The sequence below is a fragment of the Empedobacter sp. UBA6305 genome, from assembly GCF_002440405.1.
GTDB lineage: Bacteria > Bacteroidota > Bacteroidia > Flavobacteriales > Weeksellaceae > Empedobacter > Empedobacter falsenii_B.
Genome location: NZ_DJTP01000050.1, coordinates 114,848 through 197,699 on the forward strand (window position 1 = coordinate 114,848; position 82,852 = coordinate 197,699).

The following is an 82,852-nucleotide window of genomic DNA, read 5'->3' on the forward strand; positions in this document are numbered from 1 at the left end:
TAAACAGAAATGGTTTGTTAACTGGAAAACATCATTTTAATCCTTCGAGTTTGATGCAGCAATTGTTAGAGAATGAAGGTGTGGAGATTATAAATGATAAAGTGATTAATTTTAAAGAAATTGTATGGGATCCGAATGAATCTCATTAAAATCTGTAACAAAATTTACTTTCTTCTTACTAATTTTACAAATCAAATGATATAGAAAATGGAATTTTTATTGCAAGCTCAAGGCTTAACAAGAAAATATAAAGATAAAGTTGCGCTTAATAATTTTAGTATCAATATTCCACAAGGTTCTATTTATGGACTTTTGGGACCAAATGGTGCTGGAAAAACGACTTTTATTCGTATTGTCAATCAAATTACAGCGCCAGATAGCGGGACAATTTTGTTGAATGGAGAACCTTTGACGAAAAAATCAATCGGTCAAGTTGGTTATATGCCAGAAGAACGTGGTTTGTACAAGAATATGAAGGTTGGAGAACAGGCACTGTATTTTGCAAAACTGAAAGGTCTTTCTTCTGCGGAAGCTAAAAAACGTACCGAATATTGGTTCGAGAAACTTGATATGATGTCTTGGTGGAACAAGAAATTGAGCGAGTTGTCGAAAGGAATGGGACAAAAAGTTCAGTTTGTGATTACAGTTATTCACAATCCTTCTTTGCTGATTTTTGATGAACCTTTTAGTGGTTTTGATCCTGTAAATGCACAAATTATTGCGAATGAAATTCTTGAATTAAGAGATAAAGGAACGACAATTATTTTTTCGACGCATCGTATGGAATCTGTAGAGGAAATGTGTGATCATGTTGCTTTGATTAATCAATCGAATAAAGTATTAGATGGAACAATTGAAGAAGTTAGAAATCAATTTAAGACAGGGAAATTTTCGATTCAATTGAATGAAATTCCCGCTGATTCTCTTCAAAATTTAGCGAATGAATTTGAGATTTCGGATGTACGAAACGTTAATCAACGAACTGAATTTAATTTGTTGTACAATAAAGAAACACCAACCAATGTGATTTTAGATAAATTGATGCAAGTGGGGCAAGTTCATCAATTCAAAGAAATTATTCCTTCGATGAATGATGTGTTTTTGGAAGCCGTCAAACAAAGTTCAATTCCTAATCTTTAAGCTAATTTTCAAATGAAAAATATATTTTTAGTTGCACAACGCGAGTTCTTTTCTCAAGTAAAAAACAAAGCGTTTATTGTTATGACTTTTCTTTCGCCTTTGTTGATTGTTGGAGCAGGAGCGGTGATTTTCTTTTTGAGTTCTGCAAATAATTCCGAAGTGAAAAACATTGCAATTGTAGATGAAAGTACAGAGTTTGTAACCTCGTTTAAATCGACTAAACAAATGATGTTCAGTATTTACACGCCTCAAGAATTGCAATCAATCAAAGATACACTGAAAGGAAGCGAATATTTGAATGCGATTCTTCATATTCCGAAAAATACAGATGGAAATTATGATAATATTGAGAAAAATACTGTATTAATCACAAATGGAAATCTTGGAATTACTGATCGTGAAAAACTTTCGAGAACGATTAGTGATAAAATAGTAAAAGAAAAACAGGCAAAATCTGGTATTGACAAAGCGGCTTTAGAAGCTTCTAAGGCACGTGTTAACCTGAATGTTTTTAACGTTACAGACGGAAAAGAAGATAAAGGAATGGAGTTGAAAATCGGATTATCGATGTTTTTAACTTACATTATTTTCATGTTTGTGATGATTTATGGTGTAAAAGTAATGCGTTCTGTGGTTGAAGAAAAAAATAATCGTGTTGTCGAAATTATCATTTCTTCTGTAAAACCTTTCGAATTAATGATGGGTAAAATCTTAGGAACGACAATGGTTGCAGTCACGCAATTTGCAATATGGATTGGAATGACAATGGGGTTATTGATTTTATTTCCAACAATTGCTGCTTCAAGAATGGATATGTCGCAACAAATGATGAATCAAGCACAATTAGCCGAGACTAATCCAGATATGATGCAAAAAGTAACAGAAATTAGCGAAGTATTGTTAACGTTTAATTATCCGTTAATCATTTTTGCTTTTATTTCTTATTTTATCTTAGGATATTTGTTCTACAGCTCTGTTTTCGCGGCAATTGGTTCTGCGGTTGACAATGATACAGATACGCAACAATTTACATATTTTCCTTTAGTTCCGATGATGATTGGACTTTACGGAAGTATGACAACTTTCGAAAATCCTGATGGTCCAGTTGCTTTTTGGTTATCAATGATTCCATTGACTTCTCCCATCTCAATGATTACTCGAATTCCGTTCGATGTTCCGATTTGGCAATTAGCTTTATCCTTATTTTTGCTGTTAATCAGTACAATATTTATGGTTTATATTGCTGGAAAAATCTATAGAATTGGGATTTTAATTTATGGTAAAAAACCAACTGTGAAAGAAATGATTAAATGGGTTTCTTATAAAAACTAATTTTACACAACTTATAAAACTAAAAAAAGAGCTTGATTTATCAAGCTCTTTTTTTAATCGTCTATCGTATCTTTTTTGATGATTTTCGTATTATTTGGTACTTTTCCGTATAAAAAGTCGAGGTATATTTTACTGTAAGAATTAAATAATTGAAGTAATTTGAAATAATTTACATCATTCAATTCTATTTTAGATTCGGTATTTGTTAATGCATTTTCAATGAAATCTCTGATTTTGAATTTCGGAATTTTTAAATCATTTGTGAAATAATCTTCACCAAAATAATTCTTAATTTTTGTAATTTTATCGTATTTATCTTCATAATCAAGCAATGCTTTTCGTTGTTTGGCTTTACCAGAAAAAACATCATAAATACGCCCAATATCCAATCTCGTCAACGTAATATCTCCACTCAAAAATCCAGCTTTCAACGAAGATGTGTCTTTTATAGGTTTGATATCAGGATTAACACCAAGACTTTTATAAAGTTTTGTTACAACATCAGCTTTTTTTCCATTTTTGACATCTTTTTCAAGAATTCCTGTCAATTTTTGACCAATATATGCGGTATTCAATTGAATTGTCTGTACAGCTAAATGCACTACAATTGTTTGTTTATTGAACAAATTTGGTCTTAAGATAATTAGTCGATTTTCGTACCAATCAGATTGTATTTTTAGCGTGTCATTTACTTTTGCTTGAATAAGAAAAGTTCCTGTAAAATTAGAAATTGTTGTATGATTTGTTCTCAGATTTGTAACGTAAACTCCTTCTGCTGTATCGTCAGAATCATCAATGATAATGTTTCCCTGAATCCATTTTTCTTGTGCGAAAATAAAATTCGACAACAGCAATATTAGAATGGTAAATAGTGATTTCAATTGTTCGTGATTATACGTTTAATTATTTGTACGAAGATAAGTCTTAATAAATTAGCATCAATTTTGTTAACGTTTATTGGCTAAATTTTAAAAATCTATTAAGAATTATTGATTTTTGTTTTGATTTAATTCATTCAAATAATCTTTCGCATAAGATTCTAAATCAATCATTATCGTACCAAATTGTCTGCTCAAAACTTTTTCTTGAAGCGGATAACGCGCATTAACATAATATAAAAATTCTTCTATTTTATATTCAGGAATTTGTAATTGATTTGTATAAAAATCTGTAGGATAATAATGTTTAACTTCTTGAACGAGAGAAAGTTTTGTTTCGTAATTACGTACACGACGTTGCTCACGATAAAATCCATTCATATGACCAATCAATCGAACAGGATTTAAAACATCCATTGGCTTGAATTTTGCAATATCTCTTTTAGGTTCTAAATCTCGTAAACGTTGATCAAGTCCCATTTTATCGTACAAATCTGTTTTATTATCCTTGTGATATTTAGGTTGTAAAGGGCCTTTACCAATTGTAGCACCACTCAATTCAATTGTTTCAATATCCAAATGTGCTTGTAAAAAACCTTTGTTGTAAATATTTTGATTGACTACAATTTTTCTTGGAATCAAAAAATCTGCTTCAAACAAAATTGTATCGCCAACATTTGCTTGGATAGAATAATAACCCGAAGAGCTTGTACATGTCTTACTTTCTGACGTCAGATTTTCTATACGAGCACCAGAAACTGAGGAAATATAATCGTTTCCTTCGTCTACAACCACAGAACCAGTAATCAACTTATTTTGTGCAAAGCTGATGAATGGAAATATAAATAGTGTGTATGTTAACCAATATCGCATGTTAGATTTAACCTTTTATTTTTTGTTTCATTTTCGACCAACGATAATTTCGGATGAATTTTTCTTGATCTCGATTTACCATTTTTTTTGTACCATTAATTTTAGCTTCAAAAAAACCTTTCAAATAATACAAAATATATGTGGGTTTCTTTTTACGTAAAGCCAATTTTGTGCCAGCAATTAATGTAATCCAAAATCCATAACCTAATGCATAATAAGCCGCACCTTGTTTGTAAAGCGCCGATTTATTGTAACTCGCGCCAGTTGGTTTTAGATGTTTGATGTGTAAAGATTCGTCTGTAACAACTTTCCAACCATAATATTTACACAACAATTCGTCTACTGTATCCCAACCCATATGTGCGCGTAATCCACCAATTTTTTCGTAACAATTTTTTCTATACGCCTTAAATGCGCCACGAATATGGTCTTTATCTGTCAGATTTTCAAGAATCCATTTTCCGTCCTTATCAATATACGCAAAACCACCAACCATTGCAATATCTTCCTCATGATTAAAATGAGTTAAAATAGTCTCAAAATAATTGAAAGGAATATCTAAATCAGCATCCAATTTAACAATAATATCATAATTAGGATCAATGATTTCGTAACCTTTCAAGAAAGCTTGTATCACTTTGCTTCCTGGCTGATGTTCACCTTTTGATAAGATATTTCTTAATTTGATGAACGGATATTTAGCTGTAAATTCTTCTACAATTTGTTGTGTTTTATCGGTTGAATGATCATTTACAACAATCACTTCATATGGTAAAACAGTTTGATTAACGAGAGAATTTAGCGTAATCGCAATAAAATCTTCTTCGTTATGTGCAGGTATAACAATAGAGTATTTAGTAAGTAAAGTCTTTTTTTCGTTCTGCGTAGACAGCATAATATCTTGGTGTAATTCTTCTTAATAAGGGTCTTATTCCCAGTTTGTTTGATGGATGCGTCCATTTGTGACGATGTATTACATTCCATCCAGCTTTTTCCATTAACATGTCAAATTGCCAATCTTCAAATTCGTGATAATGTACATCTCGCGCATCATTTTGATTACGATAAGCAGGCGAAAACCACAAACGCATCGGAATTGAAGCTAATAATTTATCTCCAGGCAAATTTCTTAGCACTTCCATTGGATTTACCAAATGTTCTAAAATTTCTAAAGCCGTTACAAAGTTAGCATCATAATTTTGCAAATCCTTATAATAATAGTCCAAATCGTCGCCATTTGTATTTTTTACATCAAAACCATTTTCCAACATCACATCTGTAAAAGGATTTTTGATTCCTAAATCAAGAATTTTATCAGTAGGTTGAGCAAATTGTTTCAGCAAAGCTAAGGTTTCATTGTATCTTTTTTGTGGATATATTTTGTACATTGTGTTAGTTGTTTTCGGATGATAAATTTAATCATCTATTTTAATATTGCTCGTTTCTATTTTAAATTTTTTTATTGCAAATTTGCCAGATGAAAACGATTGGATATTATCGATTACGAAACAAAAATAAAGTAGAAGGTTTTGCGAAGGAGATAGATGGAGTGACCTATTTTAAAGGTTATAACGAGTTTTCTTGGCACGAAAATGCTTTACAATTTGATACCATAGATATTGGAATAGATATATTGGATAAACGAAATCGACGATTATTTACCAATGATATTGTGTTGTATAAAGTCTCTAAAAAACCATTCTTGCGTACAGGTTTTGTCGTTTACGAACCAAAACTGAAAGAATTTGGAATCGTAGATCAACAAAGTTTTCATTTTACACCTTTCTATGTTGAAGGTTTGTGTTTATTCGATCATGATAAACTCGAAGTAATTTCTCATTTATTTACGAAGAAAGAGGTTTCTAAGTAAGTTTAACGAGATTTTTCCATTAATTAAATTTGAAAGAAAGCAAAATTGACTGTACATTTGGGTTGTGAAACTATGGGCAACTAAAATTTTAATTTTTTTATATATAACAACTTCAACTCAATTGTGTCAGTTATATAAATTGCCTGTGTTTATTTCTCATTTTATTGAACATGATAAAGGAGGAGACTTTTTGGATGAAATGAAAACTTTTTTAGTTCATCATTATGGTGGACATGAGGTTGATGCGGATTGGGAAACTGACCAAAAATTACCTTTCATGAAAGTTGAGTTTGTTCATATCGACTTTTTTTTCTCTCCCATAAAACTCTTTGATGTTTTACACTTAGATAAAGAAATTTCTACGACTTCAATCAAAACATTTGATGAAGATTTCTTATATACTCATTATTTAGATTCTATTTGGCAACCGCCAAAACAAGCGTGATTTTTTTAGATTTTACGATAGATTGATTCTTTCAATTTATCCAATTTCAGCTATTTACAACTTGTATTTAGCACATTTTTAATCTATACAATTTTACGATGTTAAATAAAATTATTGATTTTTCAATCAAGAATAAATTTATCGTGGGTTTGTTTACGTTGGCTTTGTTGATATTTGGTATTTACGATGCGACAAAATTACCCATTGATGCACAACCTGATATTACATCTAATCAGGTTCAAATTATCACTGTAGCGCCTTCTTTTAGTGCAGAAGATATTGAGCGTTTAGTGACTTTTCCTATCGAACAAGCTAATTCTAATATTGGTGGGATTACCGAAATTCGTAGTTTTTCTCGTTTTGGATTATCATTGGTAACCATTGTTTTTGATGACAATACAGATGTTTATTGGGCGCGACAACAAGTAAGTGAACGATTGATTCAGGTTCAAAATGAGATTCCCGAAGGTATTGGAGAACCACAACTTGGTCCAATTTCGACAGGTTTGGGCGAAATCTATCAATATGTTGTTCGTCCCGCCGAAGGTTACGAAGATCAATATGATGAAACTGAATTAAGAACAATTCAAGACTGGATTGTTCGTCGTCAACTTTTAGGCGTTCCTGGTGTGGCAGATGTGAGTAGTTTCGGAGGAAAATTGAAGCAATACGAAATTGCAATTGATCCGCAACGTTTACAATCTTTTAGTCTGACAATTAATGATTTATTTGATGCACTGAGTGAGAATAATCAAAATACAGGTGGAGCTTATATCGAAAAAGGTCCTACTTCTTTATTCATCCGTTCTGAAGGTTTAATTGGTAACATCGAAGATATCGAAAATATTTTGGTCAAACGTTCGCAAAGTGGAACACCTATTTTATTGAGAGATGTTGCAGACGTAAAAACTGGCTTTGCTACGCGCTATGGTGCAATGACATATAACGATACAGGTGAAGTTTCTGGTGCAATTGTTATGATGTTGAAAGGAGCAAATAGTAACGAAGTGGTTAAGAATGTACAACAACGTATCGAAGAAATCAAAAAGACATTACCTGATGGAGTTGTTATTGAACCTTTCTTAGACCGTAAAAAAATGGTTGACAATACTATTCATACGGTTGAAACGAATTTACTTGAAGGAGCCTTAATCGTTGTCTTTATTTTGGTACTTTTCTTAGGTAATTTACGTGCTGGTTTTATTGTAGCTTCTGTCATTCCTCTGGCCTTATTATTCGCGATTATTATGATGAATATTTTTGGTGTAGGTGGAAACTTGATGAGTTTAGGCGCATTAGATTTTGGATTGATTGTCGATGGTGCTGTGATTATTGTAGAAGCGGCGATGCATCAGTTAGCACACAACAAAAAATTTGGGTTGAAGAATAAATTAACGCAAACTGAAATGGATCAAACAGTTGGTTCTTCAGCTAAAAAAATGGTGAATTCGGCTGTTTTTGGTCAAATTATTATTCTAATCGTTTATTTACCAATTTTTACTTTACAAGGAATAGAAGGAAAGATGTTCAAACCAATGGCGCAAACAGTTGCTTTTGCTCTGATTGGTGCATTTATTCTTTCGTTGACTTATGTTCCGATGATGACTACTTTATTCTTAAGTAAAAAGAAGAAAGTCAAACCAAATTTATCGGATCGTGTAATGGCTAAAATTGAGATTTTCCATCAGAAATATTTAATCAAAGCCTTAAAAGTTCGTACTATTATTCTAGCTGTTGTACTTTCACTTTTCACTATTGCTGTTTTTGTGATGTCTCGTTTAGGTGGAGAATTTATTCCTGCCTTAGAAGAAGGAGATTTTGCTGTAGAAGCGCGTATTTTACCAGGAAGTAATATTACGACAACAATAGAATACACAAATAAGGCAGCTAAAATACTGAAAGATCGTTTCCCTGAAGTTGAAATGGTTGTCACGAAAATTGGGAGTGGAGAGATTCCTACCGAGCCAATGCCAATGGATGCAGGAGATATGATTATTGTTTTGAAACCTAAAAAAGAATGGACTTCTGCCACAACTTTTCCAGAATTATCGGATAAAATGAGTAAAGCTTTGGAAGATGTTCCAGGACTTTCAACGGGATTTCAATTTCCTGTTCAGATGCGTTTTAATGAATTAATGACAGGAGCACGACAAGATGTGGTGGTGAAAATATTTGGTGAAAATTTAGATAGTTTAGCCAATAATGCAGAGAAATTAGGAAAAATAATCAATACTGTAAAAGGAGCGCAAGATTTGTATATCGAACCAATTAATGGAATTCCACAAGTTGTGATTGAATTTGATCGTGCTTTATTAGCGCAATATGGATTGAGTATTGGAGAAGCAAATCGAATTATTAATATGGCTTTTGCAGGACAATCTACTGGAATGGTTTTCGAAGGTGAAAAACGTTTTGATATGGTGGTTCGTTTAGCAGAAGACAAACGCGAGAATATCGAAGATATTCGAAATTTATTGATTCCTACTGCTTCTGGAATTCAGATTCCATTGAATCAATTAGCAAAAGTAGATTATAAAAATACGCCAAATCAAATTCAGCGCGAAGATGCAAAACGTAGAATTGTTGTTGGATTTAACGTAAAAGGACGCGACATAGAAAGTGTTGTACAAGAATTACAACAAAAAGTTGATGCTCAAATAAAACTTCCTACAGGTTATTATACAACCTATGGTGGAGCTTTCGAAAATTTGAATCATGCTAAAGCTCGTTTAGGTATCGCTGTTCCAGTCGCCTTGGTTTTGATTTTTGTCTTGTTATTTTTTGCATTCAAATCAATCAAAGAAAGTTTATTAATTTATACAGCCATTCCGCTTTCTTCAATCGGTGGAATACTATTCTTAGCTGCGCGAGATATGCCTTTTAGTATTAGTGCTGGAGTTGGATTTATCGCACTTTTTGGAATTGCCGTTCTAAACGGAATTGTATTAATATCAGAATACAATCGTCTACGTGATAACGGAATTAAAAATACAACTCGAATTGTTATTATGGGAACACGAACTCGTCTTCGTCCCGTTCTAATGACAGCTGCCGTAGCCTCTTTAGGTTTCTTACCAATGGCTCTTAGTAATGGTTCGGGCGCAGAAGTTCAACGTCCATTAGCAACTGTTGTTATTGGAGGATTAATGGGCGCGACTTTCCTTACTTTATTTGTTTTACCAATTTTATATGTTATGTTCGAAAATATTCATTTTAAAAAGAAATCAACTCGTCATAAATCAATTCCTACAGCTATTTTATTAGTTCTAGCTTTGTTTGGAACAACTGCTAATGCGCAAGAACGTATGAGTTTTGATGAAGTTGTCAAGTTAGCTGACGCGAATAACCTCGAAATTAAACAAGCAGAATTGACTACTGTTTATCACGAGAAAAATGTGTTTGCCAATCGTTCGCTTTCACCTTTAGATATAGCTGCGGAATTTGGACAAGTGAATTCAGGTGAATTTGATAACAAGTTTACTATTTCGCAATCGTTTCAATTTCCTGTGGTTTTTAAACGTCAAAAAGCTTTGAACGAACAAATGATCAGTACTTCTAAAGCAAATGAACAATTGACGAAAGTTGAAATTAAACAACGATTAGCTAATCTGTATGTCAATATGCAAAATACAGAATATCAACAAGATTTATTGAAAGAAAATGAATTGATTTACCAAGAGTTTTTGAAGAAAGCAAATTTACGTTTGAAGAAAGGTGAATCAAACCGAAGTGAGGTTTCTACAGCTATTATTCAATTGAAATCGATTCAAAATCAATTGAGATTAGTTGAGAATGAATTAGAAAATGAATCAAGACAAATTCAATTTTTAACCAATTCATCATTCAAAATTTATCCAACAAAAGATGGTGTAAATTGGAATGAAATTGCAGGATTATCTGTTTCAGGTACACACCCAATGTTAAAATTAGCTGAAGAAAATATTCAGACTTCTACTTTAGAAACTGAAATAGAAAAATCAAAGAAAATTCCAGTTTTAACAGTTGGATATTCAAATCAAAGCTTTTCTGATTTGGATCAAAATCGATACAATTCTTTTCAAGTAGGAGTTGGCTTACCTTTATTTAATAGAGGAATTAATTCGTCAATTGAAGCCTCAAAAGTTAAAACTGATCTTGCAAAACAAGCGTATACTTTACAACAATCGAAGTTGCAACAAGATTTTGATGTTTTAAAAAATAAAGTAAACTCTTACGAAGAAATAGTAGGAGATTTTGAGCAAACTCAACTTCCTGCTGCGAATGATTTACAAAAAACAATTAATCGTCAATTACTAGAAGGAGAGATTAATTTTTTGGATTGGGTGATTCTGAATAATCAAATCATCGAAGTGAAAACAAAGTTTCTAGAAGCAAAGAATCTACGTAATCAGGCTTATGCCGCAATGACTTTTTATACTGCACAATAATATGAAAAAATATATCTTAATGCTTTGTACATCTTTTGTTGTGATGAGTTGTAACAAAGAAGAAACAAAACCTGAAGTAGAGCAAAAAGCAACTATTTCTACTTCAATTTTAAAGTTGACAGATGCTCAATTAAAGAATTTTGAAATTGATACAACCTCTTTACGTCATCAGAATTTACCTACAACTATTCGGCTAAATGCAAAGACGGCAGTAACCCCAGAAAATACTATTTCTATCACCAATGCCTTTGGTGGTTATGTGAAACGAATTGCACTAATTCCAGGAAATTATGTCAATAAAGGACAAGTTTTGGTGGTTTTAGAAGATCCGCAGTATATCCAAATGCAAGAAGATTATCTCACAACAAAAGCTTTGTTAGAGCAGGCTAGTGCAGATTATGTTCGTCAAAAGGATTTGAATGCAGAGCAAGCAGCAAGTGACAAAGTGATGCAACAAGCGAAAGCAACACGTCAATCGTTGATGGTAAAGAAAAGTTCCTTGGAACAGAAACTAAGATTAATGAATATCAATCCTTCCTCAGTTTCGTTGAGTAATATCCGACGTACCATCAATGTTTATGCACCGATTAGCGGAATGGTGAGTCAGGTTTTTGCGAATACAGGACAATATATTTCGCCAGCAGATGCGATGTTAGAAATTATTAATCCAGATCGTTCTTTGTTGAATGTAAAAGTATTTGAAAAGGATCTGAGTAACATTCAGATTGGTCAATTTTTGAAAGCTTATACCAATGCAAAACCAGATCAAAAGTTAGATGCGCAAATCACCTCAATTTCAAATCAAGTGAATGAAGATGGAACGGTTGATGTTTTTGCACGAATTACGAATGCGAATGGTACGCGATTAACAGCGAATATGTATTTCAATATCGAATTGCAAGTGAATTCGCTTGACGCGAATGTTTTACCAGAAGAAGCTGTAATTCAGTTTGAAGGAAAAGACTATGTGTTCGAAAGACAAACTAAAAATCAGTTTCGATTAGTTCTTGTAGAAATAGGAGGTTCTGCGAATAAAATGATTGAAATAAAATCTCCTCAAAATTCAGGAAAAGTCTATGTTTCGAAAGGAGCATATAATCTTTTGACTGCGATGAAAAATAGTGGAGAAGGAGATTAGACTTCGAATTATTGAATATAAAAAACGAGCAATTTATTGCTCGTTTTTTATTGAATTTTGTTCTTTTTAAATTAAAATCCAATTAGAAAATTTGCTATATTCATCTCATCTTGATCAATTTCATTAATTTTGGAAAAATGGAAAGTATATGCAAATTTTAGTAATCGAAGATGATAAGCGAATTAGCGATTTTTTAATCAAAGGATTAGAAGAAAATGGACATTTGGTTACGCTTTGTAAAGATGCGGAAACTGTTTTAGATGAATTTCTTACGATTCAGTTTGATTTGATTATTTGTGACATTATGTTACCAAAAATGGATGGAATTCAGCTTGTACAGACACTTCGTTACAAAAAAATATTCACTCCAATTTTGATGTTAAGTGCATTAAATACAGTTCAAGATAAAGTTTCGGCTTTGGACTATGGTGCAGATGATTACATTACAAAACCATTTCATTTCGACGAATTATTATCGCGAATCAAAGCTTTAACGCGTCGTAATCAGTTTCGTTCACAAGAAATTCCTGAAAATAAATTGATTTTTGATGACTTAGAAATCGATTTGGATCAATACAAAGTTTTTGTCAATCAAGAAGAAACAGAGCTTTCTCCTCGTGAATTTAAGTTGTTGAATTATTTAATCGAAAATATAGATAAAACCGTTACTCGTATCCAAATTTTAAATGCTGTTTGGGGAATAACATTCGATAATCACACCAATGTTGTGGATGTTTACATTTCGTATTTGCGTAATAAAATAGAGAAAAATGGTATGAAATATATTCATACAGTAAAAGGCGTTGGTTATATGTTTAAAGCTTAAATTATGAAGTTAAAACATCGATTAGCGCTTTATTCAGTCATTATTTTTAGTATCATTATTTTGATTGTTTCTACAATTATTTATTTTTCTTTTTATACCGAAATGGAGAAAAAAGAGATCAAATCATTGCAGAATAAGACACTTTTGGCTTCTATTTATTATTTAGAAAAGGACGAATTACCTGTTTTAGAACATAATAATATCAAAAATCAATTAGAGAAGACGATTTCCCGAAAAAATATTTTAATTGTTGATCATAACAACAAAAAATACAATGGAAATATGTCGTCTAATAAAGATATTTCAACCAATTTTATAGAAAATATTCGTGCCAATAAATCAGATTTTTTTACAAGTAAAGATTTCTTTTATAACGGAATTTTTTATCGTGATAATGAAGGTGATTTTGTTGTAATCACGCGTGAATCTAAACAAGAATTTAACGAACAAATGCAATCGTTACTTCAAATTTTGATTTCGGTTTCATTGGTTGGGTTGATTTTTATTTATCTATTTTCTAATTTTTTAGGAGTAATTGCTTATGAACCGATTACAAAAATTATTGAGCAAATAAAAGAGCGTGATGCAAAGAATTTTACTGAACCTTTAAAGCTCAATAAATCGTATGCGGAGATTGAAGATTTAATCAAAACCTACAATCATTTTATTGATCGAATAGCGCAAACTTTTAATGTACAAAAGAATTTTATCGATTATGTTTCGCACGAATTACGAACTCCAATTACAGCATTATTAGGGACTTTAGAGGTAACTAATCATAAAAAAAGAACGCTCGAAGAATATGAAAACGTGATTGTGCAATTGAAACAATATACGAATGATTTGCAAGAAACGTTAGATCAAATGATGTTGCTTTCGGGTGCAAAAACGAGTTTTGAATTTAGTCAAATTCGAATTGATGAGGTAGTTTGGCAAGTGATTGAAAATGCTATTTTGTATCATCAAGCACGTATAAATGTGGATTTACAAGTCGAAAATAATCAATTGTTAACCATTCAAGGAAACGAAAAATTACTAGAAGTTGCGTTGAATAATTTAGTAAGTAATGCAATAAAATATTCGAACAATCAACCGATTTTAGTACAGTTTTTGGAAATTAATCATCGTTTGCAAATTCATATTTCCGATTTAGGAATTGGTATTTTAGAAACTGATATCAAACAAATTAAACAAAACTTTTTTCGAGGAAAAAACACGCAAGATTTTCAAGGAAAAGGTATTGGGCTTTCGATGGCGAATATTATTCTTACACTTCATCAAATTGATATAGAAATTGTTCCGAATAAACCTAAAGGAACGATTGTTAAACTCATTTTCTAATCTACTTTTAATCTAACTTAAAACTTACCTTAATCTTACACTTTTACTTTTGAATTTTCAAAAAGAGTAGAAGTGAAGAAGATCTATTATACAGTAATTCCAATTGTTCTTGCGATACAAACACAGGCGCAGAATGTAACGTTGGACAATTTAGAAGCCGCGTTTTTACAAAAAAATTATGCGCTTATTGCGAATAAATTCAATGTAGACAGAATTGATGCTGAAATTATTCAGGAGAAATTATGGCAAAATCCAACGTTGAGTATTTCTGAGGTTAATCTTTGGAAAACTTATAATGTAGAAGAACAGCCTTATTTATTCGGTAAATACGGGAAAAATCAACAAATTTCTGTCGAATTAGAGCAATTAATTGAAACCGCTGGTAAACGAAAAAAGCGTGTTGCGATTAAAGAATTAGAGAAGAATTCGGCACTTTTTGAGTATGAGGAATTGTTGCGTGAGCTGAAAAAGGAATTAAGACAAACATATTTTTCGTTGGCGCGTATTCAATCTGAAAAGAAAGAATTGCAAAATAGCGTTGATTTGTTTGAACAAATGATGACGCAATATCAGCGACAAGCAGATTTAAAAAATGTTCCAAAAGCAGATTTTTACAGACTTCAAACCGAATTAATTGGTTTACAAAAAGATCAAATTGAGCTAGAAAATCAAGAAATTGAATACATCAATAAACTTCGATTGTTAACGCAAAACTCAGATTTAAATGTAAATGAAATCGATTTTTCAAGATTCAATTCTCACTCCAAATCAATTCCATTTAATGCTAAACAATTAGCGAAAGAGCAAAATATAGCGTTAAAAAAACAAGAGAATGAAATCAATTTAGCTGAAAAACAATTGATTTTAGAAAAAGCACAACGTACACCAGATTTGGCTTTTCAAGTAATTTATGATCGAGGTGGAAATATTATGCGCGATTTTGTTGGTGTTGGAGTAAGCATTGATTTACCGATTTTTAATACGAATAAAGGAAACATCAAAGCTTCTGAAATTGTACTGAATCAACAACAAATCACCAAAAATGCCTTGAATTCTGAATTAGATATTTCGATTGATCGACTTCAAAATCAAATTAGTCAATTGGATAAAGCTCTTATTCAATGGAAAAAATTGAACAATCAAGAGCAATTAACTATGATTGACAATTACAAAAAACATCTCCAAAATAAACAAATCACTTTATTAGAATTTATTGATTTTACGCAGGCTTATCGTGAATCTCAAAAAGCTTATTTGGATTTATTAGAAAATTATCAAAACACATTCGAAGAACTAAATTATATCGTTGGACAAGATTTATAAAATGATGAAAAAAACTTTTTATTTTTTAGCTGCTTTTACCTTGATTTTAAGTAGTTGTAACAAGCAAGAAACCGAGAAAGAAGCGGTAAAAGAAAACAAATTTTGTTTGAACGAGCAATTGAAAAAGTCAACCGAAATTGTACCAGTTTTGCAGCAACCAATTCACGAACAATTAACCTTATCGGGAAAAATTGAATACAACGAAAATGATTTAGTTGGTTTTAAAAGTTTGCTACAAGGTGTGGTAGATAAAGTGAATTTCGAGCTAGGAGATTATGTTCGTCAAGGTCAAGTGTTGGCAGTTGTAAAATCGAACGAAGTACTGGATTTGGTACAGCAAAAGCGTTATCATCTAAATCAAATGGATTTGATTCGAAAACAAATCAAGTCGAAAAAAGAATTGTTGAATGACGGAATGGCTTCTCAGCCCGAAGTTACAGAGGCAGAACACGAATTACAATCTGCGCAAATTGAAATTGATAAAATCAATGCAACCTTAAAAATGTATCGTGCAGTTGGCAATGGTCAATTCCAGATTTTATCACCTAAAAATGGTTATATCGTTCAGAAAAATATGAGTGTTGGTCAATCTATTACTTCAGATTCAGACGAAAATCTTTTCTCAATTTCAAACCTAAGACAAGTTTGGGTAATGGTAAATATTTATGCTAATAATTTGCAATATGTAAAAAAGGGAGATGCGGTAAAAGTGAAATCGATGGCGTATCCTGATCGTATTTATGTTGGGAAAATTGATAAAATATACAATGTGTTTGATGAAAATGAACACGTTTTGAAAGCACGTGTTGTATTGGAAAATCAAGATTTGAACTTGATGCCAGGTTTGAGTGCAGATATTATTATCGATAAACAAAATATTGTTGGAAATGCATTTGCGATACCAAACAAAGCCAAAGTTTTTGAGAACAACAAGGAATATGTGGTGGTATATAAAAATGATTGTACAATGGAAATCCGAAAAATTACGACGATTGGTCAGAATGAGGAATACACATTTGTTAGCGAAAAGTTTGCACCAAATGAGAAAGTTATTTCTCGAAACGCCCTAATGATATTTGAGGAATTAAATAAATAATAAATGAAAAAGTTAGTACAATCAGTCGTAACTTTTTCGTTACGAAATACAACCTTTGTTTTATTTGCTGTATTTGCATTACTCTTTGCAGGTATATTTTCTTTAAAACATACACCAATAGAAGCATTTCCAGATGTAACGAATACTAGAGCTCGTATCATAACACAATGGCCAGGAAGAAGTGCTGAGGAAATGGAAAAATTGGTGACTTTACCAGTTTCAAAAGTAATGAATAGTATTCCGCATAAATCAAATATTCGTTCTATTTCTCTTTTCGGATTATCTGTTGTTACTGTTCAGTTTGAAGATGGTGTAGATGATTTTTATGCACAACAATATGTGTCTAATAAATTAAGTGGAGTTGATTTACCAGAAGGAGCCGATGCAGATATTGAACCACCTTCTGGTGCTACAGGAGAAATTTTTCGTTATGTAATAAAAAGTGATTTACCAATAAAGGAAGTTACAGCAATTCAGGATTGGGTAATTGAACGTGAATTACTTTCTGTATCAGGAGTTGCAGATGTTGTAAGTTTTGGTGGAGAAGAAAAAACATATGAAATTAAAATCAATCCAACAGAATTAAAGAATTATAATTTATCGCCTTTAGATGTTTATGAAGCAGTTTCTAAATCAAATATAAATGTTGGTGGAGATGTGATTCAGCAAGGAGATCAAGCTTATGTAATTCGTGGTGTTGGTTTACTAGATAAGATAGAGGATATCGGAAATATTACTGTCGCTCTAAATGGTTCTACACCAATTTTGATCAAAAATGTGGCAGATGTTGTCATTTCGAATAAACCACGTTTGGGGCAAGTTGGTTACAATAAGCATGATGATATGGTAGAAGGAATTGTTGTGATGTTGCGTGGTGAAAATCCATCCGAAGTCATTGAAAATCTGAAAGCGAAGATTGAAGAATTGAATACAAGAACTTTACCAGATAATGTGAAAATTGAAACAGTTGTAGATCGTACCAAATTGGTGGATAATACAGTACATACGGTTTCTAAAAATATTATTGAAGGTATTTTATTGGTATCATTAATTGTTTTTGTTTTTTTATATAATTGGAAATCAACATTTATTGTAGCTTCGGTTATTCCGCTTTCATTTTTGTTCGCAATTATCATGTTGAAAATACAAGGATTACCAGCGAATTTAATTTCAATGGGGTCACTGGATTTTGGATTGTTGTTAGAAGGAACTTTGGTAATTGTAGAAACAGTTTTTGTTGCTTTAGCTACAATGCAACATAAAGTAGGAGCAGAACGTTTCGCAAAAATGAGTAAAATGGGTGTTATAAAGAAAAGTGCAGGAAGTGTAGCTTCTTATATTTTCTTTGCCTTACTTATTCTTATTGTTGCTTTATTACCGATATTTTCATTCCAAAAAGTGGAAGGTAAAATGTTCTCTCCTTTAGCATTTACATTAGGATACGCATTATTAGGATCTTTAATATTAAGTCTAACTTATGTTCCTGCAATGTGTAAGTTGCTTTTTAAGAAAAATATGGAGGAGAAAGAGAACTTTATTACTCGATTTTTTCAGAAAACTATTTTTGGATTATATGAAACTGCATTTCGTTATAAAAAGGCAACAATAGGAATCTTTTTAGGAATTTTAGCTCTTTGTTTGTTTAAGTTCTCGCATTATGGATCAGAATTTCTTCCAAAACTGAATGAAGGAGCAATTTACATTCGTGCAACTTTACCAAATAGTGTCAATTTACAAGAATCAACTCGATTAACAAAAGAGATGAAAGAGTTGATGCAGAAAGATTGTGATGAAATTGATTTTATTTTAACACAAACAGGTCGTCCAAATGATGGAACAGATCCAACAGGATTCTTTAATATTGAGTTTAATGTTCAATTAAAAGATGAAAAAGATTGGAAGCGCAAGATTTCAAAAGAAGAGATTATTCAAGAGATGCGAGATAAACTAAATCATTATCCAGGAATTGTATTTGGATTTTCGCAACCCATTCAAGATAATGTCGAAGAATATGTAGCTGGTGTAAAAAGTTCATTAGTTATTAAGATTTTTGGTGATGATTTGTATGATTTAGAAAAATATGCAAACAAGGTCGCTACTTCTATCGAAAAAGTAAATGGAATAACGGATATCAATGTTTATAAAAATATTGGTTTACCTGAACTTAGAATAGAATTGAGTGATTCAAAAATGGCGAAATATGGTATTAGTACAGCGGATGTTCAGGCAGTAATTGAAATGACAATTGGTGGACAAGCAGCTACTAAGTTTTATGAAAATGATCGACAGTTTGATGTTATTCTTCGTTTTCAGGAAGCTTATAGAGATACTCCTGAGAAAATTGGAAATATTTTGATTCCAACAAGTAATGGGAACAATGTTCCTTTGCAGGAAATAGCTACAATTGGTTATCAAACAGGACCTGCTTTTATTTATCGAGAAGGAAATAGTCGATATATCGGTGTAGGATTCAGTATAGAAGGTCGTGATTTAGGAAGTACAATCGATGAAGCGAAGAAAGTAGTGGCGAAAGAAGTTAAATTACCGAAAGAAAATTACATGGAATGGGCTGGTGAATTCGAAAGTAAAGAGCGTGCAGCAAAACAATTAGCAATGGTCGTTCCGATTTCGTTAGTTTTGATTTTATTATTATTGTATACCAATTTCGGAAATGTAAAAGACACAGCGATAGCTGCATTAACACTGCCTTTTGCTTTTATTGGAGGATTTATTTCGCTTTGGGTAACAGGAACCATTTTTGGTATATCTGCGGGAATAGGTTTTATTATTCTTTTTGGAGTAGCAACGATTGATGGAATTGTTCTAATTGGTGTTATTCGAGATAATTTAAAGCATAAAATGCAATTAAAAGAAGCAATAGTCAATGGTGTTAAAAGTAGAATACGCCCTGTTGTGATGATTGCGCTTATGGGATCGATGGGATTATTACCAGCAGCACTTTCTACCGGAATGGGATCAGAAATTCAAAAGCCTTTGGCAATTATGATTGTAGGAGGATTAATTATTTGTTTAATCTTATCCTTTACAATTCTTCCAGTTGTATTTTATTATGCATATAGAAAAGAATATCAACAGAAATTCCTGAAATAATTTGTGTAGTTGTTTTATATAAAGGAGTTTTTATCAAAAGGTAAAAACTCCTTTTTTATTGATTATGAATGAGTAAATCTAGAATAATTAATTATAAAGTAGAAGACCACTTAGAACCAAACGTTACGTTACCTTCTTGAAGTACAATATCTGAATGTAAAAATTTTGCGGCATCTGCTGACTTTTTCACTTTAACGCTACTTCGTTCCATCATCTCTTTTTCATATTGTTGTAAAACTTCTTCACGTAAATTAATCTGTTTATTTTGAATATTATTATAAGCTGATGTTATTTTTTGTGCTAACAATAAAGCATCTAATAAAGCTTGATTTGCACCTTGTCCTTTAAAAGGACTCATAGGATGAGCTGCATCGCCAATTAAAGTGACAGAGCCAGCATTTTCTAGTAAATTTGACATTAATAAATCTCGATCATAAACGGGGTATCCAGTGATTTGTTTGGGTTCTGTAGCTGCAATAATTTCAGGAATAGGAGAGTGCCAATGCGTTCTTTTAGCAACTTCTATTTTTAAAGCCTCTGAACCTTTTTTACTCAAAGCTATCGCTTCATTTTCTAACATTGGAAAACTAAATTGCCACATAACCGAATCTTTGTCATAAGGCATCATATACATTCGTTCAGTTCCATTTGCTGTTTGAAATACCGTTGCTCCATCCAACAAATGATTTTCTAAATTAGCTAAAGCATCCAGTTTACAAATACCTAAAATAACAATACACCCCAAATAACGTAATGGAGTATTTTCCTCATTTATAATCAATCGACGAACTGTACTTCGTATGCCATCAGCACCAACAAGTAAATCAGCTTTAAAGTGTTTTTGAATTCCATCAACATCAAATGTTAATTCTATTTTATCATCAACTTTAAAATCGACTAATTGATGATTCCATAAAACTTGATTATTGCCACCTAATTGATTTAAAAAAGCTAAGCGTAAAGATTGCCTCGCAATGTGAATATTGGTATGTTTATTCTTGTTTTTAGCTTCAATCGCTTCTTTATCTTGCAATTTTCTTATTCCCCATTCGCCAATCACATTTCCTTCTATAGTATGTGCTAAATGCAATGTAGAAACGATTCCTTCCTCTAAAGTTTGGATTCCAAATTTTTTTAATTCTTTACTAGCTTGCTGTAACGTTAGTCCATAACCTTGGGAACGATCGTTGAAAGCTCGATCACGTTCAAAAAGTGTAAAAGGAATTTGACGATGTAAACACGCTAATGCCAATGCAATTCCACCAATTCCAGCTCCGACAATTGCAATATGAGGATATTTTTTTTCGTTGGGTGATGGATGTTCATTTGTAGTTGTCAAACCGGTTCCTGAGCAGACAGTACAGATCTGCATCGAACTTTTTGGTTTATTTGGAGTAATAAAATTTTCATTCTTTTTAGATTGAGCAACAGCTAATTCATAACGCGATAGTTTCCTTTTCGAAACTCCTTGACTTTTTTTTCCAAGTCCATTACAATTCTTGCAACTTATCCAATTTTCTCGAGTACTCAATTTAAAAATTTTTGCAAAAATAAGATTAAAGTAGCTATTTAGAAAAATCTAATCGTAAAAGATAGAATTAATAGATGAATAATGAATTTTTCTGTAATAATAGTTTTCATCATTCAACTTCTTTATAGTGATGATTTAAAACTTTTTGCAGAGATTCTAAAATAGGTTTAATATAACCGGACTATTATTTATTATAAAAGTGGAGTGTATATATGATCCGTTGGACTTATAATTTTGGTCAAAAATAAAATCAATTGAAAAAATTATTAAATCATATTGTTTTAGAACCAAAATTACATGTAAAGTGGCTTAATACACTTTCGTATATGGAAAATGCAGGAGCAAGAAAAATTTCGGCATGTGAACACAAAACTTTTGTCAATCTTATCCAATTGAAACATGCAGCTGAGGAACATCGCCATGCTTATTATTTGAAAAAGCAAATTATAAAATTAATTCCAGATGCTTGTGTCAATTATGAGCCTATTTATCTTTTAGCACCAAAAGCAACAATGTATTATTTACATCAATTAGATATTCAGGTTTGTCGTTTATTGAAGAAAGAATTTAATCTTGATGGGGAAGATTTAAAATACGCAGCTTATTTGTTTGTGACTTACGCTATAGAAGTGAGGGCAGATGAATTGTATCCAATATATCAAGATATTTTGACGGCGCATCAACAAAAAGTGATGGTAAAATCTATTATTGTTGAAGAAGAAGGTCATCTTGAAGAAATGATTTCACAATTAAAAGAATTTCATAGTGAATGGAATATCTATGCAAATCAAGTGAAACAACTAGAAGAAGTGTTATTTATGAATTGGATTTCTGCAATTGAAAATGAATTGAATAATGTCGAAATTTTTTAATTCATTGCAATTATCTCTATTCGAAAGAGAACAAAAAGGAATTAAAAGAACATTAAAAGTTCGTTCTTCTGGAATTGATTTTTATAGTAATGATTATTTGGGATTAGCTAAAAATGAAATCTTACATCAGCAGATTTTAAATGAGTTTATAGCACAACCATCTTTACTTTATGGTTCTACTGGAGCACGTTTGATTAGTGGGAATTCCAATTACCTAAGAGAAACGGAACAGATAATAGCAAATGAACATAAAGTGGAAGCTGCATTACTTTTTTCATCTGGATATAATGCCAATTTAGCACTTTTTTCTGCACTTTTAACTCGACATGATATTGTTTTAGTTGATGAAAATATACATCGATCAGTACATGACGGGATTAAATTATCCAACGCAAAAAAAACAAAGTTTAAACATAACGATTTAGATCATTTAGAGAAACTATTGCAAAGAGTAAAAGAGCGTTGTTTTATCGCGGTAGAAAGTTTGTATTCGATGGATGGTGATTGTGCTCCATTAATTGAACTGGTTGAATTAGCCAATAAATACAATGCAGCATTAGTGGTAGATGAAGCTCATGCTTTTGGTGTTTTTGGTTACGGATTGGTTCATCAATTCGGTTTACAATGCAAAGTGTTTGCAACGGTTGTAACTTATGGAAAAGCGATGGGAATGAGCGGTGCCACGATTTTAGCTAATCAGTTAGTGATTGATTATCTCATTAATTATGCTTCACCTTTTATTTACACCACAGCTATTGCTGATTTTCATGTGACAGGTTTACGAAAAGGTTATCAGTTTATCAAAGAAAATAAATCGCTTCAAGAAAGTTTACAATATAATATCTCACATTTTAGAAATAGTGGCTTAACGAGTTCTTCAAATAAAAATAGTCCAATTCAAATTCTAAAGTTTGAGTCTAGGAGTCAATTAACCAAAATCCAAAATCAATTAGAAGAGGTTGAAATAAACACTTTTGCAGTTTTTCCACCTACAGTAGTAGAAGGAGGAGAGCGCTTAAGAATCTGTTTGCATGCTTTTAACACACAAGAAGAAATTAATCAATTAATAGAAAAGATAAAAGAAAATGTCTAAACAATTATTTGTTACAGGAATAGGAACAGGAGTTGGGAAAACGATGGTTTCAGCAATATTAACTGAAGCTTTACAAGCTGATTATTGGAAACCAATACAATCGGGAGATTTAGATTCATCAGATAGTTTGTTGGTAAAATCGTTAACTTCTCCAGAACTGAAAATTCATCAAGAACGTTATTGTTTGCAAAAAGCCGCTTCGCCACATCAATCTGCAAAGGAAGAAGCAATTGAAATCAATTTAAATGATTTTGAATTTCCCAAAACAACCAATTCTCTTATTGTTGAAGGAGCAGGAGGATTATTTGTTCCTATTAATGAAGAAGATTTTATGATTGATCTTATTCAGCAGTTTAATCTTCCAGTAGTTATGGTTGCAACGAATTATTTGGGTTGTATTAATCATACATTATTAACGATTGAAATACTGAAATTAAGAAATATCGCTATCGAATATTTTGTGTTTAATGGAGAGTTTGATGAAGACACTTCTCGTGTTATAAAAAATCATTTGTCTCCGGATATTTCTATCATCATTATACCAAAACTCAATTCAATAAATTCAAGCGAAGTGAGAAATATAGCAGAAACAATTAAGCATCAATTTAATATTTAAAATACAATGAAAGTATCAAACGAAACACGCCATGATTGGACGAAAGAAGAAATCGAAAAAATCTATCATCAACCATTATTAGATTTAGTATATCACGCATCCAAAAAACATCGAGAATGGCACAATGCAAGAGAAGTACAAGTATGCACCTTGTTATCTGTAAAAACAGGTGGTTGTCCCGAAGATTGCTCATATTGCGGACAAGCAGCGCGTTATCATACCGATATTAAAGTAGAAGCTTTGTTGCCAACTGCAACAGTATTAGCACATGCAAAGAAAGCAAAAGAAGCGGGCTCATCACGTTTTTGCATGGCAGCTGCTTGGCGAGAAGTACGAAATAATCGAGATTTTGATCGAATAATCCAAATGGTTAAAGGTGTAAATGAATTGGGATTAGAAGTATGTTGTACATTAGGAATGTTGACAGAAGAGCAGGCAATTCGTTTGCAAGAAGCAGGTTTACATGCTTATAATCATAATTTAGATACTTCCGAAGCTTATTACGATGAGATTATTTCTACTCGTAAATTTGATAATCGAATCAATACGATACAAAATGTGCGAAAGGCTGGGATTACAGTTTGTTCGGGTGGAATTATTGGCTTAGGAGAAACGCATCAAGATCGAATTTCTATGCTATTAACTTTGGCAACAATGTCAAAACATCCAGAATCTGTACCTGTAAATGCTTTAGCAAGAGTAAAAGGAACACCTTTAGAAAATAATCCGAAAGTAGATATTTGGGATATGGTTCGTATGATTGCTACAGCTCGTATTGTGATGCCTTCTTCGATTGTGCGTTTAAGTGCTGGTCGAATAGAAATGACAGAAGTTGAGCAAGCTTGGTGTTTTATGGCTGGAGCGAATTCGATTTTTACAGGAGAGCGTGAAACCTTACTGGTAACGCCTAATCCTGGGGTAACAGAGGATATGAAAATGTTTGAAAATTTAGGTTTAATACCAATGGTTAAACAAGAAACAACTCAGACATGTACACATTAAAAGAACGCGATCAGTTGGTGAATTGGCATCCTTATACGCAGATGAAAAAAGCCAATAATATTATTCCAATTGTAAGAGGAGAAGGAAGTTATATTTACGATGAAAATAACAAACAATATATTGACGCTGTTTCATCGTGGTGGGTAACGCTGCATGGACATGCGCATCCGTATATTGCACAAAAAATGCACGAACAGCTAACAACTTTGGAACATGTTATTTTTGCAGGATTTACGCATCGACCTGCAATTGAATTGTCTGAACGTTTGTTGGCTCTTTTACCTCAAAATCAAAAGAAAGCATTTTATAGCGACAATGGATCAACAGCGATTGAGGTAGCATTAAAAATGTGTTTACAATATCATTTCAATAAAAAAGAAGATAGACCTGTGATTTTAGCGTTCAAAAATGCCTATCATGGTGATACTTTTGGCGCGATGTCTGTAAGTGGAAGAGGAATTTGGACAGAACCTTTTAGTGAAAAGCTTTTTGATGTTATATTTATTGATACGCCGAATGCAGAAAATATAGAAGCGATTAAATCGCAAATAAAAGAAGTTGCAACTAAAGTAGCGTGTTTTATTTACGAACCTTTGGTTCAAGGAGCTTCGGGGATGTTGATGCATGAGGCTGAATATTTAGATCAATTGATGAGTTGCTGTAGAGCATATCATATTTTAATGATTCAAGATGAGATTTTTGTAGGATTTGGTCGTACAGGTAAATTATTTGCAGTAAATCATTTGACAGAAGTTCCAGATATTATGTGTTTTTCGAAAGGTTTAACAGGTGGTACTTTGCCTTTGGGCGTTACAACTTGTACAGATAGAATTTACCAAGCCTTTTATGCTGATGATTTGAATAAGACGTTATTTCACGGGCATTCTTTTACGGCAAGTCCATTAGCGTGTACCGCTGCGTTAGCAAGTCTTGATTTGTTATTACAGACTTCTATACAACAGCAAATAGCAAATATTGTACATCAACATCAACATTTTGTTGTGTCTATTCAAGATCATCCTAAAGTAAAAGTGATAAGACAATGCGGCACTATTTTGGCGTTGGAATGGAATACAAATGAAGAAACATCTTATTTTAGTGATATACACGAAAAGCTATATCCTTACTTTTTAGAGAAAGGTATATTATTGCGTCCTTTAGGGAATATTATTTATTTAGTTCCTCCTTATTGTATTTCGACTGATGATCTAAATTATATTTATGATACGATTCGTCAAGCTTTAATCGAATTGTTTTAATGTTAAGTTCTAAATGACGCTTATAAGATTAAAAAGATAAAAAAATCTCCCTTTTGGGAGATTTTAGTTTATATAATATTGTCAAATATTTGAAAATTATCATTTTATGATAAATGTTCTCTTATTTTTTTGATTAAAAAGCTTCCCTTAGTTTTGCAAAAAAAATAGTTTGTCTTTTCGATTTCGAGTCCATTTATCTAATAAATCCATTTATGTTATAGCGCTTATTGTAAGTGTTATTGCTGTTTTTGCTCTTGTTATATTGAGTTTTTTAATTAATAAAGAAAGTCAAAAAAATAATGATGAGTTTGTCAAAAAAAGTTTTTTGAGGAAATATGAAGCAGTTGAATTTGAGTTTAAAAACATCGAAGAATATCAAGAAGTTTTAAAAAAAGTTGTTAAAAAGACAAATGAAAAAAATGTAGCAGATCATTTTTTGGTTTTGAATGAATTAAATTCAAATCGAAAGTTAATTCGCCATGATTGGTTTTCTATTCATTCTCCAGAAACAAATTATTTTCCTGATGAATCAATCCTTTCAAAAGCTATCAATCAACCAAATATTAAAGAATTTCAATCGATATATACTACAAAAAATCAACAGATTGATAATTTTTTATTGGATTATAAAGACACGTTGTATTGGGTAAATTACGATTCTATTAAGTTGTCTAATGGACAAAATATGTATTACGGTTCGACGATTAATCTGTTTGATTTGTATAATTTTTTTACGACAGTAGATGCAACTTCGTCCAATTATATGTATGTTTTCAATAAAGATGGAATTTGTATTACGCATCCTAATGAAAAATTTATTGGGAAAAATGTTTTCGATTTTACAGATATTCAGCCAAGCGATACGATAACGAGCACAATTAATTCTAATTTTTCGCAAGATTTATATACGTTGAATGATGCTTCGTCCGAGTTTATAAAAGATACGGATATCAAACGTTTTATAAAACCTTTACACACCAAGAATTTTGATGGATATATTGTCGTGAATCATTTGAGTTATATCATTGATGAAAATGTAGAACGAACTAAATTTTATGTAGGTTTTATTTTCTTGGGAACTGTTTTTTTAATTATCATTATCTTTTTGTTATTCAATAAAATAACATCTAAAACATACAAGGAAAAAGCGTTTGTAATCGAAGAAAAAAATAGGTTATCAATTGAAAATGAAAAGATTAAAAATGCGAATACTCTAACGCAATTACAACAATTAAAGAATCAGATTAATCCACATTTTTTATTCAATTCGTTGAATTCACTTTATATGTTAATTGGTTTGAACAAAGAGAATGCGCAGAAATTCACGATGAATCTTTCTAAAATTTACCGATATCTTATTGTTCCGCCAAAGGAAAATATAGTGCTTGTAAAAAAGGAATTAGATTTTATTGCACAATACATGGATTTGCATAAAAGTAGATTTTCGGAAGAATTGATTTTTGATTTACAAATCGAAGATTCGAAAAGCTTAGAAAAAAACATTCCATATTTGGCATTACAGATTGTTGTAGAAAATGCAATAAAACATAATATTGCTACAATTGATCAACCTTTGACTATAAATATTGTTGTAAAATCTGATTTGATTATCGTCAAAAATACTTTTCAGAAAAAAAATAAAGCGACAGAAAATGAGAAATTTGGTTTAAACTATTTACAAAAAATCTATCATTTTTATCAAGTTGATAATTTCTCAACAAAAGTAGAAAATGAAGAATTTATTTGTTTTTTACCTTATATCGAACCAAAATATCCATTCACTCCAAAAAACTAACCACTCACTCCAAAAAACTATTATTATAAGAAAACTGCGCTTAAGTTTATGCCATAATTAATGATAATTTAATGTTCGAATGAGTCATAATAAGGAAAGAAAGAATTATAAATTAGCACTATATCTTGGTTTGGCAATGTCTTCGGCTGTTGTTTATGGACAAAAGAAAGAGGATAAAAAAGCTGAAAAAGATAAAACAGAGAAAAAGGATTCTACTGTAACGAAAGTTAAAAAAATAGATGAATTAATCAAGAAAGGAAGCTACAAGAAAGGTTTGTTTAATACCATTCAAGTAAAAACTGATATCTATTTCGAAATTCCAGATAGTTTATTTGGACGCCAATTTTTGGTTGTGAATAAATTGTCTCAAGTTCCAATGGAAGTTAACGAAGCGGGCTTGAACAAAGGAATGAATTACGAAAACAAAGTGATTTCTTTTTATCATGATAAAGTAGCTAAAAAAGTGTGGGTAAAAACAATTGTTCCACAAGTTTCTTCGCCTAAAAATGACGCAATCACAGCTTCTGTAAAGGATAATTTCTCAGAATCGATTATTGAGGTTTTTGATATAGAAGCTCAAAATAACGATTCGACAGCTGTTGCGATTAAAGTGAACAAAATTTTTGATGGAAATCAAAAAAGTTTTAATGATGTATTAACGAACATAGGTTTAGGAGGTTCGGTAAAGGCAAATCTATCGTATGTGGAAAATGTGAAAACGTTTCCAGAAAACATTGTGGTTAAGTCTCAGTTAACGACAAGTGTAAATGAAGGAGGGGTAGATTTGGCCGTTACCTTAGGTGTTACAAGTAATATTGTTTTACTTTCGACAACTCCTATGCAACCTAGGTTAGCAGATAATCGTGTGGGATATTTCACAGAAAAACATTGGTTTTTTAATGATGCTCAACACAAAATGGAAGATCAACGCTTTATTACAAAATGGCGTTTGGAACCAAAAGACGAGGATAAGGAAAAATATCTAAAAGGAGAATTAGTAGAACCTAAGAAACCAATTATTTATTACATCGATCCTTCGACACCAAAACAATGGCGCCAAAAAATTATTGCTGGTGTACACGATTGGCAAGTTGCTTTTGAGCAAGCTGGTTTCAAAAATGCGATTATAGCAAAAGAACCAACTGCTGATGACAAAGATTTTGATATTGATGATGTACGTTACTCAGTAATTACGTATGCAGCTTCACCAAAGTCAAATGCAATGGGACCTTCTGTGGTTGATCCGCGTAGTGGTGAAATTTTAGAGGCGGATATTATTTGGTGGCACAATGTAATGACTTCTTTGCATGATTGGATGCGTATTCAAACAGGTCCAATTGATCCAAAAGCAAGAGGAAATAAATTTAGTGATGAACACATGGGAGAAGCAATTCGTTTTGTGTCTTCTCATGAAGTAGGACATACATTTGGTCTGAAACATAATATGGGCGCTTCTTTTTCTTATCCAGTAGAATCTTTACGTTCGAAAGAATTTACAGATAAAATGGGTGGAACTGCACCGTCTATTATGGATTATGCGCGTTATAATTATGTGGCACAGCCAGAAGATGGTGTTACAGCAATTACGCCAAAAATCGGTTTGTATGATAAATATGCAATCGAATGGGGATATCGTTGGTTTCCAAATCAAGAAACAGAAAAAGCATCGCTTCGTAAAATGATTGAAAAGCACGAAGATGATCCAATGTATTTTTATGGTGAACAACAAAGCTATTTAAGTACAATTGATCCGCGTTCTCAATCAGAAGATTTAGGTGATGATGCTGTTTTGGCAAGTGAATATGGAATGAAAAATCTAAAACGTGTTTCAGAAAATATCTTGAAATGGACGTACGAAGATGGAAAAAGCTATATCAACACAGGGAAACTTTATTACCAAACAATAGGGCAGTGGGATTTATATTCTAATCATGTTTTAGCAAATGTTGGTGGGATTTATTTAAACAACACTTATTTCGGAATTGATAAAAAAGCATACGAACCAGTTCCTGCAGATATGCAACGTAAAGCAGTTAATTATTTAAACGAAAATGTGATTCAATTACCAAAATGGTTATTCTTTAATGATATTTTAGATAAAACGTATGCAATCAAAAATTCGCCAATGGGACCTTACGAGCAAACGCCGTATACATTAGCGAGAGAAATGCAATATGGATTGATTTATAATTTATTTACTGACGATCGCTTATTGCGCATGTTAGAAAATGAATTGAAACACCAAGAATTAAAATCTAATGAAAAAATTTATACAGTTGAAAATTTATTTGATCAAGTAAGAAGTGCAGCTTTTGATAAAAAATCAAACTTAACTATTCTTGAAAAAATGACTCAAAAAAATTACGTTGATGCCTTAATCGTTTCAACAAACAAATTATTTGAAAAAACAACTGTAGCAGGACTTACAATTGACCAAAACCTACAAGTACCAACTATCTGTAATTATTTAGACGAAGAAAAAATGGCGCGTAACATTAACTATTCTTCTATGAAAAGGGTGTCGGAAGTGACAACCTATAAAAGAGCAGAATTGCAACGTGTGTTGACTTTGTTAAACAAGAAAAAGAATAATGGAGATGCGTCTACAAAAGCGCATTATGCCGATTTAATCATTCGTATTAAAGAAGCTTTAAAGTAAGATATAGAAATGAAAAAGACACTCATTCTTTTGCCACTTTTTGCGGCAAGTATTGCGTTTTCTCAAGAAAAGAGAGTGATTACAGGTTCGGTTCAAGACGAAAAATCGTTGGTTGGAATTGCTGGTGCGTCTGTTAAAATTGAAGCTCAATCAATTTCGACAAAAACAGATCAAAAAGGAATTATAGAAAGTGTAACGGTTGGTACTGTTACAGATGAAGATGGTTTCTTTTCATTAGAAGTACCTGCAGGTACAAAATCTGTATTAATTAGTTATTTAGGTTACGATTCTAAATTAGTTGAACTTTCTACAGATTTATCAACATATCATGTAAGCTTAAAATCAACTTTAGGTGAAGTTCTTCCAGAAAATAATGATTTAAAAGAAGTTGTTGTTACAGGTTATCAAAAAATTGAAAAACGGAAACTAACATCGGCAGTATCAACTGTAAAAATGGATGATATTCAACAAGCTGGTGTTGCTAGTGTTGATCAATTGTTAAGCGGACAAATTGCTGGTGTAGCTGTTTCTACAGAAACTGGTTCGCCTGGTTCACCAAGTAAAATTAGAATTCGTGGTACGGCTTCTCTTTCTGGTCCACAAGATCCGTTATGGGTGATTGATGGTTTACCATTAGAAGGAAATGATGTGCCAAACTTTAACGATAAAGATAACATCGATCAATTGCAAAACTTTTCTATCGCTGGATTAAATCCAAACGATATCGAAGATATTACAATCCTTAAAGATGCTGCTGCAACAGCTATTTATGGTGCAAGAGCTGCAAATGGTGTAATTTCGATTACAACAAAACGCGGTAAAAAAGGCGCTATGACGGTTAATTTTTCTGCGAATACATTTGTAACAGCTCGTCCAGATTTTGGTCGTTTAAATTTACTAAATGCTTCTCAGAAAGTTGATCTTGAATTAATGCTTGCTAGTCGCGATGATTTAACGTATCGTACTGATAAAGGCGAAGTAATGCGAATTTTGCAAAAGAATGGTCAATTAAATGCTTTACGAAATGGAGGTTTTAATTCTTTAGATCTTATCACGCAAAATCAAATTAATTCTTTACGAAATAACACAACCGATTGGGGAAAATTATTGTATCGTAATGCAATTAATACACAATACGGTTTGAGTATTTCAGGAGGAAATGATCGTTCTGATTATTACTTCTCATTAGGATATTATGATGAGCAAGGAACAACGATCGGAACAGGTTTTGAACGTTATAATCTTACTTTAAAAAACAATTATAAACTTAACGATAAATTAGATGTAGGGATTTCTATTTTTGCAACTTCAAGTGATAAAAAATCTTTTGTAACAGATGCAGATGCGTCTATCAATCCGATTAATTATTCACGAAATGCGAATCCATATTTATCTCCATTCAATGCAGATGGTTCTTATCGTTATGACAACGATATTGATGGATTTGAAGATCGTTCTGTTCCATTCAATTTTATCGAAGAAAGAGAAAACACAAATTATACATTAAAAAACCGTTCGTTAAAAGGTATTATTGATCTTAATTATCAATTAGCAAAAGGTTTAAAATTAACATCTCAATTCGGAATTCAGTACGATAGTAACAAAACAGAAAAATACGCTGAGCAAGAAACTTATTTTACGCGTAAAATGAAAGAAGGAACGCGTTATTATAAATCTGGACAATATTTGTATTTCTTACCTGACGGAGGAGTTAAACAAAATTGGGATAACGAATTTTTTCAATATAACTGGAAGTTACAAGGAACATATAGTACTACGATTAACAATCGTCACGAAATTGATTTGATGGCTGGGACAGAAATTCGTCATACACAAAACGAAACGACTTTAACACGTGCTTTTGGTTACAATAAAACGACGAAAACAGGAACGCCAATCGTTTTCCCAAATTCAAGTTTTGCAGCAGAAAAACGTTACGAAACGTATAGAGAAATGCCAACGGAAGAAAATGCTTATGTATCTACATTTGCAACCGCTTCGTATACATTAGACAGAAAATATACAGTTTTTGGTAGTGTTCGTTATGATGGTACAAATTTATTCGGTGTTAATAAAAAATATAAATACTTACCAATTTGGGCAGTTTCTGCTTCTTGGTTAGTTTCAAAAGAATCGTTTATGGAGAACATCGATTTTATTTCGAATCTTCGTTTACGCGCTTCTTATGGTTTACAAGGAAATATTGATCGTAATACTTCACCTTTCTTTATTGGTGAATATAATGATGCAACAATTTTACCAGGTAATAAAGAAGATATTATCAATGCGATTAATTTACCAAATGATTTGTTGCGTTGGGAAAAAACAACGAATACAAATGTTGGGTTAGATTTAGGTCTTTTCAAAAATCGTATCAACCTTGCTGTTGATGTTTACAATCGTAAAGGAACAGATATGATTAGTATGCGCGAAACACCATTAGAAACAGGTTTTGAATATACAATGGTGAATTGGGGAGAATTAACAAACAAAGGTTTCGAGATTGCTTTAACAACTCGCAACATTGATAAGAAAAACTTTAAATGGTCGACAACAATTAATTTTGCGCACAACAAAAGTAAAGTTCTTAAAGAGCAACAACGTGAAAATAGTTTAATTCCATCTCGTGAAGGTTTACCTGTAAATGCAATTTTTGCTTTAAAAACAGCTGGATTTGACGAATACGGAAATCCAATGTTTTGGAAAGGAGATGAAAAAGTTTCTGCAAAAGAATTCTTTGCTTTATATGACTTATACGAAGATTTTTTACCAGGAGAAATTGTGGATTCTAAATTAACAAGCGAAGAAAAACGTAAATTATTTACTTATATCGGAGATCGCGATCCTAAATTTACAGGAGGTATTATCAATAATTTCAAAATTCACAATTTTGATTTAACGATTTCTGCAGCGTTCAATTTAAAACAAACGGTGATGAAAACGCCTTCTTATCGTGGAATGGAATTGGATCCGGGTCGTAATTATACGCAAGATATTTTCGAGGCAGGTTCTACACTTCCAGGAATTACAAGTCCAATTAAAGGCGATAACGATAGCTGGATGGCGAACAAATGGTTTGCAGGAAACAATGCAAATGCGTACAATTTATTAGACATTTGGGCGAAAGAAATTAGTTATATGCGAATCAGTAGCATTCGTCTTGGTTATACTTTACCAAACAAATATGCTGAGGTTGTTGGTTTCAAAAGTGCTCGTTTTAGTTTAGAAGGACGTAATTTATTTGTATTTAGTAATGGATACAAAGGTTATTTTGATCCAGAAACTTACGGAAATATTTATGCACAACCAATTGCTAAATCTGTAACAGTAGGACTTAATGTTTCTTTCTAAATTTTAAATCAAATGAAAAAAATATTTTTATTATTAAGCATAGTTGCAGTTAGCTTTACAGCAGTTAGTTGTGACAATTACTTGGATATTGAACCAGATGGAAAAGTGATTCCAAAAACGGTAGAAGATTACCGTATGGTTTTAACGAATTCTTATTCAAAATATCCAACACACAAGTCGTTGACAGCTTTACGTACGGATGAGGTTACATTGAATGAATACTCAAATGACTTTATTTCGTACCGAGAAATTGCACAATGGAAGGATACAAATCCAGATCAAATATCAATTCAATTTCCTTGGGTTAGTTTTTATACGGTGATTTTTTATGCCAATCAAATCATCAACGAAGGACCAAAAACAATGGAAAACTCTGCTGAAAAAGATCAATTATTAGCAGAAGCTTATGCGTTACGTGCGTATGCGTATTTTGATTTGGTGAATTTATACGGAAAACCATATAATTCAGCAACAGCAAGTACAGACAAAGGTGTTCCTCTAAATTTAAAAGTAGATTTAGAAGCAACGCTTAAACCATCATCTGTTCAAGAAGTTTATAATCATATTGAGTCTGATTTATTGCAAGCGACAAAGTTGATGAAAATGAATCAGCAATTAGCTGGATTAAATTATAGATTCTCGAATGCAGCTTTAAAAGCTTTAGAAGCAAGAATCGCTTTGTATAAAAATGAATGGCAAAAAGCAATTGATTTTTCTGATTCTACATTAAAAATCAAAGGTGATTTAGTGAATCTGAACACAACAAAACAAGTTCCAAATCATTATACATCTGCCGAATCTATTTTAGCTTTAGACAATACATTGAATCCTGCAATTCAGTATATGTCATATGCTTCACCAGAACTGTTAAGTAGTTATGATACAGAAAATGATCTACGTTTTCCGCTTTATTTTGAGAAAAGTGGATCAAAATATAAAGTTATCAAAGGTGGAAATTCAGAGTTCAAAACGTCTTTCCGCGTAGCTGAATTATATTTTATCAAAGCTGAATCATATTTGAAATTAAATAAGTTAGATCAAGCAAAAGCAACTTTATTTTCAGTTTTACAAAATCGTTATACAGCAACTGGTTTTGCAAAATTACAAACAGAAATTTCTGCGATGAATTCTACTGAATTGATGAAGTTTATTTTAGATGAACGTTTTAGAGAATTTGCGTTAGAAGGACAACGTTGGTACGATTTACGTCGAGCAAATCAAAAACAAATTATACATCAAATTTCAGGTAAAGAGTATATTTTACAAGAAAATGATGTTCGTTATACAATAGAAATTCCACAAGCAGCTAAGCTCAATAATCCTCATTTATAACATTTTTAGACCGTCTTTATTCATCATTTAGACGGTTTTTTTATACTTTTGCATTCATGAAAATTGCAATTGTAGAGGACGAATTATTGGCGGTTACTTATCTAAAAAATCTGTTAGAGGAGCAATCGATTGTTGATATTTCTTCAATTACAATTTTGCGCTCAACAAAGCAAGCAACGGAGTTTTTTAGAGATAATTCGGTTGATTTAATCTTCATGGATATTCATTTGGGTGATGGGAAAAGTTTCGAGATTTTTCAGGAAGTTGAGATTCTAACGCCAATTATTTTTATCACTGCTTATGATGAATATGCGATGAAAGTTTTCAAGCATTTTACGATAGATTATATTCTGAAACCCTTTGAAGTAGAGGAGTTGCATATTGCATTGCAAAAATTCAAGACTATTCGAACTAGTTTTGATATTTCACCAACATTACAATCGATAGCTGTTTTAGAAAATTCACCGTCCGAGATTATGCATCGTTTTTTGGTAACGAATGGTAACAAATTACGTTCGGTAGAAGAACACGAAATTGCTTATTTTTTTGCTTCGGGAAAACATCTTTTTATAAAAACGAAAGATGAACAAACCTATATTTATGATGATACAATAAAGGATATTATAAATAAATTGGATGAAACTATTTTCTTCAAAATCAATCGAAAATTTATTGTTCACATTGATGCAATTACTGAAATAATAAGACATTCAAGTCAAAAAATTGAAATTCATCTTCAACCAAAATCAGAAGCTGAACAAGCTATTTTTATCAGCAAAACACAGATTAATGCTTGGATGGATTGGATGAATAGATAAAAAAAATCTCACATTTGTGAGATTTTAAAATATTAGTTTATAAATTTTCTAACATCAAGATAATTTCACTTTCGATGCGTTGCATCATTTCAGGCAAAATTTCGATTTGATGTTTTACATTTTCGATGGTATTGTACGTCAATTCTCCCGTGTTCAAATTCAAATTATATTCAATTTGTCCTTCCCACGAATTACTCGATTCATAAAATGAAACCATTTCAAAAGGCAATCTTGGCAAAATTTCGCCAAAATGTTCTTCTAATTTGATTCGATTTTCTTGATTAATTGTTAGTTTTTCCATGATTTAATAATCATTGCATTAGCAGAAGTTTCGTAGAAAATAATTGCTAAAAGTTGTAAAAATTCAGCATGATTTAGCTTTCCAGCAACTACTTCTTCAATATCTGCTTCGTAATATTCTTCAATTGTTTTGGTCATCAAGGCCTTAAAATTCTCCAACGGAATATTTTGATCTTTCAATTCATTTAATAAATAATTATTCGAAGCTAAAAAATCAGGACGAGTTCCGAAAATAGGAGACTTACGAATATTTAACGCATTATGAAAAGTTTGCGAAATCAAAACGCCACGTTCCAATTCTTCGAATTCCCAACCTTTACGAACTCTTCTTGGATTATTTTCATAGAAAATATGGTTGTGAAAAGCGTGAATATGTTTCGCAATATCCGTGTTGGTATGTAAATAAAGGAATTGCAAAATCGAACTAAACAAATGATTTGCGTTCAGATTCGCTGGATAATATGTGTACAATAATGGATAATGAAACAATGTTGTGTACAAAGGCGAAAAACTATCAATAATGTTTAGATTCAATACATTTATTCCTTCAAAATCTACTTTCTGATTCGTTTGATAATAATTAATTCCAGCCAAATAAATATCCTCATAACTCAATTCAAACTGATTAAGATACGCTCCAATCTGTTTGAAAAAAGAAGTATTTAAGTTATGATTTGTAACTAATTTATATTGTTTATTTTCAAATTCTTTAATAAAATCTAACTTAAACTCAGACTTTAAATTATCATTGATAACTTTATCAAAATCAAATGATTTATTTCTAATTACATTGACATAAATTTCGTTGTATGTATAAATAATTTGCTTTATTGGTTCTGTATCCAAAGCTTCAAACGGATTGATGTCAGCATTTGGCTTAGCATATAACGTAAACAAACGACGAAATTCTTGCTGAATCTTTTCTTCTTCCGCAAACATATTCATCAATTGATTGGTGTTCGCAGCAATAATACTTTCACCTAAAAAAAATAAAATACCAGCTTTCAAATCTTCATCAAAACCACATCTTTCAAGGGTTTGATCAAAATAAGTTTTGAATGGATTTTCAGGATTTTGGCTCATATCGAATAATTTTATTTTATCATTTAAAAAAGTAAAAGTATTGATTTTTTGAAGATTTAAAACGAAAAAACCTCTGTAAAACAGAGGTTTTTAAAATTTATTTTAGTGAATTCGTTTAACTTGTTAAAATTCAACCATTGAAGGATTCAATCCAGAAAAACCATCAGCAGGCATTTCATCAATCGCTTTTACATCTTCTGCGCTTAATTTGAAATTATTTGAAGTCAAATTCGCTTCAATATTCTTTTCTGAAGAGGAGCGAGGAAGTGGTAAAATTTCTTTCGCTAAACAATAATTAATACAAATTTGACCAACTGAAACATTGTATTTATCCGCCAAAGAAACAATTAATTCGTTCTCCAAAATTCTTCCCGAACCAAGTGGACTCCATGCTTCAACCAATAAATTGTGTTGTTTACAAAAATCGACTAATTCTGGTTGCGAATGCCCTGGATGAATCTCAATTTGATTAACCATTGGTTTGATTTCAGCCGTCTCAAATAAAGCTTCCAAATGATTGATATTAAAATTACTCACACCAATCGCTTTTGCTTTTCCAGATTTGTAAATTTCCTCAAAAGCTTGCCAAGTTCCAGCATTCAATTCTGCCCAAGTATCAGGAAATTGCGTTTCATTTGCTGGCCAATGAATCAAATATAAATCCAAATAATCTGTCTGTAAATCAGCTAAAGTTTGCTCAAATGCAGCCATTGCTTTTTCGTATCCACGCTCAGAATTCCAACATTTAGATGTAATGAATAATTTACTACGATCTACATTTTCAGCTTTCAAAACTGTTCCAATTTCTTTTTCATTTTTGTAGATTGCTGCCGTGTCAATATGTGTATATCCTTTTGTTAATGCAATTTTTAGAGGTTCTATAACTTTTTCACCTTCCAATAACCATGTTCCAAATCCAATTGCAGGAATTTCGATCCCGTTTGATAGTTTAAAGTTTTCCATTTTTTCAATATTTTTATATTCAAATTTATCTCAAAACAACCAATTTCAATAATTAGTAGACGTTAATTCTTATGTTAAAACTCATTTATAGAAATCTTAAATTTAATTGTTTGTTAATAAAATAGTTCTATATTTATTCTCGAAAAGTGATAGGAAAAAATATTAAAAATGACACAATTTACAGGTACGATTGAGGATTTTATGAATACACATGAAGAATTTATTAATGCTTTGATTCTTAGAAAAATTAATCAACAAGTTGTATTAGATAAGAAAGATGCAGAAGATATTCAGCAAAATGAATTTATTCAACAAAAATTAGATGATTTAAAAGAACATATGACTGATTTGTTTGAAAATGAATTTGGTGATTGGGAAATTACAATGGATTTAGAATCTTTTGAACAAGAATTTGATAAACATTTTCAGATTTCGAAGCAAGAATTAGAAGATAATGTGCTGTTGAAGTAGGTGATTATGGAAGAAAAACAGATTTTACATGTTGATTTCGCAACTTTGAGACAATCGTATATAGAAGTCAAAAATTTTCTAGAAAAAACAACAAAAGAAAAAGTTGAAAATGTTGATGTTCTGATTGAGAAAGATTTATTTTTATCAGGATTAGATAATGAATCACTTTTGATAGCGTTTATAGAAAAATATGATATTGATTTTTCTAAATTTGATTATTCAAAACATTTTTTGTCAGAAGGAGAATTAGCGAATGGATTCCAAGTTGTCTTAAATATAGTTTTTCTTCCGTTATATTTTCTATTTTGGTTGATAAAAGAATTTACTTTTGATTTGATTGACTTAAATAAATATTTGATTAAGATTGTGAAATTATTTTCAACTAATCAAAGAGAAACTCGTGATATGAGTTTTGGAGATTTGTTAACTTCTTATGTCAACAAGAAATATACGTTAAGAAACACTACAAAATTCGTTTTGCATAATCCTAAACTCTCATAAAATCTTCTTCCAACAAGTCTTCTAAAGGACTTTGCATCAAAGATTGTGGTAAATTTCGGAAAGCAAAATTTCGTATATTCATCAAAAATTTATTGTCGACTTGAGCAACTTTTCCAGCCAAACGAGAAGTATCGATAATATAATGTGTTCGTTTCAAACGACGTAAATTATAATGTTCAAAAGCTAACAAAATATCAGTATCTTTTTTGATTAGTTCATCATACAAAACACAAACATCTTCAACAGCCATGCATGCGCCTTGCCCCATGTTTGGTGTGGTTGCATGTGCTGCATCTCCAATTAACAATACACGATTAAATGCATAATTATTAATCGGTTTTATATCCATAATTGGCGTAGCAATGATGCTTTCTGGATTCGTTTTTTGTAAAGTATTTCTGATTTGTCCCGAATAATCTTTGAACTGATTTTTAATATCACTTAAAGCGTAGTTGTAAACTTCAGAATTTAGTTTTGTATTGACACAAGCATACCAATAAATTTGATGATTGATTAATGGCGTCAAACCAAATCGACCATTTGGTCCCCATGTTTCGATGCTCTTTTTTGAATTGTAAGATTTATCCTCTACAATAGCACGCCAACAAATATAGCCTGCATAACGAGGTGTTGAATGTTTTAACAATTGTTGACGAATTGTAGAATTTATCCCATCAGCACCAATTAAATAATCACCTTCTGTAGAAGTTCCATCTTCAAAATGAAGGACAACTTTCTCAAAACTTTGTTCAAAGAATTTTATTTTTTTTGACGTTTTAATTTTATTCGAATCAATTTTCGAGACTAAATAATGATGTAAATCTGCACGATGAATGGCAAAATTTTCGTTGTTGTAATTTTTTCTTAATCGTTCTGTGTCCGCTTTCAGAATTGTTTTTTCTTTCCAATCTTGAATTTCAAAATCTTCTAACATATGCCCCAAAGGCGCAACCTCTTCTGCTAAACCTAGAATTTCAAATGCTTTCATTGCATTAGAAGCCAAACCAAAACCAGCCCCAATTCCTCGAACTTCTGGAGAAGCCTCGAAAATTTCGTAGTTATAATTTAAATCTTGCAAAGCTTTTGCTAAAGTTAAACCCGCAATTCCTGCACCCGCAATTAAGAATTTTTTACTCATTGATAAAAATAAAGTTCAAAATTAATCATTCTACTATAAACCAAAAAGAAAAGCGAATCAATTTGATTCGCTTTTTAGAAGTTATTTTGTCGAAAATTATTGTTCGTTAAAATATTTGTAGAAATATGGAATAGTTTCGATTCCTTTGTAGAAATTGAATAAACCATAATGTTCGTTTGGAGAGTGGATAACGTCAGAGTTTAATCCGAATCCCATTAAAACAGATTTTGTTCCTAATTCTTCTTCGAATAAAGCAACAATTGGAATAGATCCACCAGCTCTTTCGGCTAACGCTTCTTTTTCAAAAGTTTCAGCTAACGCTTTTTTAGCAGCGATAAAACCTGGGTGATTAGTTGGTAAAATATAAGGTTTACCTCCATGATGTGGTTTTACTTTAACTTCTACAGAAGAAGGCGCTAAAGTTGGGAAATAATCTGCAAATTGTTTTGTTACAACTTCTGGATCTTGTCCAGGAACCAAACGCATTGAAATTTTAGCATACGCATGAGAAGGAATAACTGTTTTAGCACCTTCGCCAATATATCCTCCCCAAATTCCGTTTACATCTAAAGTAGGACGAATAGAAGCTCTTTCGATTGTAGAAAAACCTTCTTCTCCTTGGATATCAGCAATACCAATAGATTTCTTGTATTCTTCTACATCAAATGGAATTTTAGCTAAATCAGCTCTTTCGTCTTCTGTTAATTCAAGAATTGGTTCATAGAAACCTGGAATTGTAATGTGACCTTTTTCATTGATTAATTTTCCAATCATTGTTGCTAAAACATTAATCGGATTAGGAACAGCTCCACCATAAACACCAGAGTGCATATCGCGATTAGCTCCTTTTACCTCAACTTCTACATAAGATAAACCACGTAAACCAACAGAAATAGAAGGTTGTTCGTTTGAAATCATAGAAGTATCAGAAATCAAAATCACATCATTTTTTAATTTCTCTTTATTGTTTTTAACGAAATTTACTAATGAAGGAGAACCAACTTCTTCTTCACCTTCGATCATAAATTTAACGTTACAAGGTAATTCGTTTGATTTGTTTAAAGCCTCAAAAGCTTTAACGTGCATAAACATTTGACCTTTATCATCAGCAGAACCACGAGCAAAAATTGCTCCGTCAGGATGAATTTCTGTCTTTTTGATTACTGGCTCGTATGGTCCAGATTCCCATAATTCTAAAGGATCAGCTGGTTGTACATCGTAATGTCCGTAAACTAAAACAGTAGGTTTTGAAGCGTCAACTATTTTTTCTCCGTAAACAACAGGAAAACCTTCTGTTTCGCATACTTCAACATTATCAGCACCTGCTTCTTTTAAATATTTTGCAACCATCTCGGCAGCATCATTTACGTCTTGTGTGTAGGCTGGATCAGCACTAACTGAAGGAATTTTAAGTAATTCGATTAATTCATCAAGAAAACGTTGTTTATTCTCTTGTATAAATTGTTGCGTATTGTTCATTTTTGTTTGTTATGAATAATAGGTAAATTTAAAAATAAAATCTTGATTAGACTTTCTTTTTCAAGAAAAATATAATGCGAAAACCTTTGTATCTTTGCAAAAAATTAGAGAATGATATTATATAATACAACTTTTATTGTTGAACAAGAAGTGCATGATGATTGGTTTGCGTGGATTCAGAAAGAGCATATTAATGATTATTTGAAATCAAATTGTTTTATCGGTGCTCGTTTAGGAAAAATAACTTCTCATATAGAACCTGGGGCGGTTTCTTATTCTTTGCAATTATTTGTGAATGATGAATTGACTTTAGATAAATTCAAGAATAATTTTTTATCAGAAATTAAACAAAAAAGTTTGCAAAAATACGCGACTAAAGTACTAAGTTTCGAAAGTGAAATGGAACATATAGGGGATTATAATTAAACAAAAGCTCGAGAAAATTCTCGAGCTTTTTTTATATTCTTTTTTGAAAAATAACTTCAATATTCAATTCAATCCATTGTTTGGTGCTAAAATCATAATATGACTTTGTAATATTTGTAGATAGACGATTGTAGTCAATAATTTTTAAATTTTCAATAGAAACATTTTTTTTATTTTCCTTGTTACCAGTATAGTTGCTTTCTGTATAACTACTATCTTTTATAACCATTACTTTATCCGATAATGTTGTAGATGTTACAAATCCATATTTTACAAAATCTGCATAACCGCTTGGTATACTTGGATAATCATAATTTATTAATGTTAGAGGAAAATTAAAGGAGATTAATTTTACTTTAGGTCTAACTTCTAAAAAGTTCTCTTGTTTATTAAGAATTTCAATTTCATCCAACAAATTAGTTGATGTTTTTTTATCATTGTTTAAATCAACTGGGATATTAGCTTTATAGGACACAATATTATAAGTCTCAACTACATCTTCTTCCGAAAAACCATCATCATCTTTACATCCAAAATTAATAAGAATTATACTAGATGCAAGTAGTAGTTTAAAGTAATTTGTAATCATATCATTATGAATTTTAGTAAATATAATAATTTCATTGATTTGTATAGTTATCAATTTTTGATTTATGTTTTTTTGACTTTAGTTGAATTATTTCAGAATTGGTTTCGATTTAGATAAAAATACCTATTACGATATTTTACTTCCGAAAAATTATAATTCAAACAAAGCGTTTGTTATTAAAATGGGCAAATCACCTGATAAAACAGAAAAATTGATGGACGCAAAAATGTAGTTCCAAAATAGAATAAAAAAATGCAGTAGTTTTTCTACTGCATTTTTTGTTTATGTTTAACCTTCGAAGCTTCTTACAGCGTCTAATGTTTTATTAATTTCAGCATCTTTAATTGCATCAGAAATAAACCAAGTTTCGTATCCAGAAGGAGCAATGTAAACTTCGTTCGTTAATAAATGATGGAAAAATTTGTTGAATCTTTCGTGGTTACATTTGGTCACATCTGTAAAGTTTTTAATTTCCGTTTGCTCTGTAAAGAAAACAGACATCATCGACCCTAAACGATTGATATGATTTGGAATTCCTTTTTCTGCAAAGATTTTAGAAATTTCAACATCTAAAGTTTCTGTAGCGTTATCAATTCTATTGAATAATGCTCTATCATTATTGATAATATTCAATGTTGTGATACCAGCACGCATAGCAATTGGATTTCCTGATAATGTTCCCGCTTGATAAACAGGGCCAAGAGGAGCAAGGTGATTCATGATTTCGCGACGAGCAGCAAAAGCACCAACAGGGAAACCTCCGCCAATTACTTTACCAAATGTTACAATATCTGCATTGATGTTTAAACGTTCTTGAGAACCTCCCATCGCTTGACGGAAACCTGTCATTACTTCATCAAAAATTAATAAAGCTCCATTTTCATCACAAATTTGTCTTAATCCTTCTAAGAAACCTTTTTCTGGAACAATACATCCCATGTTTCCTGCAATTGGCTCAACAATAATAGCTGCAATTTCGTCTTTATTTTGTTCGAATAAAGCTTTTACATCTTCCAAATTATTGTATTCTGCCAACAACGTATCTTTTGCAGTTCCTTGTGTTACACCCGGAGAATTTGGATTTCCGAAAGTTGCAGCACCAGAACCAGCTTTAATCAAAAATGAATCTGAATGTCCATGGTAACAACCTTCAAACTTTACAATTTTATCACGATTTGTATAACCTCTTGCCAAACGAATTGACGACATACAAGCTTCTGTACCTGAGTTCACCATACGAACCATATCGATGTTTGGAACTACAGAAGTAATTAATTTTGCAATTTCAGTTTCCAATTCAGTTGGTGTACCAAAAGAAAAACCATTTTTCATCTGCTCAACAGTCGCATTCAAAACACGCGGATCTGTGTGTCCAATAATCATTGGTCCCCAAGAATTGATGTAATCTACGTAAGCACGTCCATCTTCATCATAAATATAAGCACCTTCGGCTTTTTTGATAAAAATTGGCGTTCCTCCAACAGATTTAAATGCACGAACAGGAGAATTTACACCTCCTGGAATATATTCTTGCGCGTCTTTGAATAATGCGCTACTTCTTTGATACAACATAATTTTACAAAAATAGTTGCACAAATTTACTGAATCTTAAATGAATTATGAAGTGATTTTGATTAGATTATAAGTTTATGTGAAGATTTATTTTCTAAATACTCAATTAATGTTTTAATCAATTGATTTTCTTTCAAAATCGTTTGATTTCCAATCAAAAATAATTGCTCTTTTGCACGTGTTAACGCCACATTTAGTTTTCGGTCAACATTTCCTTGGTCATTCATATTCACCAACGCATTCAATTGTGAATAATATGTTACCGCAAAACTATACAAAATAATATCGCGCTGACTTCCTTGATAACGCTCAACTGTATCAACCGTTATTTGCTCGTAATTAGGAATATTTGCTAATTCTAATTTTTGTTTAATCAAGGCAATTTGATTACGGAAAGGCGCAATAATTCCAATTGTTTTCTTTGCATCAAATTCTTTTTTATTGATTTCGTATAAATGAATAATTTCTTGTACAAATTTCACAATCAAATCGGCTTCTTGCTCATTCGTTGAAGGCAAATAAGGATTTTCGTCCACATTGATAAACGCAAAACGATGATTCGTAATAAAGTTTTGTAAATCATTTGATTGATTATGATTTTCAAAATGTAAATCTGCACGTTGGCGATGTAAACTTTGCTTAATCTCTTCATTCAAATTTGGAATATCATAGGCAACATTTAATTTTCCATCATAAAAATAATTGTTCGGAAAATCTGCAATTTCAGCATGCATTCTTCCTTGATAAGTCAATTGGTCAAATGAATTTTCGTTATTATTACGCTCACAAAATTCATACAAACGTTCGAAAATTGAGTTTTTACGATTGATTAAACCAATATTTTCTAATAATTCGTTGTTCGTTTTTGCTAATTCAGGATTTTGCAAAACAATTGCAGGCAACTGTTTGTGATCACCAATCATGATAAAACGTTCTGCTTTTGGTAGAATTCCAACAATTTGTGGTTCTAAAATTTGTGAAGCTTCATCAATAATAATTGTATCAAATTTCTTTAATTTCAGAATATCATTTTTACTCGAAATTGAAGCAACCGTCGAAACAAAAATGCGTTGTTTACGAATAATATCTTGAATTGTTTTTCTCGAAAATTTTTCTCCTTTTTGCTCTAAATCAACATCTTTTTGCTCGATAATTTTATTCAATAAATTAGGATGAAATTCAGGAGAAGTAGATAATTCATTCCCAATTCTGATGAACTTTTGTTCAATTTGATCAGAAATAGCCGAATTTATCGATTCACATAATTCATCAACCGCACGATTTGTATACGCCAAAAGCAAAATATTACAATCTTGTTTCTCGTAGATTTCTTTCACCAATTCTTTGATGATAATCGATGTTTTTCCTGTTCCTGGAGGTCCATTCAACAAGAAATAATCTTTAGAAGAAAGCGCTTTTTTCAAGATTCGATTTTGTTCATCCGAAAGATTTGAGTTAAAATACGCATAATCCATTTGATTTCTTGGAATAGATTGCGTTAAAATCAAATCTTTTTTTGCTTTAGAAGAATGAATTAATCCATACAGATTTCGGTACATCGAAACAAAAGAAGAATCCATAAAATCGCGTTCCAAAGCCCATTTTCCTGATGAATCAAACGAATCAAAAAAGCGTGTGTTGGGCTGCTGATAACGAAAACGCAACACAATAAATTCTCTCGAAATACTTTTGATGGTACATTTAAAAACCTGATTTGTTAAAACCGAATCTTTGAAATTATTTCTTGGATAAAGAATGCAAATATCACCTTCGCGAATCGAAATAAAATCATTCGCAGGATTAGTTCTTTTTAACTTGATTTCACGTTTTGGATCAGAAATATGATTTTCTACAATTTCTAAATCATAAATAATCTCGAAATTATTATTTTTTTCTTCGAAAGTATTCAGCCACAAACTCGCCAAACCGTTGTTAGAAGTTGATTGTCCCAAACCAAGTTTCGCCATATATTGCTCTTTCGCAATGAAATTCGTAAACGAATAAAAATAAGCTTTTTCTAACGGTGAACTATTTTTGATCGGATAGATAAATTTATCCAACTGTTCTTCTAAAATTTCTTTGAAACGAGGATTAATTTTTCGTTTGATAAAATTGGCAGGTTTAATCGAATAAATAGTTGATTCAATATCGGTTAATGCATGATTTGCTAACCGATTTTCATTGATAATTATTCGATTTCGTAAATCAAAAATACGTTGAACTCGCGCTAAAGTTGGCACATCAAAACGTAAATTTCCTTGATATACTTTCGAATAGAAGATATAACCTTCGGTGTTTTTTGTGACATCTTTAAACTCTAAATCATATAAAACACCAATAATTTGGTAATATAAAAAGAGCTGCGTCGCATGATTTGGCTTGACACTTTTTCCATCATCAGGAAAAGGTGCACCACCAGATTTCAGCTCGATAATTTTATTTTTTCCTTCGGGATTAATGTCTAATAAATCTAAACGACCCTGAATACCATATTGTTCGCACAAAAATGAAGGCTCTATTAATGCACGATCCAACGAAATATCATATTGAGGAAAATCCTCGGTCAACACTTTTTGAATACGGTCAAAATGACCTTTTGCTTCCAGATAATAATCTTTCAAGTCTTGTGGATTCGTCAAATCGTTGCAAGCCGTATATTCTAATGGATAATTTTTGAAATCATTCTTGAAAATCTCATTAAAATCTGTGTTTTCAATGTTTTCTGTTGAAAAATGATCGACTACTGAATTGGCAAAATTTCCTAAACGAATGTGTTTACTATTTGGCGATTCTTCAAATTTTTTCTGAATATAATGCAATTCAGAAGTTCCATAATCCTGAAAACATTCAGCAATTGCCGAAATATCAACCAAATAATCTGGTTCGAGAATGATAAAACGTGGATGATAAATTCCTTCTTCATCAATCGTCGAATTGACTAAATTTAATTGTGCACCAACCCAAAAATCCTCAACAGAAGTAAAGTTTTCATTTACGCCATCCTCATCAATTTGAACTGTAATATTTTCTTCTGTTTCATTATCTTCATGATCGCAAATCAAACAATCTCGTTTGATTTCAATCACTTGAACACGCAATTTTTTAACCCGATTTCGAGTAAGAATTTTGTTTGTATAAAATTCTTTTTCAGGAAAATAGTAGATAATTTCTGCTGGAATCATTACTTCATAAATCGAAGAAATAAAATCTGCAACATATTTATAATGTGTAAAATATTCGTGTTCTGTCGGTTCGTATTTCTCGCTCAGAATTCGTTGAGCCGTTTTACGAAAGGAATGAATTTTAGTGGAAACTTGGTATTGATTACAGATAAAAGATAGCTTCGAGAAAAAGTTAGAAAACTGTAAAGCTTCGTTTTTTGTCAACTCAAATGCAATATTTTCAACCAAACGTTTTAAATCTAAATATTTAAAATTGATTGGTTTATTGGCAAGTTGAATTTGTAAAACTTCATTTAGCAGTTGATTTCCTATTTCTTCTCGATTCACGGCGATTAATTTGGTGTAAAATTAAGACTAAATATTGTATTAAAAAGACGTTTAATCCCACGTTTTCCAATCATCACTTGTAAACAACCATTTTGGAGTTTTAATTTTACCTTGTTGTAATTTATACCAAGGATTTAATTTTTTATTCATCGGATTATTAAGAATTTGAATTTTTTCAAATTATTTAATTCTCAAAGGTGAAACAATGACAGCAAATCCATCAGGATCTAAGAAAGAAATTCCGTTATCATTCCAATATGGATTTTTAGATTTTATTGGTTTGATATGATGAAATTATAAACGCTCAATAATTTTTTCATATTCTTGTTGTGTTGTTGGATAAAATACCAAACAATTGTCTTCATCAAAGTGATGATTTATATTTTCGTGAGTTGTTGTAAATTTTAGATGCCAGTTTAAATCTGGTTTTCCAATAAAAATACCATCATATCCATTATGATTTTGAAACTCTCCAAGAATTTCAAAATTTAAAACTTTAGTATAGAATTTTTTTATTTAGTTGATTTGATTGGTATGACGAGCGACTCAAAATTGCATAAAATTCACTATTATTATTGATTGAAAATTAGTTTATTTTATTGAATTTTATGGAAATAATTTTAGTACAATGAAGAAAACTCTTTTATTAATTTCGTTTATTATTTTTAGTTTATTTAATGTATTTGCTCAAAAACAAAAAGATTCTAAAAGTTCTGAAGTTATTATTTCAAAAGATTTTAAAAATAAATTAGATCCAATTAAATCAAATTTTAATCGAATTAATTCGATTAAAATTTGGACAAAAATAAAAGAAATTGAAACTGATGATTCTACCGAAGGTGGTTTTATTAATTATTATTTTTTGAACGATAAATTAGAAAAAATTGTGGTTCGAAAATTTGGAAAATCAGGTCAATATTTAGCCGAATATTATTTGTTAAATGATAAATTGTCTTTTGTTTTTGAACAAGGTACAACTTATAATTTTCCTTTATATTGGAAAGGATTTGATGATAAAAAATCGAAAATTGAAGAATTTCGTTATTATTTTGAAGATAGAAAATTGATTCATTTTATAGGAAAATCTAAAAATTACAAAACTGAAAGTAAAGATACTTTGGACGAATTTGATGAGATAATTAAGAAAGAGAAAAGTAATTAGATAAATCAAAATAACTACATTTATTAAAAATTAAACAATGAAAATTGCCATATTAGATGATTATCAAAATGCTGTACCGTATTTGAAATGTTTTGATTTAATAAAAGATTATGATGTTAAGGTTTTAAATCGTTCATATACAAATACAAAGGATTTAGCAAAAGAAATTGAGGATGTTCAAATTTTAGTTTTGATAAGAGAACGTACGAAAATAAATGAAGAATTATTATCCCTTTTACCAAATTTGAAATTAATTAGTCAAACAGGCAAAATTTCAAATCATTTAGATTTAGCCGCTTGTACGAGTAGTGGAGTTGCTGTGTCAGAAGGAATTGGTTCTCCTATTGCTCCAGCCGAATTAACTTGGATGTTGATAATGAATGCAACTCGAAAAATACCTCAAGCTATCGAAGCGATGAAAAAAGGCGAGTGGCAGACTAATATTGGTTCTACAATAAATGGTAAAACAATTGGAATTTGGGGATATGGAAAAATAGGACAGATGATTGCACAATATGCAAAAGCTTTTGGAACGAAAGTGCAAGTTTGGGGAAGTGAAAATTCTCGTCAAAAAGCATTGGAGGATGGTTTTCAAGCAAGTAATTCTAAAGAAGATTTTTTCTCTACAAGCGATGTTGTTACACTTCATATTCGATTAAATGAGCAAATAAAAGGTATTGTGAAATTTGAAGATTTGAAATTAATGAAACATGATGCAATTATTGTAAATACTTCTAGAGCTGAACTAATTAAGAAAAATGATTTAAGTAAAGCTTTAAGTCAAAATACACCAACTTATGCTGCTTTAGATGTATATAACTCTGAACCAATTTATGATAAAAATAATGAATTTCTAACGAATCCGAATGTAATTTGTACGCCGCATTTGGGTTACGTTGAAGAAAATAGTTACGAATTATATTTCTCAAAAGCTTTTGAAAATGTTGTGAATTATATTGAAGGAAATCCAATCAATATTGCAAATCTTGAAGTTTTAGATTAATAAAAAATCCGTCAATTGACGGATTTTATCTTTTTAATACACTTCTTCTTTTTTGAAGAAAACCGTGTCATTTTCTTTTCTAAATTTCAGTTCCGAATATCGAATCGTGTAATCATCGGACATTGCGTAAGTTTCTAAAATAAAATTATCCTTAAAACGATAATTTCTATTGGTTTTATGTTTTGCATTCGATCCTAATTCTTCTTTCAAACTCAACATTACTGGAGAAATTTTGAAGCGAGGATCAGTTTCTATTCGATTAATAATGGTATTGACATCGGCTGAATCCATTATCAAAACTGTTTCTTGTTTCATATTTTTAATTCCAGAAATATCTGTCGAAACAATTTTTAAATTTCCTTTAAACCCAATTCCTGCTTGGTGTAAATCAGTTTTCAAATCATCGTTGGAATACATTTGACTTCTGTAACCATATTTCACCATCGGAATCATCACAATAAAAAAAATCGCAAGCGAAACAATCATCGCGGCTTTGTTGTAGCCTGCCATTCGCAATCCATAATAGATAAATGGAATCAAAATCAATAATACAATTCCGAATATAATGACTGCAATTAATCCTGATTCCATTAGCCGTTAATCATATTTAAAAATTCGTCTTCCGTTAAAACAACAACTGTTCCTATTTCTTCTGCTTTTTTCAGTTTACTTCCAGCTTTATCGCCAGCAACCAAGAAATTTAAGTTTTTAGAAACTGCAGAAATATTTTTCCCGCCATGATCTTCCACCATTTTTTGTGCATCAGTACGATTGAATTTTGTCAAAGTTCCTGTAAACAAAAACGTTTTGCCTTCCAAAGAATCTGACAAAGGTTTTGCTTCTTCACCAATCTCGAAATTCAATCCATAATCACGTAAACGTTGAATCAAAATCTGATGTTGTTCTTCTTTAAAATATTCCTTAATCGAAATTGCAATTTTTTCTCCAACATCCGTCACAGAAACTAATTCTTCCATTGTTGCATTCATCAAACGATCAATAGTTTGAAAATGTTTGACTAATTTTTTTGCAACCGTTTCACCAACATGACGAATTCCAATTGCATACAATACCTTTTCGAAAGGTTGCTCTTTGGATTTTTCGACAGAATTAATAATATTTTGAGCAGATTTTTCAGCCATTCTTTCCAAAGGCAAAATATCTTCTTTTTGTAAAGTATAAAAATCAGCAATGTTATTTAGCAAATTTGCTTTGTGTAACAAAACCGCTGTTTCACCACCAATACTTTCAATATCCATTGCTTTTCGAGAAACAAAATGTTCTAATTTTCCAATAATTTGCGGTTCGCAACCATTCTCATTTGGACAATAATGCTGCGCTTCACCTTCATTACGAATTAATTCTGTTCCGCAAGAAGGACAATTTTTAATGAATTCGATTTCTTCGGTTCCAGGTTGGCGAACATCAGTATTGACACCAATAATTTTCGGAATAATTTCGCCTCCTTTTTCCACATAAACCATATCACCAATGCGGATATCCAACTTTTTAATAATATCTTCGTTGTGGACAGAAGCACGTTTTACGATCGTTCCAGCCAAAGAAACAGGCGCAAGATTTGCAACAGGCGTAATCGCTCCAGTTCGACCAACTTGATAATCAATACTCAATAATTCGGTTTCGGCAGCTTCAGCTTTAAATTTATACGCCATTGCCCAACGTGGAGATTTCGCAGTATAACCTAATTCATCTTGTTGCGAAAAAGAATTTACTTTGATCACAATTCCGTCCGTTTCGTAAGGTAAATTTTTACGTTCGATATCCCAATGATCTACAAAAGCTAAAACTTCTTCCAAAGAAGTACATAATTTTGATGTATGCGGAATCTTAAAACCTAATTCATCAGCGGCTTGTAGCATTTCCCATTGTGTAGAATAAGGTAAATTATTTCCGATAAAATAATATGGGAAACATTGTAAACCGCGTTTCGCAACTTCTGTATTATCTTGTAATTTTAATGATCCAGAAGCGGTATTTCGAGGATTTGCATACAATTCTAAACCATTATTAGCGCGTTCTTCATTAATTGAAGCGAATTTATTGAGCGGAATTGTAATTTCGCCACGCATATAAAAACGTTCAGGATAATTTCCTTTCAATTTCAATGGAACAGATTGTATAGTACGTATATTATTCGTGATTTCATCACCTTGTGTTCCATCTCCACGCGTTACAGCCTGCGTCAATTCTCCATTTTCATACAAAATAGAAATCGAAGCGCCATCATATTTCAATTCGCAAACAAATTCTACTTTTTCACCTAACGTTTTCTCAATTCGTTTTTCCCAATCTTGTAAATCTTCAATTGAATATGAATTGTCTAACGAATACATTCTAAATTCGTGTGTAATCGTCGGAAAATTTTTTGTAACCATTCCACCAACGCGTTGTGTAGGGGAATTAACATCAAAAAAGATAGGATTTTCGTCTTCTAATCGTTTTAATTCTTTCAATTTCAAATCAAATTCGAAATCAGAAATTGTCGGATTATCTAAAACGTAATAATTATAATTATGCTGAGTAAGCTCTTCTCGAAGCGCTAAAATTTTGTCTTGTATTTCCATTCTAAAAATGTTACCGAACAAAGATAAACACTTGAATTAATACGAACAATTTTTAAAATAATTTGGAATGATTTATATTTAGGAATATTTATTGCAACGTTTATTGAAAAATAATCAACTATGAATAATTTATTAGAAGTTTTGGACACAAAATCAAAAGGTTTTGAAAATACAGTTTCTATCGTAACAACTGGAGCAGCAGCAGGAATTGCAATTTCGAAAGCAATTAATAAGAACGAAAAAATTGGAGCTGTTGTTGGAGTAGGAGTAGGCTTGCTGGTTTATGCAATGTTTAGTCCTCAAAACAAATTGGAAAAAGAGAATAAAAAATTGGAAAAGCAAATAGAAGAGTTTGAAGCTAAATTGGAAAAATAATCTGTTTTTATTTGTAAGTATTTTAACTTATTTGGTGAGTTTAATTTTGCCTGTTCACTTATTAAGTATTGATTTTATTGAATATTATTCTGGAGATTCTAGAACAGAATATTTGAATTACATATCTAATATTAGGATATATAACGATATCAGAGTTGCCAATTGATTTTATCTGTTGGTTAGGGAACTTTACATTATTATTTTCTTGGATTTTTTATAAGATAAAAATAGGATGAATATTAGGTATTATCGCTGTTATTCAAATGTCATTATACGAAATTAATCATTTAACAAGATTAGATATTTTACAAATACATGAATATGATTTACCACATTTTGGTTATTGGATTTGGTTATTTTCATCCATTTTTGTCCTAATTTATCATTACAAAAAATATAAATTAAAAAGTCAAACATTGTAAAGTTTGACTTTTTAGTTTTGTGATATTCATAATTCGTTCTCGAAGATGATTAGATAGAATTTATTCTTAAGACATTTTAAATGTTTTTATCTTAATAATTATATTGATTTTCGAATTAATTAGCAATCCATACTCTATGAAAACCTTTATTTAATGCCAATTTGGACTGATTTTCTTCTATTTTACGAATATGAAAATTCACTCTCGAAGATGATTTAAGTATAAACAAAATTTGCTTGTATAATTTATTGATTCTATATTATATTATATCTATAAAATTAGTCGAGATTAGTGTTGTTTTAGAAAATTGGAATTAATACATTTGTTAAAATAAATACTCTATAAAAACTATAGATATTATATAAGAAAATGAATCAACTAAAAGAGATATTAGAAAAAGTTACAGGACAAGTAAGTTTAGAAGAAAAATTATTTTTTTTGAATAACAACGTTAAAGAAAAAATAGTTTTTTCGACAAGTTTTGGTTTCGAAGATCAAGTTATTTCTCATGTTATTTTAAGTCAAAAATTAGACAATATTAAGATTTTTACTTTAGATACAGGTCGTGTTTTTCAGGAAACGTACAATACGTGGAACAAAACAGAATTTAAATATCAAGCGAAGATTAAACCATTTTATCCACCAACAGAGGAGTTAGAAAATTTTGTTGAAGAAAATGGAATTAATCCTTTTTACGATTCGGTTGATTTAAGAAAACAATGTTGCTATATCAGAAAAGTAATTCCTTTGAATCGTGCATTAAAAGAAGCATCAGTTTGGATTACAGGTTTGCGTGCGGAGCAATCGAATAATCGACATGATATGCACGAAATAGAGTTTGACGAAGAAAAACAATTATTCAAATTCAATCCATTGATTGATTTTACAACAGGGGATTGTTTCGAATATTTGAAAGAAAATAGAGTTCCTTACAACCCGTTACACGACAAGGGTTTTATAAGTATTGGTTGTGCTCCTTGCACACGTGCTATAAACGAAGGTGAAGATTTTCGTGCCGGAAGATGGTGGTGGGAAGACAATAGTAAAAAAGAATGCGGTCTACATGCAAAGTAGACTTCAGGTGTTAATTTAATTTGAATGACTCAGCCTATTTTAGGTTGAGTTTTTTGTTTACTTTTACTAGATAAGTTTCAATAATGGAAATAGAACAAATCTTAAATCAAATTTCGCCACTTTCATCACAGTCTATTCAATTGATAGCAGATAAAATTCAATTGATTCGATTACCAAAAAACACCACGCTTATTGATGCTGATAAAGTTGAGAAAAAGTTATATTTCATCAAAAAAGGAATTGTTCGCGCGTATACGATAGACGATGGAAAAGAAATTACGTTTTGGTTTGGGAAAGAAGGCGATTTGATTTTATCGATGCGAAGTTATGTCGAAAATAAAATTAGTTACGAAACAATCGAATTAATGGAAGATTGTGAGTTATATGAAATTAAATCTTCAGACATACAATTGTTTTATGCGACAAATTTAGAAATTGCAAATTGGGGAAGAAAACTTGCTGAAATTGAATTGATAAAAACTGAAGAGCGTTTTATTTCTAGGCAACTAGGAACGGCGATTGATCGTTATAAAAAATTGTTAGAAGAAAATCCAAGTTTGATTAATCGTGTGCAATTAGGTTATATCGCGTCTTATTTAGGAATTTCTCAAGTGACATTAAGTAGGATTCGCACAGAAATTTAAGCGAATAATTTTTTTACAAATGTAAAAAAAATCTATTTTTTTCTAATTCATCTTTGCATCAAAATATTAACAAAATGAATTGGATTTTATTGATTTTAGGAGGATTATTCGAGATTGGATTTACATCATCTTTAGGGAAAGCCAAAGAAACAACAGGCTCAGAAATGTACATTTGGTATGGCGCTTTTGCAATATGTTTGGTTGCAAGTATGACGTTATTAATCAAAGCAACACAAACTTTACCTTTGGGAACTGCTTATGCTGTTTGGACTGGAATTGGCGCTGTTGGAACAGTTTTAATCGGAATTTTTGTATTCAAAGAACCAGCTAATTTTTGGAGAATATTCTTTATTTTTACATTAATTAGTTCAATTGTAGGATTAAAATTTGTTTCGCATTAATGAACGAAGAAATTACAATAAAAAGAGTTGAAGAAAAACACATTACAGAACTTCAAGAAATCTCTAAAAAGACATTTGCAGATACATTTTCTTCTTCTAACACAGAAGAGGATATGCAAAAATATTTGAACGAAAGTTTTTCAGAAGATCAATTATTAAAAGAATTGAAGAATCAAAATTCGTTGTTCTTTTTTGCAATGATTAACCAAAAAATTGTCGGTTATCTGAAATTAAATATTGGTGATGCTCAAACAGAAGTTTATGATATGAATTCTTTGGAAATTGAAAGAATTTATGTGTTAGAATTGTTTCAAGGAAAGAAAATTGGACAAATTCTTTTTAATAAAGCTGTAGAAATAACTAAAAACCTCAACTTGCATACAATTTGGTTAGGAGTTTGGGAAAAGAATATTTCTGCGATTAATTTCTATTTAAAGAATGGTTTCGAAAAATTCGATCAACATATTTTCAGACTTGGTGATGATGAACAAATAGATTATTTAATGAGATTAAAATTATAAGATTTATAATATGTCAAAATGTCTTATTAATTCTATATTTTATCAATAATGTGAAGTGGTATTGTTTTTGACATTGTAACAAAAAAATAATAGATATGGACACAAATAGAGATTATACATTCGAAGAAATACCAGATAGCTCTCACAATGAGCAAGATTTTTATGCAAAATTCAAAGAAAGATTAGATGATGTACAAAAATTTCCAGCTGATTATTTGTTCAAATTCATTTATCCTTCAAGTGAAGAAACGATGGAAAAAATCAAAGATATTTTTGCAGGAACGAATGCTGAATTTGATTACAAAGCTTCAAAAAATAGAAAATATACATCTATTTCGATTAAACTTTATGTGATTGATGCGGATACAGTAATCAATTATTACAAAGAAGTTTCGAAGATAGAAGGCGTTATAATGTTATAAAAAAGGTTGCAAATGCAACCTTTTTTTATCTTTTTAAAAAGAGTAGGGAGGTATCAATTTTTCAATTATGAAATTAATGTTCCCAGAGTAACCCTCTTTATTATGTTAAATACATAATGTGATTATTTTACTTCTTCGATAAAAACAATTGAAATCAATTTTTTAAATTATTATTTTTTTCAACTTGCAAAGATTTATCGGAACTAAATTTTAGTTTATACTTCATTTTATAAAATTTTGAAAGTTAATTTTCAAAATTTTGCATTCTCAATTCATTTCATAAAATCAACTTATTTAGAATAGAATTTTTGCTTTATTAAATTTTCTTAGAAATAGTGAGTTATTAAAGTTATTATTAATCAATTTTAAATACTTGTAAATACTTACAAATATTTGTAAATGGATATATTGCTGAATATAAATTTATTATAATTAATGTAGAATTGTTTTTTAAATGTTTAATCAGATAAATTTTTAGTAAAACTATTTTAATAAGTATAATTGAGCACAAACTTTTGCATCAGATAAAGCTTCATGATGGTTGAGTTGAAGATTAAATCGGCGAGCACAATCGGATAATTTTGTAGGAACAATTCCTTTCTGTTTGAAAATTCTGTATGTACATTCCCACTTTTCGGCAAGGTTAAGTTGAGAGTAATTGAGGCTATAAAACTCCATTGTATTCTTCAAAACAGAACGATCAAACGATTCGTTATGTGCAACAACAAGCTGATTTTGTAAACGATGTTTGATTTCAAAATAGACGTCTTCAAAACTTGGTGCATCAATTGTGTCTTCGGGACGAATTCCATGAACCAAAATATTATGATAATTATATTGATTTTGTGGTGGTTGAATTAACGTGTAATACTCGTCTGTAATCACATTATCTGTCACAGTTACAATTCCAACCGCGCAAGCAGAATTACGATAATTGTTTGCAGTTTCGAAATCGATGGCAACAAAATTTTCCATAATTTATATTTTGTTCGATATAAAATTAATGATATTTTCTTGTTCGAAAGGAGAAAACCAATTGACAGTTTCATCTTTTTTGAACCATGTCATTTGACGTTTTGCAAAACGTCTTGTATTCTTTTTGATTTCTTCTATCGCAAAATCCAATGTAATTTTCTCTTCAAAAAAGTCGAACAATTCTCGATAACCAACAGTTTGCAAAGCATTCAAATCTTTTAAAGGAAATAAATTTTTTGCTTCATTTAATAAACCTTCGTTCATCATAATATCAACTCGACGATTGATTCGGTCGTACATTTCTTCGCGAGGAAGTTCTAAACCGATTTTAATTATGTTAAATGGATGTTTGTTCAAATCTTGATTTCTGAAGTTAGAGAAAGGTAAACCCGAAGATCTAAAAATTTCTAAAGCACGTGTTACACGCTGTTTATTGAAAATATCAACTTCTTCAAAATACTTTGGATCGACTTCTTGCAATTCTTTTTGCAATTTTTCAATTCCAAATTCAGCAAGCTCATTATTCAAATCTTCTCTAATTTTAGGATTAACATCAGGAAATTCGTCAAAGCCAACTGTGATCGCTTTTTCATATAAACCAGATCCACCAACCATGACGCAAATGTCATTTGTTTTGAAATAATTATTCAAAAAAGCTAAGCCATCACGCTCAAAATCACCAACCGAATATTTTTCGTGAATAGAAATATTTTGAATAAAATGATGCTTCACTTCAGTCAATTCTTCCTCAGAAGGAACAGCAGTTCCTATCTTCATTTCTTTGAAAAATTGACGACTATCACAAGAAATAATTTCGGATTGAAAATGTTTTGCAACTTCTATTGCCAAATTGGTTTTACCAATTGCAGTTGGTCCAACAATAGAAATTAAGGTTTTATTATTTTGAATTTTTTGCATGTTATATGAAATCGAGCGCAAGATACTTCGATATTTTATGAAAAGAAAAAGCTTCTATAAAAAATAGAAGCTTTGTAAATTATATTGATCTTTAATTAATCATTAAAGTGGTAAAGGAAAACAACATCCGCCGTATAAGCAGGTTTCGGATTATCTTTAATTTCTAAATTTGCTTCGATGACAACTTTTGCAATTCCTCTCAAATTAGTAATAGATTTCAATTTTGCAGTTAATCTTACCTCACTATCAACCAAAACAGCTTGTCCAAATCTCAAATTTTCAATTCCATAATTGATTAACATTTTGATGTTGCGCACTTCCGCAATTTGATCCCACAAATGTGGAATTAAAGATAGCGTTAAATAACCATGCGCTATTGTTTTTTTGAAAGGTCCTTCGTTAGCTGCTTTTTCAGGATCTGTATGAATCCATTGATGATCTAAAGTTGCATCAGCAAAGCGATTGATTTGTTCTTGATTTATTATATGCCAGTCAGATTTACCGATTTCTTTACCTTCGAAAGCTTTGTATTCATCGAAATTATTAATAATTACCATTATTCAGGTGTTTTAGTTTTTAGTATTGTATTGCTCAAATCTAATAAATAATCGTCAGATAATAAATTTTATTTATGAGAAAGAGAGCATTTTTTGAATAATCTAAAAATAAAAAATCCGACTGAAAATTCAATCGGATTTTTTATAGCTATTTAATTTATTGCTACTCAATAATTTTTGCATCTTCAACATTTGCATAGGCTCTTTGCGTATCTCTCCATGCAAGATATTTAATAATTTCTTTGTTGAAATATTTCATTCCAAAAAGTAAAATCCCAAAATCATCTATCAAACCAAAAGGTCCAAATAGCGCTTCTGGAATAATATCAATAGGAGAAATAATGTATAAAGTTGCTACAAATCCAAGAAATAAATTCATGTTGTCAGGTTTATAACTTCCTTTTTTGTAATCACCTAACATATTGAAAAAAGCCTTTACTTTTTCAAAAAAAGATTTGTCTTTTTGAGCTGCCATTGCTGCTTCTCCAGCGACTTTAAAGAATTTTGATTTTTTCATTTCACAAAATATGTTTTAAAAACGTATTATGTATTACAAAGTACATGCCAAAACATTTAAATTGATTTTTGTGTCATGTTAAAACTTTATGTTACATTGTTTTACTTGTTTTTCTTTTTCAGTTTAATGATTTTTGCATTCAATATTCTGTCAAGCTTTGGATATCTTTCGCGCATTAATTTTGTGCTGTTAAAAATTTCTTCATCTTCCATTGTTTGTCCAGCGTAACCATCATACAAACTTTCTACAACATTCATTCCGTTCACCACTTTTCCAAAACTTGGAAAACCTACTACATCATTGGAATTGATTGTATCCAAACGATGATTATCTTTCAGATTAATAAACAAATCCAAATCTCTTGTGTTTTTTCCTGCGCGCGCAAAACTCAAAGCTCCTTTATTATTTCCAGCAATAACAGGTTCATCTTCTACAATAAACTTTTTCCATTGATTAGAAACAATTGTGTCTGTATTTCCAAATTGGGCGACAAAGTTCGGAACAACACGATAAAAAGTTCCATCTTCGAAAAAATTGTATTTAACCAATTGATAAAAACGATCAACAGCTTTTGGCGATAATTTTCTTTCAACTTCGATATCAATATTTCCTTTTGTTGTTTCAAATCGAGCAACAAAATTTTCTGGTGCCTGTTTCGTTGTCCATTTTTTATGAAAAACCGTTTTGCTAGAAGTACAAGCCGAAAGCGTAATAAGTGTAAATAATGTTAGAGTAATTTGTTTCATGTTCTAATTTTGTGGATTAAACTTAAACAAAAAACGACACTTAGCGTAAGTGTCGTTTCATTATTTTTGCAATTCTTGTTCAATTTTAAAAAACCATTCTGTTTTCTGGTTATAAACTTCCGCTTCGGCAAGCATATAATGTGCTTCTTTGGTTTCTTCATATTTCACGCGATCCATCGTTTCTGGGTTGAAAGGTGGTAAAGGTTGCACTTCTGCACTAAAAGTTTTGGTGTGGCCTTTATATGTAAATGTTTTGGTGATAATTTCTTTTTCCATTGTCTTTTAATCTTTGGTAAAAATACAACTTTTGCAACGGAGAATTTACATTCGGAATAATTTAATTTTTAGGCTGAATTATTTTTTGATAAATAGTAATTTTGCAGCTATATGATTACTCAAAATAATTCTAATCAACAACAAGTTCTTGTCGTTTCTTCGTTTGATGAACTTGTACATACAGCTTTTTCTGGGAAAAATAATGCGATAAATTGGCGGCGAAATTTAGAAGGTGATTTTGAGGAAATTGTGAATCAATTGATTTTAAAAGATGATATTACTGTTATTTCTATTGATGATTTGAATGATTTAGATTTATCTAATGAAGGAATTAAAGCGAGAAATATTTTGATCAATGATTTACAACAATTAACTGATTTTGGCGCTTCGCCAACTTTAAACTTACTGAAATGTTACGAACGCGATACTGAATTTGATTTTATTTCGACAGATGTTTATTCATTTCACGTTGATCGTTCGCCAATTCCTACGGATACTTTTTTGTGCACTTACTATGGCGCTTCCAGTGATATTGTAGCAAATGAAGATGTGGAACAAAAAATTTTGATTCCAGAAATTAGAGAAAAACTATTCGAATTATATGATGGATACATTGATGGTTTTGAAGATTTTTTGAAAGAATATTTCTTTGATTTGCATTATCAAATTCGTCCAGGTGTTGAACCAATTAATTTAGGATTAGGAAATCTTTGGCGATTGGCAGTTGATCATCCAGAACAAAAAGTTTTGCCTTGTGTACATCGCGCGCCGAAAGAAAATAAAGATGAATATCGATTATTGTTAATCTGTTAGGAATAAATTAATCAAATAATATTAATAAAAATTATATAATTTAGATTCAAAAGATTAGGCTTTTGAATGAAGTCAAGCTTTTATTATTACAATGGTTTCACTAAATTTGCGTATATTTATTGATGAATAATTATTGTTAATTTAATTTCTATTATTATGAACAAAGAATCAGATATACTAAAATTAGAAGAAGCAGGAGCGTTAAATCGTTTAGCTAAATCTGCATCGCAAGCTGCAATCAGAGTTTCAGAAGCATTAGATTTATCAGTTCAATATGTTCAAGGAAATCGAATCATCGAGAGAAAACCTAATGGAGAAATTAAGGTGATTAAAACAATAGATCGAGTAAAAGTTCCAGCTGAATTGAAAAAAGGAGCTAAATTATGTCTAAAATAAAACGTTTGCGCGTTTTTGCTGGTCCAAATGGATCTGGAAAGTCTACTTTATTCGATTCAATCTCATCAAAATTTAATGCTGGATATTTTATTAATTCAGATTTGATTGAGAAAGAAATTTCTTTAAAAGGTTTTATTGATTTGGATCGATATGAACTAAAACTTACCGAAAAAGATTTTGAAGATTTTAAAACTGAACCTGCTTCAGTTTCATTATTCGAAAAAGCAAATAACGAAGGAAAAGCAATTGATGTGCAGTTTCGAAATAATGTTTTGGTTGATAAATCTAAATCTACACATAGTTACGAAGCGTCTTTTATTACTTCATTTATTCGAAAACACTTATTGATTAAAGGTAAATCTTATTCATTTGAAACGGTAATGAGTCATCCTTCTAAAATTGATGAAATAGTGGATGCTAAAAATCGTGGTTTCAAAACATATATGTATTTTGTCTGTATTGAAGATCCTTTGATTAATATTTCTCGAATTGAAAATAGAGTAGAAAAAGGTGGTCACGCTGTACCAGATGAAAAGGTGATTAAACGATATCATTCTACTTTAATGAATTTATTTCCAGCTTTAAAAATTGTAGATAAAGGCTATATTTTTGATAATTCAACTCAAGAAATGAGATTATTTGCACAAGTTAAGAGAAATGAACTTGAAATAGTTTCGGATAAAGTTCCAAATTGGTTTATAAAACAACTGCAATAAAAATTTTATCTTTGTAATTATAATGGTACAAATGGACGAATTCTAATTTAGAACGCCATATATTACAAGGATTACATTAAATACTATGGATTTAAAAGATCAATTAAAAAATCTTTTTCCTGATCATATACCTGAGCCAGAAGAAGTATCAAATGAAGAACAACATGAGTTATGGATTCAGAAAGAACCATTGATTTGTAAGTTTGAGAAACGAAAAGGGAAAATAAATACAATTATAGAAGGTTACGAAGGAGAAACAGAAGATTTCAAACTTTTAGCAAAAGAAATTAAGCAATTTTTGGGTGTTGGAGGGAGTTTTAAAGACGAACAAATCATCATTCAAGGAGATTATCGCGACAAGATTATGGCTTTCCTGAAAGATAAAGGATTTAAAGTGAAAAGAGTAGGTGGTTAATAATTTCTTTACAATTATTACTGATAAAAATTGTATATTGTTCTCTTATTTTTAATTATAAAATCATGAGTAAAGCAGCATCAGAATTAGTTTTAAATGCAGACGGAAGTGTTTACCATTGTAATATAAGACCAGAGCATTTAGCAGATACTATTATAACTGTTGGTGATCCAAATCGTGTCGAAAAAGTTTCAAGACATTTTGATACAATCGAGCACACAGCAAGCAAAAGAGAAATTGTAACGCATACAGGAACGTTGAATGGTAAACGTTTAACAGTTATTTCGACTGGTATGGGAACGGATAATATTGATATTGTTTTATCTGAGTTAGACGCTTTGGCTAACATCGATTTAGAAACTGGAGAGATCAAAAAAGATTTCAGAAAATTATCATTTGTTCGTATGGGAACTTCTGGAGCTTTGCAAGCGGATATTCCTGTTGATAGTTTCGTTATTGGTTCTCATGGTTTAGGTTTAGATGGACTTTTGCATTATTATATTGGGAGTGAAGCGGTGATGAATAAAGAGGCAGAAGATGCTTTTATCAAACATGTTGATTGGTCGCCGAAAAAAGCACGTCCATATTTAGTAAAAGGATCTGATTTGTTGTTAGATAAATTGGCTTCTGAAAAAACAATTCAAGGAATAACGGCTACAGCTTGTGGTTTTTACGGTCCTCAGGGACGTTATTTGAGATTGCAACCAAATCCAGCTGATATTAATGAGCGTTTAACAACTTTTAATTACGAAGGTTTAAGAATCTCTAATTTTGAGATGGAAACTTCTGCAATTTATGGATTATCAGCGATGATGGGACACGAAGCGTTATCAATAAATGCAATTGTTGCGAATAGAATTTTAGGTGAATTTAGTGCCGATTCTTACAAAGCAGTTGATGCAATGATTGAATATTCGTTGGAAAGATTAACGAAATAATTTCAGAATTAATTATACAAAACAAAAGCTCGAGAAAATTCTCGAGCTTTTTTGATTTTATATAATTTAAGAATTTTAATTCAAATTCATTAATTCTTTTGCTTGATTGATTGCTGCATCTGTCAATTCTGAACCAGAAATCATTTGTGCAATTTCTTCTAAGCGTTGTTGTTGAGAAAGCACTGTCACGTTTGTTTGCGTTGTTTCGTTTACGACTTCTTTGTAAACTTTTAGCTGATAATTTCCTTTTGAAGCGACTTGTGGCAAATGCGTAATCACTAAAAGCTGCATATTTTCTGCCATTGTTTGCATTACTTTTCCTGTTTCATTCGCAACTTTTCCAGAAATTCCTGTATCTATTTCATCTAAAATTAATGTAGGCAAATGTTGATGAGTTGCCAATAATTTTTTAATCGCTAACATCAATCGAGAACGTTCTCCACCAGAAACAGATTTCTCAAAAATACGAGGTTCCATTCCTTTATTTGCTGAGAATAGAAACAAAACTTCATCTTTTCCAGTTGCTGTAAAATCTGCTGTTTCGTTTAATTGAATGGTTAATTGAGAATTTTCCATTCCCAATTGTGACAACGTATTCAAGATATTTTTTCGGATAATTTCGATAGAAGAAAATCTATTTTTTCTAATTTTAATTGATTGTTTTTCAAGTTTTTCTGAGATTGAATTCAATTCTTTATTTAAGTGAATAATTAAATCACTCAAATTATCAAAACCAGAAGTTTGACTTTCTAATTCGTCACGTTTAGCAATTAATTCTTCAACAGAAATCACATTATGTTTACGCAATAATTTATGAATCAAATCGTAACGATCAGTAATTTCTTGTAATCTTTCAGGATTAATTTCAGTCGAATCTATCAAACTACTCATTTCACCCGAAATATCTTGTAATTCTATTTTTGATGAAATCAATCGCTCGTAAATCAAATTGTATTGCGAATTATAATCCGAAATTTTATTCAATTTATTGCTTGCTTCATTCAATTGAGAAATTATTCCCATTTCAGGATGCTCCAAAAATTGATAAGTTTCATTCAAAATCGAAATAATTTCTTCTACATTTGATAAAGATTTTATCTCGATTTCCAATTGTTCTAATTCCTCATTTTTTAGCGAAGCATTGTTCAATTCTTCCCACAAATGCAATTTATATTCTAAATCTTGCGATTGATTTTCTAACGAATTTTGAGCATCTTTTATTTTTTTCTTTGTTGAAATATAGTGGTTAAAATCTTTCCTATATTCTTTCAATAAGTCTTTGTTTTCTCCGTAAATATCCAACATCGAAAGTTGAAAATCAGCTTCAAAGATTTTAGGGGTATTAAATTGAGAATGAATATCAATCAATAATTCTGATAATTCCTGTAAAATAGAGACTTTAACAGGTGTATCATTGATAAAAGCACGCGATTTTCCAGAAGGTAATAATTCTCTTCTCAAAATAGATTCGTCTTCATAATCTAAATCATTCTCTTCGAAAAAATCATTTAATTCAAGATTTTTAATCTCAAAAACAGCTTCAATAATACATTTTTCATCAATATTTTTCAAGGCTTTTAAATCGGCACGTTCGCCTAAAACTAATTTTAAAGCACCTAACAAAATCGATTTTCCAGCACCAGTTTCACCGGTAATTGTGGTCATACCTTGATGAAAATCAATCTCCAATTGATCGATAATGGCGAAATTATTAACGCGAAGAGTTTTTAACATTTACTTTTTCAATTTATTCCAATAATTGTCGTTGTATTTTGGCGCGATTGAATTTAAAATTCCTTTCAGTTTCTCGATATTCACCGTAGAAACCTGTCCGCCTGAAAATACTTGACTAATTTCGCTATTTTTTGCTGTTAAGAAAAGTTCTAGCGGATAAAATTGAGAATAATTTCCTCTTTGGTAAAATTCTAATTGCAGTAATGTATTTCCGATCGCGTTTTTACCACGAACTTCGTTCTCAGACATAACGTCTAAGCCATTTCTATGATATTGATAGATGATATTACGAAGTGTTGAATTATCCGATTTTAAAATATTGTTAATTAAGGCTGTACGCGATTTTATTCCATCTAATTCGCTCCAACCAGAGAAATTATTGTTCGCTTGACCGAAATCTGCAATTTTCTTCGCCATTTTGAAATACTCTGTTCCGCCTTCTTTCGCAAATGTATCTGCATCATATCCCAAAACTAAATAAATGTAATACGTCAATACATCTGTCAAATTTTTTCCACTGAATTTACGATCATTGAAAATTAATTCTTCAGATTCTTGGTATTGAAACGTAAAATTATCGTCAGATAAATTAAGAACAGGCGTATAGTACGTTGAGTTAAAAACAGGACGACGAGATTGTACCAAAATAGTACCTTTCATTCTGTTTCCCTCACGTTCCGTTACATTGATGACGAAACTAGCTTCAATTCTTTCGTATGTTTTTAAACGATCATTTGTCCATTTTGTTGAATTAATAAACGTTTTTAATGATCTTTCTAAAGTTTGATAAACCTGTGTATTAGATCCCTGAACCTGAGAATAATCGACTTTTACATCTGCAATAATATTTTGCGAGAAAGCCGAAATAGCTAAACACGACGAAAAGAAAATTGAGGCTAATTTCTTCATAATAAATTTTATAACTTATTTAAAATGACATTCAAAATATCTTTTGCAACATCTGTTTTTGATTTTGCATCAAATTGTTGCATCGATAAATCTTTATCAATAATTGTAATTTTGTTTGTATTCTTCTGAAAACCAGCTTCTTTATCTTGCATCGAATTAAGAACAATAAAATCAAGATTCTTTTTGGCTAATTTTTTCTTTGCATATTCTTCTTCGTTATTCGTCTCTAATGCAAAACCAACCAATAATTGATGTGTTTTGATTTCGCCTAACGATTTTAGAATATCAGGATTTTTCACCAATTCGATAATTAAATTATCATCGTTTTCTTTCTTAATTTTATGCTCAGCCATTTTTTTTGGACGATAATCTGCAACAGCCGCTGACATTACCACAGCATCAGCATCAGCAAAATTAGCGTACATCGCTTCGTACATATCACGAGCAGAAACAACATTTATTCGATCGATAGGAAAACCTGTAACAGATTCGTGACTTGGACCACTAACCAAGGTAACTTTTGCACCCAAATTAGCAGCAGCTTTTGCAATCTCGAATCCCATTTTTCCCGAAGAATAATTACCTATAAAACGAACAGGATCTAAGTTTTCGTATGTAGGACCAGCAGAAACTACTACTTTTTTTCCGTGAAGTGGGAGAGTAGCTTCGATTGTACTTTCCAAAAACGCAATAATGTTTTCAGGTTCAGCCATTCTACCTTCTCCAATTAATCCACTTGCTAATTCACCAGCTTCGGCAGGAATACAAATATTTCCGAAAGATTCTAATTTAGCAATATTTTCTAAAGTTGATGGATGTTTGTACATATCCAAATCCATTGCTGGAGCAAAATATACAGGACATTTAGCCGAAAGATAAGTAGCTAAAACCAAATTATCACACGTTCCATCTGCCATATGAGAAAGTGTATTTGCTGTACAAGGTGCAATAATCATATAATCTGCCCAAAGTGCATATTCTACATGATTATTCCAATCACCTTTATCGCCAAAAAACTCCCATTCAACTGGATGTTTGGAAAGCGTGGAAAGTGTAAGTGGGGTAACGAAGTTTTGAGCTTCTGGTGTCATAATAACTTTGACATCTGCTCCTTTTTTGATAAGCCCTCTAACAAGAAAAGCGGCTTTGTAGGCCGCTATTCCGGCAGAAACTGCCAAAAGAATTTTTTTACTATGTAAAACAGACATTATTTATCCTCATTTGGATTTCTGTAATATACGTCATTGTCTAACCATTCCTTAACCGCAATAGAAGTCGGTTTTGGTAATCTTTCGTAGAATTTTGAAACTTCGATTTGCTCTCTGTTTTCAAAAACTTCTTCTAAAGAATCTGTATGTGCAGCAAACTCATCCAATTTCTGAATTAATTCAGTTTTCATTTCTTGGTTAATTTGTTCTGCTCTTTTACCCATAATTACAATCGATTCGTATAAGTTTCCTGTTTTCTCATCGATTTTATTACGATCATAAGTTTGTGTTGTTGGTGCTGCACCGATATCCTTGAAATTCATAATGAAAGAATTTTATATATTTTACTATTATTTATTATTTTGCTCTTTGCTTAATTCAGCTTGATCAGCTTCAAATTTCTTTTTAGCTACTTCTATATCAGCTAATTGTTTTTTAGTCTCAACCATATCTTTGTCGATTTTCTCCATCAATTTATCAGCTTCTGCTTTAAATTTTGTTTGCGGATAATATCTTGTTAACAAAAGATATTGCGTTCTGGCATCTTGTAAACGTAAATCTTTGTTCTCGATACGAGAGAAATTTAACGCCAATTCTGTTTTAGAACGTAATGAATACATCATTGCTTCTTCACGAAATTTAGAATCTGGATATTCATCAACCATATTGTCAAAAGAAACTCCAGCAGCCTTATATTTCATTGTTTTGTAATAAACTTTAGAAATTTCGAAAGACTTTAATTCTAATTTTTGTCTAAGTTCTGTAATATAATTATTCGCTTCTGCAACGTGTGCTGATTCTGGATACGAATTGATAAATCCTTGTAACTCACTGATTGCTGTGTACGTACTTGTTTGATCCAAGTCATATTTTGGCGAATCTTTGTAATAAGAAAATGCCGATTTGAATAAAGCTTCTTCTGCACGGCTATCCATAGGATAAGCTCCTGCAAAGCTTTTGAATTGATGTCCTGCTAAACGGAAACTTTTTTCGTTAAAGTTACCTTGTGCCATATTATAGGCAATGTCCGCAGATTTTTCTGTTCCTACAAATGATGTAGAAATTTTTTCATACAATTCGTTTGCCAAATCATATTTACCATCTTGATACAATTGTGTAGCCAATGTAAAGATTTCGTCTTTATCCGTACTTTTCATCGCTTTGTTATAGGTCTTGTTACAAGACACTAAAGAAGCGCCAATTAAAACTACTAAGCTTAGTTTTTTAAACATTCTGCAAATTTAATAAAATTTGAGGACTAAAGTATAAAATATTTTTTTCTTATCCTCTTAATAAAATCTCAAAGTTTTGATTTATTCCGCTGTTGTGTCTGTATTTAATGTAACTATATCACGATCAAATAGATATAAACCTCCTTTGTCAGATCCAATCATTTCTAGCTTATCTAAGATATTTCTTGCTAATTTTTCTTCTTCAATTTGCTCAGAAACATACCATTGCAAGAAATTGTGAGTTGAATAATCTCTTTCTTCTAATGTTAAGCCTACAATTTCGTTAATTGATTCAGAAACAAAGCATTCGTGGTTTAAAATTGCAGTAAAAACTTCTTTTAATGTTGTGAAATCTTGTTTTGGTTCTTCAATTTGTGGAACAAACGCTTTTCCGCCTCTTTCGTTAATAAATTTAATTAATTTTAACATATGCATACGTTCTTCGTCTGCATGCGAGTACAAGAAATTTGCAGTTCCTTCCAAACCTTTCACTTCTGCCCAAGAAGCCATAGCTAAATATAATTGAGAAGAATCTCCTTCTAATTTTATTTGTTTGTTTAATGCGTCTAATATTGTATCTTTTATCATAGCTTTATTTTTTTAGATGTTTGATAATAATTGGTTAATTTTTGTTGTCAAGTTAGCTGATGCTGGAACTAAAGGTAATCTTGTAAATGGTTTACAAATGCCTTTGTTATCTAAAACAGCTTTTATTCCGCAAGGATTTCCTTCCTCGAAGATAGCACGTGTAATTTCTACAACTTTGTAATGACCTTCGTAAGCAGCAACAACTTCTTTGTTGATTGCTTTGCGAATCATATCTGTAAAAACAGTTGGAACACCTTGTCCAATAACAGAAATAACACCAGAACCTCCAGCTAAAGTCATTGGAACTGCGAATTCATCATCACCAGAAATAATATTGAAATCTTCGCGTGTGTTTTTACGAATAATATCTGTTGATTGTAAGAAATCTGGTGAAGCTTCTTTAATCGCAACAATATTTTTGAATTCATTTGCCAAACGAATTGTTGTATCTGCTGAGATATTAGAACCCGTTCTACCAGGAACATTATACAAAATGATGTTAGCATCTGTACTTTCTGCAATCGCTTTATAATGTTGGTAAATTCCTTCTTGATTTGGTTTATTATAATAAGGAGAAACTGTAAGAACTGCGATATAATCACTCAAATCTGTTTCTTGATATTCATTAATAACTTCTGCCGTATTGTTACCTCCAATACCCAAAACCATCGGAACACGATTAGCATTCGCCTTCTTTATTGTTTCAATTACCTGTTTCTTTTCATCCTTTGTAAGTGTTGCTGCTTCTGCAGTAGTTCCCAAAATAACTAAATACTCAACACCGCCATCGATACTATAGTTTACTAAATTTTCTAATGCAGCATAATCTACGGTACCATCTTGTTGAAAAGGCGTAACCAAAGCAACTCCTGTCCCAATTAATTGTTTCATCTTCTATAAATGTTATTAAATCTAATACTAAGTTAAAATTCGGAATTATATCTTGAATAATCAAATAATAGTGTTAATCTATAATTGGTCTTAGATAAAATCCAAAATCTTTCAAAAATAGCGATTAATTTATAGGAATAAAATTAATTTAAGCCAATGTTTTATGATTTTACTTATAAAAAAAAGCCACTCAAAACGAGTGGCTCATATTATTTCTAACTTTAGATTAGTTAAATGTATATTTAAATCCTAAAGAAAAACGACCAGCTTCAAAATCTGAATCATTTGATAATCTCCAATCAGGCTTCCAATCAAAATGTAAAGCCAAAGGAGCAGATGGAATTTTATATTCTAAACCTGCTTGTGGACGAATACCAAATATTGTTTTATCTTCATAATATCCTTTATCTACAAATTTTAATTGAGGTCCAACCCCTACATACCATCCTAATCCGTTTGTACCAGAAAACGGTTGATTATATGTATAATCTGCACCTAAAACAGTAACATGATCTCCAAACATCACCTGTACATTACCAGCGTTTTTACCATCAAAAGAGTGTTTGAATTGTGGACCTACTAATGTTTCTCCATCTCCTAAATCTACAACAACACCTAAAGCATTTTTATAGTTTTGAGCATTTACTTGAGAAATTCCTAATGCCATTACAGCAACTAATAATACTTTTTTCATTTTTATTAAATTTTCAGTTTTTAACTTTGTTATACCATCTATTTTACAAAAAGCGTGCAAATGTTATCTTAATGTTAAGTTTTAACATTTTTAATCGAATAATAATTATATATATTGCTTTGTATGAGTAAGATATTTGGTTAATTTAAAATCATTCTAAAGTTTAAACTTTTACATTATTCTCTTAAAAAAGTTAATTTTGTAGAAACAAAACAATAATGATTAAAACTGTAATTTTCGATATGGACGGCGTAATCGTCGATACAGAACCAGTACATAAATATGCTTATTTCGAACATTATAAAGAACTGAATATTCCAGTTACGGAAGAATTATTTGCTACATTTACAGGACAATCGACAAAGAATGTTTATCAAATTCTGAAAGATAAATTTGATCTGAAAGAAGAAGTGAACGATTTGGTTTTGAGAAAACGTAACATCTTTAATGAAGCTTTTGACACAAAACCTGATTTGTATTTGATTTACGGGGTTGAGAGTTTGATTAAAGATTTATACAGTAATGGAATCGAACTGATTTTGGCGTCCTCGGCTTCAAAATCGACAATTGATCGAGTTTTTAATCGTTTTGAGTTGAATCAATATTTTACACATAAAATTTCTGGCGAAAACTTTCCGAAGTCAAAACCAGATCCTGCTATTTTTCTACATGCAGCTGATTTGGCTAAATCTAAACATGCTGAATGTATAGTTATCGAAGATAGTAAAAACGGAGTGGAAGCGGCTTCCCGTGCGAATTTGTATTGTTTAGGTTACAAAAGTGAAAATTCGAAACAACAAGATATTTCAAAAGCAAATTGTATTGTAGATGATTTTAATGCGATTGATGCAAATTTTATTAAAGAATTTGAATTAACAATTTAAGATTAATCAATAATCTTAAATTGTTTCATTAAGAAAATGGCATTCATCATTTTGGTTGTGCCTTTTCTTAATTTATAATCTGAATAATAATTGTTGTCCACGTTTTTTAATTCGAAACAATAATTAATAATATGATCCGGGTTTTCACCTTCCATTTTCGTTAATTCTAAATCGTGAGTAGCGATAAAACCAATCAATTTTGTGGGAGATTTAATCAATTTTTCTAAAAATTTTTGTGAACCAATTAGTTTATCTTCTGAATTTGTTCCTTTTAAAATCTCATCTAAAATGATGATTTGTGGTTGATCATTTTCTAAACGTTCAATCAAAATTTTCAATTTATTAATTTCATTTTTGAAATAAGAATCGCCAGAAGACAAATTATCAACCGTTCTGATACTTGTAAATAAATCCATTGGGTAAAACGACATTTTTTCTGCACTCACTTTTGCGCCGTTCATCGCTAAAACCAAATTTGTTCCAACTGTTCTCAAAAAAGTACTTTTTCCAGCCATATTTGCCCCTGTAATAATCGCAATATTGTTTGGACGATTTGTTTCAAAATCATTTTTCACAACTGTTTTTTCATCTAATAAAAGGTGAAAACCATTCGTAATTTTTAATTCATAAGGTTCATCTACAATTTCGGGATATGTAAATGATGTATGTTTATCATTGAAAATAGCAAAAGAAACGAAGGCCTCTAATTTCGCCAATTCATCTAACCAAGGTTTGATTTGATGAACCGTTTTTTGAACTTCATTTTCAAATTTGATCGAATAATGTAATCGCCATAAGAAAAAAGTATTTAATACAAAGCCTAAAATCGGGAAATTTGCTGCATCTAAAGTTTCTTTTGTTGAAGAAATTGTCTTGATTAAATCCGATGATTTGAAAGGATTTACAAATGTATTTTGAATTTCAACATTTAGTTTTGATTCAAATTTTTCTTCTTCAATATGTCGAAAAACTTCATATAAATTATCCAATTCATCTGCTTTCATTGTCGTATAAGCCACAATTCGTCTTAGTTGTTGCTTATAAAACATGTAAATTGCATTCGAAACAATGACTGCACCTAAAATCCAATAAAAAACAATTTCTTTCGGAAAACCAATAATTGCTAAAGCGATAAAACACAAAATATTCAGAACAGAAAAGATGAGTGGAAATAATTTTATTGAATCAGTATTGAATACACGATTTTCGAACACAAAAATTGAAGATTGATTCATGTTTAATCGCTTTGTAAATGTCAAAAATGTCACTATCCAATTTCTTTTTTCAGCCAATTCTGTAAATGCATTTTGTCTATCAATAATTTCTGATTTGTCTAAAATCAAATTCGATAAAAAATGTTTCAACTGTAAATTTCCAATTCGAGTTTGCGTTTTATTGATCCGATTGAAGATTGAATTTCCTTCCAAAATATCTAAATCTTTGTTGTAAACATTATTGAACTGAGAATTATCTTCAACAAATGGATCGATAGAATCATCAGATTTTATTTGATTAATAATTTCTAAAGCTTGAATTGAATAATTGAGTTCCGAAGAAATTTTAGAAGTTTTAACCACTAAAACGATGAAAACTATAAATAAAATAGAAGAAATAATCAAATATAAATTGTTGCTCGACGTGACGTAAAGCAAGAAAAATACAACCGAAATAATAAATGCAACAAGCCTGATATTGCTGATTTTATTCTTTTTAGATTTCAATAAATTAAAATCATTTTGTAGTTTTTCTTCTATTTTTAGATAGTCTTCCATTCTTAATTTTATTTCTGATTAAAAGTAGTGGTATAAATAATAAAAGAGCGAAATTTCGCTCTTTTATTATTTTTTAACTTCTTGAAATTGTTTTTCTGTAATTATTCCTTTTTCAACCATTTTAGAAAGCCAATCAATAATTTCATGCTTTTCTTTAGATTTTAATTTTGAAAGGTTAATTGTTGAATAATTTCCAATATCATTTTCTATTCCATATTTTTCAGTTATAGCATCCAAATAATCTATATAAGCTTTTTCAAAGTGATATTTTTCTGCCATTATTTTTGAATAAACCATTAAAGAATCTGTTCTACCTTCAAAATTTGAATCTTTTAAATGATAAAATAATTCTGAATAAGCTTCTTCATCACCAAGTTTCTTCACTTTAGTAGTAATCGAATCGTAATTATCAGAAATTGAATTCATTGTTATTACATTCTCATGAATTACAGGTGTAACAATATTGTTTTCTTTTTTACAAGAAAACAATAAAATATAATAACAAATGAAAATATATTTCTCTTTTTTAATGATTACAATACTTTTATTTCGAATACTTTTTCATCATTCAAATAACCTTCTAAGGTATCTTTTGAATTGATTTTAGAAACTCCCGCTGGTGTACCAGTAAAAATTAAATCACCTTTTTTCAAGGTAAAATATTTAGAACATTCAGCAATTAAGGTATTGATATGAAAAATCATATCTTTTGAATTTCCTGTTTGTACATTTTCTCCATTTCGATCTAATTTGAATGTAAGATTTTCTAAATCAAAATTTTCTTTTGGATGAAAATCAGAAGCAAATGCAGAACCATCAAAAGCTTTCGCAATTTCCCAAGGAAAACGCTTTTCTTTCAATTCTTGTTGTACATCGCGCGCTGTAAAATCAATTCCTAAACCGATTTCTGAAAAATAACGATCTGCAAATTGAGGTTGAATCATTTTTCCAACTCGATCAATTTTAATTACAATTTCCGTTTCAAAATGAACTTCTTTCGTAAAACTTGGAATAACAAAAGGAAAACCCTTTCTTAAAATGGCCGAATCTGGTTTCATAAAAAACATAGGCGATTCTGGAATTGGATTATCTAATTCTTTTGCATGTTCGACGTAATTTCGTCCGACACAAATAATTTTCATCGCTTAAAAACCGTTTTGTAATTTGATTCGAGTAAAAACTTTCTTTGTATATAAAGGAAAATCGGCATTCTGAATCCACGCATAATAACCTGGATCTTTCGCAAAGATATCCGTCACAACTTGTCCTTTATACTTGCCAAACGAAATAATTTCTTGGTCTTTATCATTGTACTGAATAAATCCAGCTAAATCAGCCGTTTTGCGTTGAGAAGAAAATTCGCTCAAAAATTTATTGTCATTTTCAAGCTCGTCATATTTCTCGATTTGCGCCATCAAAACTTCGTAAGTCGCAATTGTATCAGCTTCCGCAGAATGTGCATCAATCAAATCTTTATCGCAATAATACTTATAAGCAGCGCTTAAATTGCGAGGTTCCATTTTATGATAAATCACTTGCACATCAATTGGACGATGTTTTGATAAATCAAAATCAAAACCATTACGTAATAATTCTTCTGCTAAAAGTGGAATATCAAAACGATTTGAATTATATCCTGCCAAATCAGAATCTTTAATCATTTCCATAATCGCAGGGGCAAGTTCTTTGAAAGAAGGCGCATCGGCAACATCTTCGTCAGAAATTCCGTGGATTAAAGTTGTTTCTGGTGGAATTGGAATTCCAGGATTAACTTTCCAAGTTTTTACTTCTTTTGAACCGTCTGTCAAAGCTTTCACGATAGAGATTTCAACAATACGGTCTTTTGAAACATTAGTTCCAGTTGTTTCTAAATCAAAGAAACAGATATTTTTAGTTAATTTCATTTTGTAATTTCTTTTCTAAAAATGATTGAGATAAGGATGTACAATAAGATGATTAGCGGAATTGCAGCAACTTGCAACCAAGCCACTAAACCTAATGTAATGATTAAGAAAATATATTTATAATAATTTTCTGCCCAACTCAATCCTTTAAATTTTAAGGCAAATAATGGTAAATCGACAATTAATAAAACACTAAATACAATAGAAACGGCAATTAATAAATACGGATCAAGAGATGGATTTATAATTTGTCCATTATTGTAATAGATAGAAAATAATGAGAAAATAAATAAGGTATTTGATGGTGTTGCCAAACCTTTGAAATACGTTGCTTGATCTTCATCTAAATTAAATTTTGCTAATCGTAACGCCGAAAAAGCAGGAACTAAAAAAGCAAATAATGAAATTGCAGCAATTTTTAAATTCTCATTTTCATAAATAAAATCAGTTGAAAAATGATTAAACATCGAAAATAACATCAATCCTGGTACAACACCAAACGAAATACAATCTGCCAAAGAATCCAATTCTTTTCCAATCGGGCTACCAATATTCATTAGTCGTGCAACCATTCCGTCCAAAAAATCAGCAACTAATGAAATCAACATCAAAACCATCACAATTGTAACTGTGGTAGTTGTGATTTGAGCATTGCTCGAAATCATGAAAATGGCTGATAATACACCACATGAAAGATTAAGTAGTGTTAGAAAATTTGGAATTGTAAATAATTTCATAAATGAATTTTTCATCGCAAAAATACAAACAAAAATTAATCTGAATCCTTTTTAAACACAATAAAACCACTATTTTTGAGTTTTTATATTCGTAATTCATCAATTTTGAAAAAGACATTCCTTATATTATCTGTTCTGGCAAGTCAATTTGCTTTTTCTCAAACCACACGCAAATATTCGAACGAGTTTTTGAATATTGGTGCAGATGCGCGCTCGTTTGCAATGGGTAATGCGGTTGTGGCGAATATTGGAAATGCAAATGCGGCTTATTGGAATCCTGCTGGATTAACGGAAATTACCTATGATTGGGAAGCTGCAGCAATGCATGCTGAATATTTTCAGTCGATTGCAAAATTTGATTATGCGGCGGTTGCAATTCCGTTGAGAGAAAGTAATTCTACGATTGCATTTTCGTTTACACGTTTTGGTGTTGATAATATTTTGAATACAACAGAATTGATTGATAATCAAGGAAATATTAATTACGATAAAATCTCTAAATTTTCTACAGCAGACTATGCTTTAACAATGTCTTATGCGGGAAATGTCTTTAATAATAAAGATATTCAGTTTGGTGCAAATGCTAAAATCGTTTATCGACATATTGGGAAATTTGCGCAAGGATTTGGTTTCGGTTTAGATCTTGGTTTGCAATATCGTACCGATAATAAAATGTATTTTGGTTTGATGGCACGAGATATTACAACAACTTTCAATGCGTGGAGTATCAATAAACAAAAGGTAAAAGAAATCACGATTGACGAACCAAATAATGAAGGTGAGCCAACAATTTTGAATGATTTACCTGGAGAGAATATCGAATTAACAATGCCTAAATTGCAATTTGGAGTTGGAAAACGTTTTGATTTTAATGAACGAGTTTCGTTATTGGGAGAGGTTGATATGAATATCGAATTTCAACAAACGAATGCCGCAATTTCTGGAAAAGGATTTTCGATTTCGCCACAAGTTGGTCTTGAATTAGGTTATGATGACATGGTTTTTGTACGTGGAGGATTGAACAATTTACAGAAGATTTCGCAATTTGATGGAAAAGATAAAACTCAAATTCAGCCAAATGTTGGGGTAGGTTTCAAATACAAAGGAATCTCGATTGATTATGCTTTGACAAACTTTGGAGACAGCGGTTTAGGATTATATTCTAACATTTTCTCAGTCCGTTTCGAGATGGATAAATGGAGATAAATAAGTTTTACTCATAATTATATTGATAGGTATATTTTTCTGAATATTGATATTTTATACTCTGTCAAGTGTTTCCAAAAGCGTTTTGGCATCATTTGGATTAGTAACATCGAATTTTTCCTTGTTTCAATTGTTGTCCAATTAAAATAAGACTTCCACAATTCTTGGTATAAATTCTCTTTTACATCAAAATAATAATTAAAGGTAAAACATTATATTTTGGATCAGTTTTCGCAAAAAATAAATCTTAATTAATCTTTTCAAAACGAATAAATATCGCTGAAAAAGTTTAACAAAAAATTTAATCGTACTCCAAATTGATTAAAAGTTCAGTTTTTAATCGGCTGATAAAATTACAATCTAATTCAGCAAGAAGAATATCAATTAATTGAGACAAAAAATCGCGGTGAATATAGTTAAATACAAAGGTTTTTTCATTTGTCATAAAATAAAAATCAAAATGACTAAAATAACCTGAAATTGATTTAATCTCTAGTGTTGGAAGTTCTTCGGGTTGAAAAAAATCACTTAATTTTGCACGATAATCATGCATTTTTTTGATAGAATTTGAATTAATATCAACATATTCCAAATTTAAATCTTCAATTTCATCTGAATAAAATTGAAACAAAAATTCATTTTTAGGATAATCATTTATGTACAAATTGAAACGATTATCTTTTTGGTATAACTGAAAAAGTCGATTAAATTCTTGCACATTATTGATCATAATAGATGAAGTTAAATAATTGATTTGAATAAATTTAAAAACATTTAGTTAAATAATCAAATAAAAAAGAGCCAAATTAACTTGGCTCTTGTATTTCTAGTAACGTATTGTTCTTGTTGTATTTGAAATTGGTTGATCAATATCTTTGACGAATTGTGTTCGTTTGACCCAATTTTTATGATTATCATATTGATATTTAATCGTGGAAATATTCTTTACTTTTCCTGCTTCATCAATCACAGTTTCTTCAATAATATTATTGTTTTCATCAAATTTGCGAATATATTTATTGACTTGTTTATTGTCTTTGTCCACATAATTTTCCTCTATAGGATTGCCTTTCGCGTCGTTTTTATAATTCAACGTATAATTTCCTTGGTTATATTTCACCAATGTTTTGACTAAAAATCCATTTTGATATTGAAACGTTTTTTCGATAAAAACATCAGAATCTTCCAATAAATTAGTTTCTCTTTCGTAAGTTACATTCTGATTTTGGTCTAATTTGTATTCAGTTTTAGAAACATTGACATCATTTTCGCTTTTCGTGACAATGTAACCGTCTGTTGTATATTCATAATCAAAATTGAAAACTAAACTTTCGTCATAGTTTTTCATTTCTCTCGAAATCAATTTATTCGATTCATTATAATTAAATATTTCAGCAAAAGTTTTATTTCCAGCTTCATCAAAATAATCACGTTTTGTCGGATTACCATCTTTATTATACGTTGATTTTGTGTAATATTCCGTTTCATAACCTTCAATAAACTTCATGCGAATACGTGCTTTTTGCATCGATTCTTCGATAAAAGTTGGATTTCCTAAAACATCATTTTGTTGTAATTCAGATTTTTGAGCAAATGCAAAACCTGAAAATAATATGGTAATTAAAGCAATGTTTTTTAACATATGTTGTATTTTTTTTTTTCTTGAATAGAAAGATTAACCAAAATTAATTCAAAAATGTAAATTTCTTGATCTATTTAAAGGTGAACGTAAAAACTAGAACTTATATTTGAAAAAAAAATAAAAAAATGAGCACAAAATTTAAACTTTTAGGAAATCAACCAGCATTTATCGATTTATCATTGTTATTAGTACGTTTAGCTGCTGGTGGATTTATGTTTACACACGGATTCGGAAAATTGCAAAAATTAATCAATGGAAATTTCGAATTTGGAGATCCAATTGGACTTGGACCAGAAATTTCTTTAGGTTTAACTGTTTTTGCGGAAATACTTTGTGCTTTTTTAGTTTTGGTCGGATTATTTACTCGTTTGGCGGTAATTCCACTAATCATTACAATGTTAGTTGCTGTATTTATCGTGCATGCAGATCATGATTTTGGTAAAAAAGAATTGGGATTATTCTACTTAATCAATTATTTAGTTATATTTTTATCAGGCGCAGGAAAATATTCTTTAGACAAATTGATACTTAAAAAATGATAAAAACATTAACCTATAGTTTATTGATTTGTTCTTCTGCATTATTTGCTCAATCAAAAAATATGAAAAACATTGTTTATACGCCATTAGCAAAGGCAGAATTAACATTAATAAAAGAAAAGAAATCCTATGATCCTTTTCGTGTTTTATTAACAACTTCGGATGCAGATACAAAAATCTTAAAATCAACTTCTATTGATATTGATCCAAAAGATCCATTAATCAAATTATTGGCCGATCGTATGTATGCAACGGTTCAAGACGAGGCAAGTAAAGGTGTTGGTATTGCAGCTCCACAAATTGGAATTAATCGCAACGCGGTTTGGGTGCAACGTTTTGACAAAGAAGGCGAACCTTTTGAGTTTATTATCAATCCAAAAATCACGTGGTATTCGGACATTGTTCGTCACGGTCGCGAAGGTTGTTTGTCTATTCCTGATATTTTCGGAAAAGTGTATAGAAGCTTGGTTCTTCGATTGGCATATTATGATTTGGATGGAAATTTTCATGATGAAACAGTTGAAGGTTTTACAGCGGTTATTTTTCAGCACGAATACGATCATTTAACAGGAACGTTATTTACAGATCGAATGAAAGAGCAAGAAAATCTAAATTACGTGAAAGCTGAAGTGATGAACGATGTTTTTTACTTGAAAAAGACTAGTTCTTTTACAGATGACGACGACGATGAAGATTAAAAATTTCTTAAAACCTAGAAATTATTATGCTTGGCATAGTTTTTAGTTTAATTTTGCAAAAACTTATTTAGAAAATTGTTAGCATACACTACATATAATCATCCAACGAGCACAGAATGGGTGACTTTTGTTCATGGAGCAGGAGGAAGTTCTACGATTTGGTTCAAGCAATTGCGTGAATTTCGCAAACATTTCAATGTTTTGTTAATGGACTTGAGAGGACATGGACGTTCTAAGAAAAACTTGAAAGCGCTTTTCGAAAAACGTTATACTTTCAAATCAGTTTCAAAAGATGTGATTGATGTTTTAGATCATTTAAATATCGATAAAACACATTTTGTTGGGATGTCTTTGGGAACGATTGTGATTCGACAATTGGCAGAAGATTATTCGGAGCGATTCAAATCAATGGTGATGGGAGGCGCAATTATGAAAATTAATTTTCAATGTCAATTTTTGATTAACGTTGGAAATACATTCAAACATATGTTGCCTTATTTAATCTTGTATCGAATTTTTGCTTTCGCTATCATGCCAAAGAATACGCACAAAGAGTCAAGGCTATTATTTATCAATGAGGCGAAGAAATTGTATCAAAAAGAATTTTTGAAATGGTTCAAACTCACTGCGGATGTCAATCCATTGCTAAAATGGTTTCGAAAAATTGAATTAAATATTCCGACTTTATATGTGATGGGAGCAGAAGATCATATGTTTTTGCCTTCGATTCAGGAATTAATAAAAGCACATACCAAACATTCAGAATTGATTGTTATCGAAGATTGTGGACATGTTGTGAATGTCGATCAACCACAAATTTTTAACGATAAAGTAATTGAATATATTCATCGAATTAAATAAAATAAACTAAAAAAAGCTTNNAAGCTTTTTTTAGTTTATTTTGATCTTTTTTCTAACAAATCTGGGCGACGTTCTTTTGTACGTTCAACTGCTTTTTCATGCAACCATTCTTCAATTTTAGGAAAGTTACCCGAAAGTAAAACATCAGGAACTTTTAGACCTTTATATTCGGCAGGACGCGTATAAATTGGTGGCGCTAACAAATCATCTTGAAACGAATCTGAAAGGGCAGAAGTCTCATCACCAATTACGCCAGGTAATAAACGAATAATAGAATCAGCCAAAATAATTGCGCCAAATTCTCCACCAGAAAGCACATAATCGCCAATCGAAATTTCTCTCGTCACATACATATCTCGAATACGTTGATCGATTCCCTTGTAATGTCCACAAATCATCATAAGATTTCCTTTCAACGACAAATCATTCGCAATTGTTTGATTCAACGTTTCACCATCTGGCGTCAAATAAATAATTTCATCATAAGTTCGTTCATCTTTCAATTTCGAAATCATTTTGTCCAAAGGCTCGCACATAATCACCATTCCAGAAGTTCCTCCGTACGGATAATCATCTACATGACGATAACGTCCTTTTCCAAAATCTCTCAAATCGTGAACATGAATTTCAGCTAAACCTTTGTCTTGCGCACGTTTCATAATCGAGGCAGAAAATGGACTAACTAATAATTCGGGTAAAACAGTGATAATATCTATTCGCATGCTGCAAAGATATTTGTTTAGCTACGTTTGAGCAAGTTTAAATCTATTTTTTGAATTTGATTGTTTTAATAGAATTTATAAATTCTTCTTGTGACTTTTCATCTAAATTGTAACCAATAAAATTAAATTTTGAAGTTGAGTTTTTAATAGTATCCATATAAACTGCAATTAATTTATGATGATTTGATTGTATAAGTTTTGCTTTTTGATGATCAATAACAATATAAGAAATCTGGTATTTTGAATGTACGATAGAATCAATATTTGTTTTATGAAGTTTATTGATATATAATTCAGAGATTTTTTCCAATTCTAAATCAGGATTATTATTTAAAATAGTTGTAAAAATACTATCTGCAATTTTAGCATTAATATCAAAATCTCCGCCTGCAAGTAAACCATAATCATAAATTAATGTATCATTATTTGGAGTAATAATTCCTCCAACTTCACTATCAATTCCGCCTAATTTCACTTTTTTCCAATCTTTCGGAATTTCCATAGAAAAACTTCTAAATTGAATCGTTTTATAATTGCTTTTATTACAAGATATTAATCCAAATAATATAATGAATTGTAATCTTCCCTAAAAAACG

At 30.8% G+C, this 82,852-nt stretch carries 83 protein-coding genes and 1 pseudogene (1 of these 84 only partly in view); 43 read left to right on the forward strand and 41 right to left on the reverse strand.

Features of this window, described 5'->3' with window-relative positions; all coding sequences use genetic code 11:
* The 3 genes in view from B3M86_RS13470 to B3M86_RS13480 are tightly spaced (at most 58 nt apart) and all read left to right on the forward strand, a layout consistent with a single transcriptional unit that may run on beyond the window.
* Positions 1-149, forward strand: partial view of an MGMT family protein gene (locus B3M86_RS13470; RefSeq protein ID WP_115000393.1) — the 3' portion only. It extends 184 nt beyond the left edge of the window; the window shows 149 of its 333 coding nt (coding positions 185-333); the start codon falls outside the window, past its left edge; the stop codon is at positions 147-149.
* 58 nt (positions 150-207) lie between these two features.
* Complete coding sequence (locus B3M86_RS13475; RefSeq protein ID WP_280035614.1) at positions 208-1,140, forward strand: ABC transporter ATP-binding protein; 933 nt, start codon at positions 208-210, stop codon at positions 1,138-1,140.
* A 12-nt stretch (positions 1,141-1,152) separates the two neighbouring features.
* The gene (locus tag B3M86_RS13480; RefSeq protein ID WP_291076024.1) at positions 1,153-2,472 is read left to right on the forward strand and encodes an ABC transporter permease; all 1,320 of its coding nucleotides are present in this window, start codon (positions 1,153-1,155) and stop codon (positions 2,470-2,472) included.
* Between the two features lie 53 nt (positions 2,473-2,525).
* On the opposite strand, the gene B3M86_RS13485 is transcribed toward B3M86_RS13480, so the two are convergent.
* The 4 genes from B3M86_RS13485 to B3M86_RS13500 form a co-directional block, all read right to left on the reverse strand.
* Positions 2,526-3,320: a hypothetical protein gene (locus tag B3M86_RS13485; protein ID WP_260392525.1), complete on the reverse strand. Its 795-nt coding sequence runs from the start codon at positions 3,318-3,320 to the stop codon at positions 2,526-2,528.
* A gap of 138 nt (positions 3,321-3,458) precedes the next feature.
* On the reverse strand, positions 3,459-4,223 hold the full coding sequence (locus B3M86_RS13490; RefSeq protein ID WP_280035617.1) for a hypothetical protein: 765 nt from the start codon (positions 4,221-4,223) through the stop codon (positions 3,459-3,461).
* Between the two features lie 7 nt (positions 4,224-4,230).
* Positions 4,231-5,118, reverse strand: coding sequence for a glycosyltransferase (locus B3M86_RS13495; RefSeq protein WP_286494880.1), 888 nt, complete (start codon positions 5,116-5,118; stop codon positions 4,231-4,233).
* On the reverse strand, positions 5,078-5,611 hold the full coding sequence (locus B3M86_RS13500) for a methyltransferase (protein WP_125349489.1): 534 nt from the start codon (positions 5,609-5,611) through the stop codon (positions 5,078-5,080). Before B3M86_RS13500 ends, B3M86_RS13495 begins: the two co-directional genes overlap by 41 nt.
* An 89-nt stretch (positions 5,612-5,700) precedes the next feature.
* Here B3M86_RS13500 and B3M86_RS13505 point away from each other — a divergent pair, with 89 nt between their 5' ends.
* The 9 genes from B3M86_RS13505 to B3M86_RS13545 all read left to right on the forward strand — a co-directional run bounded on the left by B3M86_RS13505 (position 5,701) and on the right by B3M86_RS13545 (position 19,800).
* Positions 5,701-6,093, forward strand: a complete 393-nt coding sequence (locus B3M86_RS13505; RefSeq protein WP_125349490.1) for a hypothetical protein — start codon at positions 5,701-5,703, stop codon at positions 6,091-6,093.
* Positions 6,094-6,214: 121 nt separating this feature from the next.
* Positions 6,215-6,538, forward strand: a complete 324-nt coding sequence (locus B3M86_RS13510; protein WP_185655210.1) for a hypothetical protein — start codon at positions 6,215-6,217, stop codon at positions 6,536-6,538.
* A 98-nt stretch (positions 6,539-6,636) separates the two neighbouring features.
* Entirely contained in the window at positions 6,637-10,965 is a 4,329-nt protein-coding gene (locus B3M86_RS13515) for a CusA/CzcA family heavy metal efflux RND transporter (protein WP_291048394.1), read from the forward strand.
* A gap of 1 nt (position 10,966) precedes the next feature.
* On the forward strand, positions 10,967-12,103 hold the full coding sequence (locus B3M86_RS13520) for an efflux RND transporter periplasmic adaptor subunit (RefSeq protein WP_125349493.1): 1,137 nt from the start codon (positions 10,967-10,969) through the stop codon (positions 12,101-12,103).
* Positions 12,104-12,251: 148 nt separating this feature from the next.
* A complete protein-coding gene (locus B3M86_RS13525) occupies positions 12,252-12,929 on the forward strand; it encodes a response regulator transcription factor (protein ID WP_125349494.1) in 678 nt (225 codons plus the stop codon).
* Between the two features lie 3 nt (positions 12,930-12,932).
* Positions 12,933-14,270 (forward strand): sensor histidine kinase, encoded by a 1,338-nt coding sequence (locus B3M86_RS13530; RefSeq protein WP_291076022.1) that lies wholly within the window; start codon positions 12,933-12,935, stop codon positions 14,268-14,270.
* Positions 14,271-14,342: 72 nt separating this feature from the next.
* Positions 14,343-15,593, forward strand: coding sequence for a TolC family protein (locus B3M86_RS13535; protein ID WP_115000065.1), 1,251 nt, complete (start codon positions 14,343-14,345; stop codon positions 15,591-15,593).
* Positions 15,594-15,597: 4 nt separating this feature from the next.
* On the forward strand, positions 15,598-16,689 hold the full coding sequence (locus B3M86_RS13540) for an efflux RND transporter periplasmic adaptor subunit (RefSeq protein ID WP_181816296.1): 1,092 nt from the start codon (positions 15,598-15,600) through the stop codon (positions 16,687-16,689).
* A 3-nt stretch (positions 16,690-16,692) separates the two neighbouring features.
* On the forward strand, positions 16,693-19,800 hold the full coding sequence (locus B3M86_RS13545) for an efflux RND transporter permease subunit (RefSeq protein ID WP_291069594.1): 3,108 nt from the start codon (positions 16,693-16,695) through the stop codon (positions 19,798-19,800).
* 91 nt (positions 19,801-19,891) lie between these two features.
* Here B3M86_RS13545 and B3M86_RS13550 read toward each other — a convergent pair whose 3' ends face one another.
* Entirely contained in the window at positions 19,892-21,331 is a 1,440-nt protein-coding gene (locus B3M86_RS13550; RefSeq protein WP_291066763.1) for an FAD-dependent oxidoreductase, read from the reverse strand.
* Positions 21,332-21,585: 254 nt separating this feature from the next.
* Between B3M86_RS13550 and B3M86_RS13555 the strand changes: the two genes are divergently transcribed.
* The 10 genes from B3M86_RS13555 to B3M86_RS13600 all read left to right on the forward strand — a co-directional run bounded on the left by B3M86_RS13555 (position 21,586) and on the right by B3M86_RS13600 (position 36,128).
* Entirely contained in the window at positions 21,586-22,203 is a 618-nt protein-coding gene (locus B3M86_RS13555; RefSeq protein ID WP_125349499.1) for a hypothetical protein, read from the forward strand.
* Positions 22,187-23,296 carry an aminotransferase class I/II-fold pyridoxal phosphate-dependent enzyme gene (locus B3M86_RS13560; RefSeq protein WP_125349500.1) on the forward strand — a complete coding sequence of 370 codons (1,110 nt, stop codon included), beginning with the start codon at positions 22,187-22,189 and terminating at the stop codon, positions 23,294-23,296. Before B3M86_RS13555 ends, B3M86_RS13560 begins: the two co-directional genes overlap by 17 nt.
* Positions 23,289-23,912, forward strand: a complete 624-nt coding sequence (gene bioD, locus B3M86_RS13565; protein ID WP_125349501.1) for a dethiobiotin synthase — start codon at positions 23,289-23,291, stop codon at positions 23,910-23,912. Before B3M86_RS13560 ends, bioD begins: the two co-directional genes overlap by 8 nt.
* Before the next feature lie 6 nt (positions 23,913-23,918).
* Positions 23,919-24,914 carry a biotin synthase BioB gene (gene bioB / locus B3M86_RS13570; protein ID WP_125349502.1) on the forward strand — a complete coding sequence of 332 codons (996 nt, stop codon included), beginning with the start codon at positions 23,919-23,921 and terminating at the stop codon, positions 24,912-24,914.
* On the forward strand, positions 24,902-26,173 hold the full coding sequence (gene bioA, locus B3M86_RS13575) for an adenosylmethionine--8-amino-7-oxononanoate transaminase (RefSeq protein WP_125349503.1): 1,272 nt from the start codon (positions 24,902-24,904) through the stop codon (positions 26,171-26,173). The genes bioB and bioA overlap by 13 nt, the downstream gene beginning before the upstream one ends.
* A 325-nt stretch (positions 26,174-26,498) precedes the next feature.
* Positions 26,499-27,968: a histidine kinase gene (locus B3M86_RS13580; protein WP_291076018.1), complete on the forward strand. Its 1,470-nt coding sequence runs from the start codon at positions 26,499-26,501 to the stop codon at positions 27,966-27,968.
* A 79-nt stretch (positions 27,969-28,047) separates the two neighbouring features.
* Entirely contained in the window at positions 28,048-30,627 is a 2,580-nt protein-coding gene (locus B3M86_RS13585; RefSeq protein WP_038335737.1) for a zinc-dependent metalloprotease, read from the forward strand.
* 9 nt (positions 30,628-30,636) lie between these two features.
* Positions 30,637-33,978 carry a SusC/RagA family TonB-linked outer membrane protein gene (locus B3M86_RS13590; RefSeq protein WP_291076016.1) on the forward strand — a complete coding sequence of 1,114 codons (3,342 nt, stop codon included), beginning with the start codon at positions 30,637-30,639 and terminating at the stop codon, positions 33,976-33,978.
* 12 nt (positions 33,979-33,990) lie between these two features.
* Positions 33,991-35,310: a RagB/SusD family nutrient uptake outer membrane protein gene (locus B3M86_RS13595; RefSeq protein WP_221856182.1), complete on the forward strand. Its 1,320-nt coding sequence runs from the start codon at positions 33,991-33,993 to the stop codon at positions 35,308-35,310.
* A 56-nt stretch (positions 35,311-35,366) separates the two neighbouring features.
* On the forward strand, positions 35,367-36,128 hold the full coding sequence (locus tag B3M86_RS13600; protein ID WP_221856184.1) for a LytR/AlgR family response regulator transcription factor: 762 nt from the start codon (positions 35,367-35,369) through the stop codon (positions 36,126-36,128).
* A 37-nt stretch (positions 36,129-36,165) separates the two neighbouring features.
* Here the strand turns inward: B3M86_RS13600 and B3M86_RS13605 are convergent, their stop codons facing one another.
* From B3M86_RS13605 to B3M86_RS13615, 3 genes are all read right to left on the reverse strand, one after another.
* Positions 36,166-36,429 (reverse strand): hypothetical protein, encoded by a 264-nt coding sequence (locus B3M86_RS13605; protein WP_125349508.1) that lies wholly within the window; start codon positions 36,427-36,429, stop codon positions 36,166-36,168.
* Complete coding sequence (locus B3M86_RS13610) at positions 36,417-37,511, reverse strand: hypothetical protein (protein WP_291076014.1); 1,095 nt, start codon at positions 37,509-37,511, stop codon at positions 36,417-36,419. The genes B3M86_RS13605 and B3M86_RS13610 overlap by 13 nt, the downstream gene beginning before the upstream one ends.
* Before the next feature lie 123 nt (positions 37,512-37,634).
* Positions 37,635-38,474, reverse strand: coding sequence for an aldo/keto reductase (locus B3M86_RS13615; RefSeq protein ID WP_291076012.1), 840 nt, complete (start codon positions 38,472-38,474; stop codon positions 37,635-37,637).
* 168 nt (positions 38,475-38,642) lie between these two features.
* Between B3M86_RS13615 and B3M86_RS13620 the strand changes: the two genes are divergently transcribed.
* A complete protein-coding gene (locus tag B3M86_RS13620) occupies positions 38,643-38,945 on the forward strand; it encodes a hypothetical protein (protein ID WP_221856190.1) in 303 nt (100 codons plus the stop codon).
* A gap of 6 nt (positions 38,946-38,951) precedes the next feature.
* Positions 38,952-39,446 carry a hypothetical protein gene (locus tag B3M86_RS13625; RefSeq protein WP_286494861.1) on the forward strand — a complete coding sequence of 165 codons (495 nt, stop codon included), beginning with the start codon at positions 38,952-38,954 and terminating at the stop codon, positions 39,444-39,446.
* Here B3M86_RS13625 and B3M86_RS13630 read toward each other — a convergent pair.
* The gene (locus B3M86_RS13630; RefSeq protein ID WP_286494860.1) at positions 39,433-40,584 is read right to left on the reverse strand and encodes an FAD-dependent monooxygenase; all 1,152 of its coding nucleotides are present in this window, start codon (positions 40,582-40,584) and stop codon (positions 39,433-39,435) included. The two genes, B3M86_RS13625 and B3M86_RS13630, sit on opposite strands and share 14 nt — an antisense overlap.
* 96 nt (positions 40,585-40,680) lie before the next feature.
* On the reverse strand, positions 40,681-42,063 hold the full coding sequence (locus B3M86_RS13635; protein WP_038334410.1) for a dipeptidase: 1,383 nt from the start codon (positions 42,061-42,063) through the stop codon (positions 40,681-40,683).
* 111 nt (positions 42,064-42,174) lie between these two features.
* Here B3M86_RS13635 and B3M86_RS13640 point away from each other — a divergent pair, with 111 nt between their 5' ends.
* A complete protein-coding gene (locus B3M86_RS13640; RefSeq protein WP_284583689.1) occupies positions 42,175-42,489 on the forward strand; it encodes a DUF4286 family protein in 315 nt (104 codons plus the stop codon).
* Positions 42,490-42,520: 31 nt separating this feature from the next.
* Here the strand turns inward: B3M86_RS13640 and B3M86_RS13645 are convergent, their stop codons facing one another.
* The 5 genes from B3M86_RS13645 to B3M86_RS13920 form a co-directional block, all read right to left on the reverse strand.
* The gene (locus tag B3M86_RS13645) at positions 42,521-43,078 is read right to left on the reverse strand and encodes a hypothetical protein (RefSeq protein WP_291048342.1); all 558 of its coding nucleotides are present in this window, start codon (positions 43,076-43,078) and stop codon (positions 42,521-42,523) included.
* 288 nt (positions 43,079-43,366) lie between these two features.
* The gene (gene hemL / locus B3M86_RS13650; protein ID WP_125349521.1) at positions 43,367-44,650 is read right to left on the reverse strand and encodes a glutamate-1-semialdehyde 2,1-aminomutase; all 1,284 of its coding nucleotides are present in this window, start codon (positions 44,648-44,650) and stop codon (positions 43,367-43,369) included.
* Positions 44,651-44,712: 62 nt separating this feature from the next.
* On the reverse strand, positions 44,713-48,159 hold the full coding sequence (locus tag B3M86_RS13655; protein ID WP_219034629.1) for an ATP-dependent helicase: 3,447 nt from the start codon (positions 48,157-48,159) through the stop codon (positions 44,713-44,715).
* Between the two features lie 180 nt (positions 48,160-48,339).
* Complete coding sequence (locus B3M86_RS13915; RefSeq protein ID WP_409450540.1) at positions 48,340-48,444, reverse strand: hypothetical protein; 105 nt, start codon at positions 48,442-48,444, stop codon at positions 48,340-48,342.
* Positions 48,445-48,453: 9 nt separating this feature from the next.
* Positions 48,454-48,675, reverse strand: a complete 222-nt coding sequence (locus tag B3M86_RS13920; RefSeq protein ID WP_371875736.1) for a hypothetical protein — start codon at positions 48,673-48,675, stop codon at positions 48,454-48,456.
* Positions 48,676-48,787: 112 nt separating this feature from the next.
* On the opposite strand from B3M86_RS13920, the gene B3M86_RS13660 reads away from it, so the two are divergent.
* Together B3M86_RS13660 and B3M86_RS13665 are read left to right on the forward strand one after the other, a co-directional pair.
* Positions 48,788-49,321, forward strand: a complete 534-nt coding sequence (locus B3M86_RS13660; RefSeq protein ID WP_291048334.1) for a hypothetical protein — start codon at positions 48,788-48,790, stop codon at positions 49,319-49,321.
* Positions 49,322-49,358: 37 nt separating this feature from the next.
* Positions 49,359-50,324 carry a D-2-hydroxyacid dehydrogenase family protein gene (locus B3M86_RS13665; protein WP_291076010.1) on the forward strand — a complete coding sequence of 322 codons (966 nt, stop codon included), beginning with the start codon at positions 49,359-49,361 and terminating at the stop codon, positions 50,322-50,324.
* A 33-nt stretch (positions 50,325-50,357) separates the two neighbouring features.
* Here the strand turns inward: B3M86_RS13665 and B3M86_RS13670 are convergent, their stop codons facing one another.
* Both B3M86_RS13670 and ligA read right to left on the reverse strand, forming a co-directional pair.
* The gene (locus B3M86_RS13670) at positions 50,358-50,915 is read right to left on the reverse strand and encodes a hypothetical protein (protein WP_291076008.1); all 558 of its coding nucleotides are present in this window, start codon (positions 50,913-50,915) and stop codon (positions 50,358-50,360) included.
* Entirely contained in the window at positions 50,915-52,909 is a 1,995-nt protein-coding gene (ligA, locus tag B3M86_RS13675) for an NAD-dependent DNA ligase LigA (RefSeq protein WP_291076006.1), read from the reverse strand. The genes B3M86_RS13670 and ligA overlap by 1 nt, the downstream gene beginning before the upstream one ends.
* 120 nt (positions 52,910-53,029) lie before the next feature.
* On the opposite strand from ligA, the gene B3M86_RS13680 reads away from it, so the two are divergent.
* From B3M86_RS13680 to B3M86_RS13705, 6 genes are all read left to right on the forward strand, one after another.
* Positions 53,030-53,284, forward strand: a complete 255-nt coding sequence (locus tag B3M86_RS13680) for a hypothetical protein (RefSeq protein ID WP_038334370.1) — start codon at positions 53,030-53,032, stop codon at positions 53,282-53,284.
* A gap of 791 nt (positions 53,285-54,075) precedes the next feature.
* On the forward strand, positions 54,076-54,780 hold the full coding sequence (locus tag B3M86_RS13685; protein ID WP_115000595.1) for a phosphoadenylyl-sulfate reductase: 705 nt from the start codon (positions 54,076-54,078) through the stop codon (positions 54,778-54,780).
* An 83-nt stretch (positions 54,781-54,863) separates the two neighbouring features.
* Positions 54,864-55,424, forward strand: a complete 561-nt coding sequence (locus B3M86_RS13690) for a Crp/Fnr family transcriptional regulator (RefSeq protein ID WP_219034624.1) — start codon at positions 54,864-54,866, stop codon at positions 55,422-55,424.
* 74 nt (positions 55,425-55,498) lie between these two features.
* Positions 55,499-55,825, forward strand: a complete 327-nt coding sequence (locus B3M86_RS13695; protein ID WP_219034623.1) for a DMT family transporter — start codon at positions 55,499-55,501, stop codon at positions 55,823-55,825.
* Complete coding sequence (locus B3M86_RS13700) at positions 55,825-56,346, forward strand: GNAT family N-acetyltransferase (RefSeq protein ID WP_221854488.1); 522 nt, start codon at positions 55,825-55,827, stop codon at positions 56,344-56,346. Before B3M86_RS13695 ends, B3M86_RS13700 begins: the two co-directional genes overlap by 1 nt.
* A gap of 95 nt (positions 56,347-56,441) precedes the next feature.
* A complete protein-coding gene (locus B3M86_RS13705; protein ID WP_219034621.1) occupies positions 56,442-56,768 on the forward strand; it encodes a DUF493 family protein in 327 nt (108 codons plus the stop codon).
* 483 nt (positions 56,769-57,251) lie between these two features.
* Here the strand turns inward: B3M86_RS13705 and B3M86_RS13710 are convergent, their stop codons facing one another.
* The 6 genes from B3M86_RS13710 to B3M86_RS13735 all read right to left on the reverse strand — a co-directional run bounded on the left by B3M86_RS13710 (position 57,252) and on the right by B3M86_RS13735 (position 60,757).
* Positions 57,252-57,743 carry a 3'-5' exonuclease gene (locus tag B3M86_RS13710; RefSeq protein ID WP_038334348.1) on the reverse strand — a complete coding sequence of 164 codons (492 nt, stop codon included), beginning with the start codon at positions 57,741-57,743 and terminating at the stop codon, positions 57,252-57,254.
* A 3-nt stretch (positions 57,744-57,746) separates the two neighbouring features.
* A complete protein-coding gene (miaA, locus tag B3M86_RS13715) occupies positions 57,747-58,661 on the reverse strand; it encodes a tRNA (adenosine(37)-N6)-dimethylallyltransferase MiaA (RefSeq protein WP_286494844.1) in 915 nt (304 codons plus the stop codon).
* A gap of 95 nt (positions 58,662-58,756) precedes the next feature.
* Positions 58,757-59,218 carry a MaoC family dehydratase gene (locus B3M86_RS13720; RefSeq protein WP_038334338.1) on the reverse strand — a complete coding sequence of 154 codons (462 nt, stop codon included), beginning with the start codon at positions 59,216-59,218 and terminating at the stop codon, positions 58,757-58,759.
* A 163-nt stretch (positions 59,219-59,381) separates the two neighbouring features.
* A complete protein-coding gene (locus B3M86_RS13725) occupies positions 59,382-59,735 on the reverse strand; it encodes a YkvA family protein (RefSeq protein WP_115000587.1) in 354 nt (117 codons plus the stop codon).
* A gap of 101 nt (positions 59,736-59,836) precedes the next feature.
* Entirely contained in the window at positions 59,837-60,481 is a 645-nt protein-coding gene (locus B3M86_RS13730; protein ID WP_221854483.1) for a peptidylprolyl isomerase, read from the reverse strand.
* Positions 60,482-60,541: 60 nt separating this feature from the next.
* The gene (locus B3M86_RS13735; RefSeq protein ID WP_038334324.1) at positions 60,542-60,757 is read right to left on the reverse strand and encodes a hypothetical protein; all 216 of its coding nucleotides are present in this window, start codon (positions 60,755-60,757) and stop codon (positions 60,542-60,544) included.
* 111 nt (positions 60,758-60,868) lie between these two features.
* On the opposite strand from B3M86_RS13735, the gene B3M86_RS13740 reads away from it, so the two are divergent.
* The 5 genes from B3M86_RS13740 to B3M86_RS13760 all read left to right on the forward strand — a co-directional run bounded on the left by B3M86_RS13740 (position 60,869) and on the right by B3M86_RS13760 (position 64,035).
* Positions 60,869-61,570 carry a DUF1826 domain-containing protein gene (locus tag B3M86_RS13740; protein WP_219034616.1) on the forward strand — a complete coding sequence of 234 codons (702 nt, stop codon included), beginning with the start codon at positions 60,869-60,871 and terminating at the stop codon, positions 61,568-61,570.
* Positions 61,571-61,726: 156 nt separating this feature from the next.
* Complete coding sequence (locus B3M86_RS13745) at positions 61,727-61,966, forward strand: hypothetical protein (protein ID WP_291048307.1); 240 nt, start codon at positions 61,727-61,729, stop codon at positions 61,964-61,966.
* Positions 61,954-62,682, forward strand: coding sequence for a hypothetical protein (locus B3M86_RS13750; protein WP_221854480.1), 729 nt, complete (start codon positions 61,954-61,956; stop codon positions 62,680-62,682). The genes B3M86_RS13745 and B3M86_RS13750 overlap by 13 nt, the downstream gene beginning before the upstream one ends.
* An 85-nt stretch (positions 62,683-62,767) precedes the next feature.
* Positions 62,768-63,097 (forward strand): translation initiation factor, encoded by a 330-nt coding sequence (locus B3M86_RS13755; RefSeq protein ID WP_291048303.1) that lies wholly within the window; start codon positions 62,768-62,770, stop codon positions 63,095-63,097.
* Between the two features lie 65 nt (positions 63,098-63,162).
* Positions 63,163-64,035: a nucleoside phosphorylase gene (locus B3M86_RS13760; RefSeq protein WP_291048300.1), complete on the forward strand. Its 873-nt coding sequence runs from the start codon at positions 63,163-63,165 to the stop codon at positions 64,033-64,035.
* Positions 64,036-64,110: 75 nt separating this feature from the next.
* Here B3M86_RS13760 and recN read toward each other — a convergent pair whose 3' ends face one another.
* From recN to B3M86_RS13800, 8 genes are all read right to left on the reverse strand, one after another.
* Positions 64,111-65,769 carry a DNA repair protein RecN gene (gene recN / locus B3M86_RS13765; RefSeq protein ID WP_291048297.1) on the reverse strand — a complete coding sequence of 553 codons (1,659 nt, stop codon included), beginning with the start codon at positions 65,767-65,769 and terminating at the stop codon, positions 64,111-64,113.
* A complete protein-coding gene (locus tag B3M86_RS13770) occupies positions 65,770-66,678 on the reverse strand; it encodes a DUF4835 family protein (protein WP_291048294.1) in 909 nt (302 codons plus the stop codon).
* Positions 66,679-66,686: 8 nt separating this feature from the next.
* Complete coding sequence (gene coaBC / locus B3M86_RS13775) at positions 66,687-67,886, reverse strand: bifunctional phosphopantothenoylcysteine decarboxylase/phosphopantothenate--cysteine ligase CoaBC (protein WP_286494839.1); 1,200 nt, start codon at positions 67,884-67,886, stop codon at positions 66,687-66,689.
* Complete coding sequence (locus tag B3M86_RS13780; RefSeq protein ID WP_019973784.1) at positions 67,886-68,209, reverse strand: DNA-directed RNA polymerase subunit omega; 324 nt, start codon at positions 68,207-68,209, stop codon at positions 67,886-67,888. The genes coaBC and B3M86_RS13780 overlap by 1 nt, the downstream gene beginning before the upstream one ends.
* Positions 68,210-68,236: 27 nt before the next feature.
* Entirely contained in the window at positions 68,237-69,118 is an 882-nt protein-coding gene (locus B3M86_RS13785) for an outer membrane protein assembly factor BamD (RefSeq protein ID WP_038334250.1), read from the reverse strand.
* Between the two features lie 81 nt (positions 69,119-69,199).
* Positions 69,200-69,706 (reverse strand): ferritin, encoded by a 507-nt coding sequence (locus B3M86_RS13790; RefSeq protein WP_219034611.1) that lies wholly within the window; start codon positions 69,704-69,706, stop codon positions 69,200-69,202.
* 12 nt (positions 69,707-69,718) lie between these two features.
* Entirely contained in the window at positions 69,719-70,597 is an 879-nt protein-coding gene (gene dapA, locus B3M86_RS13795) for a 4-hydroxy-tetrahydrodipicolinate synthase (protein ID WP_291059917.1), read from the reverse strand.
* 226 nt (positions 70,598-70,823) lie between these two features.
* Positions 70,824-71,291: a hypothetical protein gene (locus tag B3M86_RS13800; RefSeq protein WP_225540007.1), complete on the reverse strand. Its 468-nt coding sequence runs from the start codon at positions 71,289-71,291 to the stop codon at positions 70,824-70,826.
* Between the two features lie 218 nt (positions 71,292-71,509).
* On the opposite strand from B3M86_RS13800, the gene B3M86_RS13805 reads away from it, so the two are divergent.
* On the forward strand, positions 71,510-72,175 hold the full coding sequence (locus tag B3M86_RS13805; RefSeq protein ID WP_291076003.1) for an HAD family hydrolase: 666 nt from the start codon (positions 71,510-71,512) through the stop codon (positions 72,173-72,175).
* Positions 72,176-72,177: 2 nt separating this feature from the next.
* On the opposite strand, the gene B3M86_RS13810 is transcribed toward B3M86_RS13805, so the two are convergent.
* The 5 genes from B3M86_RS13810 to B3M86_RS13830 all read right to left on the reverse strand — a co-directional run bounded on the left by B3M86_RS13810 (position 72,178) and on the right by B3M86_RS13830 (position 76,588).
* Positions 72,178-73,947: a MutS-related protein gene (locus B3M86_RS13810; RefSeq protein ID WP_291076001.1), complete on the reverse strand. Its 1,770-nt coding sequence runs from the start codon at positions 73,945-73,947 to the stop codon at positions 72,178-72,180.
* Positions 73,948-74,013: 66 nt separating this feature from the next.
* Complete coding sequence (locus B3M86_RS13815) at positions 74,014-74,373, reverse strand: hypothetical protein (RefSeq protein WP_286494836.1); 360 nt, start codon at positions 74,371-74,373, stop codon at positions 74,014-74,016.
* 107 nt (positions 74,374-74,480) lie between these two features.
* A complete protein-coding gene (locus B3M86_RS13820) occupies positions 74,481-75,089 on the reverse strand; it encodes a fumarylacetoacetate hydrolase family protein (RefSeq protein WP_115000569.1) in 609 nt (202 codons plus the stop codon).
* 3 nt (positions 75,090-75,092) lie between these two features.
* Entirely contained in the window at positions 75,093-75,851 is a 759-nt protein-coding gene (locus B3M86_RS13825) for a 3'-5' exonuclease (protein WP_038334216.1), read from the reverse strand.
* Positions 75,848-76,588: a CDP-alcohol phosphatidyltransferase family protein gene (locus B3M86_RS13830; protein ID WP_286473582.1), complete on the reverse strand. Its 741-nt coding sequence runs from the start codon at positions 76,586-76,588 to the stop codon at positions 75,848-75,850. Before B3M86_RS13830 ends, B3M86_RS13825 begins: the two co-directional genes overlap by 4 nt.
* A 105-nt stretch (positions 76,589-76,693) precedes the next feature.
* Between B3M86_RS13830 and B3M86_RS13835 the strand changes: the two genes are divergently transcribed.
* Entirely contained in the window at positions 76,694-77,794 is a 1,101-nt protein-coding gene (locus B3M86_RS13835) for a PorV/PorQ family protein (RefSeq protein ID WP_286494835.1), read from the forward strand.
* Between the two features lie 17 nt (positions 77,795-77,811).
* Here the strand turns inward: B3M86_RS13835 and B3M86_RS13925 are convergent.
* The 3 genes and pseudogenes from B3M86_RS13925 to B3M86_RS13845 form a co-directional block, all read right to left on the reverse strand.
* Positions 77,812-77,973 (reverse strand): annotated as a pseudogene (locus B3M86_RS13925) (DUF4130 domain-containing protein); the annotation flags it as partial.
* Positions 77,974-78,095: 122 nt separating this feature from the next.
* The gene (locus tag B3M86_RS13840) at positions 78,096-78,524 is read right to left on the reverse strand and encodes a hypothetical protein (RefSeq protein ID WP_286494833.1); all 429 of its coding nucleotides are present in this window, start codon (positions 78,522-78,524) and stop codon (positions 78,096-78,098) included.
* Positions 78,525-78,620: 96 nt separating this feature from the next.
* Positions 78,621-79,436, reverse strand: a complete 816-nt coding sequence (locus tag B3M86_RS13845) for a hypothetical protein (RefSeq protein ID WP_291075999.1) — start codon at positions 79,434-79,436, stop codon at positions 78,621-78,623.
* A 125-nt stretch (positions 79,437-79,561) separates the two neighbouring features.
* Here B3M86_RS13845 and B3M86_RS13850 point away from each other — a divergent pair, with 125 nt between their 5' ends.
* The 3 genes from B3M86_RS13850 to B3M86_RS13860 all read left to right on the forward strand — a co-directional run bounded on the left by B3M86_RS13850 (position 79,562) and on the right by B3M86_RS13860 (position 81,534).
* A complete protein-coding gene (locus B3M86_RS13850) occupies positions 79,562-79,975 on the forward strand; it encodes a DoxX family protein (RefSeq protein WP_180904370.1) in 414 nt (137 codons plus the stop codon).
* The gene (def, locus tag B3M86_RS13855) at positions 79,972-80,673 is read left to right on the forward strand and encodes a peptide deformylase (protein ID WP_219034603.1); all 702 of its coding nucleotides are present in this window, start codon (positions 79,972-79,974) and stop codon (positions 80,671-80,673) included. The genes B3M86_RS13850 and def overlap by 4 nt, the downstream gene beginning before the upstream one ends.
* Before the next feature lie 75 nt (positions 80,674-80,748).
* Positions 80,749-81,534, forward strand: a complete 786-nt coding sequence (locus B3M86_RS13860) for an alpha/beta fold hydrolase (protein ID WP_291048260.1) — start codon at positions 80,749-80,751, stop codon at positions 81,532-81,534.
* Between the two features lie 35 nt (positions 81,535-81,569).
* On the opposite strand, the gene trmD is transcribed toward B3M86_RS13860, so the two are convergent.
* Both trmD and B3M86_RS13870 read right to left on the reverse strand, forming a co-directional pair.
* A complete protein-coding gene (gene trmD / locus B3M86_RS13865) occupies positions 81,570-82,256 on the reverse strand; it encodes a tRNA (guanosine(37)-N1)-methyltransferase TrmD (RefSeq protein ID WP_125349373.1) in 687 nt (228 codons plus the stop codon).
* A 43-nt stretch (positions 82,257-82,299) separates the two neighbouring features.
* Positions 82,300-82,758, reverse strand: coding sequence for a hypothetical protein (locus B3M86_RS13870; protein ID WP_291048257.1), 459 nt, complete (start codon positions 82,756-82,758; stop codon positions 82,300-82,302).
* Positions 82,759-82,852: the final 94 nt, after the last annotated feature.

Bases quoted from the DNA above. Each gene is read 5' to 3' on its own strand.
- B3M86_RS13505 (WP_125349490.1), top strand. From the start codon at position 5,701: ATGAAAACGATTGGATATTATCGATTACGAAACAAAAATAAAGTAGAA.
- B3M86_RS13760 (WP_291048300.1), top strand. From the start codon at position 63,163: ATGAGTAAAGCAGCATCAGAATTAGTTTTAAATGCAGACGGAAGTGTT.
- dapA (WP_291059917.1), bottom strand. From the start codon at position 70,597: ATGAAACAATTAATTGGGACAGGAGTTGCTTTGGTTACGCCTTTTCAA.
- B3M86_RS13780 (WP_019973784.1), bottom strand. From the start codon at position 68,209: ATGAATTTCAAGGATATCGGTGCAGCACCAACAACACAAACTTATGAT.
- B3M86_RS13785 (WP_038334250.1), bottom strand. From the start codon at position 69,118: ATGTTTAAAAAACTAAGCTTAGTAGTTTTAATTGGCGCTTCTTTAGTG.
- B3M86_RS13545 (WP_291069594.1), top strand. From the start codon at position 16,693: ATGAAAAAGTTAGTACAATCAGTCGTAACTTTTTCGTTACGAAATACA.
- B3M86_RS13585 (WP_038335737.1), top strand. From the start codon at position 28,048: ATGAGTCATAATAAGGAAAGAAAGAATTATAAATTAGCACTATATCTT.
- B3M86_RS13800 (WP_225540007.1), bottom strand. From the start codon at position 71,291: ATGAAAAAAGTATTATTAGTTGCTGTAATGGCATTAGGAATTTCTCAA.
- recN (WP_291048297.1), bottom strand. From the start codon at position 65,769: ATGTTAAAAACTCTTCGCGTTAATAATTTCGCCATTATCGATCAATTG.
- B3M86_RS13525 (WP_125349494.1), top strand. From the start codon at position 12,252: ATGCAAATTTTAGTAATCGAAGATGATAAGCGAATTAGCGATTTTTTA.
- B3M86_RS13810 (WP_291076001.1), bottom strand. From the start codon at position 73,947: ATGGAAGACTATCTAAAAATAGAAGAAAAACTACAAAATGATTTTAAT.
- B3M86_RS13540 (WP_181816296.1), top strand. From the start codon at position 15,598: ATGAAAAAAACTTTTTATTTTTTAGCTGCTTTTACCTTGATTTTAAGT.
- B3M86_RS13590 (WP_291076016.1), top strand. From the start codon at position 30,637: ATGAAAAAGACACTCATTCTTTTGCCACTTTTTGCGGCAAGTATTGCG.
- B3M86_RS13615 (WP_291076012.1), bottom strand. From the start codon at position 38,474: ATGGAAAACTTTAAACTATCAAACGGGATCGAAATTCCTGCAATTGGA.
- B3M86_RS13730 (WP_221854483.1), bottom strand. From the start codon at position 60,481: ATGAAACAAATTACTCTAACATTATTTACACTTATTACGCTTTCGGCT.
- B3M86_RS13740 (WP_219034616.1), top strand. From the start codon at position 60,869: ATGATTACTCAAAATAATTCTAATCAACAACAAGTTCTTGTCGTTTCT.
- B3M86_RS13710 (WP_038334348.1), bottom strand. From the start codon at position 57,743: ATGGAAAATTTTGTTGCCATCGATTTCGAAACTGCAAACAATTATCGT.
- bioD (WP_125349501.1), top strand. From the start codon at position 23,289: ATGTCTAAACAATTATTTGTTACAGGAATAGGAACAGGAGTTGGGAAA.
- B3M86_RS13500 (WP_125349489.1), bottom strand. From the start codon at position 5,611: ATGTACAAAATATATCCACAAAAAAGATACAATGAAACCTTAGCTTTG.
- ligA (WP_291076006.1), bottom strand. From the start codon at position 52,909: ATGGAAATACAAGACAAAATTTTAGCGCTTCGAGAAGAGCTTACTCAG.
- B3M86_RS13700 (WP_221854488.1), top strand. From the start codon at position 55,825: ATGAACGAAGAAATTACAATAAAAAGAGTTGAAGAAAAACACATTACA.
- B3M86_RS13630 (WP_286494860.1), bottom strand. From the start codon at position 40,584: ATGAGTAAAAAATTCTTAATTGCGGGTGCAGGAATTGCGGGTTTAACT.
- B3M86_RS13620 (WP_221856190.1), top strand. From the start codon at position 38,643: ATGACACAATTTACAGGTACGATTGAGGATTTTATGAATACACATGAA.
- B3M86_RS13670 (WP_291076008.1), bottom strand. From the start codon at position 50,915: ATGGAATCAGGATTAATTGCAGTCATTATATTCGGAATTGTATTATTG.
- B3M86_RS13825 (WP_038334216.1), bottom strand. From the start codon at position 75,851: ATGAAATTAACTAAAAATATCTGTTTCTTTGATTTAGAAACAACTGGA.
- B3M86_RS13665 (WP_291076010.1), top strand. From the start codon at position 49,359: ATGAAAATTGCCATATTAGATGATTATCAAAATGCTGTACCGTATTTG.
- B3M86_RS13870 (WP_291048257.1), bottom strand. From the start codon at position 82,758: ATGGAAATTCCGAAAGATTGGAAAAAAGTGAAATTAGGCGGAATTGAT.
- B3M86_RS13725 (WP_115000587.1), bottom strand. From the start codon at position 59,735: ATGAAAAAATCAAAATTCTTTAAAGTCGCTGGAGAAGCAGCAATGGCA.
- B3M86_RS13720 (WP_038334338.1), bottom strand. From the start codon at position 59,218: ATGGTAATTATTAATAATTTCGATGAATACAAAGCTTTCGAAGGTAAA.
- B3M86_RS13815 (WP_286494836.1), bottom strand. From the start codon at position 74,373: ATGAATTCAATTTCTGATAATTACGATTCGATTACTACTAAAGTGAAG.
- B3M86_RS13820 (WP_115000569.1), bottom strand. From the start codon at position 75,089: ATGAAAATTATTTGTGTCGGACGAAATTACGTCGAACATGCAAAAGAA.
- coaBC (WP_286494839.1), bottom strand. From the start codon at position 67,886: ATGTCTGTTTTACATAGTAAAAAAATTCTTTTGGCAGTTTCTGCCGGA.
- B3M86_RS13680 (WP_038334370.1), top strand. From the start codon at position 53,030: ATGAATAATTTATTAGAAGTTTTGGACACAAAATCAAAAGGTTTTGAA.
- B3M86_RS13690 (WP_219034624.1), top strand. From the start codon at position 54,864: ATGGAAATAGAACAAATCTTAAATCAAATTTCGCCACTTTCATCACAG.
- B3M86_RS13685 (WP_115000595.1), top strand. From the start codon at position 54,076: ATGAATCAACTAAAAGAGATATTAGAAAAAGTTACAGGACAAGTAAGT.
- hemL (WP_125349521.1), bottom strand. From the start codon at position 44,650: ATGTTGTATCAAAGAAGTAGCGCATTATTCAAAGACGCGCAAGAATAT.
- B3M86_RS13695 (WP_219034623.1), top strand. From the start codon at position 55,499: ATGAATTGGATTTTATTGATTTTAGGAGGATTATTCGAGATTGGATTT.
- B3M86_RS13595 (WP_221856182.1), top strand. From the start codon at position 33,991: ATGAAAAAAATATTTTTATTATTAAGCATAGTTGCAGTTAGCTTTACA.
- B3M86_RS13520 (WP_125349493.1), top strand. From the start codon at position 10,967: ATGAAAAAATATATCTTAATGCTTTGTACATCTTTTGTTGTGATGAGT.
- B3M86_RS13610 (WP_291076014.1), bottom strand. From the start codon at position 37,511: ATGAGCCAAAATCCTGAAAATCCATTCAAAACTTATTTTGATCAAACC.
- B3M86_RS13845 (WP_291075999.1), bottom strand. From the start codon at position 79,436: ATGTTAAAAAACATTGCTTTAATTACCATATTATTTTCAGGTTTTGCA.
- bioA (WP_125349503.1), top strand. From the start codon at position 24,902: ATGTACACATTAAAAGAACGCGATCAGTTGGTGAATTGGCATCCTTAT.
- B3M86_RS13735 (WP_038334324.1), bottom strand. From the start codon at position 60,757: ATGGAAAAAGAAATTATCACCAAAACATTTACATATAAAGGCCACACC.
- B3M86_RS13475 (WP_280035614.1), top strand. From the start codon at position 208: ATGGAATTTTTATTGCAAGCTCAAGGCTTAACAAGAAAATATAAAGAT.
- B3M86_RS13850 (WP_180904370.1), top strand. From the start codon at position 79,562: ATGAGCACAAAATTTAAACTTTTAGGAAATCAACCAGCATTTATCGAT.
- B3M86_RS13530 (WP_291076022.1), top strand. From the start codon at position 12,933: ATGAAGTTAAAACATCGATTAGCGCTTTATTCAGTCATTATTTTTAGT.
- B3M86_RS13490 (WP_280035617.1), bottom strand. From the start codon at position 4,223: ATGCGATATTGGTTAACATACACACTATTTATATTTCCATTCATCAGC.
- B3M86_RS13625 (WP_286494861.1), top strand. From the start codon at position 38,952: ATGGAAGAAAAACAGATTTTACATGTTGATTTCGCAACTTTGAGACAA.
- bioB (WP_125349502.1), top strand. From the start codon at position 23,919: ATGAAAGTATCAAACGAAACACGCCATGATTGGACGAAAGAAGAAATC.
- B3M86_RS13660 (WP_291048334.1), top strand. From the start codon at position 48,788: ATGAAGAAAACTCTTTTATTAATTTCGTTTATTATTTTTAGTTTATTT.
- B3M86_RS13830 (WP_286473582.1), bottom strand. From the start codon at position 76,588: ATGAAATTATTTACAATTCCAAATTTTCTAACACTACTTAATCTTTCA.
- B3M86_RS13745 (WP_291048307.1), top strand. From the start codon at position 61,727: ATGAACAAAGAATCAGATATACTAAAATTAGAAGAAGCAGGAGCGTTA.
- B3M86_RS13705 (WP_219034621.1), top strand. From the start codon at position 56,442: ATGGACACAAATAGAGATTATACATTCGAAGAAATACCAGATAGCTCT.
- B3M86_RS13480 (WP_291076024.1), top strand. From the start codon at position 1,153: ATGAAAAATATATTTTTAGTTGCACAACGCGAGTTCTTTTCTCAAGTA.
- B3M86_RS13635 (WP_038334410.1), bottom strand. From the start codon at position 42,063: ATGAACAATACGCAACAATTTATACAAGAGAATAAACAACGTTTTCTT.
- trmD (WP_125349373.1), bottom strand. From the start codon at position 82,256: ATGCGAATAGATATTATCACTGTTTTACCCGAATTATTAGTTAGTCCA.
- B3M86_RS13640 (WP_284583689.1), top strand. From the start codon at position 42,175: ATGATATTATATAATACAACTTTTATTGTTGAACAAGAAGTGCATGAT.
- B3M86_RS13560 (WP_125349500.1), top strand. From the start codon at position 22,187: ATGTCGAAATTTTTTAATTCATTGCAATTATCTCTATTCGAAAGAGAA.
- B3M86_RS13605 (WP_125349508.1), bottom strand. From the start codon at position 36,429: ATGGAAAAACTAACAATTAATCAAGAAAATCGAATCAAATTAGAAGAA.
- B3M86_RS13600 (WP_221856184.1), top strand. From the start codon at position 35,367: ATGAAAATTGCAATTGTAGAGGACGAATTATTGGCGGTTACTTATCTA.
- miaA (WP_286494844.1), bottom strand. From the start codon at position 58,661: ATGCAAAAAATTCAAAATAATAAAACCTTAATTTCTATTGTTGGACCA.
- B3M86_RS13770 (WP_291048294.1), bottom strand. From the start codon at position 66,678: ATGAAGAAATTAGCCTCAATTTTCTTTTCGTCGTGTTTAGCTATTTCG.
- B3M86_RS13645 (WP_291048342.1), bottom strand. From the start codon at position 43,078: ATGATTACAAATTACTTTAAACTACTACTTGCATCTAGTATAATTCTT.
- B3M86_RS13805 (WP_291076003.1), top strand. From the start codon at position 71,510: ATGATTAAAACTGTAATTTTCGATATGGACGGCGTAATCGTCGATACA.
- B3M86_RS13495 (WP_286494880.1), bottom strand. From the start codon at position 5,118: ATGCTGTCTACGCAGAACGAAAAAAAGACTTTACTTACTAAATACTCT.
- B3M86_RS13755 (WP_291048303.1), top strand. From the start codon at position 62,768: ATGGATTTAAAAGATCAATTAAAAAATCTTTTTCCTGATCATATACCT.
- def (WP_219034603.1), top strand. From the start codon at position 79,972: ATGATAAAAACATTAACCTATAGTTTATTGATTTGTTCTTCTGCATTA.
- B3M86_RS13840 (WP_286494833.1), bottom strand. From the start codon at position 78,524: ATGATCAATAATGTGCAAGAATTTAATCGACTTTTTCAGTTATACCAA.
- B3M86_RS13515 (WP_291048394.1), top strand. From the start codon at position 6,637: ATGTTAAATAAAATTATTGATTTTTCAATCAAGAATAAATTTATCGTG.
- B3M86_RS13750 (WP_221854480.1), top strand. From the start codon at position 61,954: ATGTCTAAAATAAAACGTTTGCGCGTTTTTGCTGGTCCAAATGGATCT.
- B3M86_RS13790 (WP_219034611.1), bottom strand. From the start codon at position 69,706: ATGATAAAAGATACAATATTAGACGCATTAAACAAACAAATAAAATTA.